The organism is Novosphingobium gossypii, assembly GCF_050433305.1.
GTDB classification, from domain to species: domain Bacteria; phylum Pseudomonadota; class Alphaproteobacteria; order Sphingomonadales; family Sphingomonadaceae; genus Novosphingobium; species Novosphingobium gossypii.
On record NZ_JBNPXM010000002.1, the window covers coordinates 286887 to 402229 of the forward strand.

Annotated in this window: 85 protein-coding genes and 1 pseudogene (2 of these 86 cut by a window edge); 38 read left to right on the forward strand and 48 right to left on the reverse strand. The window is 65.3% G+C overall.

Annotated features, from left to right (window positions below):
• A protein-coding gene (locus GGR40_RS06855) for an amidase (protein ID WP_429275468.1) crosses the window boundary here: on the reverse strand, positions 1-1265 show its 5' portion. The gene continues 319 nt to the left of window position 1, outside the view; 1265 of the gene's 1584 nt are visible here — the first part of the coding sequence; it begins with the start codon at positions 1263-1265; the stop codon falls past the left edge of the window.
• 114 nt (positions 1266-1379) lie between these two features.
• Positions 1380-2426 carry an ornithine cyclodeaminase gene (locus tag GGR40_RS06860; RefSeq protein ID WP_429275469.1) on the reverse strand — a complete coding sequence of 349 codons (1047 nt, stop codon included), beginning with the start codon at positions 2424-2426 and terminating at the stop codon, positions 1380-1382.
• A gap of 145 nt (positions 2427-2571) precedes the next feature.
• Here GGR40_RS06860 and GGR40_RS06865 point away from each other — a divergent pair, with 145 nt between their 5' ends.
• Together GGR40_RS06865 and GGR40_RS06870 are read left to right on the forward strand one after the other, a co-directional pair.
• Positions 2572-3012: an Lrp/AsnC family transcriptional regulator gene (locus GGR40_RS06865; RefSeq protein WP_429275470.1), complete on the forward strand. Its 441-nt coding sequence runs from the start codon at positions 2572-2574 to the stop codon at positions 3010-3012.
• A gap of 152 nt (positions 3013-3164) precedes the next feature.
• Complete coding sequence (locus tag GGR40_RS06870) at positions 3165-6407, forward strand: amidohydrolase family protein (RefSeq protein ID WP_429275471.1); 3243 nt, start codon at positions 3165-3167, stop codon at positions 6405-6407.
• Between the two features lie 78 nt (positions 6408-6485).
• Here the strand turns inward: GGR40_RS06870 and GGR40_RS06875 are convergent, their stop codons facing one another.
• On the reverse strand, positions 6486-9131 hold the full coding sequence (locus tag GGR40_RS06875; RefSeq protein ID WP_429275472.1) for a TonB-dependent receptor domain-containing protein: 2646 nt from the start codon (positions 9129-9131) through the stop codon (positions 6486-6488).
• A gap of 284 nt (positions 9132-9415) precedes the next feature.
• Here GGR40_RS06875 and GGR40_RS06880 point away from each other — a divergent pair, with 284 nt between their 5' ends.
• On the forward strand, positions 9416-11092 hold the full coding sequence (locus GGR40_RS06880; protein WP_429275473.1) for an amidohydrolase: 1677 nt from the start codon (positions 9416-9418) through the stop codon (positions 11090-11092).
• Complete coding sequence (locus GGR40_RS06885) at positions 11089-11676, forward strand: FMN-binding negative transcriptional regulator (RefSeq protein ID WP_429275474.1); 588 nt, start codon at positions 11089-11091, stop codon at positions 11674-11676. Before GGR40_RS06880 ends, GGR40_RS06885 begins: the two co-directional genes overlap by 4 nt.
• 15 nt (positions 11677-11691) lie before the next feature.
• Here GGR40_RS06885 and pdxR read toward each other — a convergent pair whose 3' ends face one another.
• The 5 genes from pdxR to GGR40_RS06910 form a co-directional block, all read right to left on the reverse strand.
• A complete protein-coding gene (gene pdxR / locus GGR40_RS06890; RefSeq protein WP_429275475.1) occupies positions 11692-13167 on the reverse strand; it encodes a MocR-like pyridoxine biosynthesis transcription factor PdxR in 1476 nt (491 codons plus the stop codon).
• 98 nt (positions 13168-13265) lie between these two features.
• Positions 13266-15404: a TonB-dependent receptor gene (locus GGR40_RS06895; protein ID WP_429275476.1), complete on the reverse strand. Its 2139-nt coding sequence runs from the start codon at positions 15402-15404 to the stop codon at positions 13266-13268.
• A gap of 85 nt (positions 15405-15489) precedes the next feature.
• Positions 15490-15672, reverse strand: coding sequence for a hypothetical protein (locus tag GGR40_RS06900; RefSeq protein WP_429275477.1), 183 nt, complete (start codon positions 15670-15672; stop codon positions 15490-15492).
• Positions 15669-16835, reverse strand: coding sequence for a PepSY-associated TM helix domain-containing protein (locus GGR40_RS06905; RefSeq protein ID WP_429275478.1), 1167 nt, complete (start codon positions 16833-16835; stop codon positions 15669-15671). The genes GGR40_RS06900 and GGR40_RS06905 overlap by 4 nt, the downstream gene beginning before the upstream one ends.
• A 97-nt stretch (positions 16836-16932) precedes the next feature.
• Positions 16933-17589 carry a GntR family transcriptional regulator gene (locus GGR40_RS06910; protein WP_429275479.1) on the reverse strand — a complete coding sequence of 219 codons (657 nt, stop codon included), beginning with the start codon at positions 17587-17589 and terminating at the stop codon, positions 16933-16935.
• A gap of 108 nt (positions 17590-17697) precedes the next feature.
• Here GGR40_RS06910 and GGR40_RS06915 point away from each other — a divergent pair, with 108 nt between their 5' ends.
• From GGR40_RS06915 to GGR40_RS06935, 5 genes are read left to right on the forward strand one after another with little or no spacing between them, the layout of a single operon-like run.
• Complete coding sequence (locus GGR40_RS06915; RefSeq protein WP_429275480.1) at positions 17698-18294, forward strand: amino acid synthesis family protein; 597 nt, start codon at positions 17698-17700, stop codon at positions 18292-18294.
• Positions 18295-18296: 2 nt separating this feature from the next.
• Positions 18297-19112 (forward strand): alpha/beta fold hydrolase, encoded by an 816-nt coding sequence (locus GGR40_RS06920; RefSeq protein ID WP_429275481.1) that lies wholly within the window; start codon positions 18297-18299, stop codon positions 19110-19112.
• On the forward strand, positions 19112-20590 hold the full coding sequence (locus tag GGR40_RS06925) for an aldehyde dehydrogenase (RefSeq protein ID WP_429275482.1): 1479 nt from the start codon (positions 19112-19114) through the stop codon (positions 20588-20590). The genes GGR40_RS06920 and GGR40_RS06925 overlap by 1 nt, the downstream gene beginning before the upstream one ends.
• Before the next feature lie 5 nt (positions 20591-20595).
• The gene (locus GGR40_RS06930; protein WP_429275483.1) at positions 20596-21096 is read left to right on the forward strand and encodes a flavin reductase family protein; all 501 of its coding nucleotides are present in this window, start codon (positions 20596-20598) and stop codon (positions 21094-21096) included.
• On the forward strand, positions 21093-22532 hold the full coding sequence (locus GGR40_RS06935) for an NAD-dependent succinate-semialdehyde dehydrogenase (protein ID WP_429275484.1): 1440 nt from the start codon (positions 21093-21095) through the stop codon (positions 22530-22532). Before GGR40_RS06930 ends, GGR40_RS06935 begins: the two co-directional genes overlap by 4 nt.
• 37 nt (positions 22533-22569) lie before the next feature.
• On the opposite strand, the gene GGR40_RS06940 is transcribed toward GGR40_RS06935, so the two are convergent.
• The 4 genes from GGR40_RS06940 to GGR40_RS06955 all read right to left on the reverse strand — a co-directional run bounded on the left by GGR40_RS06940 (position 22570) and on the right by GGR40_RS06955 (position 24773).
• Complete coding sequence (locus GGR40_RS06940) at positions 22570-22950, reverse strand: DUF6180 family protein (RefSeq protein WP_429275485.1); 381 nt, start codon at positions 22948-22950, stop codon at positions 22570-22572.
• 88 nt (positions 22951-23038) lie between these two features.
• A complete protein-coding gene (locus GGR40_RS06945) occupies positions 23039-23440 on the reverse strand; it encodes a carboxymuconolactone decarboxylase family protein (protein WP_429275486.1) in 402 nt (133 codons plus the stop codon).
• Positions 23441-23734 carry a DUF1330 domain-containing protein gene (locus GGR40_RS06950; protein ID WP_429275487.1) on the reverse strand — a complete coding sequence of 98 codons (294 nt, stop codon included), beginning with the start codon at positions 23732-23734 and terminating at the stop codon, positions 23441-23443. It lies immediately after the preceding gene.
• Between the two features lies 1 nt (position 23735).
• Entirely contained in the window at positions 23736-24773 is a 1038-nt protein-coding gene (locus GGR40_RS06955; protein WP_429275488.1) for an LLM class flavin-dependent oxidoreductase, read from the reverse strand.
• Positions 24774-24893: 120 nt separating this feature from the next.
• Here GGR40_RS06955 and GGR40_RS06960 point away from each other — a divergent pair, with 120 nt between their 5' ends.
• Genes GGR40_RS06960 through GGR40_RS06970 form a run of 3 tightly spaced genes read left to right on the forward strand, consistent with a single transcriptional unit; the run spans position 24894 to position 28799 of the window.
• The gene (locus GGR40_RS06960) at positions 24894-26297 is read left to right on the forward strand and encodes a purine-cytosine permease family protein (RefSeq protein ID WP_429275489.1); all 1404 of its coding nucleotides are present in this window, start codon (positions 24894-24896) and stop codon (positions 26295-26297) included.
• A 22-nt stretch (positions 26298-26319) separates the two neighbouring features.
• Positions 26320-27465: a 3,4-dihydroxy-2-butanone-4-phosphate synthase gene (gene ribB / locus GGR40_RS06965; protein WP_429275490.1), complete on the forward strand. Its 1146-nt coding sequence runs from the start codon at positions 26320-26322 to the stop codon at positions 27463-27465.
• Between the two features lie 59 nt (positions 27466-27524).
• A complete protein-coding gene (locus GGR40_RS06970; protein ID WP_429275491.1) occupies positions 27525-28799 on the forward strand; it encodes a hypothetical protein in 1275 nt (424 codons plus the stop codon).
• On the opposite strand, the gene GGR40_RS06975 is transcribed toward GGR40_RS06970, so the two are convergent.
• Together GGR40_RS06975 and GGR40_RS06980 are read right to left on the reverse strand one after the other, a co-directional pair.
• Positions 28796-30304, reverse strand: a complete 1509-nt coding sequence (locus GGR40_RS06975) for a PepSY-associated TM helix domain-containing protein (RefSeq protein ID WP_429275492.1) — start codon at positions 30302-30304, stop codon at positions 28796-28798. The genes GGR40_RS06970 and GGR40_RS06975 overlap by 4 nt on opposite strands.
• A gap of 3 nt (positions 30305-30307) precedes the next feature.
• Entirely contained in the window at positions 30308-30853 is a 546-nt protein-coding gene (locus GGR40_RS06980) for a hypothetical protein (RefSeq protein WP_429275493.1), read from the reverse strand.
• A gap of 104 nt (positions 30854-30957) precedes the next feature.
• Here GGR40_RS06980 and GGR40_RS06985 point away from each other — a divergent pair, with 104 nt between their 5' ends.
• The gene (locus GGR40_RS06985) at positions 30958-33237 is read left to right on the forward strand and encodes a TonB-dependent receptor (RefSeq protein ID WP_429275494.1); all 2280 of its coding nucleotides are present in this window, start codon (positions 30958-30960) and stop codon (positions 33235-33237) included.
• A gap of 22 nt (positions 33238-33259) precedes the next feature.
• Here GGR40_RS06985 and GGR40_RS06990 read toward each other — a convergent pair whose 3' ends face one another.
• Genes GGR40_RS06990 through GGR40_RS07005 form a run of 4 tightly spaced genes read right to left on the reverse strand, consistent with a single transcriptional unit; the run spans position 33260 to position 37261 of the window.
• On the reverse strand, positions 33260-34885 hold the full coding sequence (locus GGR40_RS06990; RefSeq protein ID WP_429275495.1) for an alpha-L-fucosidase: 1626 nt from the start codon (positions 34883-34885) through the stop codon (positions 33260-33262).
• Positions 34882-35667, reverse strand: coding sequence for an SGNH/GDSL hydrolase family protein (locus GGR40_RS06995; protein ID WP_429275496.1), 786 nt, complete (start codon positions 35665-35667; stop codon positions 34882-34884). Before GGR40_RS06995 ends, GGR40_RS06990 begins: the two co-directional genes overlap by 4 nt.
• A gap of 22 nt (positions 35668-35689) precedes the next feature.
• Positions 35690-36475: a GDSL-type esterase/lipase family protein gene (locus GGR40_RS07000; protein WP_429275604.1), complete on the reverse strand. Its 786-nt coding sequence runs from the start codon at positions 36473-36475 to the stop codon at positions 35690-35692.
• A 9-nt stretch (positions 36476-36484) separates the two neighbouring features.
• Positions 36485-37261 (reverse strand): IclR family transcriptional regulator, encoded by a 777-nt coding sequence (locus tag GGR40_RS07005; RefSeq protein WP_429275497.1) that lies wholly within the window; start codon positions 37259-37261, stop codon positions 36485-36487.
• Positions 37262-37496: 235 nt separating this feature from the next.
• Between GGR40_RS07005 and GGR40_RS07010 the strand changes: the two genes are divergently transcribed.
• The 10 genes and pseudogenes from GGR40_RS07010 to GGR40_RS07055 all read left to right on the forward strand — a co-directional run bounded on the left by GGR40_RS07010 (position 37497) and on the right by GGR40_RS07055 (position 52545).
• Positions 37497-40289, forward strand: a complete 2793-nt coding sequence (locus tag GGR40_RS07010) for a TonB-dependent receptor (RefSeq protein ID WP_429275498.1) — start codon at positions 37497-37499, stop codon at positions 40287-40289.
• 243 nt (positions 40290-40532) lie between these two features.
• Positions 40533-41465 (forward strand): annotated as a pseudogene (locus GGR40_RS07015) (aldo/keto reductase); the annotation flags it as partial.
• A gap of 308 nt (positions 41466-41773) precedes the next feature.
• Positions 41774-42979 (forward strand): UxaA family hydrolase, encoded by a 1206-nt coding sequence (locus tag GGR40_RS07020; RefSeq protein ID WP_429275499.1) that lies wholly within the window; start codon positions 41774-41776, stop codon positions 42977-42979.
• Between the two features lie 7 nt (positions 42980-42986).
• Positions 42987-43331, forward strand: a complete 345-nt coding sequence (locus GGR40_RS07025; protein ID WP_429275500.1) for an L-rhamnose mutarotase — start codon at positions 42987-42989, stop codon at positions 43329-43331.
• Positions 43332-43566: 235 nt separating this feature from the next.
• Positions 43567-44136 carry a hemerythrin domain-containing protein gene (locus GGR40_RS07030; protein ID WP_429275501.1) on the forward strand — a complete coding sequence of 190 codons (570 nt, stop codon included), beginning with the start codon at positions 43567-43569 and terminating at the stop codon, positions 44134-44136.
• 161 nt (positions 44137-44297) lie between these two features.
• Complete coding sequence (locus GGR40_RS07035) at positions 44298-45602, forward strand: glycoside hydrolase family 27 protein (protein WP_429275502.1); 1305 nt, start codon at positions 44298-44300, stop codon at positions 45600-45602.
• A 79-nt stretch (positions 45603-45681) separates the two neighbouring features.
• Positions 45682-46803 (forward strand): LacI family DNA-binding transcriptional regulator, encoded by a 1122-nt coding sequence (locus GGR40_RS07040; protein WP_429275605.1) that lies wholly within the window; start codon positions 45682-45684, stop codon positions 46801-46803.
• Between the two features lie 287 nt (positions 46804-47090).
• The gene (locus tag GGR40_RS07045) at positions 47091-49451 is read left to right on the forward strand and encodes a glycoside hydrolase family 31 protein (protein WP_429275503.1); all 2361 of its coding nucleotides are present in this window, start codon (positions 47091-47093) and stop codon (positions 49449-49451) included.
• Between the two features lie 35 nt (positions 49452-49486).
• On the forward strand, positions 49487-50956 hold the full coding sequence (locus GGR40_RS07050) for a GH1 family beta-glucosidase (protein ID WP_429275504.1): 1470 nt from the start codon (positions 49487-49489) through the stop codon (positions 50954-50956).
• A 32-nt stretch (positions 50957-50988) separates the two neighbouring features.
• Positions 50989-52545: a GH39 family glycosyl hydrolase gene (locus GGR40_RS07055; RefSeq protein WP_429275505.1), complete on the forward strand. Its 1557-nt coding sequence runs from the start codon at positions 50989-50991 to the stop codon at positions 52543-52545.
• A gap of 154 nt (positions 52546-52699) precedes the next feature.
• Here GGR40_RS07055 and GGR40_RS07060 read toward each other — a convergent pair whose 3' ends face one another.
• The 4 genes from GGR40_RS07060 to GGR40_RS07075 form a co-directional block, all read right to left on the reverse strand.
• The gene (locus GGR40_RS07060) at positions 52700-53467 is read right to left on the reverse strand and encodes a ThuA domain-containing protein (RefSeq protein ID WP_429275506.1); all 768 of its coding nucleotides are present in this window, start codon (positions 53465-53467) and stop codon (positions 52700-52702) included.
• Positions 53464-56514 (reverse strand): glycosyl hydrolase family 28-related protein, encoded by a 3051-nt coding sequence (locus tag GGR40_RS07065; RefSeq protein ID WP_429275507.1) that lies wholly within the window; start codon positions 56512-56514, stop codon positions 53464-53466. Before GGR40_RS07065 ends, GGR40_RS07060 begins: the two co-directional genes overlap by 4 nt.
• A 109-nt stretch (positions 56515-56623) precedes the next feature.
• Positions 56624-59608 carry a TonB-dependent receptor plug domain-containing protein gene (locus tag GGR40_RS07070; protein ID WP_429275508.1) on the reverse strand — a complete coding sequence of 995 codons (2985 nt, stop codon included), beginning with the start codon at positions 59606-59608 and terminating at the stop codon, positions 56624-56626.
• Positions 59609-60353: 745 nt separating this feature from the next.
• On the reverse strand, positions 60354-63383 hold the full coding sequence (locus GGR40_RS07075; protein WP_429275606.1) for a glycosyl hydrolase family 28-related protein: 3030 nt from the start codon (positions 63381-63383) through the stop codon (positions 60354-60356).
• Between the two features lie 143 nt (positions 63384-63526).
• On the opposite strand from GGR40_RS07075, the gene GGR40_RS07080 reads away from it, so the two are divergent.
• Entirely contained in the window at positions 63527-64048 is a 522-nt protein-coding gene (locus GGR40_RS07080) for a gluconokinase (protein WP_429275607.1), read from the forward strand.
• Positions 64049-64055: 7 nt separating this feature from the next.
• On the opposite strand, the gene GGR40_RS07085 is transcribed toward GGR40_RS07080, so the two are convergent.
• Both GGR40_RS07085 and GGR40_RS07090 read right to left on the reverse strand, forming a co-directional pair.
• Positions 64056-64733, reverse strand: a complete 678-nt coding sequence (locus GGR40_RS07085; protein WP_429275509.1) for a FadR/GntR family transcriptional regulator — start codon at positions 64731-64733, stop codon at positions 64056-64058.
• 41 nt (positions 64734-64774) lie between these two features.
• Entirely contained in the window at positions 64775-66121 is a 1347-nt protein-coding gene (locus GGR40_RS07090; protein WP_429275608.1) for a GntP family permease, read from the reverse strand.
• 314 nt (positions 66122-66435) lie between these two features.
• On the opposite strand from GGR40_RS07090, the gene GGR40_RS07095 reads away from it, so the two are divergent.
• From GGR40_RS07095 to GGR40_RS07105, 3 genes are read left to right on the forward strand one after another with little or no spacing between them, the layout of a single operon-like run.
• The gene (locus GGR40_RS07095) at positions 66436-66693 is read left to right on the forward strand and encodes a helix-turn-helix domain-containing protein (protein ID WP_429275510.1); all 258 of its coding nucleotides are present in this window, start codon (positions 66436-66438) and stop codon (positions 66691-66693) included.
• 26 nt (positions 66694-66719) lie between these two features.
• The gene (locus tag GGR40_RS07100; RefSeq protein WP_429275511.1) at positions 66720-67835 is read left to right on the forward strand and encodes a Gfo/Idh/MocA family protein; all 1116 of its coding nucleotides are present in this window, start codon (positions 66720-66722) and stop codon (positions 67833-67835) included.
• The gene (locus GGR40_RS07105; protein ID WP_429275512.1) at positions 67832-68833 is read left to right on the forward strand and encodes an SMP-30/gluconolactonase/LRE family protein; all 1002 of its coding nucleotides are present in this window, start codon (positions 67832-67834) and stop codon (positions 68831-68833) included. The genes GGR40_RS07100 and GGR40_RS07105 overlap by 4 nt, the downstream gene beginning before the upstream one ends.
• Before the next feature lie 29 nt (positions 68834-68862).
• On the opposite strand, the gene GGR40_RS07110 is transcribed toward GGR40_RS07105, so the two are convergent.
• Positions 68863-69882 (reverse strand): alpha/beta hydrolase, encoded by a 1020-nt coding sequence (locus GGR40_RS07110; RefSeq protein ID WP_429275513.1) that lies wholly within the window; start codon positions 69880-69882, stop codon positions 68863-68865.
• Positions 69883-70141: 259 nt separating this feature from the next.
• Between GGR40_RS07110 and GGR40_RS07115 the strand changes: the two genes are divergently transcribed.
• Entirely contained in the window at positions 70142-71776 is a 1635-nt protein-coding gene (locus GGR40_RS07115; protein WP_429275514.1) for a DUF5597 domain-containing protein, read from the forward strand.
• Positions 71777-71869: 93 nt separating this feature from the next.
• Positions 71870-73963: a TonB-dependent receptor gene (locus tag GGR40_RS07120; protein WP_429275515.1), complete on the forward strand. Its 2094-nt coding sequence runs from the start codon at positions 71870-71872 to the stop codon at positions 73961-73963.
• A 48-nt stretch (positions 73964-74011) separates the two neighbouring features.
• Here the strand turns inward: GGR40_RS07120 and GGR40_RS07125 are convergent, their stop codons facing one another.
• Genes GGR40_RS07125 through GGR40_RS07150 form a run of 6 tightly spaced genes read right to left on the reverse strand, consistent with a single transcriptional unit; the run spans position 74012 to position 80732 of the window.
• A complete protein-coding gene (locus GGR40_RS07125) occupies positions 74012-74665 on the reverse strand; it encodes a YjbE family putative metal transport protein (protein ID WP_429275516.1) in 654 nt (217 codons plus the stop codon).
• Positions 74662-75744, reverse strand: coding sequence for a D-alanine--D-alanine ligase family protein (locus GGR40_RS07130; RefSeq protein WP_429275517.1), 1083 nt, complete (start codon positions 75742-75744; stop codon positions 74662-74664). Before GGR40_RS07130 ends, GGR40_RS07125 begins: the two co-directional genes overlap by 4 nt.
• Entirely contained in the window at positions 75737-76795 is a 1059-nt protein-coding gene (locus GGR40_RS07135) for an AbrB family transcriptional regulator (protein WP_429275518.1), read from the reverse strand. The genes GGR40_RS07130 and GGR40_RS07135 overlap by 8 nt, the downstream gene beginning before the upstream one ends.
• Complete coding sequence (locus GGR40_RS07140; RefSeq protein WP_429275519.1) at positions 76792-78093, reverse strand: CitMHS family transporter; 1302 nt, start codon at positions 78091-78093, stop codon at positions 76792-76794. The genes GGR40_RS07135 and GGR40_RS07140 overlap by 4 nt, the downstream gene beginning before the upstream one ends.
• Positions 78094-78132: 39 nt before the next feature.
• Positions 78133-79632: an OprO/OprP family phosphate-selective porin gene (locus GGR40_RS07145; protein ID WP_429275520.1), complete on the reverse strand. Its 1500-nt coding sequence runs from the start codon at positions 79630-79632 to the stop codon at positions 78133-78135.
• Positions 79629-80732 (reverse strand): ABC transporter substrate-binding protein, encoded by a 1104-nt coding sequence (locus tag GGR40_RS07150; protein ID WP_429275521.1) that lies wholly within the window; start codon positions 80730-80732, stop codon positions 79629-79631. Before GGR40_RS07150 ends, GGR40_RS07145 begins: the two co-directional genes overlap by 4 nt.
• Positions 80733-80828: 96 nt before the next feature.
• Between GGR40_RS07150 and GGR40_RS07155 the strand changes: the two genes are divergently transcribed.
• Both GGR40_RS07155 and GGR40_RS07160 read left to right on the forward strand, forming a co-directional pair.
• A complete protein-coding gene (locus GGR40_RS07155) occupies positions 80829-81494 on the forward strand; it encodes a response regulator (RefSeq protein WP_429275522.1) in 666 nt (221 codons plus the stop codon).
• A gap of 50 nt (positions 81495-81544) precedes the next feature.
• The gene (locus tag GGR40_RS07160) at positions 81545-82879 is read left to right on the forward strand and encodes a sensor histidine kinase (RefSeq protein ID WP_429275609.1); all 1335 of its coding nucleotides are present in this window, start codon (positions 81545-81547) and stop codon (positions 82877-82879) included.
• A gap of 83 nt (positions 82880-82962) precedes the next feature.
• On the opposite strand, the gene GGR40_RS07165 is transcribed toward GGR40_RS07160, so the two are convergent.
• Complete coding sequence (locus tag GGR40_RS07165) at positions 82963-85197, reverse strand: TonB-dependent siderophore receptor (protein WP_429275523.1); 2235 nt, start codon at positions 85195-85197, stop codon at positions 82963-82965.
• A 223-nt stretch (positions 85198-85420) separates the two neighbouring features.
• Here GGR40_RS07165 and GGR40_RS07170 point away from each other — a divergent pair, with 223 nt between their 5' ends.
• A complete protein-coding gene (locus GGR40_RS07170; protein ID WP_429275524.1) occupies positions 85421-86149 on the forward strand; it encodes an AraC family ligand binding domain-containing protein in 729 nt (242 codons plus the stop codon).
• A 221-nt stretch (positions 86150-86370) separates the two neighbouring features.
• Here the strand turns inward: GGR40_RS07170 and GGR40_RS07175 are convergent, their stop codons facing one another.
• From GGR40_RS07175 to GGR40_RS07185, 3 genes are all read right to left on the reverse strand, one after another.
• The gene (locus GGR40_RS07175; RefSeq protein WP_429275525.1) at positions 86371-87420 is read right to left on the reverse strand and encodes a tyrosine-protein phosphatase; all 1050 of its coding nucleotides are present in this window, start codon (positions 87418-87420) and stop codon (positions 86371-86373) included.
• A gap of 88 nt (positions 87421-87508) precedes the next feature.
• Positions 87509-89872, reverse strand: a complete 2364-nt coding sequence (locus GGR40_RS07180; RefSeq protein WP_429275526.1) for a TonB-dependent receptor — start codon at positions 89870-89872, stop codon at positions 87509-87511.
• Between the two features lie 142 nt (positions 89873-90014).
• Complete coding sequence (locus tag GGR40_RS07185) at positions 90015-91175, reverse strand: MFS transporter (RefSeq protein ID WP_429275527.1); 1161 nt, start codon at positions 91173-91175, stop codon at positions 90015-90017.
• Between the two features lie 96 nt (positions 91176-91271).
• Between GGR40_RS07185 and GGR40_RS07190 the strand changes: the two genes are divergently transcribed.
• Positions 91272-91775 (forward strand): MarR family winged helix-turn-helix transcriptional regulator, encoded by a 504-nt coding sequence (locus GGR40_RS07190; RefSeq protein ID WP_429275528.1) that lies wholly within the window; start codon positions 91272-91274, stop codon positions 91773-91775.
• Positions 91776-91818: 43 nt separating this feature from the next.
• On the opposite strand, the gene GGR40_RS07195 is transcribed toward GGR40_RS07190, so the two are convergent.
• The 3 genes from GGR40_RS07195 to GGR40_RS07205 all read right to left on the reverse strand — a co-directional run bounded on the left by GGR40_RS07195 (position 91819) and on the right by GGR40_RS07205 (position 94457).
• Complete coding sequence (locus tag GGR40_RS07195; protein WP_429275529.1) at positions 91819-92964, reverse strand: MFS transporter; 1146 nt, start codon at positions 92962-92964, stop codon at positions 91819-91821.
• 88 nt (positions 92965-93052) lie between these two features.
• Complete coding sequence (locus GGR40_RS07200) at positions 93053-93616, reverse strand: TetR/AcrR family transcriptional regulator (RefSeq protein ID WP_429275610.1); 564 nt, start codon at positions 93614-93616, stop codon at positions 93053-93055.
• A gap of 61 nt (positions 93617-93677) precedes the next feature.
• Positions 93678-94457: an SDR family NAD(P)-dependent oxidoreductase gene (locus GGR40_RS07205; RefSeq protein WP_429275530.1), complete on the reverse strand. Its 780-nt coding sequence runs from the start codon at positions 94455-94457 to the stop codon at positions 93678-93680.
• A 98-nt stretch (positions 94458-94555) separates the two neighbouring features.
• On the opposite strand from GGR40_RS07205, the gene GGR40_RS07210 reads away from it, so the two are divergent.
• Entirely contained in the window at positions 94556-95452 is an 897-nt protein-coding gene (locus GGR40_RS07210) for a LysR family transcriptional regulator (RefSeq protein WP_429275531.1), read from the forward strand.
• 2 nt (positions 95453-95454) lie between these two features.
• On the opposite strand, the gene GGR40_RS07215 is transcribed toward GGR40_RS07210, so the two are convergent.
• The 7 genes from GGR40_RS07215 to GGR40_RS07245 all read right to left on the reverse strand — a co-directional run bounded on the left by GGR40_RS07215 (position 95455) and on the right by GGR40_RS07245 (position 106191).
• Positions 95455-96057 carry a protein-methionine-sulfoxide reductase heme-binding subunit MsrQ gene (locus GGR40_RS07215; RefSeq protein ID WP_429275532.1) on the reverse strand — a complete coding sequence of 201 codons (603 nt, stop codon included), beginning with the start codon at positions 96055-96057 and terminating at the stop codon, positions 95455-95457.
• Positions 96057-96986 carry a protein-methionine-sulfoxide reductase catalytic subunit MsrP gene (gene msrP / locus GGR40_RS07220; RefSeq protein WP_429275533.1) on the reverse strand — a complete coding sequence of 310 codons (930 nt, stop codon included), beginning with the start codon at positions 96984-96986 and terminating at the stop codon, positions 96057-96059. Before msrP ends, GGR40_RS07215 begins: the two co-directional genes overlap by 1 nt.
• A gap of 107 nt (positions 96987-97093) precedes the next feature.
• Complete coding sequence (locus GGR40_RS07225) at positions 97094-98227, reverse strand: endo-1,4-beta-xylanase (protein ID WP_429275534.1); 1134 nt, start codon at positions 98225-98227, stop codon at positions 97094-97096.
• Positions 98224-99804 carry an MGH1-like glycoside hydrolase domain-containing protein gene (locus tag GGR40_RS07230; RefSeq protein ID WP_429275535.1) on the reverse strand — a complete coding sequence of 527 codons (1581 nt, stop codon included), beginning with the start codon at positions 99802-99804 and terminating at the stop codon, positions 98224-98226. The genes GGR40_RS07225 and GGR40_RS07230 overlap by 4 nt, the downstream gene beginning before the upstream one ends.
• A 2-nt stretch (positions 99805-99806) precedes the next feature.
• Complete coding sequence (locus GGR40_RS07235; protein WP_429275536.1) at positions 99807-101426, reverse strand: glycoside hydrolase family 43 protein; 1620 nt, start codon at positions 101424-101426, stop codon at positions 99807-99809.
• 4 nt (positions 101427-101430) lie between these two features.
• Positions 101431-103020, reverse strand: a complete 1590-nt coding sequence (locus tag GGR40_RS07240; RefSeq protein WP_429275537.1) for a rhamnogalacturonidase — start codon at positions 103018-103020, stop codon at positions 101431-101433.
• A 63-nt stretch (positions 103021-103083) separates the two neighbouring features.
• On the reverse strand, positions 103084-106191 hold the full coding sequence (locus GGR40_RS07245) for a TonB-dependent receptor domain-containing protein (protein ID WP_429275538.1): 3108 nt from the start codon (positions 106189-106191) through the stop codon (positions 103084-103086).
• Positions 106192-106377: 186 nt separating this feature from the next.
• Between GGR40_RS07245 and GGR40_RS07250 the strand changes: the two genes are divergently transcribed.
• Together GGR40_RS07250 and GGR40_RS07255 are read left to right on the forward strand one after the other, a co-directional pair.
• On the forward strand, positions 106378-107409 hold the full coding sequence (locus GGR40_RS07250) for a LacI family DNA-binding transcriptional regulator (RefSeq protein ID WP_429275539.1): 1032 nt from the start codon (positions 106378-106380) through the stop codon (positions 107407-107409).
• Between the two features lie 1003 nt (positions 107410-108412).
• Positions 108413-108688, forward strand: coding sequence for an HU family DNA-binding protein (locus tag GGR40_RS07255; RefSeq protein WP_429275540.1), 276 nt, complete (start codon positions 108413-108415; stop codon positions 108686-108688).
• Between the two features lie 61 nt (positions 108689-108749).
• Here the strand turns inward: GGR40_RS07255 and GGR40_RS07260 are convergent, their stop codons facing one another.
• The 3 genes from GGR40_RS07260 to GGR40_RS07270 all read right to left on the reverse strand — a co-directional run bounded on the left by GGR40_RS07260 (position 108750) and on the right by GGR40_RS07270 (position 112834).
• Positions 108750-109304 carry a hypothetical protein gene (locus GGR40_RS07260; protein WP_429275541.1) on the reverse strand — a complete coding sequence of 185 codons (555 nt, stop codon included), beginning with the start codon at positions 109302-109304 and terminating at the stop codon, positions 108750-108752.
• Positions 109305-109505: 201 nt separating this feature from the next.
• The gene (ybaK, locus tag GGR40_RS07265) at positions 109506-109982 is read right to left on the reverse strand and encodes a Cys-tRNA(Pro) deacylase (RefSeq protein WP_429275542.1); all 477 of its coding nucleotides are present in this window, start codon (positions 109980-109982) and stop codon (positions 109506-109508) included.
• Positions 109983-110044: 62 nt separating this feature from the next.
• A complete protein-coding gene (locus GGR40_RS07270; RefSeq protein ID WP_429275543.1) occupies positions 110045-112834 on the reverse strand; it encodes a bifunctional diguanylate cyclase/phosphodiesterase in 2790 nt (929 codons plus the stop codon).
• A gap of 190 nt (positions 112835-113024) precedes the next feature.
• Between GGR40_RS07270 and GGR40_RS07275 the strand changes: the two genes are divergently transcribed.
• Entirely contained in the window at positions 113025-114863 is a 1839-nt protein-coding gene (locus GGR40_RS07275) for a cation:proton antiporter (RefSeq protein ID WP_429275544.1), read from the forward strand.
• On the forward strand, positions 114860-115343 hold the 5' portion of the coding sequence (locus GGR40_RS07280; protein WP_429275545.1) for an OmpA family protein. Its footprint extends 224 nt past the window's final position; 484 of the gene's 708 nt are visible here — the first part of the coding sequence; it begins with the start codon at positions 114860-114862; its stop codon lies off the right edge, out of view. The genes GGR40_RS07275 and GGR40_RS07280 overlap by 4 nt, the downstream gene beginning before the upstream one ends.

Sequence of the window (115343 nt, forward strand, 5' to 3'; positions counted from 1 at the left end):
TGCTGGAACGCGGCTTCGAATGCCTGATAGATGCGCGTGCGCCCTGCCGATGCTGCGGCGAGTTGCGGGCCGGTGAGATTCATGCCGCCCTCGACCTCCCAGATGGCTTCCGGCTTCATCAGCGCGCGCTTTGCCGGATCGTCGTAGAATGCCTGAAGGTCGGCGCCGACTGACCAGTGGCGCAGCGTTGCGGCGGTGCGCCACATCGCGTCCGCCGGTTCGGCCAGCGTGGCTTCATCCACCTGCATGCCGATTGCCTCGAACGCGCGGAGCGCCCTGGTGCAGGTGTCCATCACTCCTGCTTCCATCGGGAGCGCGCCGCCCAGATCGCCAAGCCACCCGATCTTGCCGCCTTTCCAGTCCCGGTCCAGCGCGCGCGCGAACACCGCTGGATCGCCGCCCAGCGAGAACGGTGCACGGGCATCTTCCCCCGCCTGGACCGACAGCAGCATCGCCAGATCGGCAATGGTGCGGCCCAGCGGCCCGGAAGTCGCGAAATTTTGCCAGAACATGTCGCTGTTTGGCACCGATGGCACGCGCCCGAAGGACGGACGCAGACCAAAGACGTTGTTCCAGCCGGGCGGGTTGCGCAGCGATCCGCCAAAGTCACTGCCGTCTGCCACCGGCACCATGCGCAAAGCCAGCGCCACCGCGCCGCCCCCGGTGCTGCCGCCCGCCGTGCGGCCATGGGCATAGGCATTGTGCGTAATCCCGAAGACCGGGTTGTAGCTGTGCGATCCCAGCGCGAACTCGGGCACGTTCGTCTTGCCGATGAACACGGCCCCGGCCTTGCGCATCCGGTTGACCACGAGGCTGTCGGCAGCGGGAATGTTGTTGCGCAGGATGGGTGAGCCCTGCGTGCTGGCGATGCCCTTCACGGGCGCGGTGTCCTTCACCGCATGGGGGAAGCCGTGGAGCGGGCCGTGGAAACGACCGGCGGCAGCGTCCTCGTCCATGGCAGCGGCCTGGCGCAGCAGCGCGTCGCCGTCCACACGAGAGACGATGGCGTTGAAGCGAGGGTTCAGCCTGTCGATCTGGGCCAGATGCGCGGCCATCACTTCGCGACTGGACACTTCCTTGCGATGGATCGCTGCCGAAAGGTCGGTTGCGTTCATCATGACGATATCGTTGGACGCACCCCCTGCGGCGACCTTTGCCAAAGCAGGCGTCGCAGCGGCGGTCAGCGCGACGGGCGCTGCGGCGCCCGCCCTGGCCAGAACCGTGCGGCGGTCCATGGTCACGCGGTCAAGGATCGTATCGCCCATCGTCATTCATCTCCAGCCCGGGGTTGGGCCTGCTTGTTCACTGCGGCAGCGGCAGGGTAAAGGTCCAAGTTCAGGTGGGCACGCGGGACCACGCCCACCCGGCAGGCCATCGGATCAGGCGGCGCGCTGAAGCATGCCGAACAGGTCACGTGGATCGTCGGGGTCGGCGATGATGTCCAACTGCTGGCAGAACGGCGTGCCCTCCAGCTTGCCGAGCAGATAGCGCAGGGCCGAGAAATCCTCGATCGCAAATCCCACGCTGTCGAACAGGGTGATCTGGCGCGCGTCGGTGCGGCCCGGCGCCTCGCCGCTCAGCACCTTCCAGAATTCGGTGACCGGGTACGATGCGTCCATCTGCTGGATCTCGCCCTCTATGCGGGTCTGCGGTTCGAACTCCACGAACGTGGATGCCCGGTCGAGGATGTCGCGGTGCAGTTCGGTCTTGCCCGGGCAGTCGCCGCCGATGGCGTTGATGTGGATCCCGGCGCCGACCATGTTGTCCGACAGGATCGTGGCATAGGCCTTGTCGGCGGTGCAGGTCGTGATGATCTGCGCGCCTTCGATCGCCTCCTGCGACGTTTCGCAGGTCACCACCTTGAGGCCCGAGCCGGCAAGGTTACGCGCGGCCTTTCGGGTGGCCCGTACGTCGATGTCGTAGAGGCGCACTTCCTCGATGCCAAGGATGGCCTTCATCGCAATCGCCTGGAATTCGGCCTGCGCGCCGTTGCCGATCATCGCCATCACCCGCGCATCCGCTGGCGCAAGGCGGCGGGCCACCATCGCCGACGTCGCCGCCGTGCGCAGCGCCGTCAGCAGCGTCATCTCGGTCAGCAGCAGCGGATAGCCGGTGTCCACCCGCGCCAGCAGGCCGAAGGCGGCCACCGTCTGCAGGCCCCTGGCGGTGTTGCTGGGGTGGCCGTTCACGTACTTGAAGGCATAGGCATCACCGTCCGAGGTCGGCATAAGTTCGATCACGCCCTCCTGCGAATGCGATGCCAGGCGGGGGGCCTTCTCGAACAGGGACCATCGCAGATAGTCGGCCTCGATCGCGTCGGTCAGTTCGCGCAGCACCGCTTCGATCCCGAAGTGGTGCACCAGCCGCATCATGTTCTCGACGCTGACAAAGGGGATGAAGGCAAGCGGGGAGGGCGGCGGCGCCATGGGGCATGTCCTTTAAACGATTGATCGCCGTAGACCCTAGAATGCGCCGATGCTGGTAAAAATCGCAGAACTGCCTTGCAAACGGACAGATATCGGGCAATTTGCTCAGCTATATTGAACATTCTGCGCAGCATCAGGGTAGCCCATGTCATCTTCGGCAAAATTCATCCCTGACGATCTCGACCGTCGAATCATCGGCCATCTGCGTGCTGACGGGCGTGCATCGCTGTCGAAGCTGGCCGATGCGCTGGGCGTGGCGCGTGGCACGGTGCAGAGCCGGCTGGACCGGCTGATCGATACCGGCACCCTGATGGGCTTCACCGTTCGCATTCGCGACGACTACGATGACCTTTCCGTGCGCGCGGTCATGATGATCGAGATCACGGGAAAGTCGACCACACAGGTCATCCAGAAGCTGCGCGGCATGGTGGAGATACAGACGCTGCACACCACCAACGGCAACTGGGATCTGGTGGCGGATATCCGCACCGGCAGCTTGTCGGAGTTCGACCGGGTGCTGCGGCAGGTGCGGATGATCGACGGTGTGCTGAACAGCGAGACCAGCCTGCTGTTGAGCACGGTGTGATCGATGGCTCGCCCGGCGTGCTTGGACCCGTCAGGCTGCACGAACTGGATGTTTCGCGCGCAAGTCGGCATCGCGATGGTGCAGCCTGACGACAAGGCTCGAAAGGTGATGCAGTGAAAACATGGCTGGCAGGTACGGCGCTTCTGGCAAGCATGGCATTGTCTACCGCAGGACCGGCGCGGGCGGGCACCTTGCCGCCGCTGGGCGGGCGCGTGATCGAATACGATACCCGCGAAGTCACCTGGCCTGCGCTGGACCTGTCGCCTGATGGCCGCACCATCCTGTTCGACCTGCTGGGCGATGTCTACGCGCTTCCCGCGCAAGGCGGCAGGGCACATGCGGTGATGACCGGCGCCGCGTTCGACACCCAGCCGGTATTCTCTCCCGATGGGCGCCATATCGCCTTCGTCAGCGACCGTGACGGGCGGGAGAACCTGTGGATTGCCGATGCCGATGGCGGCAATGCGCGGCGCGTTTCGGCGGAACACGGCGGCGCGCCTCATTACGGATCGCCGGCATGGTCGCCCGATGGCCGGACGCTTTACGCGTCGCGCATGATCTGGGGCGTGCTGGCGTTCGAACTGTGGTCGTTCGATGTCGAAACCGGGCGGCACGATGTGCTGGTAAAGGCCCAGCCGAACGGCGACGATCCGCACCCGCAGCGGCGCAATGCGATGGGCGTGGTCGCGTCTCCCGATGGCAAGAGCCTCTACTACGCCACCAAGGCGGGGACGACCTGGAGCAGCGGCGCGCTGCCGCACTGGACGATTGCCCGCTTCGACCTAGCGACCCGGACGCAGCACGCGGTCGTGACGACGCCCGGCGGCGGCATGCGCCCGGTGCTCTCGCACGACGGCAGGCTGCTGGCCTACGTCACGCGCGAGAACGAGGGCACGGTGCTGCGGCTGCACGATCTGACGACGGGAACGGATCGCCTGCTGCACACGCCGCTCGATCCCGACGGGCAGTCTGGCGGATACTATGTGGACCTCATGCCGCGCATGGTCTTTTCGGCGGACGACCGCGGCATCTATCTGGGGCTTGGAGGCGGGTTGAAGCGGCTTGACGTCGGCAGCGGCGCGCTGACCGACATCCCGTTCGAGGCGCATGTGCGCCACGAACTGCCGCTGCCGCTTCGCCGTCAGCATCGCGTCGACACCGGCCCCGTCCATGTCCGCGTGATCCAGACGCCGCGTCTTTCGCCCGATGGCAGGCAGGTGGCCTTTGGCGCCGTGGGACGCATCTATCTGGCCGCCAACCGCAAGGGTGCGAAGCCCCGCCGCCTCGATGTGCCGGGCGATGCCTGGCAACCGAGCTGGTCGGATGACGGGCGCTTCATCACTTATGTCACCTGGAGCGCGCAGGATGGCGGCCATGTCTGGGTGGCAGCAGCGGACGGCAAAACTCCGCCGCGTCAGCTGACGACACAGGCCGCGTTCTATTCCGAACCGCTGTTCCTGGCGGGCGGCAGGGACGTGGTGGCGTTTCGCGCCAGCCAGCACGACCGCCTCTATCGCGCCGCCGAGAGCCTTGGTCCCGTGCCTGCGACGCTGGTGCGGATGTCGGTGGAGGGCGGGACGGTTAACGCACTGGGCGACGTCGGCGCGGCCATGGACCTGCGGCGCGATGCCGATCCCGCGCGGGTGCGCTATTATGCGGATGGCTGGATTTCATCGCGCGCTGTCAATGGTCAGGGCGCGCCGAAACATCTCGTGAAGCTGGTCGCTCGGCCCGACAGCCAGTATTTCGACACGCCCGCGCCGCTGAAGAACGCGCAGCTGAGCGCGGACGGTCGCACGGCGCTGGTACGACTGGCGTCGCAACTCTACCTTGTCCCGGTGCCGGAAGGTAAGGACGGCGCCGCGCCGACCGTCAATGTCAGCGATCCTGCGGCGCACGCCCGGCGGATCACGGCTATCGGCGCGGACTACATGGATTGGGCGCCGGACATGCGCTCGCTGGTCTGGTCGGTCGGCTCGACGGTCCGGCAACTGCCGCTTGATGCCGCGCGGGACGGCACGCCCGCCGCGACGGAGAAGCGGGCGGGGGGCATCGTCATGGACGTGGTGCTGCCGCGAGACGTTCCCCGCGGCAGGCTGCTTCTGCGCGGCGCGCGGGTCATGACGATGAAGGCGGACGAGGTCATCGACGACGCCGACGTGCTGATCGTGGACAACCGCATCGCCGCAGTGGGGCCGCGCGGTTCCGTGAAGTTGCCCGGCGGCACGCAGGTGCGCGACGTTACCGGCAAGTTCATCGTCCCCGGTTTCATCGACGCTCACGCCCACTGGTTCGAGACGCGCCGGCGTATCCTCGACATCGGGCACTGGGACTTTGCCGCCAACCTTGCCTATGGCGTCACCGCCGGGCTGGACGTGCAGACATTCGACCCGGACGTATTCGGTTATGCCGACATGCTCGAAGCCGGACTGATGACGGGCCAGCGCGCCTTCTCCACCGGCGAGGGCGTGTTCCGCAACAGTCCTATGGGCAGCCGCGAAGAGGCGATTGCCACGCTGCGCCGCTATTCCGACTACTACCGCACGCCCAATATCAAGCAGTACATGGTCGGGGACCGGACCGAGCGGCGCCACCTGATCGAAGGAGCGCAGGCGCTGGGCCTGATGCCGACGACCGAAGGCGCCAGCGACTACCGGCTCGATCTGACGCAGATGCTGGACGGTTACGCCGGCAACGAGCACAGCCTGCCGATTGCACCGCTGCACGATGACATGATCCAGATGCTGGTCCGTTCTCGCATATCGACGGTGCCGACGATGCTGGTTCTCTACGGCGCGCCGGGGCCGCTGGGCGTGATGACGGCGGGGCACCAGCAGGATTTCGACAGCAAGCTGGGGCGGTTCGTGCCCGAGTTCGCCTTTGCCGCCAAGCGCGATTCCGCGCAGTGGAACCGGGCCGACGGGCAGGGCTTCGCGCTGTTCGCAAAGCAGGACAGCGATGTCGGCAGCGCCGGCGGGCTTCTGGGTGTCGGTTCGCATGGCGTGGTGCAGGGATTGTCCTACCACTGGGAACTGGAAGCCATGGCTTCGGGCGGGGCCAGCGCCACGCAGATCCTGCGCGCGGCCACTATCGGTTCCGCCGAAGTGATCGGCCGTGCGCTTGACCTCGGCTCCATAGAGCCGGGCAAGCTGGCGGACCTGCTGGTGCTGGACCGCGATCCGACCGCCGACATTCGCAACACCCTGTCGCTCTCGGCAGTGATGCAGAACGGGCGGCTCTACGACGCTGCCACCCTTGACGAACAATGGCCGCGCGTCCGCAAGCGTGAAGGGCAGTGGTTCGAGGGCATGTCGAGGCACGAAGTCGCTGCGGCCATCCGCACCGCCGCCGCATTCGAGGAAAAGCAGGGCGACGCGGCATCGTTCGAATACTGAAGCGGCGCATCGTTGCAGGCATGAAAAAGGCGGCGGGTGCATGACCCGCCGCCTTTCTCTTTGCACCGATGGACCGGATCAGAACTCCAGGCGGGCGCCGATCGTCATGTAGCGACCGATGACGTCGTAATAGGGCGAGAAGTTCGAGTAGAGCGGCGGATCCTTGTCGAACAGGTTCGACACGTTGCCGTAGATTTCGAAGTGCTTGCCATCGCTGCCGAAGGGGACCTTCTGGCTCAGTTGCAGGTCGATGTACGTATAGGCGGGGATGCGGTTGTTGGTGATCGGCGTGGCGCTGGTGCGATTCCAGTAGCCCGACGAAGTGTACCGCGCCCGGACCAGCCCGCTGAAGCCGTCGCTGGCGTACCCGACCGATGCATTGGCGCGGATGCGCGGCACGCCGTTGACGAAGGCGTAGCCCTGCGACTTGACGTACTCGATCTTCGACACGCCATCGTCCGTGGTGAAGTGGTTAACCCAGGTGCCGACGAGGCGGAAGGTGAAGCGCCCGTTGGCGTCGTTGTCGACCGGCAGCGTATAGGCCAGCTCCGCGTCCACGCCGTCCGTCTTGAACTCCGACAGGTTGACCTGCGACGATGCGACGCTGGCGATCCGGCCCGTGGAGTCGCGGGTGATGTAGTTGCACAGGCTGGCATTGCCGCCGTTGCAGCGGTCTACCAGAACCTGTGCGCTGATGCTGGTGATGACGTCCTTGATCGCGATGTTGAAGTAGTCGATCGAGGCGGTAAGCCCGCGCATCGGTGCGGCGGTGATGCCGGCGGTCCAGGTGTCCGACTTCTCCGGCTTCAGCGCGGCATTGCCGCCGCCGTAGATCAGGACGTTGCGGCTGCCTTCCGCGGCGAACTGCGGATCGACCACGCCCACGTAGCTGACGGTTTGGTTCGAATAGAGTTCGCTGATGTTGGGCGCGCGGATGTCACGCGAACGGGTGACTCGTCCGATCACGCCGGGCAGGAACTCGTTGGTGGCACCCAGCTTCCACGACCATACGGTGCCGCTGGTGCTGTAGTCCGATGCGCGCACGGCGCCGTTAAGCTCCAGCTTGCGCAGCAGGGGCACATCCTTGATGACCGGCACGACCACTTCGGCGAAAGCTTCCTTCACGTCGTACTTGCCGCTGAGCGAGCTGAAATAGAACGTCGAGAATGCCTTTGCCGCGTCCAGCGCGCCGATCGTGGTGCTGGTGGAAAGGTTGCGCCCTTCCGCACCGATCGCGATGGAAACCGGGCCAGCGGGCAGGTCCACCGGCTCTCCGCGCAGCGATACGCCATACGTGTCCAGCTTGTTGAGGCTGTTGGAACGCGGAGTGCCGGTGACATAGTCTATCGCACCTTGCGAAGGCGCGCCTTCACCGAACAGGTCAAGCGCCACGCAGCCCGCCGCGCCCGAACGGCACACCGCGTTGCCGGTGGCCGGGTCGATCACCGCATCCACCGCATTGGCGAAGTTCTGCGCGATAAGGAAGCCCGGTGTATTGATCCTGTTGCGGTACTGGCCGTGGCTGTAATAGGCCGAGTAGCGCCAGCGCCCGCCGCCAAAGCTGCCGTCCAGCGCCAGGGTGCCCTGGATGCTGCGGCGGTCGAGGTTGATGGTGCTGTAGGCAAGGTCCGCGTTATAGCGGGCCATGGTGAAGCTGGTCTGCCCGGCGGCGGCCATGGCCTGTCGGATGCCGTCGTTCAGGAACGCATTGTCCGACCGGATGGTGACGCTGTTGGTGTGATCGCCGAACCACGTGTAGCTGTTGTAATAGCGCGAATAGCGCAGGTCCGCACTGAGCTTGAGCGTATCGGTCAACTCGTAGGACGCCTTGGCCATCGCGGCGTAGCGCTTCTGCGGCGTGATCAGCGGGCTGCGTTCGTCGTCCGACGGGCCTTCGCCGCCGATCATGTTGGTACCGACCACGGTGCCGATGTCGGGGACGCGCAGGGTGCCGTCCGGATTGAAGCCGTAGCCCCTCAGCACGCCCGAGGTGATGTAGCCGCCGATCAGCCGCGTGGCGTGACCCACATCCGGGGTCAGCGCGTTGTTGACGGTGGCGAAGCGGCCGGTGTTCCTGCGGTCGGTCTTCTTCAGGATGCCCTTGTTGTCGACGAACTCGCCGCCGATGACGAAGTGGCCGCGACCGTCCGCAAAGCCGGTGCCGAACTTGCCCTCGAACTTCACCTGCCCGGCGTCCCCGCGTGACGAGATGCCGCCTTCTGCGCCCAGGCGCACGCCTTCGTATTCGCCATCGATGATCATGTTGACCACGCCCGCGACGGCATCCGACCCCCAGGCCGCCGAAGCGCCGCCGGTGACGATGTCCACGCTGCGCACCATGATCGAGGGCACGGTGTTGAGGTCGTTGTCACTGACCAGCCGACGCCCGTCCACCAGCACCAGCGAGCGCGTTTCGCCAAGGCCCCGGATATTGACCGGGAAGCGACCCGCCTGCGCGTTGGTGCCTGAGGTCTGCGGCGACTGGGAAGCCTTGAACTGCGGCAGATCCGCCAGCGCGGCACCGATGTTGGTGCGGCTGACCACGTTCAGGTCTTCCTGCGTCATGTGCAGCAGCGGGGTAGGCGACTCGTAGCCGGGACGGTCGATGCGCGATCCCGTGACGACGATGTCGGTCGGCGTTTCGGCCGTTGTCGCATTTTCGGCGGCGGTCTGCGCAAGCGCCGGCGTCGCACCCATCAGTGCAACGACAGCGGTTCCCGTCATGATTGAACGGCGGCGTGCGCGAAGAAGCTGTTCCATCAATTTCATCCCTGTTCGCGGTCGCCCTCTGGGGAGCGATCTGAAATGCCTTGTGGCAGGATCAGGGTGAAGCTCATGCGCGGCCCGGACGGAACATCCACTTTCGCGAAGTCGAGGGGACCAAGGCCCGCCTCGTTGCCAGGCGGCGATTTGGAGATTGGTCCCTTGGACCTGCGTGATCTTGGATGTTGTCGGGGCCGGCCATGCAGGCGATTAGGTGCATCATGCGGATGAACAAGGGGATTGTCATGTTCGATCGTCGTCGATTTCTGGGATCGGGAGCCGCACTCGCGGCCATGTCCACGCCCTTGGCACGACACGCGATGGCAGCCGACGCGCCGCTGGATTGCGCGCTGGTCGGCGGCACCGTGTGGACCGGGACGGGCACGCGCTCGGATGCGATCGGCGTCGTTGGCGACCGCATCGTCGCGGTGGGCGCGGGGGCTGTGAAGGCGCGGCTGAAGCGTTCGACGCGGGTCATCGACCTTCAGGGCGCGTTTGCTTTGCCCGCGTTCACGGACAACCACACGCACTTCCTGATGGGGGCCAACGCCCTGTCCCGTCCCGACCTGCTCGACGTGAAGGACCGCACGGACTTCGTCGCCCGGATCGCTGCCGCGGTGAAGGCAGATCCCGGCCACTGGCTGCTGGGCGGTTCGTGGGACGAGCAGCGCATGGGCGGCGAACTGCCGACGCGCGAATGGATCGACGCTGTAAGCCCGAACACGCCGGTCGCGGTGCCGCGCACCGATCTTCACAGCCTGCTGTGCAATTCGCTTGCCCTGAAGCTGGCGGGCATCACGCGCGACACGCCCGATCCGGCCGGCGGCGTGATCGTGCGCGATGCCGATGGCGAGCCGACGGGCGTGCTGAAGGACAACGCCAAGGCGCTCGTCAACCGGATCATCCCGCCCCTGACGCCCGACCAGCTGGAAACGTCGCTGCGTGGCGGGATCGCGCATGGCCTGAAGCACGGTTTTGCGCAGGTGCACGTCCCCGACCCGTTCGACTGGGACTGCTTCGACGCCCTGCGCCGCCTGCGCGCCAAGGGTGAGACGGACATGCGATTCTACAACTTCGTGCCGCTCGCCGACTGGGAGAAGATGGCGGCGCTGGTCCAGGCCGAAGGGCGCGGCGACGACTGGCTGCGCTGGGGCGCGGTAAAGGCGCTGGTCGACGGTTCGCTGGGCGCGCGCACGGCGCTGTTCCACGATCCCTACACCGACGACCCGCACACGCGCGGGGTGCGGGTGATGCCGCTGGAGGAACTGCGCGAAAAGGTGATCGCCGCCGACCGCGCGGGCCTTCACGTCACCGTCCACGCCATCGGCGACGAGGCGAACGAGGACATCCTCGACCTCTATGCCGAAGTCGAAACCCTGAACGGCAAGCGCGACCGCCGGTTCCGCGTGGAGCATGCCCAGCATATCGCGCCCGCCACGATCCCCCGCTTCGCCAAGCAGAAGGTGATCGCATCGGTCCAGCCCTACCACGCGGTCGACGATGGCCGGTGGGCGGTAAAGCGGATCGGCGAAAAGCGGCTGAACGGCACGTATGCCTTCGGTTCGCTGATCCGCAGCGGCGCCACGGTGACGTTCGGATCGGACTGGCCGGTGGCTCCGTTGAGCGCGATGGAAGGCATCCATGCCGCCGTCATGCGCCAGACGATTGACGGTGCGAACCCGGCGGGCTGGCTGCCCGACCAGAAGGTGACGGTGGAACAGTCGCTCCACGCCTACACGGTGGCCAACGCCTATGCCGGGTTCCAGGAGGACCGGCTGGGCCGCATAGCGCTGGGCTATCTTGCCGACATCGCCGTGCTGGATGCCGACCCCACGACCGTCGATCCCGGCAGGTTGCCCAAGGTGGAAGTGCTGCGCACTTTCGTCGGCGGGCGCGAGCGTTTCACGGCAGCCTCGGCATGAGCGTCTGGTCCCCTCGCAACGCCGCCGAAGTGGCGACGCTGGTCGCTCGCCATCCGCTGGCCTGGGTGGTTTCGAGCGCGCCATCGTTCCACGCGACGCCTCTGCCGCTGGTCGCCGACCTTGCCGAAGACGGCAGCGTGGCAGCGCTCGTGGGGCACTTTGCGCTGCGCAATCCGCAGGTAGAGGCGCTGCGGGCCAATCCGCGCGCGCTGGTGCTGTTTCAGGGCGCGCAGGGCTATGTCTCGCCCGAACTGGTGTCGCAGCCGCAGTGGGCGCCGACATGGAACTATGCGGTTGCCCGCTTTCAGGTGGAGATCGCGTTCGACCAGCAGGACAACGGCGAAGCGCTGGACCGCCTGATCGCCCACATGGAAGGCGACCGCCCGGACCGCTGGACCGTAGCGGACATGGGCGAACGGTACGAGCCGATGAGCCGGCACATCATCGCCTTTACAGCCAAAGTGCTGTCGTGCGACGCGACGTTCAAGCTGGGGCAGGACGAAACGCCTGAAAGTTTCGCGCAAATCCTGACCGGTCATCCCGACGCCGGGCTGGTCGCGGCGATGCGCGAAGCGGGCGGCTGATCCGCGGCTAGGCCTTCAGTCCACCACGGAGCGCAGCACTTCCAGCGCCTGCCGGGCTTCGAACTCGTTAAGGCTGGCAAAGCCTATCCGCAGGCCGCGCGGTGCCTCATCACGGGTCATGAACGAGCGGGACGATGCAAAACGCAGTCCGGCCGCAGATGCACCGGCCTCGATCCGGTCCAGCATCGCATCGGACGCGAAGCGCAGCCAGAACGCAAGACCGCCGGGCGGCATGTCGTAATGCACCCGGTCGCCCAGCGTGGCGTCCAGCGCCGTGGCGAACGCGGCGCGGCGCTGGGCATAGACCTGTCGCACCTTGCGCGCATGGCGGCTGAGCTCGCCGCTGTCGATCAGGTCGGCGGCAGTGTTCTCGGTCACCGTGTTGCCCATGCCGTCCACCAGCGAGACGACGTGGGCCAGCGCCTCCACCACCTCGACCGGCGCGGCGATATAGCCGATGCGCAGCGCGGGCAGCAGCAGCTTGGACAGCGATCCGGCGTAGATCACTCGCCCCGGTGCATAGGCGGCCATCGGCAGAAGCGGCTGCGAGGCGAAGTGAAATTCGTGGTCGTAATCGTCCTCTATCACCGCAAAGCCGAACTGCCGCGCCAGATCCAGCAGGCGCAGGCGGCGCTCGGGGCGCAGCGCCACGGTGGTGGGAAACTGGTGGTGCGGGGTCACGAACACGGCGGCCACGCGGTTGCGGCGGCAGGCGGCTTCCACGTCGTCAAGGCAGATGCCGTCGCTGTCGAGGCCCACCGGCACGATCTTCGCACCACGCGCGGCAAAGGCGGCGACGGCGGGTTCGTACGTCAGTTCCTCCACGATCACCGCGTCGCCGGGGCGGATCAGCAGGCTGGCGGCAAGGAAGATGCTGTTCTGGCTGCCGCGCGTGATGCAGATGTTGTCCGCCGTCACCGGCAGGCCGCGCTGGCTCTTGAGCATCGCCGCCACGCTTTCGCGCAGGGCAGGGGCGCCGCGTGGATCGCGGTATTGCAGCCCGTTGCCCCGTGCCAGCCGCTGCGCCGCGCCGCGATAGGCGCGTGACAGCAGTTCCACCGGGAACAGGCGACCGTCCGGCGCGCCTTCGTCCAGCTTCAGGCCCGCGCCTTCGGGCAGGGCCAGCGGACGCGGCGGACCGGGTATGAAGCGGTATTCGGCGCGCCCTGCGCCACCTATGCCTGCGCTACCCGTCGTTTCCAGAGCCGCCGCTCGCCCCGGATCGGGCAGTGCCGCCGAGACCATCGTCCCGCGCGTTCCGGCGGACGACAGCCAGCCCTGCGCGATCAGGTCTTCGTAAGCCAGCACCACGGTCTTGCGGTTGACGCCCAGCGTCGATGCGAGTTCGCGGCTGCTGGGCAGGTAGCTGCCCGAGGTCAGGCGACCGCTTTCGATGTCGCGGATCACGGCCTGGATGATCTGCATGTAGACCGGCTCGGCCCGCGCGGCGTCGATCCGCTGGCTGAGGCTTATCTGCCATGGACGCAGCATGGCGTCAGCGGACGGTGTACGGGCGAGCGGTCATGACAGGGCGATAGCGAAGCGGGTGGGGCCGTGGCAACCGCCAACCGCTTCGCTGGCGCCGAGGGTTAAAGGTCTATCGAGGCCGACAGCTTGAAGGTGCGTGGCGCGCCCTGCAGCAGATCGGGGCGCGAACTGTCGAACGCCGATGCCCAATAGCGCTTGTTGGCGACGTTATCGACGCCGAAGCGCAGCGTCAGCGGCCTGTCCGCCACCACCGCGACATAGCGCGCACCCACGTCGAACCGCGTCCAGCTGGGCAGTTCCAGCGTGTTGGCGTTGTTCGCAGGCTGGTCGCCGGTGTGTACGACCCGGCCCGTCAGGGTGAAGGCCGGGATGAACGGCACGTCCCATTCGACATTGCCGTTGAGCAGGTATTCCGGGACGCCCGCCACCTTGTTGCCTTCGTTGAGGCCGTTGGTTTGCCGGCGCAGGCGTGCGTCGATCACCGATCCACCCGCGATGACGCGCAGCCCTTCGACCGGCTCGGCCTGAATGCTGAGTTCGATGCCCCGGTTGCGCTGGCGACCCGATGCCTCGAACCGGGCGGAGGTGGCGGGCGTAGCCACCGGCACCAGGATCTGCGTCGCCCGTTCGGTGGTGAAGAACGACAGGCTTGCCGTCACCGCGCTGAGCGTCAGCTTCCCGCCGACTTCGTACTGGGTCGACTTGTAAGGTTCCAGCACTTCGCCAACGTTGACGATGTTGTAGCCGCCACTGACCGCCGGGGCGGTCGCCCCCTGGACCAGCGCCTCGATGCGGTTGGCGTACAGGGATACGCCCTCCACCGGCTTGACTACCAGCCCGACCACCGGAGTGATCGCGTCCTTGCTGTATTCGCCGGTCTGCAGCGCGGTCTGGTTGGAATAGGACTTCACCTCGATCTGCTGGAGCCGAAGCCCAGCGGTCAGCAGGATCCGGTCGTCCCAAGCACCGATGGTATCGGAGGCGAACGTGCTCAGAAGCCGCGTGCGGGAAATCGGGAACGGATCAGCCATGTTGCCGCCGGTAGAGCTGATGCTGCTGGGCTGCGGCACGGTGACGGGATCGTAGATGTTGTTGGTGCCGCTGGACACGCGATAGAACTCGAACGCGTTGCGGTTGACCAGCCAGTTTATCGATCCGCCGAAGTTCAGCTCGTGCGTGACGCCGCCTGCTGCCAGCTTGACGCGCAGGCCCGCCTGCAGCGCCTCGTTGTTGTCGGTGCGCGGGATGCGCGAGCCGGAAACGGATGCGGCGCCGGTGGCCGCGTTCAGCAGCGTCAGGGTGCTGTAGAACCCGTCCTCCGATCCGTCGCGCGCGCCGAACGCGGCATAGACCATCGCGTTGTCCGACAGGTCGTACTCAGCGCGGAACTGGCCGTAGATGTCGCGCAGGTTGGTGAAGTAATAAGGCTGGCCGTAATTCGCGGCGGCACGCGGCACTTTCGGAATGGACGTGATCGCGGCAGGCAGGGTCAGCTTGGGGCGCAGCTGGTTCACTCGCACCTTCTGGTACGCAAGGTCCAGCGAGAGGCGCAGAGGCCCATTATCATAGTCTATCGCGCCGCCCAGCAGATAGGCGCTGCGGAACTCGTCGTCGATGCCGACGTCGCCGCGCCGGGCCGCACCGTTGATGCGCACACCCCACTCGCCGCCGGATCCGAACCGGCGCGCCACATCGAAGCTCCCGCCGAAATGCGCGCTGGACGTGTAGTTCGCGGTCAGGCGCGTCAGCGGCTTGTCGCCGGCGCGCTTGGGGATGAGGTTCACGCTGCCGCCGATGCCGGTGCCGCCGGGCGCCGCACCGTTCAGGAACGCGCTGGAGCCGTTCAGCACCTGCACGCTTTCGTAAAGCTCTGGAGCGATCAACTGGCGCGGGGTGATGCCGTACAATCCGTCAAAGCCGATGTCGTCGCCCGCCAGCGCGAAACCCCGGATCACGAACTGCTCTGCGGCATTGCCGAAGCCGTAGCTGGTGCGCACGGACGGGTCGTTGTCCAGCACCTGCCCCAGCGTCTGCGGCTGCTGGTTGAGGATCAGCGCCGAGTTGTAGGCCTTGACCGCGAACGGCACGTCCTCTGCGGCCTTGTCGCCCAGCACGCCGATGCTGCCGCCGTGCGTGACGCCGGTCTGGTTCTCGCGCTGGGCGGTGACGATGATCTCGTCGCGATCGACTTCCTGCGCGCTTGCCATGGGCACGGCGACAAGCGCGGAAGCGCCGGCCATAAGGATGGCAAGCGGGCGGCTGCGGTATTGCATCACGAAATCTATCCCCCTTTTGCGCGCGGGTTCCCCGCCGTGCGCCGGATGTTCAGGAGCGTCGGGCCTTCATCGCCCACGCCACGGTCAGGATGGGCACGGCAAGGCCGACCCAGGAAAACGCATCGCGCCAGCCGTCGCCGGTCAGCGCCAGGACAAGCGCGGCGCAACTCAGGACGCCGATCGCCAGAGGGGCGGCGAAGACGACGCGCAAAGGCTGTCGTGCCCGCTTCATCCGGCGGGCACCGCGACGCCGCCGCTCTCCACTTCGCGAACATGCGCGGCGGGAGAGGCGCGGCGCTTGCCAAGCCACAGGTAGATGCCGCTGGCCAGCACCACGATCGTGAAGAGGTCCAGCACCGCCCACAGGATCTTGAGCGGCAGGCCGCCGTAGTCCCCGAAATGCAGCGGGCGCGATAGCGAGAGCGACTTGTTGTACCACGGCATCGTGCGCGCGGCGGTGAAGGTGCCGGTCTGCGCGTCGATCAGGGCGGGGGTCAGCAGCCGCTCCGTCAGGGGAGTGTCGCCCTGGAAGAACACGGCATAGTGATGCCCGGAGCTGAAGCGCCCGCCGGGAAAGCCGATGAACTGCGGGTTGTTGCCGGGCAGCACCTTGCGCGCCTGTTCCATCGCCTTGTCCAGAGAGCCGTAGCGCGATGGCGGCAAGGCATCCTTGCCTGCGTACTGCCGCGTCATCGCCGCCAGTTCGTTGCGCTGCCACAGCGAATTGATCGGGCTTTCCAGCGTGTTGATGACGCCGGTGACGCCCACCACCGTCATCCATGCTAGCGCGACGATGCCGATGAGGTTGTGGTAATCGATCCACTTGAGCCGCGCACTGCGTGACGTGCGCAGGGTACCGAACGCAAGTTTGCGCATGAAGGGAGCATAAAGGACCACGCCCGACACCAGCGCCGCCGTGAACAGAACGCCCATCGCGCCCAGGAACAGCATTCCCGGCAGGCCAAGGAACATGTCGGTGTGAAGCTGGAGCAGGAAGTGCATCACGCCGCTTTCATCCTCCTGCCCGATGCGACGGCCGGTGGAGCGGTCAAAGACCTGGATCGTCATCTGCGATCCGGGCGCGTCCGGGCGGGGACCGGTGGTGATCGTCATCGACGGGTTGTCGTTGTCGAACGCCATGAACAGCGGCACTTCGCCGGGGCGGGCGGCCAGCGCGCGGCGCATCATTTCGTCAAGCGGCAGCAGGCCCGGCGCGGTGCCGGACGATCCGACACCCGGCATACCGTATTCAGGCGCGTCGCCGCTCAGCCGGTCGATCTCGTCATGGAAGATCAGCGGCAGGCCGGTGACGCACAGCATCAGCAGGAACACCGTGCATACAAGGCTGGTCCACTTGTGGACCAGATACCATGCACGAATAGTGGAACTTGTCATCGGAGACTGCGGCTAAACCTGCGAACGATTATCATTCGCCTTATGGAGCCGCGATCACCGTGTCAACTCGGACTGCCTGCATAGGGACAGGGCCGCATCAGCGGTTCCTGAGCATCTCCACGGCAATGGATCCGGCTTCGGCCACATGTTCACGGCAGGCTTCGGCAGCGGCGGCGGAGTCTTTCTTGGCAATGGCATCGACGATGCGCGAAAGCCTGGCGAGGCCTGCCGCCTGACGGCCGACCACGGACAGCGTCATAGCGCGCATCTGGCTGATACGGCTGTTGAGGCGCTGGACGATCTCCCACGCGATGTCGTGCCCCCCGGTTTCGAAGATGATCTCGTAGAAGCGGGTGGAAGCGCGCAGGGCATCAACCGGGTTTCTGGCATCGTGGGCCGCGCCGATGGCGGCGAGGGCCGTTCGCAGGTCGGCCACATTGCGGGGGGTGGCCGCTTCGGCGCAGGCGGCCACGGCGGAGGATTCCAGCTGCATCCGGATTTCGTAGATCTGGCGCGCCTGTTCCGGGCTGATCGTGGACAGGCGCGGACCGGCGGCGGTATTCTCGACCAGGCCTTCGGATTCAAGGTTACGAATGACCTCGCGAATGACGGAGCGGCTGACGCCGAGACGGTCACCCAAGGTGCGTTCCACCAGCCGTTCGCCGGGAGCGATCTGCCCCTCCATGATCGCGTCACGCACCCGATCCAGCGCGATCTGCCTCAGGGTTTGCGGCCGCGCTTCGATCTTTTCCAAAATTTCCTCCACTGGGCGTGAGTTACGTCCGGAAATCTTCATGGCAACAAGCATTGCATGTGTCCAGTCTTCTGGTATACCACCATACAACATTCCAAGGAGGCACGCATGTCGCTGCAGATTCGCAAGCTCGTCACGTATATCGAAGAAGTCCGGATCGAGGGCGGCAAGGCTGCCGAACGCCCGGTCACTTCCGTCTGTGTCGCCGCCGTGGTGAAGAACCCGTGGGCGGGTCGCGGTTTCGTGGAAGACCTGCAGCCCGAAATCCGCGCCTATGCGTCCGATCTTGGCGCTCTCATGGTGGAGAAGCTGACCGCTGCCATCGGCGGGGCCGACCGTATCGAGGCTTACGGCAAGGCCGCAGTCGTGGGCGGCGCCGGTGAGATCGAACATGCATCCGCGCTCATCCACACGCTGCGCTTCGGCAACCACTACCGCGAGGCGGTGAACGCGAAGTCCTATCTCAGCTTCACCAACAAGCGCGGTGGCCAGAACACGTCGATCCAGGTACCGATGATGCACAAGGACGACGAAGGCCAGCGGTCGCACTACATCACTCAGGAATTCGCGATCTCCGACGCGCCGCTCGACGATGAAGTCGTGATCGTGCTGGGCGCTGCCGACGGTGGCCGCGTGCACCCGCGCATCGGCAACCGCTATCTCGACCTCGAAGCGATCGCGGCCGAGAAGGCGGCGCAGGGCTGATCGTGACCACGCGGACCTTTCCGACGGCCTATGAGGACACGGGCGGCGATGGGCCGCCCGTGGTCCTGATCCACGGGGTTGGGCTGTCGCAGGCGATGTGGGCTGCGCAAAAGGCAGCGCTGTCGCCCCGCTACCGCGTCGTCACGCTGGACATGCTGGGGCACGGCGGCAGTCCTGCGCCCGCTGCCGATGCCGGGCTTGACGACTATGCCGACCAGGTAGCCGGGCTACTGGATCACCTTGCCATCGATAAGGCGATCCTGATCGGCTTCTCGATGGGGGCGCTGGTGGCGCGGGCCTTTGCCCTGCGCAATCCCGATCGCCTTCTGGGTATGGTCCTGCTCAACGGCGTGTTCGATCGTTCTGACGATGTGCGTGCCACCATCCTTGGGCGGGTGGACGAGGTCCGGCTGGCCGGTCCCGCCGCCAATGCGGATGCCGCGATCGAGCGCTGGTTCAGCCCGCGGTTTCGTGCCGAGAACCCCGCCTACATCGCCGATCTGCGCGACCACATGGCGGGCAACGACCATCACGGCTACCTGACGTCCTATGGCCTTTTCGCCAGTCAGGACAACTTCGGCGCCGACCGTCTGGACCAGATCTCTGTGCCCACGGTGGTCGCGACCGGCGAGTTCGACGTGGGCTCCACGCCTGCGATGACGCGCGCGCTGGCCGCCCGCATTCGGGGCGCGAAGGCGGTGGTGATCCCCGATGCGCGCCATATGATGCCGGTGGAGATGCCGGAAGAAACCAATGCATTGCTGCTGGGCTGTCTCGATACGATGACCCACGCCGCGACAGCTGCCGGAGAGGCCTGATGACGATACGAAAATTCCAGATGCTGGTGGACGGTGCGTGGATCGACGCCGCTTCCGGCCGCACGTATGAATCGATCAACCCTGCTACGGGGAACGTCTGGTCGGTGCTGCCCGACGCGGACGAGGCCGACGCGGACCGCGCGGTGCGCGCTGCCGACGCCGCGTTCCGCAGCCCCGCCTGGCGTTCGCTGACCGCGACCGGGCGCGGCAAGCTGCTGCGCCGCCTTGGCGATCTGGTGGCAGAGCACGCCGGCGAACTGGCCGAACTGGAAACGCAGGACAACGGCAAGCTCATCCGTGAAACGCGCGGCCAGCTGGCTTATCTTCCCGAGTTCTTCCATTACAGCGGCGGGTTGGCAGACAAGCTGGAAGGCTCCACCCTGCCGATCGACAAGGCCGACATGATGGCCTTTACCGTGCCCGAGCCGCTGGGTGTGGTGGCCGCGATCATTCCGTGGAACAGCCCGCTCTATCTGACCGCGATCAAGCTGGCCCCGGCACTTGCCGCAGGCAATACGCTGGTCATTAAGCCGTCCGAGCACGCTTCTGCCAGCATCCTGCGCTTTGCCGCTCTGATAGAGGAAGCTGGCTTCCCCACCGGCGTCGTCAACGTGGTCACCGGGCTTGGGCCGAGTGCCGGGGCAGCGCTGACGAAGCATCCGCTGGTCCGCCGTATCGCCTTCACCGGCGGCCCTTCCACCGCGCGCCATGTCATCCGCGCCAGCGCCGAAAACTTCGCCAAGCTCTCGCTGGAGCTGGGCGGCAAGTCGGCCAACATCGTGTTCGATGACGCGGACCTTCAGAGTGCCGTCAACGGTGCCGTCGCGGGCATCTATGCGGCATCCGGCCAGAGCTGCGTCGCGGGATCGCGCCTGCTGGTGCAGGACGGCATCTACGACCGGTTCGTCGCCGCTCTGACCGAGCGTATGAGCCGCATCCGCATCGGCGATCCGCTCGATCCCGACTCCGACATGGGGCCGATGGCGACCGAGCAGCAGCTGGGCATCGTCGAGACGATGGTCGCCCGCGCGCGTGACGAAGGCGCAGTGGTCCTTGCCGGCGGCAAGCGCCATGAAGGCCGCGAAGGCTGGTACTACGAACCGACCCTGCTGGCCTGCGATTCCGATCAGCTGGACGTGGTTCAGAACGAGGTGTTCGGACCCGTGGCCGCGATCATGCGCTTCAGCGACGATGCCGAGGCGCTGGCTCTCGCCAACGGCACGCAGTATGCGCTGGCTTCGGGCATCTGGACCCGCGACATCGGCCGTGCGCACCGCTTCGTGCGCGATGTTCACGCCGGTATCGTCTGGGTGAACACCTATCGCGCGGTGTCCGCCATGGCGCCGATCGGCGGCTATGGCGCCAGCGGCTATGGGCGCGAGGGCGGCATCCACGCCGTGCTCGACTATACCGAACTCAAGACCGTGTGGATCAACCTGTCGGAACAGCCGATGGGCGATCCCTTCGTGATGCGGTGAGCGACATGACCCAGATTACCGTTGACCCCACGGACTTCCGCAAGGCCATGGCCGAGTTTCCCTCCGGCGTCACCGTCGTCACCACGCTGGATGAAAACAACGCGGTGGTGGGCTTCACCGCCAGTGCGTTCTCCTCGCTGTCTATGGAGCCGCCGCTGGTGCTGGTGTGCCCGGCGCTGACTTCGGCTACCTACCCGCATCTGGTGCGCAACCAGCGCTTCGCCATCCACATCCTTGCAGCGGATCAGCAGGATCTGGCGATGGCCTTCGCCTCCAAGGGTGCGGACAAGGTTTCCGCCCTCGACTGGGGGATGAGCGATCTTGGCAACCCGCTGCTCAAGGGCGCGAGCTGCGTTCTGGAATGCACGCTATGGCGTGAGTACGAAGGCGGCGACCATGCGATCCTGATCGGGCAGGTGCAGCGCATCGACCGCGCCGAGGGCGGCGTGCTGCTCTACCACCGCGGCAAGATGACCAACCACGCTGTTTCGGAGATCGCGGCATGACGATCCAGTCGCTTCATCCCTATCGCGACCGCGCCTATGTCGGCGGCAACTGGACAGGCAGCGAACAGACCCTGCCGGTCACTGATCCGGCCAACGGCGCGGTCATCGCCCATGTCCCCCACCTTGGCGCTGCCGAGGCACAGGCAGCGATCGACGCCGCGGAAGCGGCGCAGGCCGAATGGCGCGCGCGCCCCGCAGGCGAACGTGCCGATCTGCTGCTAGCGTGGCATGCGCTGCTGTTGAAGCATCAGGACGCGCTTGCCGCGATCCTGACGGCGGAGCAGGGCAAGCCGCTTGCCGAAGCGCGCGGCGAGATTGTCTATGCAGCGAGCTTCGTGCGCTGGTTTGCCGAGGAAGCGCGCCGCATCGATGGCGAGATCATCCCCGCTCCGCGCAGCAACCAGCGCATCTTGGTCTGGAAGGAACCGGTCGGCGTCGTCGCCGCGATCACGCCGTGGAACTTCCCGGCGGCGATGGTGACGCGCAAGGTCGCACCGGCGCTGGCCGCAGGATGCGCCATCGTGGTGAAGCCCGCGCCGGAAACCCCGCTGACGGCGCTGGCGCTGGCAGCACTGGCAGAAGAGGCGGGCATTCCCGGCGGCGTGTTCAGCGTCGTCACCGGCGATGCTTTCGCCATCGGCGGCGCGTTCATGGACAGCGCAGTGGTGCGCAAGCTGTCGTTCACCGGTTCCACTGGGGTTGGCCGCAAGCTCTACGAACAGGCTGCACCCACGCTCAAGCGGCTGTCGCTGGAACTGGGCGGCAATGCGCCGTTCCTGGTGTTTGACGATGCCGACGTCGATGCGGCGGTCGAAGGGGCAATGCTGGGCAAGTACCGCAACGCCGGCCAGACCTGCGTCTGCGTCAACCGCTTCCTGGTGCAGGACGGCATCCACGACCGCTTCGTGGAACGTCTGCGCCAGCGGGTGGAGGGGCTTGTCGTGGGCAACGGCACTGGCGAAGGCGTCACCATCGGCCCGCTCATCAACGAGCGCGCGGTGGAGAAGGTGGAGCAGCATGTCGCCGACGCCATCGGGCGCGGCGGGAGGCTTGTGGCGGGCGGCGCGCGAAAGGACGGGCTGTTCTACCAGCCCACCCTGATCGCCGATGTGCCGCGCGACGCGCTGGTCGCCAGCGAGGAAACCTTCGGCCCCCTGGCCGCCGTGATCCGCTTCACGACCGAGCAGGAAGCCATCGCCATGGCCAACGATACCGAGTTCGGTCTGGCCGCCTATGCCTATACCCGCGACATCGGGCGCGCGATGCGCGTTGCCGGGGCGCTGGAATACGGCATGGTCGGCCTGAACGAAGCGGCGATCTCCACTGAAGTCGCGCCCTTCGGCGGCATCAAGGCGTCGGGCATGGGGCGCGAGGGTTCGCACCACGGCATCGAGGATTACCTTGAACTCAAGTACGTGATGCTGGGCGGACTTTGAACGATACCTGCCCCGGTCCGCCGGGGCAGGCCTACTTCTACTTCGCGGTGGCCTTCAGGGCGGCGTATGTCCGGTCCGCGAATGCGCCGAACGCGGCCTTGCGCTGGCCGTAGTCCATGCCGTGAACGACGCTGACGGTGGTAGTGCCAACCGCGATGCACTGCACCACGAAGGCGCCCGCGCCGGTCCTGCCGCCTTTGACGGTGACCAGCTGACCGGGAAAGCTCTGAGTGTCGGCGGTCAGCTTGGCCTGCCGCGCGACTTGCGCTGCCACGCGGCCGCAACTGTCGATCGACAGGCGGGAAGCGGGCGTCCGCTCTACGTGGTAGGTCAGGTTGAAATCGCCGTTCTGCGCCGCCGCGGGGGCAGCGACGCCGGCAAGCAGTGCAACGGATAGAGCGGGAACAAGAGCTTTCATCTCGGCGCTTTCGCATTGTTGATGCTGCGCGAGGAACCCCCGGGGGCGGGGCCGGTTCCAGCCAGCCCGCCCCCGAGAGCATAAGGCTCTATGCGGCGTCGATTTCGGCGAAGACTTCGCGCGCCATGCGGAAGCTGTCAACTCCCGCCGGGATGCCGACGTAGCAGGCGATCTGCAGCAGGATCTCGCGGATCTCGTCCCGCGTCACGCCATTGTTCAGGGCGCCGCGGATGTGCGCCTTGAATTCGTGCCCGCGATTCAAGGCGGCGATCATGCCCAGGTTCAGGATCGAGCGATTGCGACGGTCAAGGCCCGGACGGTTCCAGATCTCGTCCCAGCAGTATTTGGTCGTCAGCTCCTGCATCGCCCAGCTGAAGTCGTCGGCGCCGTCCAGCGCCTTGTCGACATAGGCATCGCCCAGCACTTCGCGGCGGGTGGCAAGGCCTGCTTCGAACTTGCCGTCACGCGGGCGGTTCGGGGTGTCGGTCATTCAGTCCAGTCCTTCGACTATCAGGATTTCCACTTCGGCAGCGCCGTGCCGCTTGTCGCGGGCGGCACGGTACTGCGGGCCATCATGGCAGGCCAGCGCGGCCTCCATGCTGGGAAACTCGATCACCACCGTACGCTCAAACGGTTCCGGCCCTTCGAGGGCGACCGAACGGCCACCCCGCGAAAGCAGCCTGCCGCCGCCCGCGATCAGGGCGGCGGGGCCGAGCGCCATGTAGCCTGCGTAGGCTTCCGGGTCCGTCACGTTGACCCGGGCGATCCAGTACGCCTTGGGCATGTCAGGCGAACGCCGGCATCACTTCGTCGATGAACAGGCGCAGGGAATCGCGCTTTTCCTCGAACGAGAGGCTGTTATCCACCCAGATGCTGTACTCGTCGACGCCCAGAGCCTCGTAGCCCTTCAGGCGCTCGATCAGTTCGTCGGGCTTGCCGATCATCACGTTCTTGCGCAGCGTCTCGGGCACGTATTCGGGGAACTTTTCCGGGTTCACCGGCGGAATGCCGCTGCGGAATCCGTTGACCGCCTCGGTCTTGTTGACGAACCATGCGCCAAACGAACGGAAGAAGAACGAGATGCCTTCCGCAGCCGCCTGCCAGTCGTCGTTGCCCTTGTGGACGTGGGCGTGCTGCAGGATCATGATCTTCGGGCGCTCGGTGATGTGCGGCGCGTCGGCGATGGCGTCCTCGAACTTGTTGACCAGATCGGCCACTTCGGCGTCGCCCTTGGCCAGTGGGGTGGCCATGACGTTGCAGCCGTTGGCGACCGCGAACTTGTGCGATTCCGGGTCACGCGCTGCGATCCACAGGGGCGGCCGGGCCTGGATCGGCTTGGGGACGCTGGTGGAGGCGGGGAACTTCCAGATGTCGCCATCGTGGGTGACGTCGCCTTCCCACAGGGGCTGAAGCAGGGGCACCATTTCGCGCAGGTACTTGCCGCCATCCGTCGCGGATTCGCCGTTCAGCATGCGGTCGAACTCGAACTGATAGGCCCCGCGCGCCAGCCCCACTTCGGCGCGCCCGTTGCTGATGACGTCAAGCAGCGCGGCTTCGCCGGCCATCCGGATCGGGTGCCAGAACGGCGCGATGAAGGTGCCCGCGCCAAGACGGATGTTCTTCGTGCGCCCGGCGACGGCGGACAGCAGGGGGATGGGATTCGGCGAGATGGTATATTCCATCGCGTGGTGCTCGCCGATCCAGACTTTGTCCATGCCGCCGGCCTCCGCCATGTCGCACAGTTCCAGCAACTGCTCGAACAGCGCGTGGTGCGAAACCGAAGCGTCGTAGCGTTCCATGTGAAGAAAGATCGAGAACTTCATCGTCCATCCTTTTCCCTTGGCCTCGTTCCGTCGGGCCAAAATTTCTCTTGCGACTCGGATAATACAAGAATACCGTCCGATGGTATACCAAGAATGATGGTGTAAGAGGATAACCGGAATATGGCAAGAGCCGCCGACAGCCCAGGCACGGGTGTGATCGAGGAAAACAGCATCGGGTTCGTGCCGCTGGCCGCCAGGCACGGCAAAGTGCGTGACCTGTTCACGCTGTGGTTCACTACCAATATCGCGCCGCTGCCGGTGGTCACAGGCGCCATGGCCGTGCAGGTCTATCACCTGCCGCTGACGTGGGGCATCACTGCGATCGTGCTCGGCCACCTCGTCGGCGCGCTGGTGCTGGGGGCGTGTTCCGCACAGGGGCCGCAGATGGGCCTTGCGCAGATGATCCAGAGCCGGGGCCAGTTCGGTCGCTACGGCGCGCTGCTGGTCGTCGCCTTCGCCACCATGCTTTACGTCGGGTTCTTCATTTCCAACATCGTGCTGGCCGCCAAGTCGGTTCACGCGCTGCAGCCCGCCGTCGGATTGCCGGTGGGGGCAGTGCTCTGCGCGCTGGCGGCGGCGGGCATCGGCATCCTGGGTTACAACGTCATCCATCTGCTAAACCGCGTGGGGATGTGGTTCATGGGTGCGGGCCTTGTCTTCGCCTTTGCCAATCTGGTCGCGGCGATGCCGAGCGGCTTGTGGACGCAGGGCACCGGATCGATGATCGGCTGGCTGGCGATGTTCTCGCTCGCCGCAGTCTGGCACATCTCCTATGCCTGCTACACCTCGGACTATTCGCGCTACCTGCCGCCCAGCGTCGGCATCAAGGCGCCGTTCCTTGCCAGCTTCGCAGGGGCTGCGCTGGGAGCGGGCGCTTCGTTCATCCTTGGCGCCGTGGCCGTTGCCGGGGCACCTGCCGATGCGGACCCGATGGCGATCGTCAGCGGCGCAACCGGCATGCTCGCGCCGGTGTTGATGGCGCTGTTCGTGTTCAACATCATCAGCCACAACGCGCTCAACATCTATGGTGCGGTGCTGTCGCTCATCACCATGGCGCAGACCTTCGTCGCATCGTGGCAGCCGGGCCGCAAGGCGCGTGTCGTGCTCTCTACCGTGGTGCTGGCGGGGTGCCTGACCGTGGCAACGCTTTCGGCGGATGATTTCGTGCCGCGCTTCATCGGTTTCGTCATCGGCCTGATGGTGGTGCTGGCGCCCTGGGCGACGATCAACATCGTGGACTTCTACTTCATCCGTAAGGGCCGCTACGACATCGAATCGTTCTTCCGCGCCGACGGCGGCATCTATGGCCGGATCGACATGAAGGCGGCCACTGCTTACGTCGCGGGCATCGCGGTGCAGCTGCCGTTCCTTGCCAGCAGCATCTACACTGGCCCCTTCGCCAAGGCGCTGAACGGGCTGGACGTGGGCTGGCTGATCGCGCCGGTTGTGACCACGGTGGTCTATCTGGCGATGGGCGCGGGTCGGAATGCGCAAAGCGGCGCGCAGCCAGTCCCGGCGGAATAAGACAGGGAAAAGGGAGAGAACCATGACCACAGCCACCCTGGACCGTCCGCGCCACGGCTTCCTTTCCAGCGCCGAGGAGATCATCGACGAGGCGCGCAACGGGCGCATGTTCATCCTCGTCGATGACGAGGACCGCGAGAACGAGGGCGACCTTGTCATCCCCGCGCAGATGGCCACGCCCGAGAAGATCAACTTCATGGCCCGCTACGGCAAGGGGCTGATCTGCCTGGCCATGACGGAAGGCCGCGTGCGCGACCTAGGGCTTGGCCTGATGGCGCCGCATCCCGATCCGAAGTACGGAACGAAGTACGGCACCGCCTTCACTACGTCCATCGAGGCGCGGGTGGGTGTCACCACCGGCATCTCGGCGGCGGACCGTGCGCGCACCATCGCCGTCGCCATCGACGGGTCCAAGGGCGGCGACGAAATAGTGACGCCGGGCCATGTCTTTCCGTTGATCGCGCGGGAAGGCGGCGTGCTGGTCCGCGCCGGGCATACCGAGGCGGCAGTGGATGTGTCCCGGCTGGCCGGGCTGAACCCGTCGGGCGTGATCTGCGAGATCATGAACGACGACGGCACGATGGCCCGGCTCGACGACCTTGTCGCGTTCTCGCAGCTGCACGGGCTGAAAGTGGGGACCATCCGCGACCTGATCGCCTACCGCCGTCGCCACGACAATCTGGTGGAGCGCGCCGCCGAAGCCCGCTTCACCAGCCGGTGGGGCGGCGAATGGAAGGCGATCACCTACCGCAACCGCGCGACGCAGACGGAACAGATCGCGCTGGTCAAGGGCGCCATCGACCCCGATCGGCCCACGCTGGTTCGCATGCACGTCATCTCGACGCTGGCGGACATCTTCGCGGGCGAAAGCGGGTCGGGCGTGTTGCAGCGGGCGATGGAGATGATCGCAGAGGAAGGCTCGGGTGTGGTCATCGCCATCAACCGGGCCCGCAACGACCGCTTCACCATGGCGCTGAAGGCGCAGGCGGGAACGCTGTCGCCTGCCGACATGGACGAACTGCGCGACTATGGCGTGGGTGCGATGATCCTCAGCGATCTGGGCATCGAGAAGATGACCCTGCTGACGAACACGCACCGCACGCCGGTGGCGCTGGCCGGCTACGGCCTTTCCATCGAAGGCGAACGCGCGGTGAAACCGACGCGCTGACGCGCCGATTTCTCTCCACTTTTGTATTTCCAAGGCGGCGTTTGCCGCGAAGGAGTCCTATGCTCCCCGTTCTCGTACCCGCCGCGCTGGTCGCGGCCGTTCCCACCGCAGCGCCTCAGGCATCCGCGCCAGCTGCGACGCAGGCTGCGACCGTTTCGGACGAAGCTGTCGATGCCCCCGCCGAACCGGCCACGCCCGCCGCGAAGTCCGGGCTCGACCTTGGGGTGGTGGTGCGCGGACGCGCCGACGTGCGGTTCAACGACGTGGGCAGGTCGGGCAAGCGTCGCACATCCAGCCATCTGTCGTTCGACACCGTGGCGCTGACGGCGGACTACGATTCCGACAGGTTCTTCGGCGCGGCGCAATACCGTTTCTATGGCGCCAGCTTCATCTATGGCAAGAACGGCGGGTACGAAGGCTATCCGGGCGAAGTCCAGTTCCTGATGTACGCCTATGCGGGCGCAAAGCTGGGCAAGCAGGACAGCGTCACCGTCGGCGTGCAGCCGGTGCCGTTCGACGACCGATACTGGGGCGGATCGATCCTTGACGATTTGGGCTTCGTCTACGGGATGGAGGAAGTCTACAACCTGGGCATCAAATACAGGAAGCAGACTTCCGACCTCAGGGTGGAACTGGGCTTCTTCCCCGGCAGCGGCCCTGCGGTCATGGGCATAAGCCGCGACGGTGCGCGCTATTCCACCAACATCGCCCGTGCCGACAGCTACGTGCCCGACGGGTCGCAGAACGACGAGCGCAACATGGTGATCGGCAACGTCCAGTACGCGCTGGTGAACGGCGCCGACACCACGCTGAAGGCCACTGCTTCGGGATGGGTGTCCAGCATCCACAACTTCGATACCGGGCGGGACGGCAGCAAGCACCTGTTCGCGTTCAGCCTGACGGGTTCGCATGGGCCGTGGAGCGGCAAGGCGCTGGTGGCCCGGCAGGACATCGACCCGCGCAACCCTGGCCGCAACGACATCATCACCGTCAGCGGATTTGACGCCAGCTACAACATCGCCGCGAAGGGCACTTACGCCTTTGGCGAAGTGGGGCGCACGGTGAAGACAGGCAAGTTCCCTTTCGATGTCTACGTCTATGCCAACTATGGCCGGTTCATGAAGGATGCGGCGGGCTTCAAGGACAGCGAGCGTTTCGACCTGGGCGCGGTATGGACGTCCAAGGACAAGGGGCGGATCAAGGTGTTCTCGGAGTTTCTGCTGGGCCGAAATGATCCCTTCGTCGGCGCCGGGCAGTACACCTCGGGAGCGGCGCAGGGCGGCGACGACAAGTGGAAGGCCGCGTTCATGATGATCTTCGGATATTATTTCTAGACCTGCGGCACGGAGGGCGCAGCATCGGGGGTGCGGGCGGTTCGGGGTGACAAGGCGCTCCGGTCCGCCCAGATCATCGCAAGCGCCATCACGACCCACAGCATGTCCACCGCGACGGATATGGCCCCCGGCAGGCCCCAGCGCGCCATGTGCAGGCCCGCAAGCGCCAGCAGCGTTACCGCCGTCGCGATGCGCAATAAAGCCGCAGACCGTCCCGCCGAGGGCACGGCGAGGACCACGACCCAGACCAGCAGCACGGCGCTCCAGTAGACCGGCAGCGCCGTGGCCACGCCCGTGACTTCCCCGACCGCGGCCAGCGCTAGAGCCAGCGGCTGGCCCCACAGAATGCCCGCCCACAGCCGCTCGAGGCGCGGGGCTGCCCGGCCCTGATCGCGGCGGCGCGCCAGCCATACGTTCCCTCCGGTGGCCGCGATCAGCGTCAGGCCACCACCCAGCAGCGCATAGATGACCTTGAGCGGCAGCCCGCCGTAAGTTCCGTAGTGCAGCGGCGTCAGCATTCCGTAGATGCGCATGCCGACATTGCCGTCAGTGAACCCGGCCTTCTGCTTCAGGGTGCCGTCCGGGCTGAAGATATAGCTTTCTGCGCGTGTCAGATGGCCGGGCGCGGCGACGGAGACGGTCACCTGCTGACCGGCGGTGCCGACATGCTCGATCCGCAACTGGCTGACCCGCGCGCCCGGTGTCTCGGCGTTTATGGTCACCAGCATCGGGCGGATGTCCGGGACCGGCGCAGGGCGGCTGTCCTCGGTCGCCTGCGGGCCAAGCAGGGAGGCAATGGCACGGGTTTGGTCGCCCTTGAAGGCGACCATCGCGAGGCCGAAGATGATCAGCCCCGAAAGCCCGAGCAACGAGCCGGTCAGCGATACGATGAGGTGAAACGGCAGCGCCCATACGCCGATGCGGTTGTGCAGGTCGGCGTTGGTAAGCCGCCGGCTTCCACCCCAGCGAAGACGGAATGCGTCCTTCAGGATGCGTCGGTGCGCCAGGATGCCGGTGAACAGGCTGGCCAGCAGCAGGGTGCCGAATATCCCCACGACGTACCGTCCAAGCGCGCCGGGAACGGTCAGGTTGAAGTGCAGGGTCTGCACGAATTCAACCCATGGCACGTCCGTGCCGGGGCCAAGCCGGCCAGCGGCATCGGCGCTCCATTCCCGGTGATTGCCTGCCTCGCCACCTTCGCCATAGGCATAGATGTTGAGCAGCGGCAGTTCAGGCGTGGGCGCGTTGATGAAGAGGTCGTGCGCCACGCCCGCAGCTTTTGCGCGGACATAGGCGTCCTCGCTTACCCGCTGGAGCATGTCGGGCGTCACGTCGCGCACGATGGGCGCCTGCGGGCGTTCCCATATCGTCAGCTGATCGACCAGTACGATGAGCGAGCCCGACAGGCAAAGAATGTAGATCACCGCGCCGAAGATCACGCCGATCAGGCCGTGACCGTCCAGCATCGCGCGGGTGAAGGCGTTGGAAATCCTGAAACGCGCCATGGCTCAGGCTCCCGCCAGAAAGGTGAGGCCGATGCCCGCTGCACCCAGTGCCGCGAACGAGGCCGCCTGCACGGGCAGTCGCCGCTGGCATACGACCCAGCCGATGCCGATGGCCCACAGCGTCGGCACGATCAGGCCGGCCAAAATCAGGCGCGTCTGCTCCGCCATGGGCGAGCGGGTGGCGACGACGACGGCGATGCCCATCGCCGCGATCAGGCCCAGCGGCCCCGCCACCAGCACGCGCATCGTCCCGACCACATAGCGGCGGCGCGATACAGCGGGAAGGGCGGCAGTGCGTTCCCGTGCCGGACGCTCCATCCGGCGTTCCATGCGGCTTAGGATGAACCCGAAGGCGACCAGCGCCGCTGTTTCCAGAGCCAGCGGAATCCCGACCTCGGCACCGAACTGCAAGGTCCAGAGCGCGGTCGATGCTGCCCACAGGCCAAGCGCCATGGCGGTACGCATGCGCATATCCGCCCCGTGCTTCCACCCGTGCCACAGCACCAGCAGGCCAGCCAGCGACGCCATCAGTGCGGCACTGATCGTCATGAAGATCCCCATTCGCGTCCCCCTCAGTCGTCTGTTAGCTATAATGCTATTGACTCGCAATAGGTATCCATCTTAACCGGCCAGCAACATTCAGGGGGAATGTCATGAATTACGTGCGACCTTTGCTGGCGATGCTGATGCTTGCCGGATCCAACACCGCTTATGCCCAATCGGCGCCCGGTGCCGCATCTGCCAACGGTGACGACAACGAGATCGTCGTGACGGGCGAAAAGACCAACCGCACACTTCAGGACACGCCGGCCAGCGTTCAGGTCGTGACGAGCGAAACGATCGCAGCGCAGAACCTCAACAGCGTGTACGACGTGCTGGAACGCACGCCCAATCTTGCGGTCAACGGGCGACGGGACAGTTTCTCGATCCGTGGCATCGACGCGTTCAACGTGTCCGGCGGCGGTGACGGCGCGCTGGCGAGCGTCTATCTTGACGGCGCGGTGCTGCCCCGATCGGCGCTGACGGCGGGGCCGCTCGACCTTTACGACATCGCGCAGGTCGAAGTGTTCCGTGGCCCGCAGTCCACCGTACAAGGCCGGAATGCCCTTGCAGGCGCGGTGGTAATCCGGACTGCCGACCCCACGTATCACTGGACCGGCAAGGCCCGCGCGCTGATGACGGACAAGACAGGCGAACGGCGGCTTGGCGGCGCGATCGGCGGCCCGATCATTGCCGACCAGCTTGCCTTCCGCGTTGCGGGGGAAGTCGTCCGTTCCGACGGGCTGATCTTCAACACCACCACCAACAAGGACGCCGACCGCCGGGAGTCCGAGACTTTCCGCGGCAAGCTGCTGTTCACGCCTACGGCCATTCCGGGCCTGCGCGTGGTCGCAACTTACATGCACGACCGCCACCAGCGCGGCACCATGTACAGCGAGTTCGACGCCCCTTACGCCATCCGCGACCGCGTTGCGACCGAGGACGTCATGGACCGGCAGTCGACCAGAAGCGACATCGGCACGCTGGACATCGGCTACGATCTGGGCGGGGGCTTCGCGCTCAATGCGGTCACGAACTACAGCAAGATCCTGTACCGCTCGCTGACCGATCCGGGGCGCAACGCCGATCCGGGCCAGACCAGCCGCATCACCGACCCCACCAAGACGCTGCAGCAGGAACTGCGCCTCAGCCTGGACCTTGGCTGGGTGCAGGGCCTTGTCGGCGGGTATTACCTGCGCGAAGACAACAGCGATTACTTCTTCGAAGCGACGCAGGTGCTGCAATTGACGCGCCTTGGGGTTGACCGGCAACTGCTGGCGCTGGGTCTGCCGCAGTCGACGGTGAACACCGTGATCGGCCTCTACAACAACCAGGCGCCGATCCGGAACAGCCTCTCGCAACCGCGCGTGACGAAGAATTACGCGGGGTTCACCGACCTTACATTCCCGATAACGCAGCGGCTCAAGCTGAGGGCGGGCCTGCGCTACGATCATGAGATGCAGGACCGGGGATCGACGCAGACGGTGGTGATCGACCGGGACTTGCCCGATCCGGCCAATCTGCCGATCCCGGCGCTGGCCCCCATCGTCACCCAGCTCAACGCACTGCTGCGGCAGACTGCGGCCAACGCCACGGTCATCGATCCCCGCCGCAAGATCAGCTACGATGCATGGCTGCCCAAGCTGGGCCTGACATACGACTTCACCGACGATCTGGCGCTCAGTTTCACGGCGCAGCGCGGGTATCGCGCGGGCGGGGCCGGCCTCAACCAGCAGCGCGGCGAAGCCTATTCGTTCGGGCCGGAGCATACCTGGAACTACGAAGTCGCCCTGCGATCCGAATGGCTGGACCGGAGACTGACGGTGAATGCCAATGCCTACTGGATCGACTGGACCGACCAGCAGGTGGCGGTGCGCCTCAGCCCCGGGGCGGTGTTCGATACCCAGACGGTGAACGCGGGCAAGTCACGCCTTTACGGCTTCGAACTGGAATTGAGCGGACGCCCTACCGATACGCTCAACCTTTACGCCGGTGCAGGCTACAGCAACACGAAGTTCACCGATTTCAACGTGACCGTCGGCGAACTGTCCGCCAGCGCGCAGGGCAACGAATTCGCCAATGCCCCGCGCTGGACGCTGTCGGGCGGAGCCACCTGGCGGCACCCGAGCGGGGTCACGGCCAACGTCAACGCCAACTATCGCAGCGCGGTCTATCAGGACACTGTGGCGCAGGCGTTCCGCGACCTGCCGGGCCGCACTCTGGTGAATGCAAAGCTGGGCTGGCAGGGCGAGAACTTCGGCGCATACCTGCTGGTGTCGAACATCTTCGACGTCCAGAAGCCTGCGGTCTTCTTCCTCGACTTCGATGGACGCACGCGCGGCCTGCTCACCGATCCACGGACCTTCGGCCTCAGTTTCGAAGCGAAGTTCTGACGGCGGTTCCCCTCGCCCTGCGCTAGACGATCCCGTGGCCGTCGATGCGCAGGGCAGGCACGAAGCCCGTGTCGCGCGGCAGGTCGAGGTGCAAGCCCGCGCCGTCCTGCTGGAAGGGGACCGGGCCGCCGCCCAGCAGCGTCACCCGCTCCACCCGGCCAGTGGCATTGTTTCGCGGTAGGGATCGGATGGTCGCCTTGCCGCCGGGCCGTCCCAGGAACAACGCATAAAGCGCGCCCTTGTTGGTAGTGAAGCGGATGTCCTGCGCGGTGAACGGCTTGGCCTTCTCCTCGTTCTGCATGCCCGCGACCAACTGGGTCGGGCCTTCGCCATATTTGCGCCACGGCCGCGATCCGAAGATCGCCTCGCCGCCGTGGACCATCCATCCGGCCATGCCGTCCAGCACCTTTTCGGTCTCGCTGTCGATCGATCCGTCGCCCGGCTGCGGGATGGACAGCATCAGGTTGCCGTTCTTCGATACGACGTCGGCCAGCCGCTGGATGACTTCTTCCGCGCTTTTGTAGCTTTTGTCGTGAAGGCGCGCTTCGTTGTAGAACCAGTCACCGATACAGGTGTCGGTCTGCCACGGTTCGTCCCACAAATGGTCGGTGAAGCCGCGCTCCACATCGGCCACCATGCCGAACCGGGCATGGGGTTTCAGCTGCTTGCCGGTCAGCACCACGTCGATCTTGCCGTGCCACTCGATCGAGCGGTTGTAGTAGTCCGCCGCAGCTTCCAGCCCGACCGGGCCGAAGGGCAGTTCGTGATCGTCCATGTAGACCATGTCGGGCTTGTACTTCTGAACCAGGTCCGTCTGGCGCAGCAGCCAGCGGGTGACATAGGCGGGATCGTCCTTTGGCCCCGTTTCGATCCACTGGCCGTTGTTGGCGTCATGCCACTTGTCCATTGCCTCGATAGTGTCGATGCCGTCGGGCAGTACGGCATGGCCGCCGGTGTAAAGCTCCTGCGGGTCCAGCCCCTCCCACCACAGGCCCTTGCCGTCCGCCTTGCGCAGGCGGAATGCATCGTAGCGCTGGCCCTGCTTCGGGCCGACCGGATCGTAGCCGTAGGCGGGCTGGTACCAGTGCCAGGCGTGAGCAGCATGGTTGGACACGCCGAACTTCAGCCCGCCACGCCGCGCCGCCTTTTCCCAGATGCCGACGATGTCCTTCTTCGGGCCCACACGCAGGCTGTTCCAGGCGTGATAGCGGCTGTCGTAGCAGTCGAGATTGTCGTGATGGCAGGCCAGCGCCATGAAATACTTCGCGCCGGCCTTCTTGTAGCGGGCGATCAGGGCATCCGGCTCCCACCTGTCGGCGGTCCACAGGTTCTGGATGTCCTTCATCCCGGCGACTGACGGATGCCCGTAAGTTTTCAGGTGATGTTCGTACATCGGATGGCCCTGCATGTACATGAAGCGACCATACCAGTCGCCTTGCGCCGGGACCGACTGCGGCCCCCAGTGCGACCACATCCCCAGCTTTGCATCGCGGAACCAGTCGGGATAGCGGTAATTGCTGACAAGCGAAGGCCAACTGGCCTGCACCGGGCCGCGCATGGTGCCCATCGGGCTGGCGGCGCGCGCCGCACGGGCAAGACCCAGCGCAGCGGTTCCAGCCAGGAAAGAACGGCGTCCGAACAGTGTCATTTCGTGTCCTTCAAGGCAGTATCGATCGCCTGCATCGCCAGCGGGCGCATGATGGCGTAACCCTCTGCAGTGGGATGGACCCCGTCCGTCGAGAGGCCCGGCTTCATCGCGCCGTCGGCCTGCGCCATGGCGGAGTGGTAATCGACGAAGATGAAGCCGTTGCGGCGCGCATAGTCGGCCAGCCACCGGTTCATCGCGGCGATCTGCGGCGCAGGCTGTTTGCCCGGGCTCCACGGAAAGGCGCCGGCGGGCGGGACGGAGCCGATGATGACCCGGATGCCGTGCGCGCGGGCCAGTTCCGCCATGCTCTGGATGTTGCCCAGCACGGTTTCCATCGTCGCCGCGCCGGTGTTGCCCGCGACGTCGTTGGTGCCGGCCATGATGTGTACCGCCTGCGGCTTCAGCGCGATCACGTCCGCGCGGAAACGGACCAGCATCTGCGCCGTGGTCTGCCCGCTGATCCCGCGATCGACAATGCCGGCGGTGAACATCTGCGGATCGAGGTTGATCCAGTTGTCGGTGATGGAATCGCCCATGAACACCGCGCGTACCTTCGTGCCCGCCAGCGCCCTGTCGTCGGCGGCATAACGGCACAGTTGCCCGAAATCGCGGGTCAGCATGTGGAGGTTCCACATCTTCCACGCCGCTTCGTCGCCGGGCCGGGGATGGACGGGGCAGGGGTCGGCGACGATGCCGACGGGGTCGCCTGCATGGGGATCGCCCGGCACCGTCGTCTCCGCCAGCGCCGGGGTGCCAAGCGCCAGCAGGCAGGCAAAAGTCATCGTTCGCAGCATCAGGTCCTCGTCATTTGCGCAGTGCCCGGTCGATCGCGCGCTGGGCAATCGGCGCCATCACGGCATAGCCATTCGCCAGCGGATGCACGCCGTCCTGCGTATAGGCGGCCCTCATCAGGCCCTTCTGGTCGATCATGGCAGCATGGTAATCGGCGAAGGCATAGCCGCGCTGCACGCAGAATGCGCGCAGCCATGCGTTGAGGGCCACCAGTTCATCGGGCCGGCGCTCCCTGACCACGTCCCTCGCCGCCTCGGTATAGTCGTTGACCGGCAGGATTGAGCCGAACACCACGCGAATGCGGTGCGCGTCGGCCAGATCTGCCATGGTCTCCCAGTTGGCCTCGATCTGCTCGGGCGTTTCGTGTTGCAGAAAGCCCTGCACGTCGTTGATTCCGGCAAGTATTACTACCGCGCGCGGCTTCAACGCGATCACGTCCTGATGGAAGCGCAGCACCATCTGCGACGTCACCTGGCTGCCGATGCCTCGGTTCACATAAGGCTTGCCGGGGAAGCTGGCGGCAAGGTTCCAGCGATCGGTAATGGAATCTCCCAGGAACACCACGCGATGCTCATCGCGCGCGGGCGGCGGCAGGGCGGCATTGGCGGGCGCGTAGAGATACCGCTCCCCGAAATCCTGCATCAGGCTGGGCACAAGGCGGGCGCGGAAAGGGCCAAGCCACGGACCCCAGTCCTTCTCCGTCACCGTGCGCCGCTCGGGCGAACTCTGGTATTCGCCCGGTGCAGCAAGGGCATTTCCGCTGGCGAACATCAGCAACAGCGGTAAGAGGCGCTTCATCGTCACGGATCAGTCCAGATCTTGGGGTGGGACGGGGCGGATTGGCGACATCGCATCGCCGATCGCGGCAGCGGCGTCGCGCACCAGCAGACCGCATGCTTCCATGGAAGCGCGGTTGGCGGCACCATCGACGAAGGGCATCGTCAGTGCCGCCCGAGCCACACCGCCGACAAGTACGGGCGCGGAAAGGTCGGTGATGCCCGTCAGCATCGGGCTGGGCGCGATCGCGCCGCCCGCCGCGACGGCGGCATCCAGTCTTCCGGTCAGTTCGCCGATGTCCAGCGTCTCTCCGGCGGCGCGAATATCCTCCAGCATGGCCGCGCGCGCTTCGGGTGACTGGAACGCGAGAAGAATGCGGCCCGAGTTGGACCGATGCAGCGGCCTGCGATAGCCCACCCGCACGGCAAAGCCCGAGAGCCCAGGTGCCTCGATGGCAATGATGACCACCATTTCTGCGCCGGAAGCGACCGCCAGATGGCAACTTTGCCCCGCCTTGCGCGCCAGATCCTGCATCACCGGCAGTGCGGTGGAAGCAAGATCGCGGATCGGCGGCTGGCTCATGCCAAGGGTGAAGAGGCGGTTGGTCAGCCGATAACCTTCGTCCGCCCGCGCAATATATCCATGCTCTTCAAGCACCTGCAACATCCGGAAAATCTCGCTGACGGAGCGACCGAGTGCCGTCGATATGTCGGACATTATCAGGGGGTCGCTTGCACTTGCGAGCAACTCAAGTATTTCCAGCCCCTTGGTAAGGGCCGGAGCCTGATAGCGTGGCTTTCCCGTCATACTCTTCCTCTGCAACGCCGCTTCTGGATGGCCGCGTCACGCCTATGACAACATCGCCTAACAGAAATGCAGATATGAAATCAATTTTCATATTTCACAAATTTGATTGTCGGCGTAATGGACGATCATCCTGTTACCGCTCCCAGAAGCGGCTTGGACATGGAACGGCAATATTTCCGCGGTTTGCAGCCGCGAATCAGGTTCGCTCCGGAGGGGAGCAAGGGGAGGAAGTTTGATGATCCGTTTGACACACATGCCGCGCCGTGCAGCGCTGTTGGCTGGCATTTCCATTGCCAGCATCGCGCTCAGCGGCACCGCTCACGCGCAGGATGATACCGGCACGCAGCCGGAACAGTCGGCCGCGTCTGACATCGTTGTCACCGGCGTGCGCGCCAGCTTGTCGAGCGCGCAGGCGCTCAAGCGCAATTCGGATGTCATCGTCGACTCCATCGTCGCGGAAGACATCGGCAAGCTGCCTGATCGCAACGTCGCCGAAGCGCTGCAGCGCATCACCGGCATCCAGATCGAACGCAGCTACGGCGAAGGCAGCGCGGTTGCGATCCGCGGCCTCAGCCAGGTCCGTACCGAAATAAACGGCCGCGACGTGTTCACCGCGAACGGTGGCCGTACGCTGAGCCTGGAGGACGTGCCGTCCGAACTGCTTGCCGGCGTCGATGTCTACAAGAACCCGTCGGCAGACCTGATCGAAGGCGGCATCGGCGGCCTGATCAACCTGCGCACGCGCAAGCCGTTCGATTTCGATGGCTTCAAGGCGTCTGCCAGCGCCAGCGTCAACTACTACGACCTTTACGGCAAGTCGAAGCCGCAGGCGAACCTGCTGCTCTCGGATCGCTGGAACACCGGCATTGGCGAAATCGGCATCCTGGTGGATCTGGCGTACCAGAAGACCGCGTTCCGTCAGGACCAGATCAGCAGCCAGCCGTTCTTCCTGCTCGACCAGTCCGTCGGTGCGAACGGTGCCCCGAACAACCCCACAGACTATGCCACCGCGCAGGGCCTGGGTCGTCTGGGGCAGCCGACGTATCTGCCCCATGGCGTCGGCATCGGTCAGTACCTGGGTGACCGCCGCCGTATCGGCGCCGATGTCGCGGTGCAGTGGAAGCCCACCGATACGCTGCTCGTCACCGCAGAGTACGTGCGGTCGGACTACAAGTTCCAGTACGGCGATTACAGCTTCTTCGCCTATACGGGCACCAATTCGATCACGCCCGATTTCTCGGCGCCGTTCACCTATGACGACGACGGCAATTTCCGCAGCGGCACGTTCGTCAACGTGCCCATCGATTCCAACACCAGCCTGGAACGCCGCAAATCGGTTACCAACGACCTGTCGCTGAACGTCAAGTGGAACCCCACCAGCAACCTGACGATCAAGGCTGACGGCCAGTACATCCGCGGCGTCACTGACGGCCAGCGCTCCATCGTCATCCTCCATTCCAATGCGGAACGGCTGTATCAGGTCGTCGGCAGCGGCGTGCCGACGATGGACATTCTGCCGGACGGCAATCCGGCCAACGGCAACGGTTCGGTCACCGACATCGCCAACTATGCCCCGCTGGGCGGCGGTTACCTCGATCACATCGAACGTTCGGTGGGCAAGGAATACGCTTTCCGCCTGGACGGCGAATACAAGTTCGACGGCGGAATCCTGCGCTCGTTGTCGGCGGGCGTGCGTTATACCGACCGGTCGGCCATCACCGACAGCAGCACTTACGCCTATTACGGCACCAGCGCGCTGGCGAACAACCTGTACGAAGTCCGCCCGTTCCGGGGCGACCTCTATCGCGGTTATCAGGGCGTCCCGGACGGCGCTGTGTTCTTCAACCGCGGGATCGTGCTGGACTATGATGCCACGCGGCAGGCGCTTGCGCCCTACGTCGATGCGTCGCAGCGACAGGCGCTTCTGGACGGCGTCGGCTACGTGCCCAGCGACCGCAACACCCAGGGTGAAAAGACCTACACCGCCTACGGTCTGGCCAAGTTCGACTTTGCCGATGCAGGCTTCCCGCTGGATGGCAACATCGGCGTGCGCGTGGTCAAGACGAAGGTGTCGACCGACGGCTTCAGCGTGCAGACGCCGCAGACCACGGTGGGCGGCCTGCCTGCCAACGGCCCGATCAGCTATGTGCCGATCAGCGTGAACAGCAGCTACACCAAGGCGCTGCCCAGCCTGAACCTGCGCTATCATTTCACCGATCACCTGCAGTTGCGCCTGGCCGCGTCGAAGGGGCTGACCCGTCCTGACTTCTCGCAGCTGAATCCCAACATCAATATCGTCGAACTCAACCCCGGCAACGGCATTCGCACGTCCAGCTCGGGCAATCCCTACCTGAAGCCGCTCGAAGCCAAGCAGTTCGACGCCTCACTGGAATGGTACTTTTCGCGTAGCGGTTCGCTTTATGCAGCCGGTTTCTACAAGAAGGTGGACGGCTTCATCGCCAATATCGCCACCGATGAGACGTATGACTTCGGCAATGGTCCGTTCACCGTTTCGGTCAGCCGGCCGCTCAACGGTGACAACGGGAAGATCAAGGGTCTCGAAGTGGGCGGCAACACCTTCTTCGACTTCCTACCGGGCATCTGGTCGGGCTTCGGTGTGCAGGCGAACTTCACTTACGTGGACAGCAAGGCTCCCAGCCCGGCGGCGACCGATAACGAAGGCAACGCCCTGATCGTGCCACTGGAGAAGCTGTCGAAGTACAGCTACAACCTGATGGGCTTCTACGACAAGGGACCGATCTCCGCACGCGTCGCCTATAACTGGCGCAGCAAGTACGTCGTCACTACACGCGGCAACGGCAGCGGCGAACTGCCGATCTTCAACGCCGCGCGCGGCCAGCTGGACGCCTCGGTGACGTATACCGTCAACGAGAACTTCGCGCTGACCGTCGATGGCGTGAACCTGACCGATACGGAAAACCGGACCTACTACGGCATTCCCAGCCGTCCGCAGTCCTCGGTCCTCAACGACCGCCGCATCAGCATCACGGCGCGCCTTACTTATTGATCCAGGCTGCGGGTGTTTTTAACACCCCGAAGGAGCAGGCCGAGCCGCAAAGCGGCCGGCCTGCATCCGGTCACGAAACAGGCCGGACAAGAGAGAGGATGGCCTGATGCACATGCGACAAGCGGGCGTGAAAGGCGGCAGTCGCCGGGCGTTGGTCCTGATGGCCAGCGGACTCGCGTTTCCAGAAACAGCGGCCAACCCCATGGTCGCGGCGTGACCGGGGCTGCGCTGCCTATCCTGGGCATGGGCACCGCGCCCATCGCCAACCTGTATCGTGCGGTGGATGATGAGCAGGCCAGCGCAACGCTGGACGCGGCGTGGGATGCCGGCATCCGTTACTACGATACCGCCCCGCATTACGGCTTCGGTCTGGCCGAGCGGCGGCTTGGTGCGATGCTGGCCCGGCGCGATCCGCAGGGTGCGGCAGTCGTCTCGACCAAGGTGGGCCGCCTGCTGGTTCCCACCGACGCGAAGGGAGAGCGGCACGGCTTCGTCGATGCCGATCCGTTCGAGCCGGTGTTCGACTATGGTCACGACGCTGTGCTGCGATCCTTCGAGGGCAGCTGCGCGCGACTGGGGCGGGAGCGCATAGATCTCCTGCTGGCGCATGACCTGGGCCAACTGACCCATGGCGACGATCATCCGCGCCACCTTCGCGCGTTCCTTGACGGTGGCTACCGCACGATGCGGGACTTGCGCGATGCCGGGGCGATCGGGGCGATCGGCATCGGCGTCAACGAAGTCGCCATCTGCGACGAGCTGCTCGACCATGTGGAGCTGGACGCGATCCTGCTGGCGGGCCGATATACCTTGCTGGACCGCAGCGCCGAACGGCTGCTGGAACGCTGCGCCGAACGCGGGGTCAGGGTCGTCGTTGGCGGCCCTTACAACAGCGGCATTCTGGCGCGCGATCTGGGTGGGCCGCTGCATTTCGACTATGCCGCGCCCAGCGATGCGATGATTGCCAGGGCACGACGACTGGCGCAGGTGTGCGAAAGGGCGGGGGTATCGCTTTCAGCAGCGGCGCTGCAGTATCCGCTGCGCCATCGCGCTGTCGCCAGCGTGATCCCCGGACTGGTCGGGGCGGAGCAGGTGGCGGAAACCATGACGCGGTTGTCGGCACCGCTGCCGGACGACTTGTGGCCCGCGCTGGACCTAGCACTGCACGCAGAGCCTTCCACGCTTCAGGACGATGCGCGGCTGATACTGCTCCATCCAGACGACAACGTGCTGATCTGCGTCCGTCCGATCGAGGCAGGGGACATCCTGCCGGCGTCAGGCGGCACCATCCCCGCGCGCGAAGGCATCGCCATCGGCCACAAGGTGGCGCGCGCCGCGTTGCAGCCGGGCGACAAGGTCATCAAGTACGGCGCGCCCATCGGGTCGATGACGACGGGCGTGGCGGTGGGCGACTGGGTTCATATGCACAACATGAAAAGCGACTACATCAGCAGCCACACCCGCACCGCACTGGACGAACGGCCATGATGGCGTGGCTCCGGCAGGACGGGCGCAAGGGCATCCGCAACGTGGTGGCAGTGGCCTATCTGGTCGAATGCGCGCACCATGTCGCGCGGCGCATCGTCGACCGGGCTGACGATCCAGATGTGCACCTGATCGGCTTTCCCGGCTGCTATCCCAACGCCTATGCCGCCAAAGTGATGGAAGCGATCGCCACGCATCCCAACGTGGGCGGGCTGGTCATCGTGTCGCTGGGCTGCGAGAGCTTCAACCGGGAGCGACTGCTGGCGGTGGCGCGGGCCAGCGGCAGGCCTGCCGAACTTCTGGTGATCCAGGAAACCGGCGGCACCGCCGCCACCATCGCGGCGGGACAGGAAGCCGTGGCGCGGGTGCGCGGGGCGATAGCGGACGTGCCACGCGTGGCGATGGGCGTCGAGGAACTGGTGGTGGGCACCATCTGCGGCGGGTCCGACGGAACCAGCGGCATCACCGCCAACCCGGCAGTCGGGCGTGCCTTCGACCGGCTGGTGGCAGACGGCGCGGCGTGCATCTTCGAGGAGACGGGCGAGCTTGTCGGGTGCGAGACGATCATGGCCAACCGTGCGCGCACGCCTGAGCTTGCCGTGGCGATCGAACAGTGCGTACAGAAGGCCGAGCGGTACTACACCATCATGGGCTTCGGCAGCTTTGCGCCGGGCAACGCGGAAGGCGGCCTGACGACGCAGGAGGAGAAGTCGATGGGGGCCTATTCCAAGTCAGGCTCCTCCACCATCGACGGCATACTGAAGCCCGGCGACGTGCCGCCCACCGGCGGCCTCTACCTGCTGGACGTGGTCCCTGACGGAGAGCCGCGCTTCGGCTTTCCCAACATTTCGGACAACGCGGAGATCGTGGAGCTGATCGCCTGCGGCGCGCATCTGACACTGTTCACCACCGGGCGCGGGTCCGTTGTGGGATCGGCAATTTCGCCCGTCATAAAGATTTGCGCCAACCCGGACACCGGGCGCCGCCTTGCCGCGGACATGGACGTCAACGCCGGGCGCATCCTGGAAGGACAGGCGACGCTGGAACAGGTGGGGGCCGAGATCTACGACCGCGTGCTTGCCGTCGCGGCGGGAGAGCGCAGCATTTCGGAATCGCTGGGCCATCAGGAGTTCATCCTGACCTACAAGGCGTTCGACCCGATCGGCCCCGAATGCCTGCCGACGCGGGCTACGAAGGGAGCCTGACCGACCGATGCGCCACGTCCTGCTGATCGACCTTGCCGACGAGGCGGAGGCCATTGCCCGGTATGAAGCCTGGCACGCCGCCGGGGCCGTACCTGCTGCGATCACCTCCAGCATCCGTGCGGCGGACATTACGCAGATGGAGATCTACCGCAGCGGCAACCGCCTCGTCATGGTGATGGAGACGGGGCCGGACTTCGATCCTGTCGCCAAGGCCGCGGCCGATGCCGCCGACCCGCAGGTGCAGGGATGGGAGACGCAGATGAACGCGGTCCAGCGGCCACTGCCCTGGGCCAGCCCGGATGCCAAGTGGACAGGAGCCGCGCGTATCTTCTCGCTCGACGAGCAGCCCTGAACCGCGCCTTCGTTGGTCGGGTGCGCCAGCGTCGCACGGCCTGTGCGGGCGGTTCCGCGCCTCACTCCAATACAGAGGCCCGAACCGCTTCGTCAGGCCAACCACAGCGTGGCGCTGGCCGCTGCGCCTTAGCAACCTGAGTGAGTTTTCCGAAACATCCGGGCCCCGACCGGCATTTGCCGAGACGTATAACCGCGCGCCCATGGGCGTGTCACAAGCAGGATGGAGTGAACCCATGTCCCTTCTAGACAAGATCGCCGCAGCCGTCACGCCAATGGCCTCGCAGGAACAGCGGGCCGAAGCACGGCGGGATGCGCTGCAGCTGGCCCAGGGCAATGACTGGCTGGGCCAAATCATCGATCATCACCGCCAGATAGAGCAGGCCTTCGAGCGCGCCCTCAACGCCGACGGTGCCGAGGAGCGCCGCACCGCCGCCGCCGGGCTGGCGGAAATCCTCATGGCCCACGCCAATGCCGAGGAAGCCGTCATCTACCCCGCGCTGGTCGAAGGCAGCAGCAAGGCGCACACGACGATGGCCTACGAGGAGCAGGCCGCCGCCAAAATCAATATGGCGATCCTGGAAAATCTCGATCCGATGAGCCGGGAATGGCGCGACAAGCTGGAGCATATCCAGGGCGCGGTCCTCCAGCATGTCTATCAGGAGGAGAGCAGCTGGTTCCCTGACGTCGTGCGCAACGTACCGGCAGATAAGCAGCGGCTTCTGACCAGCCGTTACGAGCAGGAATTCGGGCGTTACAACGGCGGCCCCGGCAATACTCCAGCCCAGCTGCCGGAAATCGCCTGAGCCTGTAGCGGATCGCGGGCGCGCTTTGGCGAACCGTGATCCGCTGCCGCGAATTGAGCGATTGCCGTCACGCATGTTTTCCCTAATAGTCTGACTAAATGATTAGCAGACGGAGAGCGGGCGTGAGAGTTTCAAGGCGGACGGCATTGCTTGGCGCGACCATGGCTCCGGCGGCAGCGGCGCTGATGCCGGGGGTGGCGCGGTCGCAGGAGGGTGGCGGGTCGCTGGCCCTGCGCCCGCCGATGGGGTGGAACAGCTGGAACAGCTTTGCCGGCACGATCACCGAAGCGCAGGCGCTGGAAACGGCGGCCATCATGCGCGAAAAGCTGCTGCCCTTCGGGTATGACGTCTTCACGGTCGACATCCAGTGGTACGAACCGGAGGCCAGCAGCTACACCTACAATTCGAACCCTGTCCCGGCGCTCGACGCGCATGGGCGGCTGGTTCCCGCCCCCAACCGGTTTCCGTCTGCGCGGAACGGCAAGGGTTTTGGCCCGCTGGCGGACAAAGTCCACGCCATGGGCATGAAGTTCGGCATCCACGTCATGCGCGGCATCGCGCGGCAGGCGGTGAAGCTGAACCTGCCGGTGCTGGGCACGAACCTGCGCGCGCGCGACATTGCCGATACATCCAGTGTGTGTTCGTGGAACCCGGACATGTATGGCGTCGACATGAGCAAGCCCGGCGCGCAGGAATATTATGACGGCCTGTTCCGCCTTTATGCGTCCTGGGGCGTGGACTTCGTCAAGATGGATGACATGAGCCGCCCCTACGATGCCCACGCGCCCGAGATAGAGGCTGCGGCCAAGGCGATCGCGCGGTGCGGAAGGCCCATCGTGCTCAGCCTGTCGCCGGGAGAGACGCCGGTGCTGCGGGGAGACCATGTGCGCCGCCATGCGCAGATGTGGCGCATATCTGACGACTTCTGGGACGAATGGCCGCAACTGGAAGCGCAGTTCACCCGATTGGAGAACTGGACGCCGTTCCGTGGGCCCGGCTCATGGCCGGACCCGGACATGCTGCCGCTGGGCCGCCTTGCGCTGGGTGATCGCGACACCCGCTTCACGCCGGACGAACAGCGTACTCTGATGAGCCTGTGGTCGATCACCCGCGCGCCGCTCATCATGGGCGGCGACTTGCGCCACCTCGATGCATCGACTCTGGCGCTGCTGACCAACCCCGAAGTGCTGGCCGTAAACCAGGCCAGCCGCGATAACCGACCGCACTTCCTGGCAGATGGCCTGCGCGTATGGTCGGCCGCCAGCGAGGATGGCAAGGCGCGTTATCTAGCCGTGTTCAACCTTGGGAAGGACGCGCGTGACGTCTCCGTGCCGCTGGCGGCGGTCGGGGCGTCGGGCGCGGTTGCCGTGCGTGATCTTTGGGCGCGGCGTGACCTTGGGCAGGCCAGTAGCTCGCTGTCGGCACGACTGCCCGCTCATGGAAGCCTGCTTTACCGGCTGGGCTGACCCGCAAAGCATAGTGTCGAAGTCTCGCGGTTTCATCCCTGATGTTGCCGTGAGCTTCGCCATGGTTCAGAAGCGTGAAATGCCGGACCGAAAGAAGACTGCGGGAAAACCGCCCAGAGCATCGCGGCGACAGCGTGATGTTCCAACAATCAGCGACGTGGCCGCCCATGCCGGCGTCTCGCCGATGACTGTATCGCGCGTGATAAACGACCGTAATTCGGTCCGCGAATCCACGCGGGAGAAAGTACAGCGATCGATAGACGCGCTGAATTACGCGCCCAGCGCGGCGGCTCGTTCGCTCGCGGGGGGCGAGGAGATGCGGATCGGGCTGCTCTACAGCAACCCGTCCTCGTCCTACCTGAGCGAGTTTCTGGTGGGTGGGTTGGAACAGGCCAGCCGGCACAACGTCCACCTGCTGGTTGAGCAGTTTGAGGAAGGCTCGCCCATCGCCGATCTTGTGCAGCATCTGCAGCGGGGGCGGCTGAACGGGATCATCCTGCCGCCCCCGCTTTGCGATCTGCCTGAGATGGTGGAAGCGTTGCAAGATGCCGGGATTCCCTCGATTTCGGTCGCCACCAGCCCCTCCGGCAGGGGGACGGCGGTGGTCAGCATCGACGACCGGCGGGCGGGGGCCGAAATGACGCGCCACCTGATCGCGCTTGGCCATTCGCGGATTGGCTTCATCAGGGGCAACCCCAACCAGCGCGCCAGCGAACTGCGCTATGAAGGGTATGCGGCGGCGCTGGCCGAAGCCGGGCTGGAACCGGACCCGGCGCTGATCTCGCAGGGCTTCTTCACCTATCGGTCCGGACTGGACGCAGCGGAACAGATCCTCGACCTGCCCGAACCGCCGACCGCCATCTTCGCCAGCAACGACGACATGGCCGCCGCTACCGTCGCCGTGGCGCACCGTCGCGGGCTGGATGTGCCCGGCGACCTGACCGTCTGCGGCTTCGACGATACGCTGCTGGCGACGACGATCTGGCCCGAACTCACCACCATCCGCCAACCCATCAGCGACATGTCGCGCGCGGCGGTCGATCTGATGGTGCGCCATCTGCGCAGCGCAAGACCGGCAGATGGTGCGGAGAACGGGGGGGAAGAAACGCCGCACGTCCTGCTGGATTACGAACTCGTTCGCCGCCAGTCGGATGCGGCACCCCGCCGCCGCCCACGCCATCGCGCAGCCGCGAAGAAGTAGGCCGGTCGCGGCCCTCCATCTACGACTATTTACTCTGAGAAAAACGCTTGCGCTCCCTCGACAGGTCAACGTGATAGCGATACCACATGGAGGGTGAGCATTCGCAGCGGCAGGGCATGGACCATCGCCGGGCGAATCGCAGAAGAGGGTTCCTTGTGGTGGTCGGCTCATCGTCGAAGTTGCGGTAACGCGCTGCAGTCACGCTGTCCTGTTGTAGGGCGTTGCTGTCGCGAGCGTGTATCCGTGATGATCGGGCTGGACACGGCAAGTAGAAGGGAGCAAGGGTTATGAAGAACGGGGCAATTGCACGCCGGACCGGTCTGCGCAAAGCGGGCATGGCGCTGGGGCTTTCGTGGATGGCATTGACGGGCAGCACTGCACTTGCGGAGCCGATGGCCTTGCTTGACCGCAACGGCAGCCGCGTGGCGGTTGAGCCTTATGCGCCGAACATCGTGCGCGTGACGATTGCGCTGGACCCTGCGCTGGCCAGCGCCGCGCCGGGCGAGGGGCCGAACGCGAAGTCTGACGCCACCGGGTGGAGCCATCGCACCGATGCCTCCGGTGACGTGTTCTCCTCTTCCGCGCTGACGCTGACGATCGACGCGCAGCCCTATCCACCCGCACCGACGATGATGCAGCGCTACTTCGCGCCGTCGCTGCCGCCCGTCAGCCTTTCGGTAAAGGGTGCGGACGGCGCCGTGCTGGCAAAGATGACCGGCTGGGAAATGGCGCCCGTCACCGTCAACGGCGAAAAGACCTTCAAGATGGGAGCGACGTTCGATGCCCCTGCTGACGAGCATTACTATGGCCTGGGCCAGAACCAGGAAGGGACGCTCGACCTGAAGGGCCGCCAGATCGACTGCGCCCACAACTACGATGCGCCTGCGGGCGAGACGGTCTGTGTGCCGTTCCTTGTCACCAACAAAGGGTACGGCATCGTCTGGGACAATCCGGCGCGCACCACGGTGTGGCCGGGACTGCACGGCAGCACCCGCTTCCAGTCGCAGGTGGGCGAACGGGTGTCGTTCTTCGTTATCACCGGCAAGACCGCTGACGAACTCTACGCAGGCTATGCCCGGCTGACGGGACAGACCCCGCTGCCGCCCAAGGCCGCCTTCGGCCTGATCCAGAGCAAGGCGCGCTACGAAACGCAGAAAGAACTGCTCGACATCGCGCAGGGCTATCGCCAGCGCAAGCTGCCGATCGACGTCATGGTGCTGGACTGGTTCTACTGGTCGCGCATGGGCCAGTTGGACATAGATCGCACGTACTTCCCCGATCCCAAGGGCATGAACGATCAGCTGAAGTCGATGGGGATGCGCTCCATCATCAGCGTCTGGCCCCGGTTCGAACGGGAATCGCGCTACTTCGACATGCTGTCCGCCAAAGACTGGCTGCTCAAGGACAAGGACGGCAACGTCGTCGATGGCCTGCCGGTACGCTTCGATCGCGCGGGGGCACTGATCGATAGCACCAATCCCGACGCGCGCGAGTGGTTCTGGGGCAAGCTGCGCGACAACATCGCGTCCGAAGGCTTCGACTGGTTCTGGCTTGACGAAACGGAGCCCGACCTTGTGCCCGACGGCTACTTCTACTCGATCGGCTCGGGTGACCGGTATCACAACCTGTTCCCCCTGGTGCATACCAGCGGCGTCGCGGCGGGTTCCGAGCGGGACCGGCCCAATTTCCGCAATCTGATCCTGTCACGCGCGGCCTATCTCGGCTCGCAGCGGACGGGCGGGCTGTTCTGGTCGTCCGACGTCAAGTCCACCTGGGATGCGCTGAAGCGGCAGGTGCCGGCGGGGCTGGGCTTCACTGCAACGGGCCTTGCCTACTGGGGCAGCGACATCGGCGGCTGGCAGTGGCCGAAAGGGCCCAAGGCGCAGCATCCGGTGCTGGTCGATCCGGCAGGCGCCACGGCTATGGGTCCGGAGTATACCGACTATCCCGAACTGTTCGTGCGCTGGTTCGAATACAGCGTCTTCACACCGACCCTGCGCATTCACGGCCAGCGGCCCGGCACCGCGCTGTGGGACTATGGCACGGCGGCAGAGCCGATCCTGGCCGACTGGCTGCGGCTGCGCTATGCGCTGATCCCCTACCTCTACTCGCTGGGCCATGGCACCTATGAAACCGGCGCGCCGTTCATGCGCGCGCTGTTCATGGACTTTCCGAACGACCCCAAGGTCACCACCATCGGCGACGAATACATGCTGGGCAAGGCGTTCCTCGTCGCCCCCGTGACGGAACAGGGGCAGACGAAGCGTTCGGTCTACCTCCCTGCCGGAACTGCGTGGTACGACTACTGGACCAACCGCCGGTTCGAGGGCGGCCAGACCGTGGAAGTGGACACCCCGATCGAGAAGATCCCGGTCTTCGTGAAGGCTGGCTCGATCATCCCCATCGGCGCGCAGGTGGACAGCACTGCCACGAAGCAGCCGCTGGAAAGCATCCGCGTCTATCCGGGCGCGAACGCCACCTTCACGCTTTACGACGACGATGGCACCACCAACGCCTATCGCGGCAGGAACGGTGGCAAGAAGGCGGAACTGGTGTGGGATGACGCTACCGGCAAGCTGACCAGTCGCCAGCCGCTGCCCACCGGGCAGGCGCTGGGTGGCCTCGTCAGGGTCATCGGCGGGCAGTGAGCCTGCATCGGCAAGACATTTCAGGAGTATCGTGAATGACCGGAATCAACCGCCGCCAACTGGGCATGGGCCTTGGCGCTGCCGCATTGGGCGCGGCGCTGGGCGGGCGCGGAGCAGGGGCACAGAACTTGCCCGCCACCGCACCGGGCGCGGCGGGCGGCGCTGCCGATGCACTGGCATTCCCCGCCGACTTCCTCTGGGGCTGCGCCACCGCAGCCTACCAGATCGAAGGCGGCGTGAAGGAAGACGGGCGCGGCGAAACCAACTGGGACGTGTTCTCGCACACGCCGGGCAAGACCACCGACGGCGGCACCGGCGACATCGCGTGCGGCAGCTACCACCGCTATGAAGAGGACATCGCGCTGCTGAAGGCGCTGGGTGCCAAAGCCTATCGGTTCTCCGTTGCATGGTCGCGCATCTTCCCGGAAGGGCGGGGCAAGCCGAACCAGAAGGGGCTGGATTACTACAATCGCCTGATCGACGGCCTGCTGGCGGCGGGCATCCAGCCGCACATGACGCTGTTCCACTGGGATCTGCCCACCAGCCTGAAGGGCGGATGGCAGTCGCGCGACACTGCCTATGCCTTTGCCGATTATGCGGGCTACATGGCGGGCAAGGTGTCGGACCGCGTGAAGCACATCATGACGGTGAACGAACTGCGCTGCTTCACCGATCTTTCGTACATGACCGGCGGCAAGGCGCCGGGCCTTAAGCTGCCGATGGATCAGGTGAACCAGATCCGGCACCACGGGGTGCTTGCCCATGGCCTTGGCGTGCAGGCGATCCGCGCGGGCGCCCGCGCCGACACCGAAGTGGGCATAGCCGACAATGCGACGATCTTCGTCCCTGCCATCGAAACGTCCGAGCATATCGAGGCGACGAAGAAGGCCATGCGCGAAGAGAACGCCATGTTCCTCACCGCGATCATGGAAGGCCACTATCTGGACAGCTACCTGACCGCGCAGGGCGCCAATGCGCCCAAGGTCAAGGCCGGGGACATGAAGGCGATCGGCAGCGCGCTCGATTTCGTCTCGCTCAACATCTACACCCCCAACTTCGTGCGCGCGGCGGATACGCCTACGGGGTACGAGATCCTGCCGCATCTGGCGAATTCTCCGCGCATGGCCTCACCCTGGCTCTACGTCGGGCCCGAGGCGCTGTACTGGGGCGTGCGGACCGTCAGCGAACTGTGGCAGCCGAAGAAGATCTACATCTCGGAAAACGGCTGCTCCGCCGACGATCCGGTGGCAAAGGATGGCAAGGTCTACGACGCCGACCGCGTGATGTACTTGCGCAATTACCTGACCCATCTGCAACGCGCCGCGCGCGAAGGCTATCCGGTGGAGGGATACTTCCTGTGGAGCCTGATGGACAACTTCGAGTGGGAAGATGGCTACACCAAGCTGTTCGGCATCCACCACGTCGATTTCAAGACCCTGAAGCGCACACCCAAGCTCAGCGCCGACTGGTATCGCGAACTGATCCGCACCAACCGACTGGTCTGAGGGCCACCGGAAGACGTGGATGGAGAGGTAGAATGTATAAGCTGAGCCTTGTCGCCCTTGCCGTTGCTGCATCGGTCCAGCCCGCAATGGCGGCCGACACGCGGGAGATCGCCATCGATGTCTCCGCGTCGACGGGGCCGGTGGACCGATTCTTCGATCTATCGGTGGGGTCCGACTTCCCCGGTACCCTGATCCGCGACGACAGTCAGGCGCAGCTCAAGGTTGCGGCGCAGGAGCTTGGCTTTCGCTACGTCCGCTTTCACGACATCTTCCACGACCTGCTGGGCACCGTGCGCAAGGTGGATGGCAGGATCGTCTACGACTGGACCGGGGTGGACCGCCTTTACGACGGGCTGCTGGCCAAGGGGGTGAAGCCCTTCGTCGAACTGGGCTGGACCCCGGCGGCATTGCGCACGTCGGAGCATCGGCTGTTCTACTGGAAGGGCAACACGTCGCACCCCGAAGCGAAACCGTGGGCCGACCTCATCGACGCCTTCGTCAGGCATCTGCGCGCGCGTTACGGCGTGGAGGAGGTGCGCAGCTGGTATTTCGAGGTGTGGAACGAGCCGAACCTCGACGGCTTCTGGGAAAAGGCGGACCAGCAGGCGTACTTCGATCTCTATGCGAATACGGCCAAGGCCATCAAGGCGATCGACCCGACGCTGCGCATCGGCGGGCCCGCCACCGCCGGCGCGGCCTGGGTGCCGGAATTCCTGAAGTACGCCGCAGACCGCAAGCTGCCGGTCGATTTCGTCGCCACCCATACTTATGGGGTCAGCGGCGGCTTTCTGGACGAACAGGGCAAGGAGGACACCAAGCTCTCCCCCGATCCCGATGCCATCGTCGGCGATGTGCGCAAGGTTCGCGCGGAAATCCAGGCGTCCGCCTATCCCGGAATTCCGCTGTTCTTCACCGAATGGAGCACCAGCTATACCCCGCGCGATTTCGTGCACGACAGCTATGTCAGTGCGCCTTACATCCTCAACAAGCTGAAGGGCACGCAGGGGCTGGCGCAGGGCATGAGCTACTGGACCTACAGCGACCTGTTCGAGGAATCCGGCCCGCCGCCAACGCCGTTCCACGGCGGGTTCGGGTTGATGAACCGCGAAGGCATCCGCAAGCCTGCATGGTTCGCCTACAAGTATCTGAACGCGATCCGGGGGCAGGCGCTGCCCACTGCCGACGCGCAAACCATGGCATCACGCGACGGGCGCCGCATCGCCGCGCTGGTCTGGGATTTCCAGCAGCCGGTGCAGGCCGTCAGCAACCGCCCCTTCTACACCCGGCAGGTGCCCGCCACGCCCGGAAAGCCGGTGAAGCTGCGCTTCAACCATGTCGCAAAGGGCAGCTATCGGTTGCAGGTTCGCAAGACCGGCTATCGCCTGAACGATCCGCTTTCGGCCTACATCGACATGGGCCTGCCCGCCGCGCTTTCGCCCGCACAACTGGCGCAGTTGCAACAGGAAACCGCCGACACGCCCCGGCAGGACAAGCTGGTACGCGTGGGCAGTAACGGCATCGCCACCGTCCAAGTGCCCATGCGCAGCAACGATGTGGCGCTGGTCACGCTGGAGCCGGCGGGGGGATAAATCCTATCCGGTGCGGGCCATCGGCAAGGTTCGCAGCGGCTGACCGTCCGCAATGCCCTTTGCGCAAGAAGGGCGCGGACGGTGGAAAGGCGCACCGCCCCCGACCCTCCTCCCAAAGGGGCGGTGCGCCGATCTTCGATTTGGGGATGAGTGTCTACTTCTTCTGGCCGAGCCCCGTGGCAGCCCAGTAGATGCCGCCCATCAGGTGTCCCAGGTACTGCGGATCGCGGTACATCTCCACGTTATGCCCCAGCGTGGTGACGAAAACGCGGCCCTGTTCCCAGCGGTGGTACCAGGCGATCGGATGGTCCGGCCCCATCGGTCCGGCGACCTGTCCCGGCCAGATGCGGGTAGGGTCGTAACTGCTTTCGTCGATGCCCAGAACGGTGTCGATCCGCACGTCATAGGGGTTGGCCGTGACGTAGAACTCGTCGCTCCAGATCCAGCGCGGCGGCAGGCCGAAAGTCGCGGGGAAGCCCGGATCCTTTACCGTGACCACGCCGGTCTGCAGCATGGGGTGCGTCACGAAGCTGCGGCCCACCAGCTTTTCGTACCAGGGCCAGTCTTTCTTTGGCATGATCAGTGCGCGGTGTACCACCACGGCATTGCCGCCGCCGCGCATGTAGCTCTCGAACCCGGCGCGCTGTCTTGCGTTCAGTTCCTCGCCGGGAGTGTTGAGGAACATGACGGCGGCGTACTGTTTCAGGTCGCCTTCGAACACGTCAGCGCGGTTGGTCCAGACCAGTTCGAAGGCGTGCAGCTTCGCCAGTCGTTCCAGACTGTCGCGCGCGACCGGAATGTATTCGTAGTGGTAGGTGTTCGGGATCGCGAGGACCAGCAGCTTGTACTGGGCATCGGCCCACGCAATCGACGGAAACAGCACCGCGATCAGCGTCAGCGCGACGCGCACCATCACCTTCATCCGCCGATCCTTGCCGCGTAGAGTGCATGGTGCGTCAGGATGAACAGAGTGCGTCCGTCAGCCCCGCCGAACAGCAGTTGCAGCGGCCTTTCGGGCACGTCGATGCGTCCGATCTCGGCACCGTCCGGCGAATGGACGAAGACCTGCCCGTTGGCCACGTAGACCCGGCCATCGGCATCGGTGGCAACGCTTTCGCCGCCGCGTTCTGCAAAGACCTTCAGCCCGGTCAGCGTGCCGCCGCGGCCCACGACGCCGCTGTAGGTGCGGTTCTCCGATCCATTGGTGACGTATACCCGATCCCCGGCCTTGCCCTGGATGAAGCCGTAGCTGTCCAGCGAGTTCGAGAAGCGCAGGCCGCGATGGTCCGCCGGCCCTTGCGCGAACACGCGCCAGGCGGGCAGGGCGATGCTGCCGTCGGGAGACACATATTCCTGGGCCTTGGGCAAGGCCATGTCGCGGGCGAACATCTGCGCCAGTGTGGTGAAGGTGTATGTCCGGGGGTCAAGCTGGTCCCTGAATTCGCCGTTGTTCCACCAGTTGACGGGCAGCACCGTGCGCGCCGCCGCCTTTGCGGGCGTCGGAGGGATCACCGTCAATTCCGTATCGGGGCTGCCGGGCTTCAGGCTGTAGACGGTGCCGTTGCGCCCGAAGCTGGAGAGGACCAGCAGGTTGCCCGATCCGTCCACCGTCAGGTTCACGGGATCCAGCGCGGCGTCGCGCACGATCTCCAGCTTGCCCGCGTCAGACCAGCTCCAGATCCGTTGGAACTGGCGGTCGATGAAATAGAGCTTGCCGGCCGCGTCGACCGCGCCTCCGCCAGCCCCATAGAAGCCGTCCGCCAGCTTTTCGACTTTCGCGCCCTGGAAGGTGGCGGGGACGGGTGGTGCAGCGCTTTCGGGAATGTCGAGCACGGCGAATTCGCGTTCTCGCGCGTCGATCCCGTGCGTAACGTCGCGGATGGCATTCTCGAACGGGAACTTGGTGAGGCGCAGGAACGTGGCGCAGCCGTTTTCGTCGCAGGTGCCAAGGCCGCTCTCGCCATTGACGTGGACGTTGCGGAACCGGATGTCGTGCGAGTTGTAGAGCGTCACCGCCGCAGGGGCCGCCTTGCGCGTGCGGGTGACGCGATAGCCGTGGAAGTTGGCGACAAGGATGTTGCTGGAATTGCGGATTTCCAGCGCCACCGCATCGCCGCTTTCGCCCGCCTCGCCTTCGGTCTGCGGGGCGAGCAGTTCCCAGTTGGATACGCGGTTGAGGCCGATCTCGGTGCGGACGTGGTGCTCCACCGATGCCTGGATGATGCGGCCCGGCGTCTGCGTGTCGGAGATCAGGATGCCCGGATTGGCAAACGTGCTGGGGCTCCAGATGTTGGCGAACGTGCCGCCGCCGCCCTGCGTCACCCACAAGCTGGCGTACTGGCCGTCCCACCGCTTCGCCGCGTCGGCATCGCCCGTGCCGTTGTTGTTGTAGGGATCGATGCGCGTACCATCGAAGCGGTTGGTGCCGTGGCCGTTCTGGAACTTGACGTCGTTGACCATGGAAGCCGCGCCCGCCTTCCACAGCAGTCCGGTGGCGCGCGGGTTGATGCCGCCGGTGTCGAGGCCGATCCCGCTGACGATCGCATCGCCACCACTGGCGCTTTCGACCAGCGCCCGGGGTGCGCCAACCCCCTGAAAAGCGGGCGTCCCGTCAGGCAGGACGATGCGGGCAAGGCTGGGGTGCAGGCCGACCAGCACGGTGTCCGGGCGCAGGCGCAGCGTGTCGCTGACCCGGTAGAACCCGGTGGGCAGGTAGACCACGCGGTTGGTGTCGATCGCCTTTTGCAGGGCGGCGGTGTCGTCCGTGGCGTTATCGCCCTTCGCACCGAGGCTGCGCGCGCTGACCCATTCGGACACCGGTGGCAGCCCGCGGATCGTGGGCTTTTCAGCGGCGGGCAGGGCAGCAATGCGCTCTGCGGCGGACAGGGTGCGGTATTCGCCCATGGCGCCGGGCGTGGGCAGCGTAAGGCCGTGCGTGAAGGACGTGACGCGATAGGCCGCACCGCTGCCGGGCACCGTGCGGCCACTTTCACGGAAGCGGGCGAAGACGGGCGTGTTGCTGGCGAGCGCGTTCTGGAAGCCGACCTGAGTGTAGACGTTCTTCTCGTTCGAGATGATGACGCCTGCCTTCGACACGTTCTCGAACCGGACGTCCTGGCCCCAGAGCCAGTCGCCGTATCCCTTGTCGATCTCGATGCCCACCGGGGTGTCGCGGATGGCGACGTTGAGCAGGGTCAGCCCCGCTTCGTGTTCGCGGATGGCGGCGTCGCGCTGCCCTTCGAAGGTGGCGTCCACCAGCGCGAAGGGCCACGCCGGGGACGGCTTTTCGGCAAGGATCCCGTAGCGCCCGCCCTTGAAGTGCAGGTCCTCCGCTTCGTTGGCGACGTGGTACAGCCCGGCCAGCCCCGATCCGATATCGAAATCGACATGGCTGACGAAGCTGTGCTGGGCCGAGTGGAACCGGATCGCGGTGGCGGCGGGATTGCCGTCCATGATGCGAAAGTCGATGTTGCCCAGCGCGGAGTAGAACGTGCCGGGATTGGCGTCCGCGACGTCCTTGTTGAAAGGCACGCTGCCGGGCGGCGGGAAGGCGACCTCTCGCGCCGTCTTGGGATCACGTTCGCGCGGCGATCCGGCGAAGACCAGCATGTGTCCAACGCCGCGCTGGAAGCCGGGCGTCCTTGCGCCCAGAACGATAACCGGGCGCTTTTCCCCCACACCGAAGATCCGCACGCCCGGCCACAGGAACAGGGTGCGGCTGATGCGGTACGTGCCCTGCGGCAGGAAGACGATGCCGCCGCCCTGACCCTTGCCTGCGGGCCCCTGCGCTGCGCGGTCGATGGCCTGTTGTATCGCGGCGGTATCGTCCGCGCGCCCGTCGCCCACGGCGGAGACGGTGATCGCCGAAGGTTCGACGGGGGCGGTGGTGTAGACGGACGGAGATGCGGCCACCGGCGCAGAGGCCAGGAGGGCCAGCGCCGCGGTTGAAACTGCGAGAGTGGCACGCATCGAATAGTCTCTCCGTAGGCGCGGACACCCTGCGCCCTATGTTAGCGCTTATCTAAAGCCGGTCGGTGGCCCCGGATCAAGTCCGGGACCGCCGATCTGCGGGCAGCGATTAGAAGCTGAAGCGGATGCCTGCGCGGTAAATGCGGCCCAGCGTGTCGTAGAGCGCGGGGTTCACGTCCAGTCCGGTGTTGGTCTGCGGCGAGGCGACGGGATCCTTGTCGAACAGGTTGTCGACCTTGCCGTAAAGCTGCAGGTTGTCGCCGAACTTCAGGGTTGCACCTACGTCCACGTAGAAGGCGCCCTTCATCGTATTGTAGTTGATCGTCGGGTGGTTGCCGGTCGATGCCGGGCACGACGACTGGCACACCAAGTACTGGTTGCCGAATGTGCCGTCGCTGATCCAGCGTTCCTGCACGGTCAGGCTGAAGCGGTCGCTGTCGTAGGTCTGAACAGCCAGCCACTTCCAGTCGGGCGTCGCGCCGTTGTTGGCGCCGGCCTGGTCGATGGGATCGACGCCCGCGATGCCGGCGTTGACGATGAACTTCTGGATGTGCGTCGCCAGTGCGCGGACGGTGAAGTTGCCCGGCAGGCCCAGCGGCTGCTGCCACTGGTAGCTGGCCTCGATGTCGAAGCCGCTGGTCTTCCACGAAGCCAGGTTGAACGGCTGCACGTTGACGAAGTTGGTTCCCTGCGCGCCGTCCAGCTGGAAGCCGCCGCAGAACGCCTGGTTGCCGTCGAAGCAGAAGCGCACGATCTGGTCGGCGGACAGGGTGGAGACGACGCCGTCCAGCTTGATGTGGTAGTAGTCGAACGAGAGGCTGAGGCCCGGCAGCCACGACGGGCGCGATAGCACGATGCCCAGTTCGGTATTGCGCGCAACTTCCGGTTTCAGCGCGGCGTTGCCGATAGTGTTCTGGAATATCTGCACCGCCTGGTTGCGGAACGGATCGTTGAAGTTGGGGACTGTCGTCACCGTCGGCGCGGCGAACAGTTCGGAAAGGTTCGGCGCGCGCACGTCGCGCGACGTCACCGCACGCAGGCGAATGCCGTCGAGCGGGGTGTCCCAGGTGCCGCCCACCTTCCACGTCCACACCGTGCCGGACGTGCTATAGTGCGTGGCGCGCGCGGCGCCGTTCAGGTTGGCGCGGCCCAGCGAGTCGCTGTTGAGAAGCGGCAGGTCGACTTCGACGTAGCCTTCGTAGACCTCGTACTTGCCGCGCCCGTTCTTGTAGTTGCCGGCCGCCCAGTTGCTGCCCAGCGTGGAGTTGAGCAGCGGATCGGCGGGATAGTCGGCGCTGTTGGGGCTGATATCGGACACGCCCGCGCCGTAGGGGTCGGCGTTCACGCGGTAGAACTCGCGCCGGTATTCGCCGCCGAACGCGATGGAGACAGGCCCGGCCCACGAATCGAACGGATTGCCGGAGATGTTGGCGCTCAGCACGTCCTGCGTCAGCTTGGTGTGCTGGAACGGCCCGTTGTCATGCGGCGCGACGTAGGCCAGCGCCGATGCGGAGGGTGCGAAGTTGCCGAAGATGTTGATCGGCTGACACCCGTTGGCGCGGGCCACCGGATCCGCGCAGACGATCGCGCCGTTCAGCGAGATCGCATTCGTCGCCGCCACGTAGCGGTTCTGCAGCACGATGTCGCGGACGTTGATGTCCGAAATGGTGATGCCGTGTTCGTAATAGGCATCGTAGTTCCAGTCCGTGCCGCCCGCGCCGAACTGTCCCTTCAGGCCGCCGACGAAGCGGTACTGCTTGCGGTCGGTATAGACGCGCGGATCGGGGAAGGATGCGTTGGCGGACCCGAAGCCGAAGCTGGTGATCCCGGCGGTGGCGCAGCGGTCGCGCACCAGCTGCGGCAGGTAGGGGTTGGCGCACTGCACCGTCAGCGACGACCGGTTGTAACCGGGGCTGGGCTGGTTGTTGGTCTTCACCTGCGCGATGTTGACGGTGACGTAGGCTTCGTTGTTGTCGGCAAAGTCATAGCCGATCCGGCCGTAGCCGTTGATGCGCTCCAGCGCGGATTTCAGCGAGGCACCGGAACCGGGCGCGCCGGTCAGATCGCCGCCTTCGCAGAAGCTGTTACCGCGAAAACAGTTGCTGACCTGCCCGTTGCCCAGCGGCTGCCCGTTCGAGCCATAGGCGAAGTTGTAGGGATTGCCGTTGGCATCGAATGCGATACCCTGCAGCGGACCGTTGTTGATGAGGCCATAGCGCGCGTACTGGTACGGCTGCGCAAAGTCGCGATAGTTGAACTGCGGCAGGCCGTTGTTGGTCTGCCCGGTGTTCATCAGCGTGGTGGCGCGGTACCAGTCGCGACTGCCGGCGAGGTCGGTGCCGAAGTCGCCGGCGCCAACGCCGCCTTCGTGATCGTATTCGCCGCTAACCACCACGTGCAGGCGGTTGTCGAGGAACGACTTGCCCCACGCGGCCTGGACCAGCGCGGTCTCATCGTCACCATACTTGGTGATGCTGCCCAGGATGTTGCCCTTGAACCCTTCGAAACGGGTGTCGGTGATGAAGTTGACGACGCCGCCCACCGCATCGGACCCGTAGGAGGCAGAGGCACCGCCGGTCACCACGTCCACGCGCTTGACCAGCAACTGGGGGAACATGCTGATGTCAGGCACGCCCGTCACGTTGGCGCCGACCACGCGCTGCCCGTCGAGTAGGGTCAGCGTGCGGATCGGCTGCAATCCGCGCAGCGAGAACGAGCTGAGGCCCTGCTGCCCGCTTGACGTGCTGAACGTGCCGGTGGACGCGCCGGTCGATCCCTGAAGCGAAGGCAGCTGCGCGATCGTGGTGAAGATGTTGGGCTGCGCATTGGCCTGGATCTGCGCCTCGCCGATGACGGTGGTGGGCGTGGGCGCGTTGAAGCCGCTGGTGGTGATGCGCGATCCGGTGACGACGATTTCGGCGGCGGAGGCCGGCGCGGTTTCCTGCGCGGCGGCGGGCGGCGGCGTGGGGGCCTCAGCGTCCTGCGCCTGCGCGGTTCCTGCCGCCCCCAATGTTGCTGCCACTGCGGCAAGCGCTGCAAGGCTGACGCCGGCAAGATCGGCGCACCGGCGGTGAATGATGGTGATGCTCTTCATGTTCCTCCCCTTCGAATCCAGCGGTCCGTTTGCGAACCTACTCGTGCCCTGACCCGGCATTGTGTCCTTGGTACTATGAGAGCGCTCTCACGGCACTTACCACTTAGGTCGTAGACTGGGATTGCGCCGGAGGCTTGACATTAATAACCAATTAGGTTATACGCTCCAGCAGCGGCGGGGCGAGGGCGTGTAGCTGATGCTCCTCATCCTCGCACGCGGTCGGCGTCCGGTCGTGGAACTCCGGACAAAGCCACACTACCGGATGCGCGGATGAACCGGAGGTATGCCTCCAGGGTCGATGGCAAGGACGCGAGCCCGCACCATCATCCCCGCGCACCGAAGGGCCGTGTCGGAAGAGTGACCCAAGCTGGTCTGCCCCTCTTTTCGGCCATTCGCACACGAAGGCAGCACCCGGCACTGTCGCCTGACGCCGGTGACCCAACAACGCTGACCGCACCCGTCCGCGTTTCTTCACCCGGCGTAAGGTCCGCACTCGCCAGCGGACGATGAGTCGTGCCCGAACCCATCTCCCGCACTCCCGTCACCCTGAACTTGTTTAGCTGCGCTGGCCTTCGGCTCAGGGTCCATCGTGCAGCCTCACCCTGAACGTGAGATAGCAAACCGACAGCTCCGCCGGTGACACCACATTCCGCCACCAAACGCCGGATGGACACTGAGCCGAAGGCCAGCGCAGCTAAACAAGTTCAGGGTGACGCATCTTGTGGCGGCAGGGACAGGGCGGGACTTACGGTTGCACGGTGTAGAGCGCGTGGTGAGTGAGGATGAACAGCGTTTTGCCATCCCGTCCGCCGAAGAGGATCTGCAAGGGCCGTTCTGGCACATCGATCGTGCCCTGTTCCCTACCGTCCGCACCGTAGACGAAGACCTGGCCGTTGGCGACGAAGACGCGGCCCTGGCGGTCCACCGCCACGCTTTCCCCGCCGCGGTTGGTGAAGGGCTTCAGATCCTTCAGCGTGCCGCCGTTGCCGACCACGCCGCTGTAGGTGACGTTCTCCGATCCGTTGGTGACGTAGATCCGCTCACCGGGTTTGCCCGTGACCAGACCGTTGGCGTTCAGGCCGTCCGACCAGCGCCAGCCGACGTGATCCGTCGGGCCCTGCTGCCATACCCGGAACGCCGGCAGCGACAGCGAGCCATCGGGCGAAAGGTACTCGCGCGCCTTCGCAGTGCCCACATCTCTTGCGAACATTTCAGCGAGGGTTGTGAACTCATACGTGCGCGGATCCAGCTGGTCGCGGAATTCGCCATTGTTCCACCAATTCACCGGCAGCGCGCTGCGCGCCTTTGACCCCGCCTTGACCGGCGTGGGCTGGATCACCGTCATCGCATCGGTCGGATCGTTCGGGTCGATGGAATAGACGCTGCCCTTGGCGCCGAGCGAGGATAGCACCAGCAGCCGCCCCGAACCGTCGACGGCAAGGTTCACGGGATCCAGCGCATGATCGCGCACCACTTCGAGGCCCTTGGCTTCGGTCCAGCGGTGAATGCGCTGGAAACGGCGATCGACGAAATAGAGCGCGCCCGCCGCGTCGGTGGTCGCACCTGAGATCGACCAGAACCCGTCCGCCACCTTGACGACAGCCGGACCGGCGGGCGGGGGCGGAGCAGGGGGAGTCCCGCCCACCGGTCCGACATCCAGCCGCGCAAACTCACGTTCGCGCACCAGGAGGCCGTTCGTGACGTCCTCTATCGCATTGTCGAAGGGGTACTTGCTGGCGCGCAGGAACGTGCCGCAGCCTTGGTCGTCGCAGCTGGCATAGCCGCTTTCCGCGTTGACGTGGACGTTGCGAAACCGGATGTCGCCAGAATTGAACAGCCGCGCCGCGCTTTTCGCCGGGGCGTAGCTGCGGGTTACGCGATAGGCGTGATAGTTGGCGAACAGCAGGTTGGACGAATTGCGGATTTCCAGCGAGACCGCATTCGGCCCGTCGCCCACTTCCTGTTCGGTCTGCGGGGCCAGGAATTCCCAGTTGCGCACGTTGTCGAGGACGATCTCGTTGCGGGCGTGATGCTCCACCGACATTTCATAGACGTGGCCCGGCGTGCTGGTGTTGGTGACGACAAGACCGGCCTGCGCAAACGTGTTGGGGCTCCACACATCGGCAAAGGTGCCGCCGCCGCCATCGGTCACCCAGATACTGGGGTACTGCGCGTCCCAACGTCCGTCCGACACCGGATCGCCACTGCGAGCGGTGAGCGCGCCCAGCGGCCTGCCATCGGCGGTGGGCGTGCCGCCGCCGCCCATGATCTTCACGTCCTCCACCAGGCTGTTCTCACCAGAGCGCCAGACCAGCGCCCCGGCCCGCGGGTTGACCCGTCCGGTGAACAGGCCGAGGCCAGAGAGCACGTTGTCCCCGCCGCGCGGCGTTTCCAGAATCGGTACCACCGTGCCGAGGCCTGCGTGGGCGGGGTTGCCGTCCGGGATGTAGAACTGCGTGATCGCGGGGTGCAGGCCGATGAGCACGCTGTCGGGGCGCAGCTTCAGCCGGTCGGTCACCTTGTAGAAGCCGGTAGGGAAATAGAGCACGCGGTGCCCGTCGATGGCGCGCTGGATGGCGGCGGTGTCGTCCGCCTTGCCGTCTCCCGCAATGCCCAGCGTGCGGGCGTTCACCCATTCCGTCATCGGCGGCAGGTCGCGGATGGCTGGCGTGCGCGGGGCGGGCAGGGCAGGCAGGCCCTCGATCTCGGCCTCCGTGGCGTAAGTACCGTTTGCGCCCAGGCGCGGCACCGCAAGGCCGTAGGAGAAGGCGGACACCTTGTAGGCGGCGCCCTTGCCGGGCACGGTCCTGCCGCTGTCGCGGAAGCGCGCGAAAGTGGGGGTGCCGCTGGCCAGTGCGTTTTCGAAGCCGATCTGGGTGAAGACGTTGTTCTCGTTCGAGATCAGCACGGCGCTGCGCGATACGTTCTCGAACCGCACGTCCTTGCCCCACAGGCTGTCACCATAGCCGCGATCGACCTCGATGCCGACAGGGGTATCGCGGATCGAGACGTTGACCAGCGTCAGGCCCACTTCGTGTTCGCGGATCGCGGCGTCGCGCTGGCCGTCGAACGTGGAATCGAGCAGTGTGAACTGCCACGCGGGAGACGTCTTTTCCGTGACGATGCCGTAGCGCCCGCCGTGGAAATGCACGTTCTCGATGACGTTGCCCGCTTGATACACGCCTGCGAACGCGGTGCCGAGGCGAAAGTCCATGTGGCTGAGGAAGGCGTGCTGGGCCATGCGGAAGCGGACCCCGGCCGCTGCCGGGTTGCCCGATGCGATTTCTATGTCGACGTTGCTCATCGCCGAATAGAAGGTGCCCGAATTGGCATCGCGCACCACCTTGTCGCGGGGAACGACGGTGGGCACGGGCACCGGCACCTTGCCGACCGCGTACTGATCCTCTCCCCCGAAGACGATCATCGTCGAGACGCCCTTCTGGAAGCCGGGCGTGCGCGCGCCGAGCAGAATCGTGGGGCGCGTTGCCCCGACGCCGTAGACGCGCACCCCGGCGGGCACCACAAGCGTGCGGGTGATGCGGTACGTGCCCGCTGGCAGGAAGACTATGCCGTGGCCGGACTTGTCGCGGGCCTGATCCAGCGCCTGCTGGATGGCAGCGGTATCGTCCGCCCTGCCGTCTGCCACGCCCTTGACGGTGACGGCATGCGGCTCGTCCGGGGCGACCGGGAACACCGATGTTCCGGCGGCCAGAGCAGGGTGCGCCAGGCTTGTCCCGGCCAGCATGGTTGCCATCAGAATGCCGCGCAGGGGCATAGCCATCTCCCGTTTTCATTTGTGCACGGTGGTGGCTAGACCGGATCGCGCGCGGTTACACTTGCGACAAAGGTCGTAGTTCCAAGCCTTTGATGCCGCCCCTATAGGCGGGGCTCCAACCGAAGGACTCTGCCTTGCCCGCCATGCCCGGACACCATTTGCCTGCGCGCGCCGTGATCGTCATGGGCGTGAGCGGCTGCGGAAAGTCCACCTTGGGGGCGTTGTTGGCGCAGGCGTTGGACTGCCCGTTCCTGGAAGGCGATGCCTTTCATTCGGCGCAGGCGGTGGAAAAGATGCGCGGGGGCAGCGCCCTGACGGACGATGACCGCTGGCCCTGGCTGGACCGGCTGGGCCACGCCGTCACCGATGCGCTGGAGCAGCACGGCGCCGTAGTTGCCGCCTGTTCGGCGCTGCGCCTTGCCTATCGCGACCGGCTGCGCGCGGCGATCGGCGCCGACGTGCGCTTCGTCTTCCTCGACAACAGCCGCGAGCATCTGCTGGAACGGCTGGGCAATCGTCCGGGGCACTACATGCCCGCCAGCCTGCTCGACAGCCAGCTTGCCACGCTGGAGCGGCCCCTTGGGAACGAAGCGGCGATGGCGCTGGTCACCGATCATCCGCCTGAAGACCTGCGCGACGCCGTGCTGCGCTGGCTTGAGGGGTAAAGCGCGGTCAGGGCATCAGGCGGCGGCGGCCTTCCCACAGATGCCAGCGCATCGCCAGCGCCGCGCCTTCGGGGTCCTGCGCGCGTATGGCGCTGACGATCACCTCGTGCTCGCGCAGCATCGTGGCGATCACTTCGGGCGGGCGCGAGCGCGAGATGTCCACGCCCGCGCGCATGATCTTCTCAACATCGGTCCACAAGGCATCGAAGGCGACGAGGAACGCCGGGTTGCCGGTGGCCGCGGCGATGCGGCGGTGCAGTTCCATGTCCTCCGCGTGGGCCGGGGCGTTTGACAGAAGTGCGGTGCGCAGCATGTCCAGCCCTTCGTCCACATGCGCCATTTCGTGGGAGGTGCGGCGCGTCGCGGCAAGGCGCGCGGCCTCCGCCTCCAGCACGAAGCGCACTTCGTAGCTGCCCAGCGTCGAGGGCAGTTCGGCATTGGGCACGAAGACCGCCAGCCGTTCCGAAGGGCGGCTCTTGACGAAGGAGCCCGCGCCGCGCCGTGCCTCGGTGATGCCGTCCGACGCCAGCCGGACCAGCGCCTCGCGCACGATGGCGCGCGACACGCCGAACATCTCGGCCAGTCCGGCCTCCGAGGGCAGGCGCGCGCCGACTTCCAGATCGCGCGAATTGATGATCTCGACGATGCCTGCATAGGCATGGTCGGACAGCCGCTCCTGGTTCATCGGCGCACCTTTCTGCCTTCGGTCATCACCCGCCCCCTTTGTTAGAAGAGGCTGCTGCCTGCAAGGACCAGCAGCAGGCCGACCACCGCGACCACCGTTTCCATGATCGACCATGTGCGGAACGTGCCGGGCATGTCGGTGCCCATGTAGCTTTTCACCAGCCAGAATCCGGGGTCGTTGACGTGCGAGAAGAACAGCGATCCCGCGCCGATCGCCAGCACCATCCACTCCGGTTCCACTCCAGACGCCGCGACCAGCCCCTGCATGACGCCCGCAGTGGTGATGGTGGCAACCGTGGCCGACCCGGTGGCGAGACGGATGCACACGGACACGCCCCACGCCAGCAGCAGCGGAGAGATCGCCCCGTCGCCCGCGATCCGCACCAGCATGTCGGACAGGCCGGCCGTGACCAGCACCTGCTTGAGCGCGCCGCCCGCGCCGATCGCCAGCAGGATGCCGCCGGCAGGGATCATGGCCTCAGTCCAGATGGAATCCTGGATCTTGCGTTCGCCCAGACGGTGACCGAACAGCAGCGGCAGGGCGACCAGATTGGCGATCAGAAGCGCCAGCACCGGATCGCTGACCCAGCTCAGGAACTGCATGTGCCGTGCAGCGGCGGGCGGCATCAGCGCCACGGCCTGCCCGGCGGCGATGAGCACCACCGGCAGCAGCACCGCCGTTAGCGCCCGCCAGACCGGCGGTGCCGCGACCTCCACCGTGGCCGGGGCGAGGGGCGGGGGGCTCAGTTTCACGCCGGGCGCGGTGAAGCGCGCCAGTACCGGCCCGGCGATGATCGCGGTCGGGATGCCGACGAGGATGCCGTAGAACAGCGTCAGCCCCAGGCTGGCGCCCAGCGCGTCCACCGCCAGCAGCGGGCCGGGATGCGGCGGCACCAGCGCGTGGACGACGGACAGGCCCGCCAGCGCCGGCAGCATCAGCCGCAGTTTCGCGGTGTCGTCGTTCTGTCCGCTGGGCAGGGCGGCAGCGGCAGAGGCGACGATCGGCAGCAGCAGCACCAGCCCCGTCTCGAAGAACAGCGGCAGGCCGATCAGCAGCGCGGTGAACAGACTGGCCCACGGCGCACCGCGCACGCCCGATATGCGCAGCGCCGCGCGGGCAAGGCCGCCTGCGCCGTCTGACAGCTGCAGCATCGCGCCAAGTCCCAGGCCCAGCGCCACGACCAGACCGGTGCCGCCCAGGATCGCGCCCGCGCCTTTCTCCACCGCCTCTGCCGTCTTGTCGAGCGGGATGCCGGCAAGGATGCCGACGACGAACGCGCCGCACAGCAGCCCGACGAAGGGATGCAGCCGCCCCTTGACGATCAGCGCGATCGACAGCGCGATACCCGCGACGGCGGACAGGACGAGGCGATAGTCCTCCGGCGTCATCGGGCGGACCCATCGGTGGTGCAGGAATGTGCGCGATACCATTCCGGCAGCCGTGCCGGACGCAAGGACGACGTCATCCGTGATCTCTCCCATTTCGCGATTCGCGCGGCGCTTGGCACCGTCATCATCAAATCTGTTGGACAGGTTATAGCCGGATTACGCTGATGTTCTACAGAATTTACTGTATTGGACAAAATTCTGCTTGAACCTGTCAGACCGATTCACGTATCACTGTTTGCAACGAACTCTGGCGCGGAACCGGGATGCGACCCTGTCCGGCGCTACCAACCGAGTCATTGCCGAGGGAGAGAGAGATGCACCTTGCTGCAGATCTGTACGCCGTGCCCGCCGCTTCGGATCTGCCCGAGGCGCCGCATCTGACGCCGACGCAGATGCGGGTGCTCGACTGCGTGCGTTCCGGCCTGCTGAACAAGCAGATCGCCTACGAACTCGGCATGGCGGAGGCTACCGTGAAGGTCCACATGACCGCGCTGATGCGCAAGCTGAACGTGCGCAACCGCACGCAGGCCGCCGTCGCGGCGGATCGGCTTGAGCGGGCGACCGCGGCCTGATCGCAGCACGGGAAGGGAACAGCAGGATGACCATAGGATCAAGGCGCGACGTTCTGGGCGGCATCGGCGCGGGCGTGGTGCTGGCGGGCTTGGGCAGCGGCCGGGCGCTTGGGGCGGGCGTGGGGTCCCCGCGCAAGATCGGCTACGCGGTGGTCGGCCTTGGCTATTACGCCACGCGGCAGATCATGCCGAACTTCGCCAACTGCGAACACTCCCGCCTGGTCGCGCTGGTCAGCGGCACGCCCGCCAAGCTTGAGCAGTACGGGACCGAGTACGGCATTCCTAAGACCCACCGCTACAGCTACGCCGACTTCGATCGCATCCGCGACAACCCGGATATCGACGCCGTCTACATCGTGCTGCCCAACAGCCTGCACGCCGAGTACACGATCCGCGCGGCGCAGGCGGGCAAGCATGTGATGTGTGAAAAGCCGATGGCCACTTCCGTCGCAGAGTGCCGGGCGATGATCGCCGCCTGCCGCAAGGCCGGGCGCAAGCTGATGATCGGCTATCGCTCCCGCTTCGAGCCGTACAACCGCCTTGCCATCGAACTGGCGCGGGGCGGGCATGTCGGGCCTACGCAGCTTGTCACCGCAGAGCACGGTTTCCCGATCCAGCCGAACCAGTGGCGGCTCGACAAGCCGTTGTCGGGCGGCGGATCGATGATGGACATCGGCATCTACAGCCTGAACGCCGCGCGCTACCTGACGGGGGAGGAGCCGGTGTCGGTCAGCGCGGTGGAATCCACCGACCGGTCCGACCCACGCTTTCGCACGGTGGAGGATCGGGTGACGTTTGCGCTGCGCTTTCCGTCGGGCGTGATCGCGAACTGCATCTCCAGCTACAGTTCGGCCCACAATGGCTATCGCGTTGTCGGCACCAAGGGCTGGATCGAAATGGAGCCTGCCACACCCTACGTCGGGCAGGCCATGACCATCCGCAAGGACAACCAGACTCAGTCGCGCGTGTTGCCCGCACCTGCGAAGAACCAGTTCGCCGGGCAACTGGATCATCTGGCGGAATGCGTGCTGAACGGCACCGATCCGATCGTGCCGGGCGAAGAAGGGCTGGCCGACCTGCGCGTGATCGAGGCGATCTATCGCTCCGCCGCCGAAGGCCGCCAGGTGAGCCTGTCGGCATGATGCAGCGCCGCACCGTCCTCGCCGGACTTGCCGCGCTGCCGCTGCTGGATGCTGTTCCGGCGCCGGCTGCGGAGGCGGCTTTCACCGGCGTCCGCCGGCTGGACCCGGAGCTGGACCGAATCATCGCCGCCGATGCGCAGCCGACCGTGCTGGGCAAGGGTTACCGCTGGGCTGAAGGGCCGGTCTGGGTTGCGAGCGGCGATTACCTGCTATTCGGTGACCCGGCCAGCAACGTGGTCTATCGCTGGCAGCGGGGGAAGGCGATCTCCACTTTCCTGTCACCTTCCGGCCATGCGGCGCCGGTGCCGCCGACGATCAGGGAGCCGGGCCTCAACGGGCTGGCGCTGGACGGGAAGGGCGGCGTGGTAGGCGCGAATAGCGGGGCGCGCTCCATCGACCGGATAGACTTTGCCACGCGCAAGCGGACCGTGCTGGTCGACAGGTACGAAGGCAGGCGCTTCAACAGCCCGAACGACGTGTGCGTGGCTAAGTCCGGCGCGATCTATTTCAGCGATCCCACATATGGCCTCGCCGGGGGCGACGCTTCGCCTCTGCGCGAAATGGACTGGTGCGGACTCTACCGCATGACGCCCGACGGCACGGTGACGCTGCTGGACCGCACGCATCGCAGGCCCAACGGGCTGGCACTGTCGCCGGACCAGCGCACGCTCTATCTGGCGCTGTCGGATGAGAAACAACCCGAAGTGCTGGCCTATACGCTGGACGCGGCGGGGATGCCGACCGGCAGCAGGGTATTCCGCGACATGCGCCCGCAGCACGGGGCAGGACTTCCCGGCCTTCCCGATGGCATCAAGGTCAGCGCATCCGGCTACGTCTTCGCTACTGGGCCGGGGGGCGTGCATGTGTGCAGCGCCGACGGCAGGCTGCTGGGCATCATCGGGACCGGCAAGCCCGTGGCGAACTGCACGCTGGCGCCGGGGCGCCTGTTCATGACCTCGTTCGATACGCTGGCGGTGATCGACCTGCATCGGTTCTGACGCCGCGGCCAGCCCGCAGGGGGCCAGCCTCAGCGCTTGTCCGGTCCGGCTGTGAAAATGCCCTGCCTGCGCCCATAGGCGTGGAACAGGTCGGGCCAGGCATGGGCAGGTACGTCCGCCGCCAGACGCGCGCCGAAGCCGTGGCCGCCCTTGTCGAAGGCGTGAAGTTCCGCCGGCGGGTTCTTTTCCAGCAGCGCGCCGTACATGGCAAGGCTGTTGGCGATGGGCACCAGTCCATCGTCGCTGGCGTGGGTCAGGAACACCGGCGGGGTCGCTTCCGTCACCCGGTTTTCCACCGACGCCGCCTTGCGCGCCGCCACGCTGGATCCGGGGCCAAGCAGGGCGTCGCGCGAACCGGCGTGGACGAAGGACTGCGCCAGCGTCACGACCGGATAGATCATGCCGACAAGGTCGGGTCGGGCGGAAAGCCTGTCCGCCGCATCGACAGGGGCATAGACGCGCTCGTCGAACCGCGTTGCGATGCTTCCCGCCAGATGCCCGCCCGCCGAGAAGCCGAGCACCGAAATCCGCTTGGCGTCGATCGCGAATTCCGCCGCGCGCGAACGCACGATGCGCACCGCACGCTGCACGTCCTGCAACGGCACCGTGGCGCGGTTCGACCAGCCTTCTCCCGGCAGGCGATAGTAGAGGATAAAGCAGGTGACGCCGCGCTCTGTCAGCCAACGCGCCTGTTCCTCCCCTTCGTTGTCCACCGACAGGAAGCCGTAGCCCCCGCCGGGGATGATGATCGCGGCGGAACCGTCCTGATAAGCGGGGCGGCGTACTTCGATCGACGGACTGGCGACGCCGGTCATCCAGCGGTCGTCGAAGGTGGGGTCGGTCGATCGCTGCTGAAAGGCCCGCGCAGGCGGCTTCGCGGGGGCACCGGGCACTTCGCCGGGCCATAGGGTAATGGACGGACCGCCATGAGCGATAGCGCGCGATCCGGCACGGGCGCTGGTGGCCATCCCGGCCAGGCCAGCGAGTGCCATGCCGGCAACGGTCATTCCCGCCAGCAAAGTGCGCCGCGACGCGGTGGTATCGTTCATGCGGTAATCCTCTCCAGGGCAATCGACGGGCACGCGCACAGGGTGCGCCATCGGGGCCGATCGGATCCGGCCCGGTATTTGGGATAAATCACGTGATCGGTGGCGACAAGGTATTCCCCCTCGCTTCTGTTAGCGTTATCCTCCATCTCGATCCGCAGGGGGTGGCCGAAACGCGGACCATCGTGCCGGGCGTCATGGTGCAAGAGGATAGCGGCCGCGGGAGCGCACAGTTCCGGCGCGGTCCGGCCAAGGGGGAACGATGAAGAAACTGACGACGATCATGGCGCTTGGCCTTGTCTTGGCCGCCGATGCTGCCGCCACCGCGCAGACCGCAACGCCGCTTCCCCGTCTGGAGACGCGCGACGGGCGTCATTCCCTGATCGTCGATGGCGCGCCGTTCGTGATGCTGGCCGGGCAGGTCAACAACTCCAGCAACTATGCCGAGCCGCTGAAGGCTGCATGGCCGGTGCTCGATGCCATCCATGCCAACACCGTGGAAGTGCCGATCGCGTGGGAACAGGTGGAACCGGTGGAAGGCCGTTTCGATTTCACGTTCCTGCAGGAATTGCTCGATCAGGCGCGCGCGCATGACAAGCGCGTGGTGCTGCTGTGGTTCGGCACCTGGAAGAACACCAGCCCGGCCTATACCCCGGGCTGGGTCAAGCTCGACAACGCCCGCTTCCCGCGCATGAAGGATCCGCAGGGCAAGGACCACGGCGTGCTTTCCCCGCTGGCCAAGGGGACGATGGAGGCGGACAGGCGCGCGTTCGTGAAGGTCATGGAATACCTGCGCGATCACGACCGGCAGAACACCGTCATCATGGTCCAGCCCGAAAACGAGACGGGTTCCTACCGCGTGCCCCGCGATTTCTCGGCAGAGGGCAATCGCCTGTTCGCACAGCCGATCCCCGCCGAGCTGGCGCGCAAGGTGGGCAAGTCCGGCACGTGGGAGCAGGCGTTTGGCAAGCAGGCCCCGCGCGCGTTCAATACGTGGCATGTCGCCAGCTTCGTCAATGCCGTGGCGGCGGCGGGCAAGGCGGTGAAGCCGCTGCCAATGTACGTCAACGCCTCTCTGGCAGGGCCGTCCAACGTGCCCGACCCCACCGGCGTCGCCAGTGGCGGGGCGCAGTGGGACGTGCTCGATATCTGGAAGGCGGCGGCCCCCGCAATCGACTTCGCCGCGCCCGACATCTACGATCGCGACAGCGGCAACGTGATCCAGTATCTCGACAAGTATGCGCGGCCCGACAATGCGCTGATGGTGCCTGAAATCGGCAACGCGAAGGAGTTCGCCCGCTTCTTCTGGCCCACGCTGGGGCGCGGCGGCATTGGTTTCTCGCCGTTCGGCATGGATGCCACGGGGTATTTCAACTATCCGCTGGGCGCGCGCGAACTGGACAAGGAGACGCTGGACGCCTTTGCGCTGCCTTACGCGGCGGTCGGCTCCATCATGCGTGACTGGGCGCGCATCGCCGCCACCCGTCCCACCTGGGGCGCGGCAAAGCCGGACGACGGCAGCGTGCAGGCCGTCACTCTGGGCGCATGGAAGATCACGGCGGACTGGGGCCAGTGGCAGTTCGGCATGAAGGACTGGACCTGGATCAAGGCCGAGCCCACGCCGTGGAGCACGCAGCCTGTGGGCGGCGTCGCCGTGGCGCAGCTGTCGGATACCGAGTACCTGGTCCTGGGCGACCATGTGCGCGTCAGCTTCGCCGCGTCCAACGGTCGGGAAGACGGCACCATCGTCTCGGTGGAGGAAGGCACGTTCCGCGACGGCAAATGGGTCACCTCGCGCGTGTGGAACGGTGACCAGACCGACTACGGTTTCAACCTCATCGACAAGCCGCAGGTGCTGAAGGTGACGACCGGCTTCCATTCGGCCGGGCGGCGCTGACCGGCACGGCTTTCTTAACCATAATTTATGAGTTTGCCCTTAGCGACGCGCCGAAATCGGGCAGAATGCCCGATGGTGTTGTGAGGGCTTCCATTGTCGATCCGTCTTGCCGCCTGCGCGGCCATGCTGTGCACCCCGCTCACGCTCGTTCCGGCCATCGCGCAGGATCGTGCGGACGACGTCGCTTCGGGAGGCGATGACGCCATCGTCGTCACCGCCCGCAAGCGCGAGGAACGTGCCATCGACGTGCCGATCGCCGTCACCGCCATCAGCGGCACGACGCTGGAAAAGCGCGGCGCGGCAAACCTTGCGGACTTCCTGCAGGAAGCGCCCGGTATCGGCATCTACGACGGTGGATCGGCTCTGGGCACCCGGATCACCATGCGCGGCATCTCGACCTCGCTGGGTGGCAACGAGAACGGCTTCTATCTGGACGACCTGCCATTCACCGGCGTGACTGTGCCAATCAGCCCCGACGTGCGCGCGTGGGATCTGGACCGGGTGGAAGTGCTGCGCGGGCCGCAGGGCACGCTGTTCGGTGAAGGTTCGATGGGCGGCACCGTTCGCATCCTGACGCGCGGCGCCGACCTCGACAACTGGGAGGCCAAGGGTCTGGGCATGGTGTCCGACACCCGCGGCGGCGGCACCAACGCCGGGGTCAAGGGCGCGTTCAATGCCCCCATCATCCCCGGCGTCCTTGCCGTTCGCTTTGCCGGAACGCACGAGCGCTATCAGGGCTGGGTGGACAACAGCAGCACCGGCCAGACCAACGTCAACGACCAGACGTACGACACCTTCCGCGCGCGCGCCCGTTTCGACCCCACCGATCGCCTGTCGATCACCGGCACGTACTGGCTGTCGAAGTCGGACTTCCCCGGCGGCGGATCGAGCGCCCGCGATGACGGCCAGCAGACGCGCGGCACCGTCCCCTACAGCAAGAACCGCACCGAAGTGTACGGCGCCACGGCGCGCTACGATCTGGGCCGGGCCGAGCTGTTCTATTCCTACTCGCACAGCGACTTCGACCTTCCGCAGGAAGGCAGGTCGGCGCGCGGCCCCATCCGCACGCGCATCGGAATCGACGTCGATGCCCACGAACTGCGCCTGACCTCCACGGGCGAGGCGCCGCTGAAGTGGACGGTCGGCGCCTATGCCCGCAATTCGCAGCGCAACGACATCGTCCAGTTCGCCGCCGCCGGCATCGACAACGACGCCCAGCTGCGCACCAGCGCCCGCGCCCTGTTCGGCGAAGCGACGTATACGCTGCCCGGCGCCCCGGTCGATCTGACGGCGGGCCTGCGCTATTTCGAGGATCACCTGCGCGGGTTCGAGGCCAATTCCGGCGTTGTCACCGAGCAGCCCGGCGATACCTACCATTCGTGGAACCCGCGTTTTTCCGTCGCATGGCATCCTGTGGCAGATGCGACGATCTACGCCAGCGCGGCCAAGGGCTTCCGCTCAGGCCAGATCCAGCCCACCGTGCCGCTGGCGCTGGCGCCGCTCTATGGCGTGACGCTGCCTGCCACGCTGAGCCAGGATTCGATCTGGACTTACGAAGTGGGCGCCAAGGCGGATCTGTGGGACCGCAGGCTGAGCGTGGAAACGGCGGTGTTCTACAGCGACTGGAAGGACGTGACGGTCCGTATCCCGATCCCCGGCACGACGTTCAACGGCCTCATCAATTCCAAGGGCACGCACACCAAGGGCGTGGAGTTGAGCCTTGTCGCACGGCCGGTGCCCGGCCTGGTGCTGTCCGCCGGCGGCGCTTACGTCGACGCGGAATATGTCGGCAGCGTCCCGGGCACTGCGATCGTCGATGGTGCGGCGGTGGATGACGTGGCCAAGTTCACGGCCAACGCCGCGCTCGATTACAGTGCGCAGATCAGCGACACCGTCAGCGCCTTTGCCCGTATCGGGTGGCAGCACAGTTCGCCGCGCCGCAATTCGTCCTATGCCGCATTCCTGCCCGGCGATACGGTTGACCGCGTGGACGCGCGCATCGGCGTCGATCTGGAACAGGTGACGCTGGCGCTGTTCGCGGACAACCTGACGAACGACAACGGCGCCACCAGCTTTCGGCAAGTGCAGCAGCTGGGTCCGACCACGTTCGACATCACCTCGAACCGCCTGCGTCCTCGGACGCTGGGCGTGGAGGCCAGCTTCCGCTTCGGCGGTCCGGTGGGATGACATGATACGGCCCGGGCGATCCGACGATCGCCCGGGCCGGACTTTGCCTCAGAACAGCGCGAGTATCCCGCGCGAGGGATCGACGAGGCCTTCCCAGATCATCTTGCCCGCCACCCACAGGATCACCAGCAGGCCGACGTAGGCGAGCCAGCGATAGCGTTCGATCACGCGGGCCAGTACATTGGCGGCAACGCCCATCAGCGCCACCGACAGGATGAGGCCGACGGCAAGGATGCCCGGATGGTCACGCGCGGCGCCGGCCACGGCCAGCACGTTGTCGATGCTCATGCTGACGTCGGCGACGGCCACTGCCCAAGCGGCGCCGGCGAAGCTGCGCGGGGCAGCCTTGGCGATGGTGGAGTCCGGGTGTTCGTCGGTGTGGTCTTCGCGCAGTTCGCGCCACATCTTCCACGCCACCCACACGAGCAGCAGCCCGCCTGCAAAGACGAGGCCGACGATCTGCATCAGCTGGCTGACCACCAGCGCGAAGGCGACGCGCAGGACCAGCGCGGCGATAACGCCGATCAGGATGACCTTGCGGCGCATCGCCGCAGGCAGACCCGCTGCCAGCGCGCCCACGACGATGGCGTTGTCGGCGGCAAGCATCACGTCGATCAGCACCACCTGCCCGAAGGCCGACAGCGCAGAAGGGCTGGTGATGTTGGAGAAATCGGCAACGATGTGCTGCCAGAGGTCGTTCATGCGGTATCGTCCCTGTTGGTCCACGCGCCCCTTAAGACGGCGACGAGGAAATCTGCGTAGCGCCAGCCTGTTGCTGCGGCGGCGATGGTGGAAAGGCTGTCCTGATCCTCACGACCGGGGCGGCCCGCGCCCGTGAGGTTCGGCTTGATGTTGACGTCGAACAGCAGGAACGCTCCGGCGGCGTCCTGGCGGCAATCTATTCGCATGGGTGAACGGATGCCGATGATTTCGGCCGCCTGCTCGCACGCAGCTATGACGGCGGCGACAGCGGGTTCGGCGCATTCGGCAGCGGTCATGGCGGCACTGTTGGTGCTGACGGGTACGTCGCCGTTATAGGGAGCGACGTCGTCATGCTGGCCGAAACGGCGCACCGGGGGCAGGGCGAAGGGCCTTGTCCCGCCTTCGTGCGCCGCTGCGGGCATGACCGTGATGGTGATTTCCTGGCCCGGCAGGAACTGTTCGATCATGATGGCGGAGCCGAACTTGCCGCCGGCGATGATCGCCCGGGTGCTTTCGATCATCTGCTCCAGGCTGCGGGCAACGCTGACGCCCTGGCTGCCACGACCGCGCAGCGGCTTCACCACCAGTGGCAGGTGCTGCGCGAACTGCTCCAGCTGCGCACCAATGTCCGGTGCCGACCCGTCCACTACCCACGATCGGGCTACAGGCAGCCCGGCATCCCGAAGGCGGGCATTGGTGGCGGCCTTGTCGTCCACCGCTTGCATGGTCCGGGGATCGGGGCCGACCACCCACGCCTTTCGCGCAGCGGTTTCGATGGGATGACCATCGAAGACGACGGTGTTGGCCCATAGCAGCGTCGCTCCTGCAGCCAGCGCCGCTTCGATGCCTTCGTGCGTATCCGGCCATATCCAGTCATACACGCGCGTCGGGTCCGGCGCGTCGACCGGGGTGACTAGAGTGCAGCCGACCGACTGCAGTGCTACGCCCATGTCGGCGCCGCTGTCGGAATAGCCGCCGGGCTTGGCGTCCTTGCGCTGGCCGTCGATCACGGGCGGCTCGATTGCCTGGTAGAGGATGGCGATCTTCTCGGCGAAAGGATCGGGGCGGGAATCAGGCATCGTGCGACCTCATGAACTGAAACGCGAAAGGCGCGCCGATGATGACCAGCACCACGCGCACCAGATGGTGGACGATGACGAAGCTGGCCTCCAGCGCCAGGCTTAGGGCGACCATGCTCATCTCCGCCACGCCGCCAGGCGAGTAGGCCAGCGTCACCAGCGCCGGGTCCAGCCCGGTAGCCCAGCCGATACCGAATGCCCAGCCGAAGGTCACCGCAAGCAGGATCATCGTCGATCCGGCGGCCAGTGCCAGCGTGCGCAAAAGCGTGGGCAGGTCCAGCCCGACGAAACGGCAGCCGATGGTGGCGCCAAGTCCCACTTGCGCGGCAGCTATGGCCCACGCCGGGATATGGAAATCGCTGAGGCCCGTCAGGTGGACGGCAGCGCTGACGAACAGCGGTCCCATCAGGTGCCACGCCGGCAGGTTCAGCGCCCGGCCAAGACCTGCACCCACGATCATGCAACCCAGCGCCCACAGCAGCAGGGTCCAGTCGGCCATTCCTGCAACCTGCGGCGGTAGCGGGGCGTGGCCGGTCCGCGTCTCGAACAAACGGATGAGGAAGGGCAGGATGAAGACGACGAGGAAAATGCGCGCGCCGTGGATCAGGCCGATGGTGCGCTCGTCCGCGCCGCGCTCTGCGCCCAGCACGACCATCTCGGCGATGCCCCCCGGCATCCCGGCGAAGTATGCGGTCGGCGGGTCGAACTTCGCGACCTTGCGGAAGTAGACGACGCAGGCCAGCGCGGCACTGGCGAGGAACAGCGGCAACAGCGCGATCGGCACGATCCATGGCGCCGCTTGCGCGGCCAGTCCGGGGTGGAACGAACTGCCGAGCACCACGCCCAGCACGGCGGCCATCGGCCTGCGGGTGGCGGAACTCGCCGCGATCGGCAGGCGCGCGATGCTGCCTGCCGCGCACGCGGTCATCGCGCCCAGCACCCACGGCAGGGGGGCGCAGATCGCCCAGAACACGACCCCGCCGCACGCACCAACGGCGAGCGCGGCGAGGAAGCGCAGGATGACGGAGAGGGTGCCGTTGGGGAGGGTCACGCCACGAACGGGAACGCCAGCACCGCCATGCCCACCACGGTCATCACCAGGCAGCACAGTGCCGCAGGGATCAGCGTGAACTTCTGATGGTCCGCAAGGTCCACGCCCGCCAGGCTGACGAGCAGGTAGGTCGAGGGCACCAGCGGGCTGAGCAGGTGGACCGGCTGGCCCATCAACGAGGCGCGGGCGATGGCCATCGGCTCGACGCCGTAGTGCGCGCCCGCTTCCGCCAGGATCGGCAACATGCCGAAATAGAAGGCGTCGTTCGAGATGAAGAACGTGCCCGGCAGGCTGATCAGCGCGGTGATGGGCGCCATGTAGGGACCAAGGACCGGCGGGATCAGGCCGACCACTTCCTTGCTCATCGCCTCCACCATGCCGGTGCCGGACAGGATGCCGGTGAAGATCCCCGCCGCGAAGATCAGCGAAACGACCGAAAGCACGTTGCCCGCATGAGCGCTGATGCGCTCCTTCTGCGACTTGGTATCCGGGTAGTTGGCGATCATGGAGATCGCGAACGCCAGCATCATCAGGATCGGCAGCGGCAGTACACCCCAGACCAGCAGCACCAGCAGTGCGACGACGAGCGCGCCGTTGAACCACAGCATCTTCGGGCGACGCGCTTCGGGCCACTGCGACACGGCAAGGTCGCTCGCCTCCAGTGCGGCCAGATTCTCCACCTTGCCGATGCGGCGGCGCTCCTTGCGGCCGAAGTGGATGGCCAGCACGATCAGGAACACCAGACCCGCGATCATGCCGGGGACCAGCGGCACGAACAGCGCGGCGGGATCGAGCTTCAGGGCGCTGGCAGCGCGCGCGGTGGGGCCACCCCAGGGCGTCAGGTTCATCACCCCGCTCGTCACCATGAGCAGGCAGACGAGGTACAGCCGGTTCATGTCATAGCGCTTGTAGAGCGGCAGCATGGCGGCCATCGTGATGATGTAGGTGGTCGAACCGTCGCCATCGAGGCTGACCAGCGCGCACAGCACCACAGAGCCGATCAGGATCAGCATCGGATCGCCATGGACCAGCCGGATCAGTTTGCCGACCAGGGGATCGAACAGACCGGTATCGGTCATCGTGCTGAAGAACAGGATGGCGAACAGCAGCATGACGCCGGTCGGCGCCAGGTTCTTGACGCCGTCGATCATCATGTCGCCAAGGCCCGCATGGAAACCGGCCAGCAGCGCGAAGACGGTGGGCACGACGCTCAGCGCGACAAGCGGGGTCATCCGCTTGGTCATGATGAGCGTCATGAACGTGGCTACCATCAGGAAGCCGATAAGGGCGAGACTCATTGGTGGTCCCCGGTCTGTGTCATGGATTGATGGGAAGGATCAGAAGGTCACGCCGACGCGGGCGGACAGCGTTTCGCCATCGTCCTTGCCGGTATATGCGCCTGCCGTGTTTTCGGTGTTCCAGTGCACCGCGTTGACCTGGAAGCGGGTGAAGCTGTTGAGATACCAGTTCACGCCCAGGGTCGCGGCCCACCCTTGCGCCGGGGTGGCGATGTCCTTGAATTCAAGGTTTTCGTACCGCGCGGTCAGTTCGATCGCGCCGGGGCCGCCCTCGAAGATCGGGCGCTTGACCTTGGGCTGGCCGAAACTGCCGAGGCGCGGGTTGTAGGGGGGAAGGTCGCCGGTGAGGAAGAAGCCGCCGGACACGCTCCACGCCTGCGTCACGAAGTCGGGACGGCCGCCGTCGAGCCGTGCGTGGCGCTCACCCGCTTCGGCCATGACCCACAAGGGACCGGTGTAGCCGCCAAGTTCCACGCCGTAGCCGGTGGTGCCGGTGCCGCCGATCAGCGTGCCCGTGGACAGGCGCAGGTTGCCGTTGAAGCGGCCACCAATCACGGTGCTGCGGGTCAGCGCGTTCTTGCCGGGGTTCAAATGCTCGTCGAAGCCCCAGATACCCAGATGCAGCACCTGCCCGTCGGTCTTGACCGGGTTCCAGTGCACCCGCCCAAGAACGGTGCGGTTGTCGGACGACGTCTGATCGCCGTCGATGCGATCGCCGGTGACGGTCAGCGATGCGTGGCCGGTCTTCCAGAACAGCCGCGGCATCACGCCAAGGCCATAGAACGCGCGCTGCGGGATGATGGCGGTGGCGACGACGGTGCGTTCCAGGAACGGGGTGGAATCCGAGCCCGTCGACCCCTCGAAGCTGCGGTCGTTGAACAGGTGGCCGACGCGCACGTCATAATCCATGCCCGGCGAGATGCGGTTGCGCCAACCCATGAAGGCGGTGACGATATCGACTTCGTTCTCCGAAAAGTCGCTTTCCAACTGGTAGAAGAAATGGGTTCCAACTGTGCCTTCAAGGCCGAGGCGCAAGGCGCGCATCCCGGTGGTAGTCAGGTTGCGACCGTCGTATTTCGATCCGCTGGTGGTGCTGACGTCGGTGATGATGCGTCCGCGCGGCTTGAAGCTGAACATGCCGTCGGCGGAGTGGAAGACGGGCAGGCCCTGTCCCCATTCGGTGCTGCTGCCGGTTGCGGCGACGGCGGCGGCACGCACGCGCTCGATGTCGCGTTCCGCAGGGCCGGGTGGCAGCAACTGCGGTGCGTAAGGCAGGGTGGAGACGGCGACGGGTGGGGCAGTCTTCACCGGCTCTGCCGAGGCGACTTGAACCGGCGCAGCCTGCTGCGGGGCGGTGGCGGCAGCGACCGTATGGCGCTCGGCCTCAAGCGCATCGACGCGCTGGCGCAGGGAAGCGATCTCGGCAGCCTGCGCCCGGACCAGATCGGCGAGGTCGTCTCGTGTGGGTGTCTGCGCCAGGGCGGGATTGCCGCTGACCAGCGCCAGGAACGCGGCGCTGGTGAACAGGGTACGGGTCATGGGTGTTGTTCTCTCCCTTTGGCCAGGCTCGCGGTCCATTCGCGCAGGAACCGTTGCCGGGTCAGGTGATCCAGATTGACGAGAAGTTGTGGGCCCACGCGCACTACGCGCGTCTGCCGGGCCGGAAGGCGCCGTGCGGGCACATCCGTGCGCACGGGCCACAGGCTGTGGCGGGCAAGCTGCACCTGCCCGGCACGCGAAAGCAGGAAGTCCAGAAACAGCCGCGCCGCCGCCGGATGGCGCGCATCGCGTGAAATGAAGGCGATGCGCGAAGTGACGAGCGTGTAGTCCGTTGGAAACACCACGCCCAGCCGTGGATTGCGCCGCGCCTGCTCCAGCGCGTAGGAGCCGATGACGTTGTAGGCGATCGCCAGTTTCCCCGAAGCGACGCCCGCTAGCATCGGCTGCGTGCTGGTTGCCAGAACGGGGCGTGTCGCGCCGATCGCTTCCACCAGCGAACGCGTGTCACGCGTGGCGAGGAAATCCTGGGACAGATAGAGGTAGCCGGTGTTGGAACGGGCCGCATCGAAAGTCGCCACCTTGCCGGCAAAATCGGCCCGCCTTTGACGTAACAGCCGTTCCAGCGCGTGATGTGTGCGCGGGGCCTGCGCATCAGGGATCGCGCGGCGGTCGTAGACTATGCCGATGGGCTCGGCAGTGACGCCGTAGCCCATGTTCTTCCACACCGCGGTTTCGGGCAGCGCCGGCTTTTCCGGGCTGGCGTACTGCTGCGCGTAGCCATCGTTGATGAGCTTGATCTGCAGGTCCATCGCAGAGGACCAGACGATGTCCGCCGAGTACTGCCTGCCGCGCGTCTCACGCGTGTAGCGGCGGTACATTTCGGTGGAGCCGATGTCGGCGTAGTAGACCGCCACGCCCGGAAACAGCCGTTTGAACTCGGCCACCACAGGCACCATCTCGGCGCGGTCGGCATTGGCGTAAATGCGAACCTTGCCCTCGGCGCGCGCGTCGGCAATCAGCTTGTCGTAGCTGCGTGGATAGCCGGAAGGCCGTGTCGGCAGGGACGCTTGCGGGTTCTGCGCAACGGCAGGTCCGGCCAGCAGGACCGTTATCGCCAGAACAGGGGTGAAAGAACGCATTGCCGACTCCTCTCGCTTTCCGCCTCTATGTTCGGATAAGCAGCGCTCGATGCTCTACGTTTTCAACCTGTCACCCACCTTTCATGGATTTGTCGGATGAGGATCCTGCTCGTCGAGGATGACGCCGCCCTCGGGCGCGGGATCGTTTCGCTACTGCGCGCGGCGGGCCATGCGGTCGACCATGTGGCGGGCGGGGAAGAGGCGCTGTCCGTATCCGCGACCGAGCCGTACTCGCTGGTGATCCTGGACGTGGGCCTGCCCGACATCGACGGCTTTCAGGTGCTGGCCCGGCTGCGCGCTCGCGGGGACCAGTCGCAGGTGCTGATGCTGACCGCGCGCGACGGGCTCGATGACCGGGTGCGAGGGCTGGATCTTGGCGCAGACGATTACTTGCGCAAACCTTTCGACGTAGAGGAACTGGAGGCGCGCGTTCGGGCGCTGGCACGGCGGCGCGGGGGCGACGCAGCGCCTGAAATCGCCATCGGCGCCATGACCATAAACCGTTCCACCGGCCGGGTGGAAGTGTCGGGCCGCCATGTCGACCTGCGCCGGCGCGAATGGGCCGTGCTGGAAGCGCTGGCAGCGCGGGCGGGACAGATCGTGTCGAGAGACATCCTGCAGGCCGAAGTCTTCGGCTTCGACGATCCGGTCGGCTCCAACGCGCTGGAGGTGAATGTCACGCGATTGCGCAGCAAGCTCGCACCAGATGGCCCCGCAATTCGCACCGTGCGCGGCGTCGGCTACATGCTCGATAGGTCGTGACCAGCAGTACCGCCCGCGCCGTATCCCTGCGCCATCGCCTTCTGGTGGCGATGGTGGGGCCGCTGGCGATCCCGGCGCTGGTGCTCGGGCTGATAGGTTGGGTGCTGATTTCCGACGTCGTGCGGCGCACCAACGACCGCGTGCTGGGTGGTGCGCTGGGGGCGATCGCAGAGACGGTGCAGGTGGAACGGGGCGAAGTCACGCTCGATCTGCCGCCTGCTGCGTTTGGAATGCTGGAGAATACCGAACGCGACAACGTCTATTACCGCATCGCAGTGGGGCCGGCATTGCTGACGGGCTATGCCGATCTTCCCGCGCCCGACATCGCCACGCTTTCCGCAGAGGAACCGCGCTTTCGTTTCGCGCAGTTTCGCGGTCAGCCGGTCCGCATCGCGGAGATCCGCCGCGACCTGCCGCAAGTGGGCGCGCCTGTGGTGGTGCAGGTGGCAGAGACGCTGGAGAACCGCCGCAACCTGCGCGACCGGCTGGTGGGGGCGCTGCTGATAGGCGAGTTCGTGCTGATCGGCATCGTCCTGCTGCTGATCCGCCCGGCCCTGGGCTGGAGCCTGCGCCCGCTGGCGGACCTGCGTCGCGTGATCGAGGCACGCGACACCCGGGCCGCTCCCGACCTGTCGCCGCTGCGAACAGGCCCGCTGCCCAGCGAACTGCGGCCTCTGTCGCGATCGTTCGACCGTCTGCTGGGCCGGCTGGACGATGCGACCACCGGGATGCGCCGGTTTACCGCCGATGCCTCCCACCAGATGCGAACGCCTCTGTCCGTGCTGAAGGTGCAGGTGGCACTTGCCCGTCGGGGATCGGCCGAAGCGCTGCACGAGATAGAAGAGGCGACCGACCGGCTCGAACGCCTGCTGACGCAACTGCTGACCCTGGCCCGCGCGGACGAGGCCGGGGTGCTTCCGCCGGACCACGAGATCGACCTCAAGGAACTGAGCCAGGCAGTGATATCCCGCCGTATCCGTCAGGCGATAGAGGCGGACGTGGAACTGCACCTCGATTGTCGCGACGACGGTCCGTTTCGCATCATGGGCCACCGTACCCTGGTGTTCGAGATGCTATCCAATCTGGTCGACAACGCCATCCGTTACAACCGTCGAGGCGGCGCCGCGCGCATTGAACTGAGCACCGACCGCGGTGCGATCCGGCTGGCGGTTTCGGATACGGGGCCGGGGATACCCGCCGAAGCCCGCGAACTCGCCATCTCACGCTTCGCACGGTTGCAGGGGGAGCAGGGACCGACCGGAAGCGGCCTCGGTCTGGCCATCGTCCGCGCGACGGTGGAACGGATGGGCGCCGACCTCGAACTCGGCGACGCCGCGCCGGGTCTGCGCGTAACCGTTACGTTCGGGTCACGCGCCGAAGAATGATGCGAGCGGGCGCCGGGCCTGTGAACTTGCGCCGAAGCAGAAACCGTGCCTGCAACGCGCATGGCATCGCAGGCACCGTTTCATCAGAAATGCCAGCGCAGATTGCCAAGGATCCGGCGCGGTTGTCCGTACCAGCCGGAGTTGAAGAAGCCGACGTTACGGAAATACGTCTTGTCCAGAACGTTGGTGGCGTTGACGCCGATGCTGACGTTCGGCGACAGGTCGTAACGCAGCAGCAGATCCAGCAACACATATCCGGCCTGAGAGACATTGCCGGTAGCGGTCACGGGTTGCCCATTGCTCTGGAAAGCTCCGGTGGGGATCGGCATCGCTCGGTAAATCCGGCTTTGCCAGGTGCCGCCGCCGCCTACGGTCAGGGCCCCGATCTTGTACGTTGTGTTGAGCTTGGCCAGATGCTGCGGCGTATCCGGAGAAAAACGGCTGCCATCGGCGTTTTCACTGTGCACGTAAGTATAGCCGCCCGCGATACGCCAGTCGGGCGTGATCGAACCAGCGACCTCTAATTCCGCGCCCCAGGTCCTGACTCCGCTGACGGCCTGGTACGGCGTGCTGCCGTCCGGCAGCGGCGCGGCGCCAGACAGCAGCTGGGCGACATTGTCCTGCTGCATGTGGAACCCGCTGATCGCTGCGTAGAGGCGCTTTTCGAAGAACTCCCCCTTGAACCCGAATTCGTAGTTGGTGCCGGTCAGCGGTGCCAGTTGTTCGTTGTTCTCGTCACGCTGGGTCTGAACGGTGAAAACCTGCGCATAGCTGGCAAAAGCCGAGATGGTATCGGTCAGGTCCAGTACGACACCGGCATAAGGCGAAAACTTGCCATCGCCGTTCTTGGCCGTGCGTGTCAGCGCGCCGGGATTGGTCGTGGTGTTGTAGGTGCGCGTCGTGGTGTCGACATCGGTGTAGCGTCCACCGAGAATGACCTTCAGCCCGTCGACCGGATTGAGGCGGACGGCGCCGTAGACGCTGGTTTGACGAGTGCGATCCGTGCTGCTGGCGAACCCGCGATCGACCGTGGTGGGACGCGGCACGTCGCCGTTCCAAGTGAAGATGCTTGGAAATGCGGCATAAGTCGTGTTGCCCACGCGGAACGTCGGCAAGCCGTAGGCCGGGGTCAGGGTGGTGGCCACGGTTTCCAGTTCGCGGTCGTAGTGGTTGGCCCCCAGCACGACTTCGTGATCGCGACCGAACAGGCGCAGCGGGCCGGTGGCATAACCGTCCAGCGAATGCTCCCGGGTATGGGACACCCCGTTGGTATTGACGACGTTCAGGCCAAGGCCGGTCTGCCTGTCCGGGAAGAAGGTGCTGTTGGAGCCGGCCAGCAGCAGGCTTTCCGTATCGGTCCAGCGCCGGTTGTACGCCGCGCGCGCAACCCAGCGGCCGATTTCCTGCTCAAGGGTTGCGAAAGCGTTGGTGTTTTCACGCTGCCACCTATTCCACCGGGCCGCCGCGCTGTACGAGCGGGGCAGATCGGTGCGGGTCCCGTCGCTGCAGAACAGTGGCACCGCGCTCCATGAGCCGCCCTGGCTGTCGGTGGTCAGGTAATCGACACCGGCACGAAGACGGGTGGTGGCCGTTATGTCCGCTTCGATCACGCCGTAGAGGCTGGGGGATCGATCGTGCTGGAAATCGAGGTAGCTCCCGCGCGAGGTGTACGCTGCCACGGCACGGGCCCGGATGCGTCCGCTGGAGATCAATGGACCGCCGACATCCGCCTCCGCGCGCACATAGTCCCACGATCCGTAGTTCAGGCTGGCGTTCGCCTTCAGCTCTTCGGTCGGGCGCTTGCGAACGAGATTGATGGTGGCGGACGGATCGCCGGTTCCCGTAACGAGCCCGGCTGCACCGCGAACGACCTCGATCCGTTCGAAGATGGACGTATCGGGCATCACGCTGTTGCCGCTGGCACCCACGTTGAAGTTGGAAGGCACGCCATCGAGCTGGAAGTTGGTGATGGTGAAGCCGCGCGCCTGGAAGCGGGTACGGCTGGAGTCATAGGACTGAACGGAGACACCCGGCGTCTGCTCCAGCACATCCTGAACGGTGATGAGGTTGAAGTCCTCGATCCTCTGCCGGGTTATGACGGTAACCGACTGCGGCGTTTCGCGCAGGGTCGATGGCAGCTTGGTCGCGGTGTTCGTCTCCCCGGTCTGGTACCCCTCGGTACGACCGGTGACCAGGATTTCGTCGATGTAGGTCTGCGTAGTCCGGCCGCCGTCTGCCGCGCCTGATGCCGCCTGTGCGTGCGCGTTGGACGTGGCGATGGCGATCAGCGCGCAGCCCGGCACGGCTGCGCGCTTCATCTTTTTGAACATAAGTCCTCCTGTTTTCGGAATGGTTTGGTGCCACCCTGTTGCGGCTCTGCCCGCGATGAACCCGCGCTTATTTATCTTGCGAAGCACTCGCAATAATGAAAGGGAGCTTTGGCCCGATCGGCATCGATTTGGCCCGATCTGCTTTCCAACGGAACTACAGGCTTACGTGATGAATTTTCCGCAGTCCGCTCCACCGGATCTTCCGCCACTGGTGATCCGCAGTGCCGACCTGCCACGTCACGGGACCATCGTGCCATTCCGGGGGAGCCAGGCGGATGGCTACTACGATCCGCCGCACACCCATGACCGTGCGCAGTTTTCCTATCGCATCGAAGGCTTCTCGATCGTCAGGATCGCGGACCGCCGCATCTTCCTTCCTCTGGGACGGGGCGTGTGGATCCCCGCCGACGTGGTGCATGAGGTGACATGTCGCGGGCCGGCAGCGTACAATGCGTTCTACGCAGCGCCGGACCTTGCGCCGCAGCCTGACACGGTGCGGGTCATGGAAGTAAGCGATCTTCTTCATGCCCTGATCGAGGCACTCATCGAAGAGGGTTCGGATGCGGCGCCCGATCGACAGGGGCCCATGTGCAACCTGATCCTGAACGAAATCGAACGTGCAACTGACGTGGCCGGTACAGCGCCGATCATGCCGCAATCCCCCCGGCTCCGCGACATCTGCGAAGAGCTTGTCCGGCAACCGGCGCAACGGCTGGATCTCGATGTCTGGGCGGTGAGGGCGGGCATGAGCCGCCGGACCTTCACCCGTGCTTTCCGCCAGGAAACGGGGCTTTCCCCCGGCAAGTGGTATCAACAACTGCGGATGGACCACATCGACAGATTGCTGGAGCAGGGTGTCACGCTGCAGCAGGCCGCGTTCCGCCTTGGGTACTCCAGTTCCGCCAGCCTGGGTCGCGCTTACGGGCGGGCGGGGCGCTGAAAATCCCTGCCGTTTATTCGTGTGGATGACTGAATCGCGCCCATCGTCTCGTTGGGGGCTACAGCGGCTGCGGTGTTGGCCCTGCTGTAGTGGCAGTGTTCCGGCAACGATGACGATGCATGAAATACGGCACTGCCGCCTTTCCGCGCGACTATATAGCGGGCCCAAGAACATTGCGCGGATGCGCCGCAACTGACGCCGCCCCGCCAAGGCCAGCGACCCTACTCAAGATAGGCGGCTTGCAACTTCGTGATGTCGGCCCGGGACACGCCAATCTCCTGTGCCAGATAATTGTCGACCGACCCCCACTTCGTCTCGATTTCCGCGAAGGCATAAGTCAGGAAAGCAGTCCCGTCGGCGGTCTTCAGGGGTTGCGGCGTGGCGGCGGCGGGATCCTGCTGGTATCGGGCGAACAACGCCGCTGCGGGATCGCCGGGGTGCGCGGCGGCATCGATCCTGGGCATTTCCCACTCGGGCCGACGCAGCGCGGTGGACAGATGATAATCGGTGACGATCGTGTCGCGCGGAACGCCCAGCGCTGACAGGATCATCGCGGTGACGAAGCCCGTCCGATCCTGTCCTGCCGAACAGTTGTAGGCAATCGCGCCATCGCGCGCCAGCAGGTCGCGGAACACCAGCTTGAGGTGCGGAGCGAGCATCACCGGCATCCTGCGATAGATGCCTTCTCCATTGGTCGGAGCATCGCTCTTCAGCAGCGCGCTCATCGAATAGCCGATCGCTTCGTAGGGCACGCCCACGATCCGCGATGGAGCCAGCGCGCGCTCCTCGCTGGAACGCAAATCCACCTGATGCGAAAGACCCAGCGTGCCGACCTGCTCTACATCCGTATCGCTGAGCAGCGGCTGCCCGCCCGAGCGATAGATCAGACCCCAGCGCACGTGCTTGCCATCTGCTGCCGGATAACCGCCGACGTCCCGGAAATTCGAAGCCTGTTGCAGTGGCAATACCCGTTCGCCGACGCGCGTGGTGTTGCCGGAGCGATCCCTCAGCATGAAGTACAGGCGCTGACCCGCTTTCACCGGAACTGTTTCACGACCGTCGCTGTCGGCCTTGGAAACCAGCCTCATCTTCTCGATCCTTGCGGTCGGATCGCTGGACACGAACACGTCGACCGGATCGTTACCTGTCCACGTCACCGTCAACTGGCCCGGCGTGTCACGCGACACGCGGGGTGCCTCCAGCGATGCGGCATAGGCCACCACAGGTTGGGCGCCAGCAAGCAGGATAGCCAGAACGGGCAGCATCTTCATGATCTTGTATCCTCGATTTGGCTGACTACGAGGTGGTGGACCGCTTTCCGGAGGACGCAGTCCACCATTCCCGCATCGCAGGGCCGGGTCAGAAGCGGATGTTCATCTCGCCGCCGAACGTGCGCGGTTCGTTGAAGAAGCCGTTGAGGCCCGATGTGGGGCTCAGCGCCTTGTAGAACAGGTGCTGTTCGTTGAAGAGATTGCGCGCCCAGACCGCGAAGCTCACCTTCGCGTCGCCGGTGCCCACCGCGATGTCGGCCACCGAGAGGCGACCGTTGACGATGAACGCCTTGTCCCCCTTCGGCTGATAGACGTTACCGGCGGCATCAGGGGCGGTGTAGACCGGATCGGTGACATTGGCGTAGAATCCGGAGTCGAAGTTGCCATCCAGATGCGCGCGCACGGTGAACCCGTCGAACGGCAGTTCATAGTCCACCGTGCCGCTGGCCGAATGGCGCGGCGTGTAAGTCTGGTAGATCGGCACAGCCAGAGTGCTGATGACGCCTGCAGCGTTCGGGTAAGGGTTCACGGTCGCCGGAATGTTGACGTACTGGTACGCGTAGGAAGCGCCCAAAGTCAGGCCGTTCACCGGGTTGACCGTCAGTTCGGCCTCGATACCGTGGATGCCACCGGTGCCCGGTGCGTTGATCGTCGACGTGGTTGTACGCGTGGTGCGCACCCCGCCAGTCTCATACGGGCGCTGGAAGTCTACCTGGATGTCCTTGTAGCTGCCCGCATAGGCCGCGATGTTGAAGCGGGCGTGGTTGTCGAAGAACTCGGTCTTGGCGCCGATTTCGAAGATCGACACCGTTTCGGGGTTGAACGCGTCATAGTTCTGCGATCGCGAATTGGCACCGCCGGACTTATAGCCCGTGCTCCACTTTCCGTAGACATGGACGTCGCGTGACAGGTCGACCGCGAGGTTGACCATCGGGTCCACGCGCGACCAGCTTGCGTCGAGATCGATTTCGCCCGCCACACCGTTGCGGTTGATGGGCAGGGCATTGTTCACGATGGTCAGCGCGCCGTGCTTCATGTCCTTGGTCCAGCGCAGGCCGCCGGTCAGATGGATGGCGTCGTTCATCAACGCCGGGGTCCAGGTGGCCTGGCCGAAAGCGCCGATGCTCCGGGTGGTGACATGGCTGGCGCGGTCGATCGCCTGTGCACCGTAGTCGATCTGGCGCAGCACGTAAGCCGAACCGGCGGCATTGGTGAACTGATTAGTGTAGAAGGCCTGCGCATTGTCCGAGACATGCTCACGGTAGTAGAGCGCGCCAGCAACGTACTTCACGCGGCCCGTATCGCCGATCGCCTGAACTTCCTGGCTCCACTGGTTCTGGCCGAACATGGCAAGGCTGTACCGGGCGAACTGCACATTGGTGAAGTTGCCGGTAGTGTTCGACATCGTGGTGGAGGCGGAGCCGTTGTCCCACTGGCTCTGTTCCAGTTTGCGGTACGAACTGATGGACTTGATCGTCAGGTCCGGCATGGCATCCCATTCAAGGGTCAGGCGATGGCCATGGACCTTGCCGACGCTGGGCTGCTGAGGCACGCCGACGTTGGCGGTCCTGACGCGGTCGGGCTGGACCGTTCCCAGCGCGGCCTGCTTATTGGTGCCGGCACCGACAAGGTTCAGGTACAGTGAGGTAGATTCGTCCTTCGAGATGTCGAAGCTGTAATCCGCGCTGAAATTCGGTGCCGGTTTCCATAGCGCTTCGACATGCAGACCCTGCTTGTCGTACTGGTTGAAACCGTCCGCACCGGCCAGCGGGTTCTTCACCAGCGGATCGCGATGCGCGACGACGCCGTTGATCTTGAGCGCTACGTTGGCGATCGTGGGCAGGTCCACGTGCACTTCGCCCTTGTACGTGCCGAAGTTGCCAAGGCCGCCGGTGGCATTGACGTGGAATTCGCCGCTGGGCTTCTTGGTCACTATGTTGACCGCGCCGCCTTCGGTATTGCGGCCGAACAGGGTGCCTTGCGGGCCTTTGAGGACTTCGATGTTCTCGATGTCGAACAGGGCAGTGCCAAGGCCCTGGGCACGGCCCAGATACACGCCGTCGATGTAGACGCCGACGCCCTGATCACGGGCAGGCTGGTTGCCGTCCGAGAGCACGCCGATGCCGCGAATGTTCACGATGAGCGCCGAATTGCGCGAATAGAACGGCGCCACTTTCAGCGAGGGGATAGCACCGTCGCCCAGATCCACCAGCGATGTGACGTGACGGTTGGTCAGGTCATCGCTGCGCATGACCGAAATGGAAATCGGCGTTTCCTGGAGATTTTCCGGGCGCTTCTGCGCGGTGACCAGGATTTCGCCAAGGCCGCTGCCATCCGCTGCGTCTGCGGCAGCATCAGGTGCCGCTTCGGCGGCATGGGCGGTCGTTGCAAGACATGCAGGTGCAAGCAGGGCGAGCGCGGTCGACGCTGCCCAATAGCGCTTAGATTTCATGATTCTTCCCGTTGAACACGTCGCGGAGCGGGTGACGCTGGGGAGCCGTTAGGCGCGCTATGTTGCAGCTTTGTGAAAATGCGTTGCTGTTATTTTTCTGAAGACGTCGTTTGCCGGAGCGCGAACCAAGCTCCTCTAGAACCTATGACGTGATCCGTGCGCCGGGTCGAAGTCGGACTGCGATGAGTGCCAGAACGAGGCACAATGCGGCCATCAGCCACCATGCAGGGGCCAGATCGGCAAGATGCTGGCGGAGCACCCCCGCGATAAGAGGCAGGAAGGCAGCCAGCACATAGCCGCCGCCTTGCACGAAGCCGGCAATCTGCCCGGCCTCCACTGCATCCGTGCCATGGTCCATGGCCACGATCAGTCCAAGGGGAAACAACGCGCCGATGCCCAGGCCGCAAAGCAGGGCCGCGAGCCATGACAGTGCCAGCGGTGCGAAGGCAAGGCAGAGCAGCCCGACAAACAGAGTACCGGCGGCCAGCAGCATCAGCGGTCGCCGGTCCGGGAAACGGTCCACGGCCAGGGCGACACCGGTACCAGCGGCAACTTCGGCAATGGTGAGGGCGGACAGCAGGGCACCGGCATTCTGTGCCGACCAGCCCAGCCCCGTGTAGTAAGGCGGCAACCAGGCAAGGACGAGCGTATAGGCGCCCGTGCCAAGGCCGAAGAAGGACAGCAGCAGCCAGCTTCGGCTGTTACGCGATACCATGCTTGCCGTCCTGACCGAGGCGGGTTGCCCCAGGTTGCCCATCGCCCTCCACCAGACCATCAGGCCGACAAGCGCAGGCAGCGCCCAGACACCCGTTCCCGCCGCCCAGCCATGAGCGAGCGCGAGGCGGGGGGCGGCAAAGCTGGCAAGCGCGGCACCGCCCATGATCGCGGTGGAGTAGAAGCCCATCAACATCGCCGTTTGCGCGCCTGCGCGTTCGCGAATGATCGCCGGCATCAGCGCCTGCACGACGGCAATGCCCACGCCGCCCACCACCGCGCTGGCTAACAGGGCGGGGACCGTCGGCCATAGCCACCGTGCCAGCCCGGCAAATGCCAGAGCGGCAAGCCCCGCCGCGACACCGCCCCGGCGACCCAGCGTCGCCTGGACCCTTCCGGTGCCGAGCAGGCACAGGCCCATCAGCAACACCGGCAAGCTGGTCAGTAGGCTGGCGCTGGTATCGTCCAGCCCGGTGTCACGCTGAATCTGGTCAAGCAGGGGACCGATCGATGCGAGCGAGGGGCGCAAATTGATGCCGATGAGCAGGATCAGGGCCGCGAACGGCAGGCGGCCGGACGGTCCGGGCATAACAATACTCCGATGGGGGCGGATACGCTTGCAATCGCGCGGTGTTTGAATGTAGCTCTACGTAGAGACATATATCTCTACGTCAAGACAGTGAGCATGGCGATGGACAGGGCAGAACGGGCTGCCGCCCAATGGGCGCAGGAACGACCGGATCTTGATACCGGGCCGATGGTGCTGCTGGGCCGTCTGGGGGAAGTGACGCTGACTGCGGCGCGGGACAGGCTCAATCCGCTTTTCGTCAAACATGGCCTTCAGCCGGGCGAATTCGATGTCCTTGCCACCTTGCGCCGCAGTGGAGCACCGCATGCGTTGACACCGACCGACCTCTACGAGGCTGCCATGATCTCCTCGGGCAGCATGACCAATCGGGTCGACCGGCTGGAGAAGGCCGGGCTGGTCGAACGCCGCGCAAACCCCGCGGACAGGCGCGGGACGCTGGTAGCGCTGACGGCCGGTGGACTGCGCCTCATCGACTCGCTCATAGGCTTGCATGTCGCCAACCAGCGCAGCATCGTAAGCGGCCTGGACCAGCGCGAGCAGGAGCAGCTCAGCCTGTTGCTTGCCAAGTTGCTGGGTGCGTTGGGAAGTGCAGACCTTTAGCTTATAGCTTAGTTGGACCACTTTGCGCGCTGTACGACTGCCGTTAACTCTCGCGGCGGGTCGCGCGTGTAGCGCATAGCGGCACGAAGAATACCAGCGCCGCGACGAGCCAGAACGCCGCTGGCAGGCCAACGGCCTGCGCGACGAAACCGATGCCGGCCGGTCCGGCGAGGATGCCCGCATACCCCAATGTGGTGATCGCGCCGATGGCAAGAGCGACAGGCATGACCTTCTGGCGTCCGGCCTGCCTTAGCAATACCGGGACGATGTTGGACGCCCCCAGACCGATCAGAAGGAACCCCGAAAGCGCGATCGTCGTGATCGGACAAGCCAGCAGAACGACGAAGCCCAACACCGTGAGCATGCCGCCACCTAACAAGGTCGCGCTGTCACCGATGCCGGTGGTGAGGCGATCGCCTGCCAGACGGCCTGCCGTCATGGCGACGGCGAACAGTATGTATCCGATACCGCCTTGCCCTTCTTCGACATGGCCTTGCTCGGTGAGAAGAAGCGCGCTCCAGTCGAGCAACGCGCCCTCCGCAAGGAAGATCACAGCGGCGAGGACGGAGAGGAGCACGACCGGACCGCACGGCATTGCCAGGGCATGGCCGTCGTCGCGGTTGCGCGTGAGGATCAGGCGCGGCCACGCAATGAAAACCAGAAGAACGATGATCGCCGCACATGCCAGCGCGCTGCCCAAGGCGGGGAACCCACCAGCAAGCAATGCCGTCATCAAGCCCGATCCCGCAAAGCCGCCGATGCTGAACAGCGCATGGAAGCCGGACATCAGCGGCTTGCCGCTGGCGGTCTCCGCTTCGGCGGCATGGATGTTCATGGCAACGTCTATGGATCCAAGCGACCCACCGAAGACCAGCAGCGCCATCGCCAGCGTGAGACCGGTCGAAGCCGTCGCCAGCAGCGGCAGCAAAAGCGCCAGGCCAATGCCCCCTGCGACGATCACCCGGCGCGTCCCATATCGCGCGCTCAGGCCACCGGCGAACGTCATAGTCACGATCGAACCGATGCCGATACACAGCAAAAGGAGGCCGAACGCGCCTTCCTCCACGCCAAGGCGCTGCTTGGCATAAGGCACCAGAGGCGCCCAACACGCGATCCCGAAGCCAGCGACCAGGAAAGCCAGGCGAGTGGCGGCGCGGTTGGATCGCTGCCCGGTGGCAGATTGCGACATCGATCTTCCTTGTTCACAGGATCAGGGACGGGGCAGGGCGTCGGCCATCATTTGTCATTGCCGCTTTTTCAGCGGAACGCTGACGAATTCATGGTTGGGCCATCGAGTGTACCTCCGGCGATGCCAGCGCCGCGATCTCTTCGAACATCGATCGCCAAAGCTGATCGTCCATGGGTAGAAGACCCAGGAATCGAAGGAAGAACGCTCCCTCTGCCGCCAGGAAGGCAGCCATTGCGCGCCGTTCCGCAGGCTTTGCGAGGTCGAGTTCAGAGATGCGGCGCGCGTACCAGTCGCGGCTGTCCTTCAAATGCTCGGGGTGCTGGATCAACATTGCCAGAAGGCCCGCGGCGCGTGCCTGCGAACCGGCATCATCGTCGCGAGTCACCGCGACATGTGCCGCAACCCGGCTGATCGCGTCGGTGCGATCGGCCAGGGATTGGGCGAATTGCAGTTCATATTCGGCCAGCCACCGCTGGAGCATGGCCGCGATCAGGGCTTCCTTGGAGCCGAAGCAGGACTGGACGCCGCCTTTGGTGATGCCCGCAGCCTCTGCCACAGCCGCAATCGTCAAGGCGCCGGAGCCTTGTTCCGAAACGAGCGCTTCGGCTGCCTTGAGGACGTGTTCCCGATCAATGGTATTTCGGCGGCCCACGCGCAAGTCCTTTTAGAATACGATCGTATCGTAAAGGACTTGTGACGTGTGTAAAGGGCTGTCAGGCGATCGTCGGAATTATCCCGCCTTCGACGCGCAGCGCCGCGCCGTTGGTAGCGGCAGCCAGCGGGCTGGCCAGATAGGCGACCATTGCACCCACTTCATCCGCTTCGATCAGACGCTTGATGAGAGACAGCGGGCGCAGCTTCGTGAAGAACTCCACCTCGCGTTCTGCTTCCGTCGCATCCTTGTTTTCGACGACGGAGCGGATGAACTCGACGATCCCTTCCGACCGCGTAGGTCCGGGAAGGACGCTGTTTACCGTGACGCCCGTGCCCCGGGTCTGCTCGGCAAGGCCGCGCGAAATCGAAAGCTGGGCTGATTTGGTCATGCCGTAGTGGATCATCTCGGCGGGAGGCAGCAGGCCGCTTTCGCTGGCGATGAAGAGGACGCGGCCCCAGTTCTTCTCCAGCATCCGCGGAAAGTAATGGCGAGCGAGACGGGCGCCGCTGACCACGTTGACCTCGAACAGGTGGTGCCAATCCTCGTCCTGGATCTCTGTAAAGTCCTTCGCCTCGTAGATGCCCAGATTGTTGACGAGGATGTCGGTGTCAGGGACAGCGGCGATCAGCGCCGCAGCCCCTTCGGCCGTGGCCGGGTCGGCAAGCACCGGATTGACGCTGCCCCCGATTTCGGCTGCTGCGGCGTCGAGCTTGGCTTGATTGCGCCCGGTGATGGTGACAGCGGCACCTTCCTGCGAAAGGCGCCTGGCGATTGCAAGGCCGATGCCGGCGGTGGATCCCGTGACGATGGCGGTCTTGCCGGTAAGGTTGAGGTCCATGGTGACTCCTGGAACTGGCGTTGAACTGACCGGAAAATAGACACCTGACGCATTGATGATTAGAATGCGCTTCATCAATTCAGAAGTGAATCTAAATCATGGACAATCGTTTCGGCGACATAGAGATTTTCCTGAGCGTCGCAGCCCAAGGCAGCTTTGCCGATGCTGCCCGGGTACTTCGGCTGACGCCGTCGGCCGTCAGCCGATCAATCGCCCGGCTGGAGAAACGGCTGGGAGTGACGCTGCTGCGGCGAACCACGCGCTCCCTTGCATTGACGCCAGAGGGCATCTCCTATCGTGACCGGATGAGCGTTCTGATCGCCGACATGGTTGCAGTCGAAGGAAGCCTTGGGCAGGAAAGCCAGGATCCGCGCGGGCTGCTGCGCGTCAATGCCTCTCCGTCTTTCGGGGTGGAATGCCTGATCCCGGTCCTGCCGGGCTTTGCGGAGCGTTACCCGGCTGTGACAGTCGAGCTGACCCTGACCGACAGCATCGTCGATCTGGTCGAGGAACGAGCCGACGTCGCGATCCGGATCGGGCCGCTGCGCGATACGCGGCTGCGCGCCAAGAAGCTGGGACACAGCCGCATGATGCTTGTGGCAAGCCCGGACTATCTGGCACGTCGGGGAACGCCGGAACGGCCCGACGACCTCGACGCGCATGACTGCCTGCGTTTCAGCTTTCGACGTTCGGTGGACAGTTGGCCGTTTCGAGTGGGCGGACGGGTCGTTCAAAAGCCGGTGGAGGGGCGATTCTTCGGCAATTCGGGCGAAGTGGTCCGCCGGATGGCAGTCGCCGGCTGCGGCATCGCCCGGCACGGCGCCTTCCATGTCGCGGCGGACATCCGGGCCGGGCGTCTGGTCGAGGTCATGCCCGACCTCAACCCCGGCGATGGCGAGGACATTCACGCCCTCTACGCAGCGGAGGATCGTGCGGCAGCCCGGGTACGGGCATTGCTGGACTACTTCGATTCAGTGCAATTGTTCACAAGCTGATTTCACGCCGCGCTGCGCCGCCGCTTGGGCATGAGCAATCGCATGGCCACGAAAACTGCCACGATGGCGCCGTACAGGATGGGGCTGCGGGTATCTGCCTTCACCAGCAGGAAGTAGTGCGCCACGCCCATCACGGCGATGACATAGACCAGCCTGTGCAGTCGCTGCCAGGAAAGGGGCTTCATCCGTCGCCGCACCGCATTGAAGGATGTGATCGCCAGCGGAATCAGCAGTGCGAAGGCTGCCATGCCGATGGTGATGTAGGGACGCCTGGCGATGTCGATGCCGATTTCCCGCCACTCGAACTCGTGCGCGGCGCCTAGATATACCGTCAGATGCATCGCGATATAGGCAAACGCCCATAGTCCGATCCTTCGCCGGTAGCGCATCAGGCCGGGCATCTTCAGGTATCGGTTCAACGCGGAGACGGCCAGCGTAACGCACAGGAAACGCAACCCCCATAGCCCCAGGTCACGCAGGACGAATTCGACCGGATTGGCGGTAAGCTGGCTGGTGAACCCCCAGTAGAAAATCAGGATCAGGGGCGCCGCGCATAGCAGCCAGACCAGCGCGGATTGAAGGCGCAGCGCATGCGTCCGCGCCATCAGTAGAGCTTTCGCGGATCAAGGCCGCGATAGAGGTGCGCAACCTGCTCGCCATAGCCGTTGAAAGGCAGTGTCTTGCGGCGGAAGAACTCGCCGATGCGCCGCTCCTTGGCCTGCGACCAGCGGGGATGATCGACCGCAGGGTTCACATTGCCGTAGAAGCCATACTCGGCCGGAGCCAGCATCTGCCAACTGGTCGGTGGGCGTCGATCGGTCAGCCGGATGCGCACGATCGACTTGATGCCCTTGAACCCGTATTTCCAGGGCACCACAAGCCGTATCGGTGCCCCGTTCTGGTTGGGCAACGTCTGGCCGTAAAGCCCCACGGCCAGCAGCACCAGCGGGTTCATCGCCTCGTCTAAACGCAAGGCTTCGCGATAGGGCCACTGTATGACAGAACCCCGCTGGCCCGGCATCTGGCGCGGGTCACGCAGAGTCTCGAAGGCGACGTATTTCGCGTTGCTTTTCGGGCCGACGGATTTGAGCAGGTTTGCAAGCGGCAGGCCGACCCAGGGGATCACCATCGACCATGCCTCGACACAGCGCATGCGGTAGATGCGTTCTTCCAGCGGAAAACGTCTGATGAGTTCGTCGATGTCGACGCTGCCGGGGCGCTCGCACAGCCCGTCGATCGACAGGGTCCACGGGCGTGAGCGCATCATCTTGGCATATTTCGCAGGGTCTTCCTTGCCCGTGCCGAACTCGTAGAAATTGTTATAGCCTGTGACGTCTGCAAGCGGCGTTTTCGTCTCGTCGATCTCCATGCGGTTGGGCTTGAACTTGAGCGGCGCGGCGGCGGCAGGCGTCGCGCCGCCGATCCCGGCAAAGCTGATGCCTGCCGCGCCCGCGATGAACTGGCGACGTTTCAGGTAAAGGCCCTCGTCGGTAACGTCGCAGTCCTTGAGGTCGGGCGCATTGCGGATCAGCATGGTGGTTCCTTCGCGGCGGAACCGGCAGCTTATCCCAAAAGCATGAATGCCACCTGATCGTGCCTGCCACTGCAGCAGCATGGCGCAAGGCCCTGCGCTTCGTGTACTCAGCGCGGTGCGGCGGCGTTGAACGCTGCCGCAATGGCGTCTCGGAATGGCTTGCGCTTGTAGTTCGCATCGAAAGGGCTTGGCCGCTTTGGCAATCCGTCGGGCCGCTGCCTGAAGTCGCCAAGCCAGCTGTAGCGGTCCGACAGGCCCCAGCAGATGACAGTCTTTGTTTGCGGGTAGGACAGCATCAGATCGAGGTAGGCCCTGGCATGAGCCGCCACCTGGGCATCGCGGACGGCAATGTCGCCGGGCAGGGGGTTTTCGTGGACATCCATCTCCGTCACCAACAGGTCGAACCCCATGCCGGTCACCTCGTCAAGGAAACGGCGCCATGCCGTCTCGTCAAGGGAGCCGAGGCCCGTCGGGGTGTCGCTGAACTTGCTGCCAAGATGGCTCTGCACGCCAAGTGCATCGACGGGCGCGCGGCGTTTGCGCAGTTGTTCCAGCAACCGCAGTACAGCATCGCGATGCAGCCCCTCGTCGCTGCGCCAGCCCATGTAATCGTTGTAGACAAGCTGCGCTTCGGGTGCAGCCTGCCTTGCGGCCCGGAACGCCAGCTCCAGGGTTTCGATCGCTCCCAGATGCCGGGACAGCGCCGTTTCCCGCAACTTCCCGGTCTCGGAGTCTATGGCTTCGTTCACGACATCGAAGCTGTCCACCCGGTCGGCATAGCGCCCGGCTACGGTAGCCACATGATCGACCAGAAGGCGCTCAGCCTCGATGGCCGGGCTTGAACCGTAATCGTGGTCCGCCACCCATTGCGGCATCCAGCGCTCACTGTGCCAGAGCAGTGTATGGCCCCGAACGCCGATGTCGTTCGCGGTGGACCATGCAACGATGCGGTCGGCTGCGCGAAAATCGAAATGGCGGGCATCGGGTCGCAGGGCCGCCCACTTCATCTCGTTTTCCGGGACGATCAGCGCGCATTCTGCGGCATTCAACTGGCGGTAGCGCGGATCGGCCATGGTCTTCCCGCCGATGGTGCTGCCGAAGCGGATCCCCTTGGCCGCCCCCAGCGCGGCAAGGGAAGAGGGAGATCGGGCCGCAGCAGCCGGAAGCGGCAAGGCAAGCGCCGCACCGGCGGCCAGCAGCGAACGACGGGTGAAGGGCAGGGCGCTTTGTTCGATGGTCACAAGGCAACCTTCTGGTTCGGGCGCAGGGTGAGGCGGCGCATCGGGCGGCGGGGCAGCTTCAGGCTAATCGTCTGGGGTGTTTCCTCGACGCCCACGAGATGGCGTCCGACGCCCTGCTTGTCCGTCACGAGGCGCACCGTGCCGCCTGAAATGCGTGCAACCGGTTTGCCGCTGATCATCAGATCCGCCCCATTGTCGCGATAGACGATCGCCGCTTCTCCGCCACCGTCGAGCGGCACCGACAGGCGGGTACCCTGTGCCGCAGGATGGGCTGGGCGCGCGTTCCAGTGCAGATCGTCCGCTTCTTCGCAGACGCCAACCAGACGCCAGCTGTAGTCGATCATGACGAGCGCTGCGGGCGAATAATCGGCAGCCTCGGCATGGGTGAAGGCGCCCGTGCGCGGGTCCATCTGCTGGCGGAAGGTCATGTCGGCCATGAGTGCCGCGCACCACTGGTCCATCATCCGGGTGAATTGCGCGGATCGTCCATAATGATCGAACCAGCGGCCCGCGCGCAGGGCGGTCAACGCCTGCGTGGCACCGCCCCAGCTGTTCGCGGGGATCGTGCCCACGAAGGCGGGGTCGTCCATGGCGACCGAAGTCAGCGGGTAGGCCGCCCAGAACGCCGCCGGATTGTGCAGCTGCCGCTCCCAGAGAGTATCGAACAGCGCCTGATCCGGCACATGCTCGCCACAGACGCGCGAAAGGATGTCCGACCGCACGCGAACGAATTCACCCTTCGCATCCAGATCGTAGAAGGCGGCATCTTCCGATACATAGAGCTTTTCCAGGATCAGGCGGCGGATATGGGCCGCCTGCTCGCTCCACCGGTCCGCTTCGCCTGTCCTGCCCAGCGCCTGCGCCATTTCGGCAAGCGCGCGCCGTCCACCGTGAACGGTGGCGGACAGGTCGGGACAAAGCCGGGGCAGGGTGGCGATGGGATGGTAGGTGCGGGCATCCTTGTTGGGACACTGGTTCGGCATCCCGGCCCAGCGGGGACTGTTGTCATGCCCGGTGTCGTACGTGCAGAAACCCTCGACAAGGCCGGTGCCCCGCGTGTTGCGATAGCGCATCAACCACCCGTCCCAGGCCGCGCACGCGCGATAGGCCGCTTCCAACAGCGCTTCGTCGCTGGTGGCCCGCGCCAGTTCCCACGCCGTTGCCGCGATCGGCACGACCATCTGGATCTGCCCGAACCCGGTTTCGGCGACTTTGTTGTTGGCCGGAAGCTGCCCGTCAGCACGTTGCAGTTCGAAGAAGGTCATATGGCTGTTGCGCGCGACATCGGGGCGGAACTTGCGATAAACCAACGCCTCGTGCGGCCCGCATTCCTGCCAGATACCCTTGTAGACCGCTCCTTCGATGAGCACGGGCCGACTGATGTAGGGCATGATCTGGACGTTCGCCGCAAGAACCTGCAGCGCCCTGTCGTAAGCCGCCTGCCATTTGCGGTTGGCAGTGGCAAATCGGGGCGTCGTTGCGGCAGGGTCGGCACGGGCCATCGCCGGGGCAAGGCGAAGTGCGCCGGCGCCAGCCATGCCGCCTGCGGTCGCGCGCAGGAAAAGGCGGCGGTTCATGACTATGCTCCCTTGCGCATCGCAGGCGCGGGGGCTTCGACGCGGAACCAGTCCACGTCGATCACCCCTTCTGCCTTGTTGCGGTTGAAAGTGAAGACGCCGGGGCGCGACCCTTTCCACCAGGAAAACCGGGCAAGCGGCACGGCATCGCCCATCTGCTGGAAGGTGCGGCCATCAAGACTGTAGCTGTAGCGCACCCGTTGGTCGACGGTGACTTCCGCCCGCAGTTGGACGGTGGATGCCGAGATCGCCGGCCCCGGCGTTTCCGCTCCCGCGGAGGCGATGGTGAGGCGCGAAACGCCATCGCTGCGGACGATGCCGATCCAGCTGGGCTTCACGCCGAACAGGGTCAATCCGGCGCGCTGCCCATTGGCCATGGCGCCGATGTCGATCCGTGCGGTGATGCGGCTCGACGGTCCCTGCAGGATTTGGGTTACGGTGTTTCGCGCGGTGACGAGATGATCGGCGTGGCTGGCGGTGAGGCGGAGAAATCCCCGCCGTGCGCGAAGGCTCCACAGGCGATCGTCGGGATTGTGGTTCCATTCCCACTGAGGTCCGAGCACTGATCCGGCGAATTCGTCCGATGCCTGCAGCCGCACATCGCCCCTATACGCGCCGGTGTTCGGCATGGCGTGTTCCATGACGGGCTGGCCGATCGCGGAGCCGGGGCGCAGTTCCCCGATTACCGGCCAATCGTCCTGCCATCGCACCGGCTCAAGATAAGTGATGCGACCGAACGCCCCCGTGCTGTTGAAGTGGATGAACCACCCTTCGCCCGATGGCGTTTCCACCCAGCCGCCCTGATGCGGGCCTGCCAGTGCCGTGGAGCCCTGCGCCAGAACCGTGCGCGCCTCGTAAGGCCCTTCGATGGAACGCGAGCGAAGCGCTGCCTGCGCGCCTTTCTCCACGCCGCCGAAGGGCGCGAGGATGTAGTACCAGCCGTTGCGCTTGTAGAGCTTGGGGCCTTCCAGGATCGGCAGGTTCTGCTTGTCCTCTACGATGACCTTGCCATCGTCGAGAACGGTCTTGCCGTCCGCGCTCATGCGGTGAAGTATCAGCGGCCCGGCGCCATGGCGCGAATGCACGAGCCAGGCCCGACCGTCGTCATCCCAGAACGGGCAGGGGTCTTCCAGCATCGGCTTGTCGATCACCTTGGCCGGCGCACTCCACGGCCCATGGGCGTTCGCCGCCGTTGCCATGAAGATGCCCTCGTCCGGCGTCGCCCAATATACGTAGAACAGGCCCTTGTGGTGCCGGATGGCAGGCGCCCAGACACCTCCGGCATAGCGGGTTCCGCCGATCGGTTTTGAAATTGCGTCGGTCAGGCTATGGGGCCCGGGCATGTCGTACTCGGGCGCGAAAGGCAGGCGGGGCAGCACATGGCCCAGGATCGACCAGTGCACCAGATCGCGGGAATGCAGTATCGGGATGCCCGGAGAGAAATGGAAGCTGGACGCCACCATGTAGTAATCCTTGCCGACGCGAATGACGTCGGGGTCGGAGTAATCGGCGTAGATGATGGGGTTGGTGTAGCGCGCTCCATCGGCTCGGCTGGACCCGGCGTCGGACGGCGCAGGCATCGAAGCAAGAGCGACGGCAAGTGCCGAAGCGCGCAGGATCATCGGCCTAGAAATCACCCGACACCCGCCCGTCGATCCTGCGATCCTCGATCCACCGCGCTCCGCTGCTGCGAAAGCCCGTTACCCCGTCGAGCGACCATGTCTTGCCCTTGGGCGCGCGCAATCCGACGAAGTCTGCGTCCTGCACATCCTCCAGACGGAATGCGGGGCGCGGATCAGGCTGGGCCACGGCGACTTCGACGTTGCTGAAGCGGATGTTGCGCGCATGGCGGACGAAGAACCCGGTTGCGGGCAGGTCGCCGAACATCGTCGCTTCGGGATAGGCCAGTTCCGCCTCCGGTGGCCGCACGCGGGCCATAGCCGCCGGCGCACCGCCGACATGGTGGAAGTGGCAATCCGCGATTGAGATGTCCTCTATCGGATGATCGGCAAGCCCGGCGATGACGGAGGGCAGAAGCGTGGCGTTGGAACTTGCCACATTCTGGATAAGAATACGTTTCATCGTCCCGATCGGTACGCCCGCCGGCCCGCGCATGCGCTTGCCCAGCCGGAGGAAAAGTGGTGCATCGACAATGCCGCGCATGGTGATGTTGCTGACGGTGACGTCTTCCACCACCGCACCGTCAACCGTCTCGAAGGCCAGACCGCGGCTGTCCTCGAAGATGCAGTTGGTGATGGTGATGTTTCGGAATCCGCCGTTCGATTCCGTGCCGAACTTGATCCGCCCATGGATCCGGGGCGCGAACGACGGCGGCATCTTGCGCCAGGTTCCGTCCAGCACCGATCCCACTTCGTAATTGCCGGTCACGAAGCAGTCGGAGATCGTCAGGTTCTCCGTGATCCGCGGATGGCCCAGCGCGTAACTGCTCTTGGGACAGATGCCGTCGTCCCATGGCGAGTTGACCGTGCAGTTGCTGACCCGCACGTTGCGGCAGCAGTCGATGTCGAATCCATCGCGGTTGGTGTCGACCAGCACGTTGTCGATGGTCAGGTTGTCCACCCCGGTGGCCAGCAGCGCGAACCACCCGCCCTCCAGTATCTTGATGTCGCGCAGCAGGACATTGCGGCAGTTCTTGAGCGCGATCGCCTTGTTGCCGGTGCCGGGGCCCGTGGGGTCCTTCAGCCAGTTGTCCTTGCCGTCGCCACGCCCCAGGCCCTTGCCCCAGATGAGGCCGGGGCCCAGGATCGCGATGTCGTTCACGCCTTCGCCCCAGATCAGGCTGTTGCGCCAGTGACTATGGCCGAAGTCCTGATAGGCACCCCATTCGCCGATCGGCTCGGCATGATCGTAGCCCTGCGTGTCCGTGGGCGCGGCCGCAAGCAGGGTGGCGCCTTCTGCAAGGAGCAGCGTGACGCGGCTTTTCATGCGGATGGTGTAGCTGGCGTAGTTCCCGGCGGGAAAATACACGGTGCCGCCGCCCTTCTGCGCCACATGATCGATCGCCTTGTTGATGGCACCGGTGTCGATCGCGATCCCGTCACCCCGGGCGCCGAACTGTCGCACGTCGACGATTCCGGTGATCTGCCCGGCAGCGACCGCCAGATCCCTGCCGCTTGCACATGCCGTGCCGAGCAGCAATCCCGTTGCACCTGCGAAGGCTCCGGCCCTTACGAAAGTCCGCCTGTCCACGGCCATTGTCATCCTCTCCTCTCGCCGCAAAGGGGGCGGACCCATTGTGAGGCCGCCCCCGGGCCCAACTCAGAACTTCATCGACGCGCCGAGGAAGAACTCGGTGCCCAGCACATCGTAGGTTGCCGAGAAGGTGTTGGCGTTCGGCCCCTGCGTGGTGACCGGTGGCTTGTTGTTGAGCACGTTATTGGCGCCGCCGAAAATTTCCATGCCTTCGCGCAGGGTGTAGTTGAACGACAGATCGAAGTAGTTCTGCGCTTTCAGCACCGGGTAGGCGAAGCTGTCCAGCGCCGGGGCATTGGCCGCGCCACGCCGGTCGGGAACCACGTATCGGTCGGTCGTCACCTTGCCGATATAGCGATGGCGAAGGCTGAGGCTGAGATCCTCGATATTCCACGTGACCCGCGACGTCGCGCGCCAGCGGGGCAGCGGCTGGCCGCAAGTGGGCCCGTAGGCACCTGCACACTCGTTGCGGATTTCAGGCAGTGCGGCGACGGGAGTGGAGGTGAACTCGTCCAGATACGTCACGTTGCTGCTGACATCGAAGCTGCTGTTGCCGCCGATGCCCGGTAAGCCGAAGTTGGTATCGAAAGAGTAGCGGATAGCAAAGTCGATGCCCGCCGTCTTCAGCTTGCCCGTGTTGGCGTTGCGGATCTGCGCCACGAAGGGATCGTTGATCTCGCCCGTGTTCGGGTTGCGGGTGATGGCGCGGCAGAACTCGCTGTTTGCATCCTGGATAACCGAATAGCAAAGATTGAGCGTGTTTTGCAGGCCCCCTCCCAGCGACGAAATCGCGCCATCCAGCGAGATGTTGAAGTAATCGATGCTGACGAACAGGCGCGGTATGGCGCCGGGCGTCAGCACCGCGCCGACGGTGAACGTGTCGGACTTCTCCGCCCCAAGGTTGGTATTCCCGCCGAAGTCTGCCGGGATGATGTTGTTGGGCTGAACGCCATCGGTGAAGACCGCACCTGCGGGCACGCCGGTGGCGATGCAGACTGCACGCACTGCATCGTTGCGGTCGGCTGCGGACCCACGCGAAGAACACGGATCGGTCGCCACGCCGACGACGCGGGTCACGCCGCCATACAGTTCGTTGACGTTCGGCGCACGAATGGCTCGCTGGTACTGCCCCCGGAACGCGATGTCACGGCTGACGCGCCAGTCCAGCCCGCCAAGATAGGTCCACTGCCCGCCGATGCCGGACAGGCTGTAGTCCGAAAAGCGGAACGCCGCGTTCGCGACCAGGCTGTCGACGAAGGGGGTGTCGTGGATCAGCGGCACGCGCAGTTCGCCGAAGACTTCCTTCACCGAAACGCCGCCCCGCGTCGGCAGACCGGGATTGAACCCCGCGACATCGCCAGAAGCCAGGAAGGAGTCCGGCGTGAAAGTGGCGCTCGTCTTGCGCCATTCGACACCGGTTGAGAAGCCCACCGGTCCAGCCGGCAATTCGAACAGGTTGCCGGTGATGCTGGCCTGCGCGACCTGCTGCGTCGCGATGGTCGAATTGGTGGCGCTGATGCGGATGGCGCTGGCGCATGCCTCGTCGATGTTCTGGCCGAAGATATTGCAGACCGGAGCTGCGCCGTTGACCGAGAGCAGGGCTGCCTGCAGGCGGCTGCGGGAGATCGCGTTCTGCAGCAGGAGCGTGTCTTCGCTGCGTGCATACGTGTAGTAGGCATCGAATTTAAGGTCAGTCAGGACGTTTTCCGACAGGCTGCCGATGTTGCCTTTAACCCCCCAGGCCCCGCGGAAGACGTTGCGCCTTTCGCTTGCAAGACGTGCGCCCACTTCGCTGTAGCGGCGACCGGCAGTCACCACGGCAAGGCCGTCTCCCGGCGTGGTCCGTGCGGACGTGGTTCCGCTGGTGACGGTCGTGGTCCCGGTTTCGGCAAGGTCGAGCTGCCGCAGAACTTCCTGCAGTTGCGGCGTCAGATAGGGATTGTTGACGTTGAACAGCGTCGGAGAGCCGACATTGGTGGGCGCGAGCCGCGCGTTGACGACGTTGCTGCTGTAGTGCAGCTCCATGTAGCCGGTGATGTCGTTCGTGAAGTCGTAATGGCCGAAGCTGTTGATCATCCAGCGTTTCTGCGGCTGGATGAGGTAATTGTCCGGGCCAAGGTTGAAGTCGTCTGTGGGCGTGATCTGCGGGCGGGCCGCCGTTCCGGCATCGTTGAAGGTGAAGCCGCGTGAGGTCAGCGCCGAAAGACCGGCATTGGCATAGGCGGCGTTTAGCGCTGCGTTAGGGCCGCCGAAGGCGGGTATGCCGGAGAAGCGACCGTTCGGAATGTCACCGCTGCCGCCCGCAACGAAGCCGAGTTCGCCGCCGCCTGCAACGCACCCCTGACCTGCCGCGGGGCTGAAGGGCGTTCCGGCCCGGTCACTGCCGCCGCTTCCGGGCACGATGCATCCGTCGTTGAGCGAATCGTAGGCAAAGCTGCCGCGCTGACCACGGGTGATCGCGCCACGCTTGAGGTAGTTGCCCGACACCACCAGGTTGCCACGCCCGTCCGCAAAGTTCCCGCCCATGGTCAGATCGACGTTGTATACCGGGGTTCCGGTAGGCCGGTCGAGGTTGACCTGGGCCCGTCCTTCGACGCCTTCGAAATCGTCACGCATGATGAAGTTGACGACGCCGGTAATCGCGTCGGACCCGTAGACCGCCGACGATCCGCCGGTAACGATTTCGGTCCTTGCGATCAGGCTGGACGGGATCGTGTTGAGGTCGGTGACCTGTTCAGGACCGTAGATCGCATAACGCCGGCCGTTGACGAGCACGAGGTTGCGGGTCGATCCGAAGCCGCGAAGATTGACGTCCGCAAAGCCCCCTGGAACGGTGTTCGAGGTAGCGCTGCCGAACTGCGAACCTACGACCTGCGGCAATTGCGCTAACGTCTTCTCGATATTGACGTTGCCTGACAGCTTGACCGCGGTGGAGTCTACCACGTTGACCGGGGTTGATGCGTCGAAGCCGTTGCGCGCGATGCGCGAGCCTGTGACGACAATGTCCGCAGCGGTGTTTTCCTGCGCTGCGGATTGGTCGCTCGATGCAGCGCCTTGATCGGCCGTTGAGGAACTGGCTGCCGTTTGCGCCAGCGCTGGCGCAAACGGGCAAAAAATAAGCGCGGCACCTATCAGGAGCTGCGCGCGCACGGAACCTGCCACATGAATCGACATATATCCTCCCCTTCTCAAACAGATGTTGCGTGAAGCACTTACGTGCCACCGAACAGCATTTGGCAGCGCCTTTTCGATAGCGCTATCATTAGGTGTGATTCGCTAACGCTCTTTGAGTTCTTCGTCAAGCGTCTGTCCGTGACACATGCGTGACTTCGCGTCTGGCGTCGGATAGAAGATGCAGGGATGAAAGACACAGCGCCGCTGATTGACGGAAACCAGGCCACCATATCGGACGTCGCAAGAATTTCCGGCGTTTCCATACGGACGGTATCGCGTGTCATCAACAATCTGCCGCGCGTGAGCGACGATACGCGGGTACGTGTCCACCGCGCGATCGAAACGCTCAATTTTCGCCCCAGCCTGAGTGCGCGCGGACTTGCTCGCGGACGTTCCTTCCTCATCGGCATCGTCCATAATGACCGCAACGCACTGGTGCTCAATTCGGTGCAGCAGGGGGTTGGCTCCGAAGCGAACCAGCGCGGCTACGAAGTCATTTCCCATTCGACTTCCTTCGAGGAGGAAAGCGCGATTGGGGATGTGCTGGCTTTCGCCAAGCGTTCGCGCGTCGATGGGCTCGTCATTCTTCCGCCGGTATCCGGTATCGACGGATTACCGGACGTCCTGCGATCGAATCAGATACCGGCAGTGGCGGTGTCGGCGGTGCCGATCGCCGGGTATGACGAAATCATGCTGTCACTTGAGGCCGATGCCGCGAGTGAAGTCGCCAGGTATTTGCTGAACCTGGGCCATCGGCGGATAGCGATGATCAATGGCCCTCAATCCATGATCTCGGCACGGGAAAGGCGCAGGGGCTTTTCCGAAGCACTGCGGCAGTGCGGAGTGGATCTGCTGGCCGAGATGGACGGTGATTACGGCCTCGCTTCCGGCGTCGTCGCCGCACGCCGCCTCCTGTCTCTCGCCGAGCGGCCGACCGCCATCTTCGCTGCGAACGACATCATGGCTGCCGGCGTCCTCAAGGTCGCTTCCGAAGAAGGCATCGCCGTGCCATCCGCCTTGTCCGTGGTCGGTTTCGATGGCAGCCAGCTTGCCGAACTGCTGACGCCGTCCCTGACGACCGTCTGGCGGCCGTTCAATCAGATAGCCGAGATGGCGACCCGGAACCTGATCAACATCGTGGAGAAGCGCCCTCTGGTTTCATACGCGCCACCGGCGCTCACCCTCGTCGTTGGGCAGTCGAGCGGCCATCTCTCATAGCGTCTGGTGGTGCGTTCAGGCGCCCGGCACCTTGCCCGAAAGCCTTCGCAGGCTGGCCTTGCACGCGCTGCGAGACTATCTCACGACCGGCGGCGACGGCTTGGCAATCCCGAAGTCCTTCGAAGCCAAGCCAACTCCAGGTGAAGCAGCAATTTCTGGGAAAGTCTCGGTGAACCCCGGGAGCGACCGCGTCCAGAACCTCGTGCTTTTGTCGCGCCTACTCCCGTACCGGGCCGCGTGTCCGATACTGCGACACCGGATGGCGCTGTCACACTGAACACTCGCGTCATGCATCGAGTGTTCGGCGTAGGAATGGTGGTCCATATCGAGGGGAACGAGAGGGTCCAAAACCTAGAGCGTCATATACCGCCGTTTACGGCGACTTTTCGCATCTTGCTCGCTCTTTTCGCGGGAAAGCGCCAGCTGTGGTCTACGCCTTTTCAGCCCGGCAGGGCGTGCTCGATTGCACGACCTGCGCTGGCGGGCATCGCCCTCCGTGATACCCGAGGTACGTGACTAACCGAGCGAGCCTTACCGTCGAAAGGGGAAGGGAATTACCTCGCCGCTGTCGAATGGATCGCGCGATGGGCTGTCAACACGTCTCTTGAGGGAGACTACCTCCGCAGTATCCCGGTCAAACCAACCGGCCGAAAGGCCACAAAGAGGCTCCAGATCAAGCGCGGAAATTGTGAACTCGGTCGCCAGGAGATCAGCCTTACTCGTCACGCCATTGTCGACGACTAAAAGTTTAACATAACATTGATTATCGATTTTAATGGTTGTGAGCTTTGGCAGACCCTCCGTTTGCATAGGCAGCCAAGATTTGAAGGCGCAATTGTCATCAATTCACGCAGGCGCGCCAGCCCGGCGATGCACTCCTGAACGACCGCAGCGCCTTCAAATCATTATGTTCCAAAATCATCGAACGGGTCGTGACGTCGGCTTGGAAACTCGCTAGTCCTGCATGCCCACAAGCACACACAAGTCGACAGGACGAACTCAAATGAATAACAGCGACCTCGCAGACGTCATCGCCTCGGCTCACGGTATCGCCAAGACCGATGCCCGCAAGATCGTGGACTCGGTGTTCGACGCGATAGGTGACGCCGCCAGCAAGGGTGAGGAAATCTCGCTCAACGGCTTCGGCAAGTTCAAGGTCAAGGACAGCCCGGAGCGTGAAGGTCGCAATCCCGCCACCGGCGAGACGATGACCATCAAGGCTTCGCGTAAGCTTTCGTTCGCGGCTGCCAAGGCCGTGAAGGACAAGCTGAACGGCTGACGGTGCACGGCGACGCTTTCGGTTCACCGAAAGCGTCGCCCCCTTGCCTGTACAAATACCGTCAGTTCATGCCGAGGGCCTGCAGGGTTTCCTCAGTCACCGTGTAGACCGCCTGCCGTTGTGCGCCGCGGTTCTCATGGTCCACCCGATACCCCCGATAATGCCGCCGCACCAGCCCGGCACGCACCAGTTCCGACACCGCCCGGCTCACATTGGTAAGGCCTGAAGCGCGGACGCGTCGGCATACGTGATCTTCCACTATCCTGTCCGCATCTTCCGGATTGCGGGGCAGCTTGCCCTCCGCGGCAAGATCGCGTCGTACCCGAGCAGCGATCCTGGCGCGGCTGGGGTCGCGCTGCGCCATCGGTGCCAGCGCCGCACAGAGCCATTCGCGCACCGGAACACTGCGCCCGCTGCTAGAGACGTAGGGCCCCGCCGACCCGGTCCCTGCACTGGCCTGGATGATCAGGTTCAGCACCATGAAGCTGTAGCGCGGCCGTTCGCACACGTCGGTCAGTCGGGCCAGGATACCCGGCAGGTCCAGCGGGTCAGGCAGGCCCGCCGGCGCATCCTTCGGCGCGGGAACCTGGGCGATGAAGAGGTCTGGCTGGAACATAGTGGGAATCAAGCACAAGCGGAGTCCCGTGTGAATCCCCTTTCGACACTCGCTGTCGCTATTACCGCCAGCGGCACTTCACCTGGCACGCGGCTTGCGAAAGTTTAGCTGGTTGGCTGCATCCCCTTTCCCGGTCCGTTCGCGTTTTGTTGAAGATCGATTGCGGCACTTTACCCGCCGGTAAAGTGCCGCTGGCGGCGCTCAGGGTGCCGCGACATCCGCGACTGCGGCCTGCAGCAATTCCGCCGCCGTGCTTCCGGCCAGCCGGACCTGCAGGCCCCGCTGCCCGCCGTTCAGGTAGATCTCGTCCCACAGCAGCGCTGTCTCGTCGATCACCGTGGGGACCGGCCGCATCTGCCCGAAGGGGCTGATGCCACCGATCCGATAGCCGGTGAGCCGTTCGGCATCGGCAGGCTTCATCATCGCCACGCTTTTCACGCCCAAGGCGGCGGCCGCCTTCTTCATGGAGATTTCTCCGTCGCTCGGTGCGATGACGCATGCCGGCCTGCCGTCTGCGTCGACCATCAGCGTCTTGAACACCTGTCCCGGATCGACGCCCAGCGCCTGTGCTGCGGCAGCGCCTATGCGATCCACTTCCGGGTCGTAGGAATAGGCGTGGATCGTGAAGGTGGCGCCCGCCGTGTCCAGAAAGCGGGTGGCGCGGGTGGCTTGGGCCATGGCGGATTCTCCTTGCCCACGCGCCTAGCGGAGGCAGAGCGGAAGAGTCGACCCTGTTGGCGTCAGACCACTGCCATCGCAGGCATTTCCTGAACGCCCGGCGCGCTGCCCGGGCGTCCGAAATAGTAACCCTGCGCCTCCTCGCATCCCTGCTCCTTCAGCAGTACGGCCTGCGCCAAGGTTTCGACGCCCTCGGCAAGGACCGGCATGTTGAGGCTGCGTCCCAGCGCCAGCACCGCCTTGATGATGGCGCGTGCTTCGACGCTGTGCTGCGATTTCAGCACGAACGACTTGTCGATCTTGATCTTGTCGAAGGGGAAGGAATGCAGCGTATCGAGCGACGAATAGCCGGTGCCGAAATCGTCGATGGCGATGCTGACGCCCAGTGCCTTGATCTGGCGCAGCAGGTGCAGCGCCCGGATCTTGTCAGCAATGATCGCGGTTTCGGTGATCTCCAGTTCCAGCCGTGCAGGGCTGAGTCCGGTTTCCACAAGGATGGCGCGGACCACGTCGGCAAGATCGGCTTGGAGCAGTTGGACTGCCGACAGGTTGACCGCTACCTTCAACCCACCCGGCCAGTTGCGCGCTTCGCGGCAGGCCTCGCGCATGACCCATTCGCCGATGCGGAAGATCTCGCCGGTTTCCTCGGCTATGGGGATGAATTCGACGGGCGAGATGGCGCCCCGGGTTGGATGATCCCACCGCAGGAGGGCTTCGTAGCCGTTCAGCGCATCGGTGGAGAGCGAATGCTGGGCCTGATAGACCAGACTCAGCTCGCCACGGTCGATCGCCTGCCGCAAGTCGTTGGCGATCTGGCGGCGGGCGCGGGCATGCTCGTCCATCGCCGGCTCGTAGTAGGCGATGCGCTCGCCCAGGTTGCCCTTGGCGCGGTACATCGCAAGGTCGGCGTTGTTGAGGATCTGTTCGCGCCATTCGCCGTCGTGCGGGAAGACGGCCACGCCAAGGCTGCCACCCAGATGAAACGCGTTGTCCTGCGGACCGACGGGTGTGGCGAAGCATGCCTGCAGTCTGTCAAGGAAGGCGGCCAGTTCCGCCTTGTCGCGAAAGCGCTTGGCGGCGGCGAATTCGTCCCCGCCAAGCCGCGCGACCACTTCGCCGTCCACCGCCGCGTCGAGCAGGCGACGGGACAGGTGTTGCAGGGCAAGGTCTCCCGCGCCGTGTCCGCGGGTGTCGTTGATCTCCTTGAAGCGGTCAAGGTCGATCATCACCACGGCCAGCTGATGGCCGAAATGACGCGCCTGTTCCAGTTCGGCGTCGATCCAGTGTGCGAATGCAGGGCGGTTGGGCAGCCCGGTCAGGCTGTCGTGCATTGCCATGTGCGCGATCCGGGCTTCGGAGCGGCGGCGCTCGGTGATGTCCTCGAACGTGACCACCCTGCCGCCATCCGGCATGGCGCGGCTCAGCATCGAAACAACCATGCGGTCACCGCAGTCGATGACAACGGGGGAGCCGCCCGATACTTCGAACATCTGGCCGATTTTCAGACGCAGGGCATCCAGCGCTTCGTGCGACAGACCGGAAACGGCCTGCCCGCCCAGAACCAGATCGATCACTGCCGAAAGCTCCCTGCCGAGCGGCGCTTCTGCGGGATCAAGGCCCCAGATTTCCGAAAAGCGGGGGTTGGCGAGCACAAGCCGTCGGTCGGCATCGAACAGGCAAAGGCCCTGATACATGTTGCCCAGCGCCGCATCTAGGTGCCCGGCCATTTCGCGCAGGCGGTCTTCGTCTTCCTTGAAGCGGGTCATGTCGCGGGTGATCTTGGCGAAACCGATGTGGTCGCCGTTCTCCGCCGTGACCTTCTCGATCGTGACGTGCGCCCAGAAACGGGTGCCGTCGCGGCGGATGCGCCAGCCCTCTCCGCTGAACTTTCCGGTGGCAAGGGCATGCGCCACGGCCTGCTGAGGCAGGCTGCGGGCGCGGTCTTCCGGGGTGTGGAACGCCGCCAGCGGCAGGCCGATCGCCTCCCGCGCGTCATAACCCTTGAGCCGCTGCGCGCCGGCGTTCCAGTTCACCACCCGCGCGTCCCGGTCGAGCATGTAGATCGCGCAGTCGGTGATCCCGCGCACGAGGATGCGCATCTCAAGGTCGCTGGCCTGGAGCGCCAGACGCGCCTTGCGGGCCATGGCCAGCAGCGCGATGCAGCTTGTCAGCAGTCCCAGCGATCCGGCGGTCACCAGCACGATCATGGTGCGCGGCGAAACCAGCATGGCGGCGTCATGGTCCATCACTGCCGGGGTCAGACGCAGCGCGGTCATCCCGCTGAAGTGGAGCAGGACGATGGCGGTTGCCATCAGCAGCCCGGCGGCCACGCCGCTACGCAGCGAACGCCCGAACATCGCCAGCACCAGCGCGGGGTAAGTCGGCACGATTGCCAGAACCAGCGACGCAGCGACGTATTCGACGTTCCAGTGCATCCGGGCGGGAAGTTCCAGCGCGGACATCCCTATGTAGTGCATCGCCGCGATGCCCGTGCAGAACAGCAGGCTGCTGCTTGCGAGGCCTTTTCGGTTCACCCATGCAAGCGACACGAAAAACGCCGCGGTCGTTCCCGTGATGGCGACGATCAGCGAAACCACCGTCAGCGGCAGGTCGTAACCCGCCACGAAGCCCGGATCGTACCCCAGCATCGCCACGAAATGCGTGGCCCAGATGCCGAAACCGATGGCAAGGCCCGCGCCGGCTACCCATCGCACGGTCTGGTGCCCGGACAGGTGCCGCGCGTGCCGGATCAGCAGCACCGCGCCCATCGATGCGACGATGCATATGACCACGGCCAACAGCACCAGCCGGTAATCGTGCTGGTCTTTTATACAATGCAGTACGTCGAACATGCAGGATGCGCCCCTTATCGGAGGCATGGGTTAGACTTGATTGGTTAACCGCCCTCTAACGCCGCGGGCAGATCGGCAGGCACCGCCGCCCCCTTCCCTGCGGCGCAGGTTCACTCGACGACATGCCCCACCCGTGCAAAAATCCATCCGGACGGTTACCTTACCGCGATTGGGCGGTTATGCCCCCGATATGGAGCAACAAGCCCTCGTTTTCGCGCTGATCGGCATTCTCGGCATCGGCGCGCAGTGGATCGCGTGGCGTACCGGCTGGCCGGCCATCGCCCTCATGCTGGCCGCCGGCGTTCTGGCCGGCCCGGTCACCGGACTGATCGTGCCCGAGCATACGTTCGGCAAGCTGCTGGAGCCGATGATCTCGGTCGCGGTAGCCCTGATCCTGTTCGAAGGCGGGCTGAGCCTCAACTTCCGGGAACTGCGCAAGACCGAAGGCGCCGTGGCGCGGCTCATGGTGATCGGCATCCCCCTTGGCTGGGTGCTGGGCACGCTGGCCTGCTATTACGTCGCGGGTCTGGTCTGGCCGGTCGCGATCCTGTTCGCCGGCATTCTGGTGGTGACGGGGCCGACGGTGGTGATTCCGCTGCTGCGGCAGAGCAACGTCGCGCCGCGCCCCCGGGCGATCCTGAAATGGGAAGCGATCGTCAACGATCCGTTCGGGGCGCTCTGTGCGGTGATTACCTATGAATACCTGCGCCGCGTTGACGAAGGCGGCACGCTGCTGTCGGTCGTTTCGGCACTGCTGGGGGCTGCCGTCGTTGCAGGGCTGATCGGCTATGGGGTAGCCCGCGCCATCGCCTGGGCGTTTCCGCGCGGCCATGTGCCCGAATACCTGAAGGCCCCCGTGCTGCTGGTTGCGGTGATCGGCACGTTCGTGCTGTCCAACCTGATCCAGCAGGAAACCGGGCTGCTGGCCGTTACCGTAATGGGCGTGGCGATCGCCAACATGCGGCTCGATTCCCTGCGCGACATCCACCCGTTCAAGGAAAACGTGACGGTCCTGTTGATCTCGGGCGTCTTCGTGCTGCTGTCCGCCTCGCTCGACTTCGATGTGCTGCGACACTTCGAATGGCGGTTCCTGGCGTTCCTGCTTGCACTGCTGTTCCTGGTGCGCCCTGCGACGGTTCTGGCGTCCCTGGCGTTCAGCAAGATTCCCTGGAACGAGCGGCTGCTGATCGCCTGGATCGCGCCGCGCGGCGTGGTGGCGGTCGCCGTGTCGGGGCTGTTCGCGCTGCGTCTGGACCAGCTTGGCTATGGCGACGGAGGAATTCTGGTTACGCTGTCCTTCTCGGTCGTCGTCGCCACGATCATCGCGCACGGGTTCAGCATCCGTTACGTGGCGCGCTGGCTGAAGGTCACGGGCGCGACGCAGAAGGGGCTGCTGATCGTGGGCAGTACGCCGTGGAGCGTATCGCTGGCGCGGCAGGTGCAGTCGCTGGAACTGCCAGTGATGATCGCGGACACCAGCTGGCAGCGACTGGCCGCCGTGCGCCAGTTCGGCATCGCAACTTATCACGGCGAGATCCTGGCGGAATCGACTGAGGAGCGGCTCGACCTCACCCAGTTCCAGGTGCTCGTCTCCACCACGGAGAACGAGGCATACAACGCCCTCGTCTGCAGCGAGTTCGCGCCGGACATCGGCCGGGATTCGGTCTACCAACTGGGCGGGTCGGGCGACGACGAAGACCATCGCAGCCTGCCCGAGGCTCTGCGCGGGCGCGCCATGTTCGCATCCGGCCACGGCGTCGCGGAGATCATGGAGCGCGAGGCTGCCGGGTGGACATTCCGCAGGACGCGCATCAGCGAACAGTTCGGTTTCGGCGATGCGCAGGCCGCTTTGCCGGATGAAGCCGACATGCTGTTCGTGCTGCGCAAGGACGGACGCATCCGCTTCTTCACGCATGCCTCGCGCCCGACGCCGCAGGCAGGTGACGTCGTCGTGTCCTATGGCCCGTCGCGCCATGGCAGCGATCCTGAATCCCCCCGCAACGCCCGAAAGAAGGAAGCCAATGCATGAGAGGCATGATCCCCCTGACGATACCGAGCCGGTCCGGTCTGTCATGCATTGCTGTTCTGGCTGCGGCTCTGGCGCTTGGAGCCTGCGGGCAGGACGCTGACCCGCAGGCATCGGCCTCTGCTGCTGCAGATCAATTCGCCCCCGCTGCGGCGGATGACACTGCCCGGAACGATAACGACAGTCCGGGGGCATCCGAGGACGAGGCCGCGACAGATTCCAAAAAGTCGATCATCCGGCCGGATATCGGCCCTGCCCCTACTGAAACACCGGCGCCGGAGCCGCTGGACGTCGTCGTGCAGTTTCCCGCAAAGGGACTTGCCTTCGATACCGCAGCCAGAACGCTGATCGACGGCGTGCTGGCCAGTCCCACCCTGCAGGCAGGCGGCCCGATCGTCCTGCGCGGCCATAGTGATTCGCGCGGTTCCGACAGGGACAATCTGGCCGCCTCACGCCGCCGCGCCGAGGCCGTTCGCGACTATC

Coding starts and splice junctions, on each gene's coding strand:
- GGR40_RS07080 (WP_429275607.1), top strand. CDS start 63,527: ATGCCCGGACACCATTTGCCTGCGCGCGCCGTGATCGTCATGGGCGTG.
- GGR40_RS06980 (WP_429275493.1), bottom strand. CDS start 30,853: ATGACGATCAGTGCCGCACTGATGGCGTCGCTGGCTGGCCTGCTGGTG.
- GGR40_RS06995 (WP_429275496.1), bottom strand. CDS start 35,667: ATGACTTTTGCCTGCCTGCTGGCGCTTGGCACCCCGGCGCTGGCGGAG.
- pdxR (WP_429275475.1), bottom strand. CDS start 13,167: ATGCTGCGTCCATGGCAGATAAGCCTCAGCCAGCGGATCGACGCCGCG.
- GGR40_RS07180 (WP_429275526.1), bottom strand. CDS start 89,872: ATGAAATCTAAGCGCTATTGGGCAGCGTCGACCGCGCTCGCCCTGCTT.
- GGR40_RS07255 (WP_429275540.1), top strand. CDS start 108,413: ATGAATAACAGCGACCTCGCAGACGTCATCGCCTCGGCTCACGGTATC.
- GGR40_RS07050 (WP_429275504.1), top strand. CDS start 49,487: ATGACCGGAATCAACCGCCGCCAACTGGGCATGGGCCTTGGCGCTGCC.
- GGR40_RS07165 (WP_429275523.1), bottom strand. CDS start 85,197: ATGAAGCGCGCAGCCGTGCCGGGCTGCGCGCTGATCGCCATCGCCACG.
- GGR40_RS07250 (WP_429275539.1), top strand. CDS start 106,378: ATGAAAGACACAGCGCCGCTGATTGACGGAAACCAGGCCACCATATCG.
- GGR40_RS07025 (WP_429275500.1), top strand. CDS start 42,987: ATGCGCCACGTCCTGCTGATCGACCTTGCCGACGAGGCGGAGGCCATT.
- msrP (WP_429275533.1), bottom strand. CDS start 96,986: ATGCTGATCCGCAATGCGCCCGACCTCAAGGACTGCGACGTTACCGAC.
- GGR40_RS06865 (WP_429275470.1), top strand. CDS start 2,572: ATGTCATCTTCGGCAAAATTCATCCCTGACGATCTCGACCGTCGAATC.
- GGR40_RS07055 (WP_429275505.1), top strand. CDS start 50,989: ATGTATAAGCTGAGCCTTGTCGCCCTTGCCGTTGCTGCATCGGTCCAG.
- GGR40_RS06870 (WP_429275471.1), top strand. CDS start 3,165: ATGGCATTGTCTACCGCAGGACCGGCGCGGGCGGGCACCTTGCCGCCG.
- GGR40_RS06930 (WP_429275483.1), top strand. CDS start 20,596: ATGACCCAGATTACCGTTGACCCCACGGACTTCCGCAAGGCCATGGCC.
- GGR40_RS06925 (WP_429275482.1), top strand. CDS start 19,112: ATGACGATACGAAAATTCCAGATGCTGGTGGACGGTGCGTGGATCGAC.
- GGR40_RS07125 (WP_429275516.1), bottom strand. CDS start 74,665: ATGAACGACCTCTGGCAGCACATCGTTGCCGATTTCTCCAACATCACC.
- GGR40_RS07155 (WP_429275522.1), top strand. CDS start 80,829: ATGAGGATCCTGCTCGTCGAGGATGACGCCGCCCTCGGGCGCGGGATC.
- GGR40_RS07160 (WP_429275609.1), top strand. CDS start 81,545: ATGGTGGGGCCGCTGGCGATCCCGGCGCTGGTGCTCGGGCTGATAGGT.
- GGR40_RS06885 (WP_429275474.1), top strand. CDS start 11,089: ATGAGCGTCTGGTCCCCTCGCAACGCCGCCGAAGTGGCGACGCTGGTC.
- GGR40_RS07075 (WP_429275606.1), bottom strand. CDS start 63,383: ATGCCCCTGCGCGGCATTCTGATGGCAACCATGCTGGCCGGGACAAGC.
- GGR40_RS07205 (WP_429275530.1), bottom strand. CDS start 94,457: ATGGACCTCAACCTTACCGGCAAGACCGCCATCGTCACGGGATCCACC.
- GGR40_RS07270 (WP_429275543.1), bottom strand. CDS start 112,834: ATGTTCGACGTACTGCATTGTATAAAAGACCAGCACGATTACCGGCTG.
- GGR40_RS07000 (WP_429275604.1), bottom strand. CDS start 36,475: ATGAAGCGCCTCTTACCGCTGTTGCTGATGTTCGCCAGCGGAAATGCC.
- GGR40_RS07130 (WP_429275517.1), bottom strand. CDS start 75,744: ATGCCTGATTCCCGCCCCGATCCTTTCGCCGAGAAGATCGCCATCCTC.
- GGR40_RS06860 (WP_429275469.1), bottom strand. CDS start 2,426: ATGGCGCCGCCGCCCTCCCCGCTTGCCTTCATCCCCTTTGTCAGCGTC.
- GGR40_RS07085 (WP_429275509.1), bottom strand. CDS start 64,733: ATGAACCAGGAGCGGCTGTCCGACCATGCCTATGCAGGCATCGTCGAG.
- GGR40_RS07150 (WP_429275521.1), bottom strand. CDS start 80,732: ATGCGTTCTTTCACCCCTGTTCTGGCGATAACGGTCCTGCTGGCCGGA.
- GGR40_RS07235 (WP_429275536.1), bottom strand. CDS start 101,426: ATGATCCTGCGCGCTTCGGCACTTGCCGTCGCTCTTGCTTCGATGCCT.
- GGR40_RS06990 (WP_429275495.1), bottom strand. CDS start 34,885: ATGACACTGTTCGGACGCCGTTCTTTCCTGGCTGGAACCGCTGCGCTG.
- GGR40_RS06950 (WP_429275487.1), bottom strand. CDS start 23,734: ATGCCCAAGGCGTACTGGATCGCCCGGGTCAACGTGACGGACCCGGAA.
- GGR40_RS07240 (WP_429275537.1), bottom strand. CDS start 103,020: ATGGCCGTGGACAGGCGGACTTTCGTAAGGGCCGGAGCCTTCGCAGGT.
- GGR40_RS06895 (WP_429275476.1), bottom strand. CDS start 15,404: ATGGCCGGCGCTTCCGCGCTTGTCGCCGTGCCCATGGCAAGCGCGCAG.
- ribB (WP_429275490.1), top strand. CDS start 26,320: ATGACCACAGCCACCCTGGACCGTCCGCGCCACGGCTTCCTTTCCAGC.
- GGR40_RS07190 (WP_429275528.1), top strand. CDS start 91,272: ATGGCGATGGACAGGGCAGAACGGGCTGCCGCCCAATGGGCGCAGGAA.
- GGR40_RS06955 (WP_429275488.1), bottom strand. CDS start 24,773: ATGAAGTTCTCGATCTTTCTTCACATGGAACGCTACGACGCTTCGGTT.
- GGR40_RS07115 (WP_429275514.1), top strand. CDS start 70,142: ATGAAGAAACTGACGACGATCATGGCGCTTGGCCTTGTCTTGGCCGCC.
- GGR40_RS07040 (WP_429275605.1), top strand. CDS start 45,682: ATGCCGGACCGAAAGAAGACTGCGGGAAAACCGCCCAGAGCATCGCGG.
- GGR40_RS07140 (WP_429275519.1), bottom strand. CDS start 78,093: ATGAGTCTCGCCCTTATCGGCTTCCTGATGGTAGCCACGTTCATGACG.
- GGR40_RS06945 (WP_429275486.1), bottom strand. CDS start 23,440: ATGACCGACACCCCGAACCGCCCGCGTGACGGCAAGTTCGAAGCAGGC.
- GGR40_RS07185 (WP_429275527.1), bottom strand. CDS start 91,175: ATGCCCGGACCGTCCGGCCGCCTGCCGTTCGCGGCCCTGATCCTGCTC.
- GGR40_RS07275 (WP_429275544.1), top strand. CDS start 113,025: ATGGAGCAACAAGCCCTCGTTTTCGCGCTGATCGGCATTCTCGGCATC.
- GGR40_RS07100 (WP_429275511.1), top strand. CDS start 66,720: ATGACCATAGGATCAAGGCGCGACGTTCTGGGCGGCATCGGCGCGGGC.
- GGR40_RS07175 (WP_429275525.1), bottom strand. CDS start 87,420: ATGAAGATGCTGCCCGTTCTGGCTATCCTGCTTGCTGGCGCCCAACCT.
- GGR40_RS07005 (WP_429275497.1), bottom strand. CDS start 37,261: ATGACGGGAAAGCCACGCTATCAGGCTCCGGCCCTTACCAAGGGGCTG.
- GGR40_RS06900 (WP_429275477.1), bottom strand. CDS start 15,672: ATGAAGCGGGCACGACAGCCTTTGCGCGTCGTCTTCGCCGCCCCTCTG.
- GGR40_RS06940 (WP_429275485.1), bottom strand. CDS start 22,950: ATGAAAGCTCTTGTTCCCGCTCTATCCGTTGCACTGCTTGCCGGCGTC.
- GGR40_RS06875 (WP_429275472.1), bottom strand. CDS start 9,131: ATGACGGGAACCGCTGTCGTTGCACTGATGGGTGCGACGCCGGCGCTT.
- GGR40_RS07090 (WP_429275608.1), bottom strand. CDS start 66,121: ATGACGCCGGAGGACTATCGCCTCGTCCTGTCCGCCGTCGCGGGTATC.
- GGR40_RS07065 (WP_429275507.1), bottom strand. CDS start 56,514: ATGCGTGCCACTCTCGCAGTTTCAACCGCGGCGCTGGCCCTCCTGGCC.
- ybaK (WP_429275542.1), bottom strand. CDS start 109,982: ATGGCCCAAGCCACCCGCGCCACCCGCTTTCTGGACACGGCGGGCGCC.
- GGR40_RS07020 (WP_429275499.1), top strand. CDS start 41,774: ATGATGGCGTGGCTCCGGCAGGACGGGCGCAAGGGCATCCGCAACGTG.
- GGR40_RS06880 (WP_429275473.1), top strand. CDS start 9,416: ATGTTCGATCGTCGTCGATTTCTGGGATCGGGAGCCGCACTCGCGGCC.
- GGR40_RS07045 (WP_429275503.1), top strand. CDS start 47,091: ATGAAGAACGGGGCAATTGCACGCCGGACCGGTCTGCGCAAAGCGGGC.
- GGR40_RS07230 (WP_429275535.1), bottom strand. CDS start 99,804: ATGAACCGCCGCCTTTTCCTGCGCGCGACCGCAGGCGGCATGGCTGGC.
- GGR40_RS06960 (WP_429275489.1), top strand. CDS start 24,894: ATGGCAAGAGCCGCCGACAGCCCAGGCACGGGTGTGATCGAGGAAAAC.
- GGR40_RS07210 (WP_429275531.1), top strand. CDS start 94,556: ATGGACAATCGTTTCGGCGACATAGAGATTTTCCTGAGCGTCGCAGCC.
- GGR40_RS06970 (WP_429275491.1), top strand. CDS start 27,525: ATGCTCCCCGTTCTCGTACCCGCCGCGCTGGTCGCGGCCGTTCCCACC.
- GGR40_RS06905 (WP_429275478.1), bottom strand. CDS start 16,835: ATGACAAGTTCCACTATTCGTGCATGGTATCTGGTCCACAAGTGGACC.
- GGR40_RS06985 (WP_429275494.1), top strand. CDS start 30,958: ATGAATTACGTGCGACCTTTGCTGGCGATGCTGATGCTTGCCGGATCC.
- GGR40_RS07010 (WP_429275498.1), top strand. CDS start 37,497: ATGATCCGTTTGACACACATGCCGCGCCGTGCAGCGCTGTTGGCTGGC.
- GGR40_RS07260 (WP_429275541.1), bottom strand. CDS start 109,304: ATGTTCCAGCCAGACCTCTTCATCGCCCAGGTTCCCGCGCCGAAGGAT.
- GGR40_RS06935 (WP_429275484.1), top strand. CDS start 21,093: ATGACGATCCAGTCGCTTCATCCCTATCGCGACCGCGCCTATGTCGGC.
- GGR40_RS07245 (WP_429275538.1), bottom strand. CDS start 106,191: ATGTCGATTCATGTGGCAGGTTCCGTGCGCGCGCAGCTCCTGATAGGT.
- GGR40_RS07095 (WP_429275510.1), top strand. CDS start 66,436: ATGCACCTTGCTGCAGATCTGTACGCCGTGCCCGCCGCTTCGGATCTG.
- GGR40_RS07035 (WP_429275502.1), top strand. CDS start 44,298: ATGGCTCCGGCGGCAGCGGCGCTGATGCCGGGGGTGGCGCGGTCGCAG.
- GGR40_RS07105 (WP_429275512.1), top strand. CDS start 67,832: ATGATGCAGCGCCGCACCGTCCTCGCCGGACTTGCCGCGCTGCCGCTG.
- GGR40_RS07110 (WP_429275513.1), bottom strand. CDS start 69,882: ATGAACGATACCACCGCGTCGCGGCGCACTTTGCTGGCGGGAATGACC.
- GGR40_RS07195 (WP_429275529.1), bottom strand. CDS start 92,964: ATGTCGCAATCTGCCACCGGGCAGCGATCCAACCGCGCCGCCACTCGC.
- GGR40_RS07215 (WP_429275532.1), bottom strand. CDS start 96,057: ATGGCGCGGACGCATGCGCTGCGCCTTCAATCCGCGCTGGTCTGGCTG.
- GGR40_RS07030 (WP_429275501.1), top strand. CDS start 43,567: ATGTCCCTTCTAGACAAGATCGCCGCAGCCGTCACGCCAATGGCCTCG.
- GGR40_RS07060 (WP_429275506.1), bottom strand. CDS start 53,467: ATGAAGGTGATGGTGCGCGTCGCGCTGACGCTGATCGCGGTGCTGTTT.
- GGR40_RS07145 (WP_429275520.1), bottom strand. CDS start 79,632: ATGACCCGTACCCTGTTCACCAGCGCCGCGTTCCTGGCGCTGGTCAGC.
- GGR40_RS06915 (WP_429275480.1), top strand. CDS start 17,698: ATGTCGCTGCAGATTCGCAAGCTCGTCACGTATATCGAAGAAGTCCGG.
- GGR40_RS06975 (WP_429275492.1), bottom strand. CDS start 30,304: ATGGCGCGTTTCAGGATTTCCAACGCCTTCACCCGCGCGATGCTGGAC.
- GGR40_RS07070 (WP_429275508.1), bottom strand. CDS start 59,608: ATGAAGAGCATCACCATCATTCACCGCCGGTGCGCCGATCTTGCCGGC.